Origin of the sequence: Xylanibacter ruminicola (assembly GCF_900142525.1) — a bacterium.
In the GTDB taxonomy this organism is placed as follows: domain Bacteria; phylum Bacteroidota; class Bacteroidia; order Bacteroidales; family Bacteroidaceae; genus Prevotella; species Prevotella ruminicola_A.
The window spans coordinates 57,672-173,014 of sequence record NZ_FRBD01000002.1 but is presented as its reverse complement, the minus strand read 5'-3'; the positions used below and the strand labels follow the sequence as shown (position 1 = coordinate 173,014).

General features: G+C 48.9%; 99 protein-coding genes and 1 pseudogene (2 of these 100 cut by a window edge). 43 read left to right on the top strand and 57 right to left on the bottom strand.

Annotation, left to right across the window (positions count from 1 at the left end):
* The 3 genes in view from trkA to BUB86_RS01880 are tightly spaced (at most 45 nt apart) and all read left to right on the top strand, a layout consistent with a single transcriptional unit that may run on beyond the window.
* Nucleotides 1-435, top strand: partial view of a Trk system potassium transporter TrkA gene (gene trkA / locus BUB86_RS01890; RefSeq protein ID WP_073204462.1) — the 3' portion only. The gene continues 921 nt to the left of window position 1, outside the view; only the last 435 of its 1,356 coding nucleotides appear in the window; its start codon lies beyond the left edge, outside the window; it ends in the stop codon at nt 433-435.
* Nucleotides 429-1,886: a TrkH family potassium uptake protein gene (locus BUB86_RS01885; protein WP_073204458.1), complete on the top strand. Its 1,458-nt coding sequence runs from the start codon at nt 429-431 to the stop codon at nt 1,884-1,886. The genes trkA and BUB86_RS01885 overlap by 7 nt, the downstream gene beginning before the upstream one ends.
* Nucleotides 1,887-1,931: 45 nt before the next feature.
* Nucleotides 1,932-2,834: a type I phosphomannose isomerase catalytic subunit gene (locus BUB86_RS01880; protein WP_073204455.1), complete on the top strand. Its 903-nt coding sequence runs from the start codon at nt 1,932-1,934 to the stop codon at nt 2,832-2,834.
* Here the strand turns inward: BUB86_RS01880 and BUB86_RS01875 are convergent.
* The 9 genes from BUB86_RS01875 to hpt form a co-directional block, all read right to left on the bottom strand.
* Complete coding sequence (locus BUB86_RS01875; RefSeq protein WP_073204453.1) at nt 2,831-3,826, bottom strand: DUF4435 domain-containing protein; 996 nt, start codon at nt 3,824-3,826, stop codon at nt 2,831-2,833. The genes BUB86_RS01880 and BUB86_RS01875 overlap by 4 nt on opposite strands.
* A gap of 48 nt (nt 3,827-3,874) precedes the next feature.
* Nucleotides 3,875-4,711 carry an AAA family ATPase gene (locus BUB86_RS01870; protein WP_073204450.1) on the bottom strand — a complete coding sequence of 279 codons (837 nt, stop codon included), beginning with the start codon at nt 4,709-4,711 and terminating at the stop codon, nt 3,875-3,877.
* A gap of 40 nt (nt 4,712-4,751) precedes the next feature.
* Nucleotides 4,752-5,372 carry an FKBP-type peptidyl-prolyl cis-trans isomerase gene (locus BUB86_RS01865; protein WP_175549375.1) on the bottom strand — a complete coding sequence of 207 codons (621 nt, stop codon included), beginning with the start codon at nt 5,370-5,372 and terminating at the stop codon, nt 4,752-4,754.
* A gap of 41 nt (nt 5,373-5,413) precedes the next feature.
* A complete protein-coding gene (locus tag BUB86_RS01860; RefSeq protein ID WP_073204444.1) occupies nt 5,414-6,955 on the bottom strand; it encodes a glycine--tRNA ligase in 1,542 nt (513 codons plus the stop codon).
* Nucleotides 6,956-7,081: 126 nt separating this feature from the next.
* Nucleotides 7,082-10,384: a TonB-dependent receptor domain-containing protein gene (locus tag BUB86_RS01855; protein ID WP_073204441.1), complete on the bottom strand. Its 3,303-nt coding sequence runs from the start codon at nt 10,382-10,384 to the stop codon at nt 7,082-7,084.
* 372 nt (nt 10,385-10,756) lie between these two features.
* Nucleotides 10,757-14,068, bottom strand: a complete 3,312-nt coding sequence (locus BUB86_RS01850; protein WP_073204439.1) for a carboxypeptidase regulatory-like domain-containing protein — start codon at nt 14,066-14,068, stop codon at nt 10,757-10,759.
* A gap of 142 nt (nt 14,069-14,210) precedes the next feature.
* Nucleotides 14,211-15,380, bottom strand: coding sequence for a GTPase ObgE (gene obgE / locus BUB86_RS01845; RefSeq protein ID WP_073204436.1), 1,170 nt, complete (start codon nt 15,378-15,380; stop codon nt 14,211-14,213).
* 32 nt (nt 15,381-15,412) lie between these two features.
* The gene (locus tag BUB86_RS01840) at nt 15,413-15,985 is read right to left on the bottom strand and encodes an adenylate kinase (RefSeq protein ID WP_073204435.1); all 573 of its coding nucleotides are present in this window, start codon (nt 15,983-15,985) and stop codon (nt 15,413-15,415) included.
* A 32-nt stretch (nt 15,986-16,017) separates the two neighbouring features.
* Complete coding sequence (hpt, locus tag BUB86_RS01835; RefSeq protein ID WP_073204432.1) at nt 16,018-16,554, bottom strand: hypoxanthine phosphoribosyltransferase; 537 nt, start codon at nt 16,552-16,554, stop codon at nt 16,018-16,020.
* 91 nt (nt 16,555-16,645) lie between these two features.
* Here hpt and BUB86_RS01830 point away from each other — a divergent pair, with 91 nt between their 5' ends.
* Nucleotides 16,646-18,157, top strand: coding sequence for a bifunctional ADP-dependent NAD(P)H-hydrate dehydratase/NAD(P)H-hydrate epimerase (locus BUB86_RS01830; RefSeq protein ID WP_073204429.1), 1,512 nt, complete (start codon nt 16,646-16,648; stop codon nt 18,155-18,157).
* The gene (locus BUB86_RS01825; protein ID WP_073204427.1) at nt 18,154-19,233 is read left to right on the top strand and encodes a DUF4831 family protein; all 1,080 of its coding nucleotides are present in this window, start codon (nt 18,154-18,156) and stop codon (nt 19,231-19,233) included. Before BUB86_RS01830 ends, BUB86_RS01825 begins: the two co-directional genes overlap by 4 nt.
* Nucleotides 19,234-19,236: 3 nt before the next feature.
* Here the strand turns inward: BUB86_RS01825 and BUB86_RS01820 are convergent, their stop codons facing one another.
* From BUB86_RS01820 to BUB86_RS01795, 6 genes are all read right to left on the bottom strand, one after another.
* Nucleotides 19,237-20,265, bottom strand: coding sequence for a M28 family peptidase (locus BUB86_RS01820; protein WP_073204424.1), 1,029 nt, complete (start codon nt 20,263-20,265; stop codon nt 19,237-19,239).
* 29 nt (nt 20,266-20,294) lie between these two features.
* Entirely contained in the window at nt 20,295-22,004 is a 1,710-nt protein-coding gene (locus tag BUB86_RS01815) for a membrane dipeptidase (protein ID WP_073204420.1), read from the bottom strand.
* Complete coding sequence (locus tag BUB86_RS01810; RefSeq protein WP_073204416.1) at nt 22,001-22,480, bottom strand: Lrp/AsnC family transcriptional regulator; 480 nt, start codon at nt 22,478-22,480, stop codon at nt 22,001-22,003. Before BUB86_RS01810 ends, BUB86_RS01815 begins: the two co-directional genes overlap by 4 nt.
* Before the next feature lie 111 nt (nt 22,481-22,591).
* Nucleotides 22,592-23,551: an FKBP-type peptidyl-prolyl cis-trans isomerase gene (locus BUB86_RS01805; protein WP_073204413.1), complete on the bottom strand. Its 960-nt coding sequence runs from the start codon at nt 23,549-23,551 to the stop codon at nt 22,592-22,594.
* The gene (locus BUB86_RS01800; protein WP_073204411.1) at nt 23,552-24,433 is read right to left on the bottom strand and encodes an FKBP-type peptidyl-prolyl cis-trans isomerase; all 882 of its coding nucleotides are present in this window, start codon (nt 24,431-24,433) and stop codon (nt 23,552-23,554) included.
* Between the two features lie 15 nt (nt 24,434-24,448).
* Nucleotides 24,449-25,054, bottom strand: coding sequence for an FKBP-type peptidyl-prolyl cis-trans isomerase (locus tag BUB86_RS01795; protein ID WP_073204408.1), 606 nt, complete (start codon nt 25,052-25,054; stop codon nt 24,449-24,451).
* 158 nt (nt 25,055-25,212) lie between these two features.
* On the opposite strand from BUB86_RS01795, the gene BUB86_RS01790 reads away from it, so the two are divergent.
* Nucleotides 25,213-25,905: an SIR2 family NAD-dependent protein deacylase gene (locus BUB86_RS01790; protein WP_073204406.1), complete on the top strand. Its 693-nt coding sequence runs from the start codon at nt 25,213-25,215 to the stop codon at nt 25,903-25,905.
* A 33-nt stretch (nt 25,906-25,938) separates the two neighbouring features.
* On the opposite strand, the gene ispG is transcribed toward BUB86_RS01790, so the two are convergent.
* From ispG to BUB86_RS01765, 5 genes are read right to left on the bottom strand one after another with little or no spacing between them, the layout of a single operon-like run.
* On the bottom strand, nt 25,939-27,318 hold the full coding sequence (gene ispG, locus BUB86_RS01785; protein ID WP_073204403.1) for a (E)-4-hydroxy-3-methylbut-2-enyl-diphosphate synthase: 1,380 nt from the start codon (nt 27,316-27,318) through the stop codon (nt 25,939-25,941).
* 2 nt (nt 27,319-27,320) lie between these two features.
* The gene (gene purE / locus BUB86_RS01780) at nt 27,321-27,827 is read right to left on the bottom strand and encodes a 5-(carboxyamino)imidazole ribonucleotide mutase (protein ID WP_073204401.1); all 507 of its coding nucleotides are present in this window, start codon (nt 27,825-27,827) and stop codon (nt 27,321-27,323) included.
* 37 nt (nt 27,828-27,864) lie between these two features.
* A complete protein-coding gene (locus BUB86_RS01775; protein WP_073204398.1) occupies nt 27,865-28,485 on the bottom strand; it encodes a phosphatase PAP2 family protein in 621 nt (206 codons plus the stop codon).
* Nucleotides 28,482-29,990, bottom strand: a complete 1,509-nt coding sequence (rpoN, locus tag BUB86_RS01770; protein WP_073204396.1) for an RNA polymerase factor sigma-54 — start codon at nt 29,988-29,990, stop codon at nt 28,482-28,484. Before rpoN ends, BUB86_RS01775 begins: the two co-directional genes overlap by 4 nt.
* Before the next feature lie 20 nt (nt 29,991-30,010).
* Nucleotides 30,011-30,691: a hypothetical protein gene (locus BUB86_RS01765; RefSeq protein ID WP_073204395.1), complete on the bottom strand. Its 681-nt coding sequence runs from the start codon at nt 30,689-30,691 to the stop codon at nt 30,011-30,013.
* Nucleotides 30,692-30,760: 69 nt separating this feature from the next.
* Here BUB86_RS01765 and BUB86_RS01760 point away from each other — a divergent pair, with 69 nt between their 5' ends.
* Nucleotides 30,761-32,050 carry a histidine-type phosphatase gene (locus tag BUB86_RS01760; protein WP_073204392.1) on the top strand — a complete coding sequence of 430 codons (1,290 nt, stop codon included), beginning with the start codon at nt 30,761-30,763 and terminating at the stop codon, nt 32,048-32,050.
* Here BUB86_RS01760 and nrdG read toward each other — a convergent pair.
* From nrdG to BUB86_RS01725, 8 genes are all read right to left on the bottom strand, one after another.
* A complete protein-coding gene (gene nrdG, locus BUB86_RS01755) occupies nt 32,024-32,521 on the bottom strand; it encodes an anaerobic ribonucleoside-triphosphate reductase activating protein (protein WP_073204390.1) in 498 nt (165 codons plus the stop codon). The genes BUB86_RS01760 and nrdG overlap by 27 nt on opposite strands.
* Nucleotides 32,522-32,540: 19 nt before the next feature.
* On the bottom strand, nt 32,541-34,802 hold the full coding sequence (locus BUB86_RS01750) for an anaerobic ribonucleoside triphosphate reductase (protein ID WP_073204387.1): 2,262 nt from the start codon (nt 34,800-34,802) through the stop codon (nt 32,541-32,543).
* 19 nt (nt 34,803-34,821) lie between these two features.
* Nucleotides 34,822-35,238, bottom strand: a complete 417-nt coding sequence (locus BUB86_RS01745) for a SufE family protein (protein WP_073204383.1) — start codon at nt 35,236-35,238, stop codon at nt 34,822-34,824.
* 95 nt (nt 35,239-35,333) lie between these two features.
* Nucleotides 35,334-35,771, bottom strand: coding sequence for a D-Ala-D-Ala carboxypeptidase family metallohydrolase (locus BUB86_RS01740; RefSeq protein WP_254795065.1), 438 nt, complete (start codon nt 35,769-35,771; stop codon nt 35,334-35,336).
* Between the two features lie 591 nt (nt 35,772-36,362).
* Nucleotides 36,363-36,491 carry a hypothetical protein gene (locus BUB86_RS18090; protein WP_262503366.1) on the bottom strand — a complete coding sequence of 43 codons (129 nt, stop codon included), beginning with the start codon at nt 36,489-36,491 and terminating at the stop codon, nt 36,363-36,365.
* Between the two features lie 312 nt (nt 36,492-36,803).
* Nucleotides 36,804-38,042 (bottom strand): peptidase U32 family protein, encoded by a 1,239-nt coding sequence (locus BUB86_RS01735; protein ID WP_073204378.1) that lies wholly within the window; start codon nt 38,040-38,042, stop codon nt 36,804-36,806.
* 154 nt (nt 38,043-38,196) lie between these two features.
* Nucleotides 38,197-38,817 carry a deoxynucleoside kinase gene (locus tag BUB86_RS01730; protein ID WP_073204375.1) on the bottom strand — a complete coding sequence of 207 codons (621 nt, stop codon included), beginning with the start codon at nt 38,815-38,817 and terminating at the stop codon, nt 38,197-38,199.
* Nucleotides 38,818-38,840: 23 nt separating this feature from the next.
* Nucleotides 38,841-39,470 carry a deoxynucleoside kinase gene (locus tag BUB86_RS01725; RefSeq protein WP_073204372.1) on the bottom strand — a complete coding sequence of 210 codons (630 nt, stop codon included), beginning with the start codon at nt 39,468-39,470 and terminating at the stop codon, nt 38,841-38,843.
* Between the two features lie 156 nt (nt 39,471-39,626).
* On the opposite strand from BUB86_RS01725, the gene BUB86_RS01720 reads away from it, so the two are divergent.
* Nucleotides 39,627-40,418 carry a C1 family peptidase gene (locus BUB86_RS01720; RefSeq protein ID WP_073204370.1) on the top strand — a complete coding sequence of 264 codons (792 nt, stop codon included), beginning with the start codon at nt 39,627-39,629 and terminating at the stop codon, nt 40,416-40,418.
* On the opposite strand, the gene BUB86_RS01715 is transcribed toward BUB86_RS01720, so the two are convergent.
* Entirely contained in the window at nt 40,406-41,269 is an 864-nt protein-coding gene (locus tag BUB86_RS01715) for an AraC family transcriptional regulator (protein WP_073204368.1), read from the bottom strand. The genes BUB86_RS01720 and BUB86_RS01715 overlap by 13 nt on opposite strands.
* A gap of 192 nt (nt 41,270-41,461) precedes the next feature.
* On the opposite strand from BUB86_RS01715, the gene BUB86_RS01710 reads away from it, so the two are divergent.
* The 8 genes from BUB86_RS01710 (at nt 41,462) to BUB86_RS01675 (ending at nt 50,928) form a co-directional block, all read left to right on the top strand.
* Nucleotides 41,462-41,863, top strand: a complete 402-nt coding sequence (locus tag BUB86_RS01710) for an L-rhamnose mutarotase (RefSeq protein WP_073204365.1) — start codon at nt 41,462-41,464, stop codon at nt 41,861-41,863.
* A 15-nt stretch (nt 41,864-41,878) separates the two neighbouring features.
* Nucleotides 41,879-42,829 (top strand): aldo/keto reductase, encoded by a 951-nt coding sequence (locus BUB86_RS01705; protein ID WP_073204362.1) that lies wholly within the window; start codon nt 41,879-41,881, stop codon nt 42,827-42,829.
* On the top strand, nt 42,814-43,725 hold the full coding sequence (locus tag BUB86_RS01700; RefSeq protein WP_073204358.1) for an amidohydrolase family protein: 912 nt from the start codon (nt 42,814-42,816) through the stop codon (nt 43,723-43,725). The genes BUB86_RS01705 and BUB86_RS01700 overlap by 16 nt, the downstream gene beginning before the upstream one ends.
* 202 nt (nt 43,726-43,927) lie before the next feature.
* On the top strand, nt 43,928-44,944 hold the full coding sequence (locus tag BUB86_RS01695; RefSeq protein ID WP_073204356.1) for a zinc-binding alcohol dehydrogenase family protein: 1,017 nt from the start codon (nt 43,928-43,930) through the stop codon (nt 44,942-44,944).
* Between the two features lie 23 nt (nt 44,945-44,967).
* The gene (locus BUB86_RS01690) at nt 44,968-46,788 is read left to right on the top strand and encodes an L-fucose isomerase (protein WP_073204353.1); all 1,821 of its coding nucleotides are present in this window, start codon (nt 44,968-44,970) and stop codon (nt 46,786-46,788) included.
* A 7-nt stretch (nt 46,789-46,795) separates the two neighbouring features.
* Nucleotides 46,796-48,112, top strand: a complete 1,317-nt coding sequence (gene fucP, locus BUB86_RS01685; RefSeq protein ID WP_073204350.1) for an L-fucose:H+ symporter permease — start codon at nt 46,796-46,798, stop codon at nt 48,110-48,112.
* A complete protein-coding gene (locus BUB86_RS01680) occupies nt 48,112-49,971 on the top strand; it encodes a glycoside hydrolase family 97 protein (RefSeq protein ID WP_081373034.1) in 1,860 nt (619 codons plus the stop codon). Before fucP ends, BUB86_RS01680 begins: the two co-directional genes overlap by 1 nt.
* A gap of 12 nt (nt 49,972-49,983) precedes the next feature.
* Complete coding sequence (locus BUB86_RS01675) at nt 49,984-50,928, top strand: D-2-hydroxyacid dehydrogenase (RefSeq protein ID WP_073204344.1); 945 nt, start codon at nt 49,984-49,986, stop codon at nt 50,926-50,928.
* A 42-nt stretch (nt 50,929-50,970) separates the two neighbouring features.
* On the opposite strand, the gene BUB86_RS01670 is transcribed toward BUB86_RS01675, so the two are convergent.
* Nucleotides 50,971-52,149, bottom strand: a complete 1,179-nt coding sequence (locus BUB86_RS01670; protein ID WP_081373033.1) for a serine hydrolase domain-containing protein — start codon at nt 52,147-52,149, stop codon at nt 50,971-50,973.
* A 4-nt stretch (nt 52,150-52,153) separates the two neighbouring features.
* Nucleotides 52,154-53,074: a DMT family transporter gene (locus BUB86_RS01665; RefSeq protein ID WP_073204338.1), complete on the bottom strand. Its 921-nt coding sequence runs from the start codon at nt 53,072-53,074 to the stop codon at nt 52,154-52,156.
* 163 nt (nt 53,075-53,237) lie between these two features.
* Between BUB86_RS01665 and cysS the strand changes: the two genes are divergently transcribed.
* Nucleotides 53,238-54,728 carry a cysteine--tRNA ligase gene (gene cysS, locus BUB86_RS01660; RefSeq protein WP_073204335.1) on the top strand — a complete coding sequence of 497 codons (1,491 nt, stop codon included), beginning with the start codon at nt 53,238-53,240 and terminating at the stop codon, nt 54,726-54,728.
* Between the two features lie 46 nt (nt 54,729-54,774).
* Here cysS and BUB86_RS01655 read toward each other — a convergent pair whose 3' ends face one another.
* The 4 genes from BUB86_RS01655 to BUB86_RS01640 all read right to left on the bottom strand — a co-directional run bounded on the left by BUB86_RS01655 (nt 54,775) and on the right by BUB86_RS01640 (nt 61,519).
* Nucleotides 54,775-56,673: a hypothetical protein gene (locus BUB86_RS01655; protein WP_139261298.1), complete on the bottom strand. Its 1,899-nt coding sequence runs from the start codon at nt 56,671-56,673 to the stop codon at nt 54,775-54,777.
* A 175-nt stretch (nt 56,674-56,848) separates the two neighbouring features.
* The gene (locus BUB86_RS01650) at nt 56,849-59,005 is read right to left on the bottom strand and encodes a DUF3987 domain-containing protein (RefSeq protein WP_139261296.1); all 2,157 of its coding nucleotides are present in this window, start codon (nt 59,003-59,005) and stop codon (nt 56,849-56,851) included.
* A 90-nt stretch (nt 59,006-59,095) separates the two neighbouring features.
* On the bottom strand, nt 59,096-60,541 hold the full coding sequence (locus BUB86_RS01645; RefSeq protein ID WP_073204330.1) for a hypothetical protein: 1,446 nt from the start codon (nt 60,539-60,541) through the stop codon (nt 59,096-59,098).
* Between the two features lie 354 nt (nt 60,542-60,895).
* Nucleotides 60,896-61,519: a hypothetical protein gene (locus tag BUB86_RS01640; protein ID WP_073204327.1), complete on the bottom strand. Its 624-nt coding sequence runs from the start codon at nt 61,517-61,519 to the stop codon at nt 60,896-60,898.
* 182 nt (nt 61,520-61,701) lie between these two features.
* Between BUB86_RS01640 and BUB86_RS01635 the strand changes: the two genes are divergently transcribed.
* The gene (locus BUB86_RS01635; RefSeq protein ID WP_073204324.1) at nt 61,702-62,409 is read left to right on the top strand and encodes an SDR family NAD(P)-dependent oxidoreductase; all 708 of its coding nucleotides are present in this window, start codon (nt 61,702-61,704) and stop codon (nt 62,407-62,409) included.
* 12 nt (nt 62,410-62,421) lie between these two features.
* A complete protein-coding gene (locus BUB86_RS01630) occupies nt 62,422-62,799 on the top strand; it encodes a RidA family protein (RefSeq protein ID WP_073204321.1) in 378 nt (125 codons plus the stop codon).
* Between the two features lie 43 nt (nt 62,800-62,842).
* On the opposite strand, the pseudogene BUB86_RS01625 reads toward BUB86_RS01630, so the two are convergent.
* The 7 genes and pseudogenes from BUB86_RS01625 to BUB86_RS01600 all read right to left on the bottom strand — a co-directional run.
* Nucleotides 62,843-63,076: pseudogene (locus BUB86_RS01625) on the bottom strand (TlpA family protein disulfide reductase); the annotation flags it as partial.
* Nucleotides 63,057-63,221, bottom strand: coding sequence for a hypothetical protein (locus BUB86_RS17435; protein WP_175549374.1), 165 nt, complete (start codon nt 63,219-63,221; stop codon nt 63,057-63,059). The gene BUB86_RS17435 and the pseudogene BUB86_RS01625, both read right to left, overlap by 20 nt.
* Nucleotides 63,222-63,501: 280 nt before the next feature.
* Nucleotides 63,502-64,299, bottom strand: coding sequence for a ThiF family adenylyltransferase (locus BUB86_RS01620; RefSeq protein ID WP_073204319.1), 798 nt, complete (start codon nt 64,297-64,299; stop codon nt 63,502-63,504).
* Nucleotides 64,300-64,440: 141 nt separating this feature from the next.
* Nucleotides 64,441-65,640 (bottom strand): MalY/PatB family protein, encoded by a 1,200-nt coding sequence (locus BUB86_RS01615; RefSeq protein WP_073204314.1) that lies wholly within the window; start codon nt 65,638-65,640, stop codon nt 64,441-64,443.
* A complete protein-coding gene (locus BUB86_RS01610) occupies nt 65,630-66,811 on the bottom strand; it encodes a trans-sulfuration enzyme family protein (protein ID WP_073204312.1) in 1,182 nt (393 codons plus the stop codon). Before BUB86_RS01610 ends, BUB86_RS01615 begins: the two co-directional genes overlap by 11 nt.
* 14 nt (nt 66,812-66,825) lie before the next feature.
* Nucleotides 66,826-67,467, bottom strand: coding sequence for a helix-turn-helix transcriptional regulator (locus BUB86_RS01605; protein WP_073204307.1), 642 nt, complete (start codon nt 67,465-67,467; stop codon nt 66,826-66,828).
* 148 nt (nt 67,468-67,615) lie between these two features.
* A complete protein-coding gene (locus tag BUB86_RS01600; protein ID WP_081373032.1) occupies nt 67,616-68,806 on the bottom strand; it encodes a dicarboxylate/amino acid:cation symporter in 1,191 nt (396 codons plus the stop codon).
* A gap of 160 nt (nt 68,807-68,966) precedes the next feature.
* On the opposite strand from BUB86_RS01600, the gene BUB86_RS01595 reads away from it, so the two are divergent.
* Nucleotides 68,967-69,542: a GNAT family N-acetyltransferase gene (locus BUB86_RS01595; RefSeq protein ID WP_073204302.1), complete on the top strand. Its 576-nt coding sequence runs from the start codon at nt 68,967-68,969 to the stop codon at nt 69,540-69,542.
* 17 nt (nt 69,543-69,559) lie between these two features.
* Nucleotides 69,560-70,759, top strand: coding sequence for an alpha/beta hydrolase-fold protein (locus tag BUB86_RS01590; RefSeq protein WP_073204298.1), 1,200 nt, complete (start codon nt 69,560-69,562; stop codon nt 70,757-70,759).
* Here BUB86_RS01590 and BUB86_RS01585 read toward each other — a convergent pair whose 3' ends face one another.
* On the bottom strand, nt 70,760-72,145 hold the full coding sequence (locus tag BUB86_RS01585; RefSeq protein WP_073204293.1) for an ammonium transporter: 1,386 nt from the start codon (nt 72,143-72,145) through the stop codon (nt 70,760-70,762).
* Nucleotides 72,146-72,417: 272 nt separating this feature from the next.
* On the opposite strand from BUB86_RS01585, the gene BUB86_RS01580 reads away from it, so the two are divergent.
* Nucleotides 72,418-73,035, top strand: a complete 618-nt coding sequence (locus BUB86_RS01580; protein WP_081373031.1) for a nitroreductase family protein — start codon at nt 72,418-72,420, stop codon at nt 73,033-73,035.
* On the opposite strand, the gene BUB86_RS01575 is transcribed toward BUB86_RS01580, so the two are convergent.
* Together BUB86_RS01575 and BUB86_RS01570 are read right to left on the bottom strand one after the other, a co-directional pair.
* Nucleotides 73,032-73,409, bottom strand: a complete 378-nt coding sequence (locus BUB86_RS01575) for a RidA family protein (RefSeq protein WP_073204290.1) — start codon at nt 73,407-73,409, stop codon at nt 73,032-73,034. The two genes, BUB86_RS01580 and BUB86_RS01575, sit on opposite strands and share 4 nt — an antisense overlap.
* 8 nt (nt 73,410-73,417) lie before the next feature.
* Nucleotides 73,418-74,803, bottom strand: coding sequence for a DUF1593 domain-containing protein (locus BUB86_RS01570; RefSeq protein WP_073204288.1), 1,386 nt, complete (start codon nt 74,801-74,803; stop codon nt 73,418-73,420).
* Between the two features lie 127 nt (nt 74,804-74,930).
* Between BUB86_RS01570 and BUB86_RS01565 the strand changes: the two genes are divergently transcribed.
* Genes BUB86_RS01565 through BUB86_RS01540 form a run of 6 tightly spaced genes read left to right on the top strand, consistent with a single transcriptional unit; the run spans nt 74,931 to nt 80,800 of the window.
* Nucleotides 74,931-75,677 (top strand): polyphosphate polymerase domain-containing protein, encoded by a 747-nt coding sequence (locus tag BUB86_RS01565; RefSeq protein WP_073204285.1) that lies wholly within the window; start codon nt 74,931-74,933, stop codon nt 75,675-75,677.
* A 3-nt stretch (nt 75,678-75,680) separates the two neighbouring features.
* A complete protein-coding gene (locus BUB86_RS01560) occupies nt 75,681-76,358 on the top strand; it encodes a DUF4956 domain-containing protein (protein ID WP_073204282.1) in 678 nt (225 codons plus the stop codon).
* Entirely contained in the window at nt 76,345-77,097 is a 753-nt protein-coding gene (locus BUB86_RS01555) for a DUF2490 domain-containing protein (RefSeq protein ID WP_081373030.1), read from the top strand. Before BUB86_RS01560 ends, BUB86_RS01555 begins: the two co-directional genes overlap by 14 nt.
* 11 nt (nt 77,098-77,108) lie before the next feature.
* Entirely contained in the window at nt 77,109-78,875 is a 1,767-nt protein-coding gene (locus BUB86_RS01550; RefSeq protein WP_073204279.1) for a carbohydrate-binding domain-containing protein, read from the top strand.
* Between the two features lie 45 nt (nt 78,876-78,920).
* Nucleotides 78,921-80,093, top strand: a complete 1,173-nt coding sequence (locus tag BUB86_RS01545; protein ID WP_254795064.1) for a histidine kinase — start codon at nt 78,921-78,923, stop codon at nt 80,091-80,093.
* Entirely contained in the window at nt 80,090-80,800 is a 711-nt protein-coding gene (locus BUB86_RS01540; protein WP_073204276.1) for a LytR/AlgR family response regulator transcription factor, read from the top strand. The genes BUB86_RS01545 and BUB86_RS01540 overlap by 4 nt, the downstream gene beginning before the upstream one ends.
* Before the next feature lie 3 nt (nt 80,801-80,803).
* On the opposite strand, the gene BUB86_RS01535 is transcribed toward BUB86_RS01540, so the two are convergent.
* Nucleotides 80,804-81,781 carry a glycoside hydrolase family 43 protein gene (locus BUB86_RS01535; protein WP_073204273.1) on the bottom strand — a complete coding sequence of 326 codons (978 nt, stop codon included), beginning with the start codon at nt 81,779-81,781 and terminating at the stop codon, nt 80,804-80,806.
* Nucleotides 81,782-81,962: 181 nt separating this feature from the next.
* Here BUB86_RS01535 and BUB86_RS01530 point away from each other — a divergent pair, with 181 nt between their 5' ends.
* Nucleotides 81,963-83,441, top strand: coding sequence for a carboxylesterase/lipase family protein (locus BUB86_RS01530; RefSeq protein WP_073204270.1), 1,479 nt, complete (start codon nt 81,963-81,965; stop codon nt 83,439-83,441).
* A gap of 17 nt (nt 83,442-83,458) precedes the next feature.
* Here the strand turns inward: BUB86_RS01530 and BUB86_RS01525 are convergent, their stop codons facing one another.
* Together BUB86_RS01525 and BUB86_RS01520 are read right to left on the bottom strand one after the other, a co-directional pair.
* The gene (locus BUB86_RS01525) at nt 83,459-84,139 is read right to left on the bottom strand and encodes a 4Fe-4S binding protein (RefSeq protein WP_073204268.1); all 681 of its coding nucleotides are present in this window, start codon (nt 84,137-84,139) and stop codon (nt 83,459-83,461) included.
* 11 nt (nt 84,140-84,150) lie between these two features.
* A complete protein-coding gene (locus tag BUB86_RS01520; protein ID WP_081373029.1) occupies nt 84,151-84,594 on the bottom strand; it encodes a MarR family winged helix-turn-helix transcriptional regulator in 444 nt (147 codons plus the stop codon).
* A gap of 153 nt (nt 84,595-84,747) precedes the next feature.
* Between BUB86_RS01520 and BUB86_RS01515 the strand changes: the two genes are divergently transcribed.
* The 6 genes from BUB86_RS01515 (at nt 84,748) to BUB86_RS01490 (ending at nt 92,778) form a co-directional block, all read left to right on the top strand.
* A complete protein-coding gene (locus BUB86_RS01515; RefSeq protein WP_073204263.1) occupies nt 84,748-86,361 on the top strand; it encodes an alpha-L-fucosidase in 1,614 nt (537 codons plus the stop codon).
* Nucleotides 86,362-86,473: 112 nt separating this feature from the next.
* A complete protein-coding gene (locus tag BUB86_RS01510) occupies nt 86,474-87,019 on the top strand; it encodes a glutathione peroxidase (protein ID WP_073204259.1) in 546 nt (181 codons plus the stop codon).
* Entirely contained in the window at nt 87,019-88,359 is a 1,341-nt protein-coding gene (locus BUB86_RS01505; RefSeq protein WP_073204256.1) for a polysaccharide pyruvyl transferase family protein, read from the top strand. The genes BUB86_RS01510 and BUB86_RS01505 overlap by 1 nt, the downstream gene beginning before the upstream one ends.
* Nucleotides 88,338-91,001 (top strand): AMP-binding protein, encoded by a 2,664-nt coding sequence (locus BUB86_RS01500; RefSeq protein WP_073204254.1) that lies wholly within the window; start codon nt 88,338-88,340, stop codon nt 90,999-91,001. The genes BUB86_RS01505 and BUB86_RS01500 overlap by 22 nt, the downstream gene beginning before the upstream one ends.
* Complete coding sequence (locus BUB86_RS01495) at nt 90,988-91,497, top strand: hypothetical protein (protein ID WP_139261295.1); 510 nt, start codon at nt 90,988-90,990, stop codon at nt 91,495-91,497. The genes BUB86_RS01500 and BUB86_RS01495 overlap by 14 nt, the downstream gene beginning before the upstream one ends.
* A 12-nt stretch (nt 91,498-91,509) precedes the next feature.
* A complete protein-coding gene (locus BUB86_RS01490; RefSeq protein ID WP_073204248.1) occupies nt 91,510-92,778 on the top strand; it encodes a GMC family oxidoreductase N-terminal domain-containing protein in 1,269 nt (422 codons plus the stop codon).
* Here BUB86_RS01490 and BUB86_RS01485 read toward each other — a convergent pair.
* Entirely contained in the window at nt 92,765-94,405 is a 1,641-nt protein-coding gene (locus tag BUB86_RS01485; RefSeq protein WP_073204244.1) for a DUF6377 domain-containing protein, read from the bottom strand. The two genes, BUB86_RS01490 and BUB86_RS01485, sit on opposite strands and share 14 nt — an antisense overlap.
* A gap of 244 nt (nt 94,406-94,649) precedes the next feature.
* On the opposite strand from BUB86_RS01485, the gene BUB86_RS01480 reads away from it, so the two are divergent.
* From BUB86_RS01480 to BUB86_RS01455, 6 genes are all read left to right on the top strand, one after another.
* On the top strand, nt 94,650-96,641 hold the full coding sequence (locus BUB86_RS01480; protein WP_073204242.1) for a glycoside hydrolase family 97 protein: 1,992 nt from the start codon (nt 94,650-94,652) through the stop codon (nt 96,639-96,641).
* 46 nt (nt 96,642-96,687) lie between these two features.
* The gene (locus tag BUB86_RS01475; RefSeq protein ID WP_073204239.1) at nt 96,688-99,636 is read left to right on the top strand and encodes a SusC/RagA family TonB-linked outer membrane protein; all 2,949 of its coding nucleotides are present in this window, start codon (nt 96,688-96,690) and stop codon (nt 99,634-99,636) included.
* 33 nt (nt 99,637-99,669) lie between these two features.
* On the top strand, nt 99,670-101,487 hold the full coding sequence (locus BUB86_RS01470) for a RagB/SusD family nutrient uptake outer membrane protein (RefSeq protein ID WP_073204236.1): 1,818 nt from the start codon (nt 99,670-99,672) through the stop codon (nt 101,485-101,487).
* Nucleotides 101,488-101,513: 26 nt separating this feature from the next.
* The gene (locus BUB86_RS01465) at nt 101,514-102,611 is read left to right on the top strand and encodes a starch-binding protein (RefSeq protein WP_073204233.1); all 1,098 of its coding nucleotides are present in this window, start codon (nt 101,514-101,516) and stop codon (nt 102,609-102,611) included.
* Nucleotides 102,595-103,974 (top strand): alpha-amylase family glycosyl hydrolase, encoded by a 1,380-nt coding sequence (locus BUB86_RS01460; RefSeq protein ID WP_175549373.1) that lies wholly within the window; start codon nt 102,595-102,597, stop codon nt 103,972-103,974. Before BUB86_RS01465 ends, BUB86_RS01460 begins: the two co-directional genes overlap by 17 nt.
* 109 nt (nt 103,975-104,083) lie before the next feature.
* Nucleotides 104,084-105,643, top strand: a complete 1,560-nt coding sequence (locus BUB86_RS01455) for an alpha-amylase family glycosyl hydrolase (RefSeq protein WP_175549372.1) — start codon at nt 104,084-104,086, stop codon at nt 105,641-105,643.
* Between the two features lie 3 nt (nt 105,644-105,646).
* On the opposite strand, the gene BUB86_RS01450 is transcribed toward BUB86_RS01455, so the two are convergent.
* Nucleotides 105,647-108,034, bottom strand: a complete 2,388-nt coding sequence (locus BUB86_RS01450) for a glycosyl hydrolase 115 family protein (RefSeq protein ID WP_073204223.1) — start codon at nt 108,032-108,034, stop codon at nt 105,647-105,649.
* Nucleotides 108,035-108,294: 260 nt separating this feature from the next.
* Here BUB86_RS01450 and BUB86_RS01445 point away from each other — a divergent pair, with 260 nt between their 5' ends.
* Nucleotides 108,295-108,792 carry a nitroreductase family protein gene (locus tag BUB86_RS01445; RefSeq protein WP_073204219.1) on the top strand — a complete coding sequence of 166 codons (498 nt, stop codon included), beginning with the start codon at nt 108,295-108,297 and terminating at the stop codon, nt 108,790-108,792.
* Nucleotides 108,793-108,818: 26 nt separating this feature from the next.
* Here the strand turns inward: BUB86_RS01445 and bglX are convergent, their stop codons facing one another.
* On the bottom strand, nt 108,819-111,113 hold the full coding sequence (gene bglX / locus BUB86_RS01440) for a beta-glucosidase BglX (RefSeq protein ID WP_073204602.1): 2,295 nt from the start codon (nt 111,111-111,113) through the stop codon (nt 108,819-108,821).
* Nucleotides 111,114-111,290: 177 nt separating this feature from the next.
* On the opposite strand from bglX, the gene msrA reads away from it, so the two are divergent.
* Complete coding sequence (msrA, locus tag BUB86_RS01435) at nt 111,291-111,803, top strand: peptide-methionine (S)-S-oxide reductase MsrA (protein ID WP_073204597.1); 513 nt, start codon at nt 111,291-111,293, stop codon at nt 111,801-111,803.
* Nucleotides 111,804-112,200: 397 nt separating this feature from the next.
* Here the strand turns inward: msrA and BUB86_RS17430 are convergent, their stop codons facing one another.
* From BUB86_RS17430 to BUB86_RS01410, 6 genes are all read right to left on the bottom strand, one after another.
* The gene (locus BUB86_RS17430; protein WP_175549371.1) at nt 112,201-112,350 is read right to left on the bottom strand and encodes a hypothetical protein; all 150 of its coding nucleotides are present in this window, start codon (nt 112,348-112,350) and stop codon (nt 112,201-112,203) included.
* A gap of 4 nt (nt 112,351-112,354) precedes the next feature.
* Nucleotides 112,355-112,726: a thioesterase family protein gene (locus BUB86_RS01430; protein ID WP_073204216.1), complete on the bottom strand. Its 372-nt coding sequence runs from the start codon at nt 112,724-112,726 to the stop codon at nt 112,355-112,357.
* A gap of 17 nt (nt 112,727-112,743) precedes the next feature.
* Nucleotides 112,744-112,935 carry an MmcQ/YjbR family DNA-binding protein gene (locus BUB86_RS01425; protein ID WP_081373027.1) on the bottom strand — a complete coding sequence of 64 codons (192 nt, stop codon included), beginning with the start codon at nt 112,933-112,935 and terminating at the stop codon, nt 112,744-112,746.
* Nucleotides 112,936-112,954: 19 nt separating this feature from the next.
* Nucleotides 112,955-113,749, bottom strand: coding sequence for a ZIP family metal transporter (locus BUB86_RS01420; RefSeq protein ID WP_073204213.1), 795 nt, complete (start codon nt 113,747-113,749; stop codon nt 112,955-112,957).
* Between the two features lie 3 nt (nt 113,750-113,752).
* Nucleotides 113,753-114,208 carry a bacterioferritin gene (locus BUB86_RS01415; RefSeq protein ID WP_073204594.1) on the bottom strand — a complete coding sequence of 152 codons (456 nt, stop codon included), beginning with the start codon at nt 114,206-114,208 and terminating at the stop codon, nt 113,753-113,755.
* 815 nt (nt 114,209-115,023) lie between these two features.
* On the bottom strand, nt 115,024-115,343 hold the end of the coding sequence (locus BUB86_RS01410) for a glycoside hydrolase family 43 protein (RefSeq protein ID WP_073204210.1). The gene runs 1,255 nt beyond the window's last position; 320 of the gene's 1,575 nt are visible here — the last part of the coding sequence; its start codon lies beyond the right edge, outside the window — the gene reads right to left on this strand; it ends in the stop codon at nt 115,024-115,026.

Genomic DNA, 115,343 nt, shown 5'->3' with positions numbered 1-115,343 from the left:
ACAAACATCCTGGCCTGCCTGACTGCAAAGAAAATGGGAGTACGCAAAACCGTAGCCATGGTAGAGAATCTAGACTATGTAACCATGGCCGAGAGCCTGGACATAGGCACTATCATCAACAAGAAGACCATTGCTGCCAGCCATATTTATCAGATGCTGCTTGAGGCCGATGTCGACAACCTGCGATCGCTGATGATGGTTGACAGCGAAGTTGCAGAATTTACTGCTTCTGAAGGTTCAAAGGTAACAAAGAAACCAGTGAAAGACCTGGGATTACCATTCGGCGTGACCATTGGCGGATTGGTGCGTAACGGTGTAGGAATGCTGGTTAACGGTAACTCGCAAATTGAAGCGGGCGACTCAGTCATGGTATTCTGCCACGAACAGAAGTTAAACAACATAGAGAAATTCTTCAAGAAGAACGCGATATGGTAAACTTCCGTATCATCAGCAAGATTATAGGATCGCTGCTCTTTATAGAAGGGCAGTTCTTGGGATGGTGTGCCCTAATGTCGTTTCTCTATCACGAGGACGACCTGATGGCGTTTCTCATCTCACTACTGATTACATTTGGTAGCGGATTCTTCTTTCTATATCTTGGACGTAACTCAGAAAACAGTCTTAGTCGTAGAGATGCCTATGTAGTTGTGACAGCCGCATGGGTGGTATTCTCGTTCTTTGGAATGCTGCCATTTCTGATACACGGATGCATCACCAATGTTACCGATGCTTTTTTTGAGTCGACGTCAGGCTTTACAACTACGGGAGCATCGATTATAGACAACGTAGAGGTACTGCCACACGCCATATTATTCTGGCGATCGCTGACACAATGGATAGGCGGATTGGGAATCGTATTCTTTACCATAGCCATCTTGCCTTCATTAGTAGGCGGTAGTGTAAAGGTGTTTGCCGCCGAGGCCACAGGCCCCATCAAGGCCAAGATGCACCCACGACTATCTACCACAGCCAAGTGGATTTGGAGTATCTACTTTATGCTGACCATAGCATGCGGACTATCGTATTGGACAGCTGGCATGAACTGGTTTGAGGCATTGAACTATGCTATGACCACTACGGCCACAGGCGGTTTTGCTATCCATAACGAAAGTACTGAGTTCTTCCACTCTCCAGCCATCGACTACATATCGATTACCTTCCAATTCCTGTCGGGCATCAACTTCACCTTATTATATATTAGTATCGTCAAGATGAAGGTGAAAGCACTATTCACCAACTCTGAATTCAAGCTCTATATCAGTGTAGTAGTCGGAGCCACACTCTGGATTATGTACCTGTTGCTGACACGTATGGGCTACGATATAGAACACGCATTCAGAGCAGCATTGTTCCAGGTTGTATCGTTTATGACTACCACGGGTATGTTTAATGAAGACGCAGGAACATGGCCACACATCACCTGGGTGATATTGGGCGTAGTGATGTACTTGGGTGCATGTGCAGGCAGCACCAGCGGTGGATTTAAATGTGTACGTGGAGTGATGCTGCTGAAGGTGATACGAAATAACTTCCGCCAGATTCTTCACCCTAATGCCGTTCTGCCAGTAAAGATCAACGGTATCAACATACCACAGTCTAAACTGGTGGCGCTGTTTGCATTCTTTACACTGACGATGCTGATGACGCTGGTAACAGCCACCATCATGATTGTAGCAGGTATCGACAATACGAACGCTATAACCATAGCACTGAGTTGTGTGAGCAATGTGGGCCCAACACTGGGTACACAGATTGGTCCAGTCATGTCGTGGTCGGTACTACCCGCCTTGATCAAGTGGATACTTTGTCCGCTGATGCTCATGGGACGTCTTGAGATTATGACGGTGCTGGTATTGTTTACACGCAGTTTCTGGAAAGAAAATTAAAAAACTTCAATATAACACTTAACAAAACAATTTTTCAACAACACAATGTACAAATTTGAACCACTTTTAAAACAGATGATCTGGGGCAGCGAAAGCTGGCAGATCTCAGGAGTTGCAGGTAGCGAGACTATCGTAGCCTGTGGCGAAGACAAGGGAAAAACTCTAAACCAGCTTGTAAAAGAGCAGAAAGAGAAACTTATTGGCGAGGAAAACTATCAGCGATTTGGCGACGAGTTCCCACTGCTCATCAAGTTTATCGATGCGAAACAAGACTTGAGTATACAGGTGCATCCCAACGATGAAATAGCTAAGAAGCACGGCAAGAGTCGTGGTAAAACAGAGATGTGGTACGCACTTGAATGCGCCCCAGACGCAGCCCTGTATTGCGGTCTGAAGCAGGAAATAACACCAGCAGAGTACAAGGCAATGGTTGAGAATGACACCATTACCGATGCCTTGGCACGATATGAGGTAAAAGAGGACGACACATTCTTTATACCTGCAGGACGTATACACGCCATCGGTGGCGGATGCATGGTGGCTGAGATACAGCAGACAAGCGATGTGACATACCGCATTTACGACTACAAGCGCAAGGATAAGGACGGTAACTATCGCGAACTGCACACAGAGAAGGCTGCTGAGAGCATCGACTATACTGTGCTGCCTAACTACCGCACAGCTTATCAGCCAATGAAGAACGAAGGTGTACAGATAGCAGAGTGCCCCTACTTTACCACTGCCGTATACAACCTTACGGAGCCGATGACATTGGATTACTCGGAGCTTGACTCGTTTGTTATTCTGATAGCCGTAAAAGGTGAGGGTACCATCGTAGCTGATGGAGAGGAGCTGGAGTTTGCCAAAGGCAATACCATTCTTCTGCCTGCAACTACAGGCGAAGTGAAAGTTAAGGGAGAGATTAAGTTCCTTGAAACTTTTGTTTAAGCTTCCAAATAGCGACGGATATCCTCCTGGAGGCGACGGAATTGCTCGGAGGTGGTGTAGCCCGTATTCTTTTTAAGCATAACCTTGATGTCCTGGAGCGAGTTTTCGTAACAGGACATCTCGTTTCTTTTCTGCGTTTTGTGCGCTACAGCATAGAATATCTCGTTCTGGCGCTCCTGACGCAACAGATTACAAACCTTCGACAGGATGGGCGATACAACTGTATCGAACAGATGGTGACCCTGTATATATAAATAAGTGGTTTGCGGCATAACACCAAGCGCTCTTAAATCATCCTTTGTAGCCAAATACTCATCCTTTGCATCAGGGAACTGACGTTGCAACTCGTTAATCTTGGTGCGCACCTTACGCTTAACGTTAGCAATAGATGCCGCAGGGTTATGCACATTGAAACCACCAGGATCGGCTACACGACAGAAGTCGGTGATAGAGAACTTAGGATAGTTGCCATTGCGATACACCATCACAGACCATACAAAAAGCGGGAACAAAGCCTCGCTGAATTGCTCGAAATACTCACGAAAATCAAAAATGCGATGATCGTTGAGTGTTACCGATACGCAGACATTATGCAGTGAGGGTGCATAGCACTGAAAGTTCTCGATAGCATATACATAAGTATGGAATACATACGGACTCTCCAAAACACGACGCGACTGATGAGTACGGCCCTGTATCAGATAGTCGTAATCGGCATCTACACAAGCTATCATGTCTTTGCCCAGAGGCTCGCCCTCTAGGAAATTCATCAGCACAGACTTCTTGCCTCGTGTGAGGTTCATCTTTGATGGCAGCATGACTTCGAAGTAACGTTTATCGTTCTCGAACTCGCTCAGCACAGTTCGCCAGAAGTAGATATCATCATAGCTCTCGACATAGGCCACAATCCTATGCCGCGCCTTCTTTGAGGTAAGCGCATTGGCTGCCTCAAAATACTTGCTATTTAGATTATCTTTAAGTCTGCTAGGCATAAACTAGATTTACTAGACAAACTAGAATTACTAGATAAACTAGAAATACTAGACGGTGATATCGCTCACCTCGGTTACCGAATCTACCCAGCCATTCATAACGATGGCAGGTGAGTGAGTAGTAAGGATAATCTGTACGTTGGGATTTAGTTCCAGACACAAGTCAACCAGACGCTTCTGCCACTCAAGATGCAGCGAAACCTCTGGTTCGTCCATGAATAATACGTATGGCTGATTATCCTCAACAAGTACGGTGAGCAGGATAATCAAAATCTGCTTCTCGCCACTTGATAGCTGATAAGGCAACAGCACCTCGCCTATCTGTGTGAATCGCAACTCATTCTCTGTGCGAATCATCTTCTTGCCAGTATCACGGAACAGGTCGTCGACGATATCCTGGAAACGGGTTTTCTTCTGCGATAGCTGCTGGGCTGCCTCTGTATCGCCAGTCTGAAGTTTCTCGATGATGCGATTGCCTATGTTTACCTGATAATCAAGGTACTTACGTTGCAGGTTGTAAAGCTGGATATCAAGCAGCGAACCACCCCCAACTCCAGCCAAAGCCGACAAAGCCTGACGCAGAAAACCTTCGCCTTCAGCCAGTGTCTGCTGCAGATTAGAGTCGAGCGAGCGAATCATGTCATAACGAATCCACTTGGCATCCTCGGGTTCTACATCCAGATGCACGCCTTTAAGCATATGCGAAGGGAATTCGCCACCAGCTATCAGACCCTTCACCACCTTGTTAAGAATAGTACTCTTACCCACACCATTCATACCGCTAAGTATATTAACATGGCGGTTCAGCTCCCACACGATATGTTTCTTCCCACTCCAAAGTGAGTCGATTTCTATCCTCTTGATATAATCAGCGTATTTAGGCATAGGCAAGGTTTTTAGTAAGTTTTATGCTGTTATGATCTACCTAGAGACTAGGACGGGTTTCGCCTGGATGCCAGATGTCGTAGACGGCAATCTCGAATATCAGATCACTATATGCGGGTACATTGTCGTAATCAGACGAACCATAACCTAACTTATAAGAGAAATGTACACGCCAGCGATCGCCAACATGCATGTGCTGGAGGGCAGTAGAAAAACCGTCGCGCAGCCCACTCTCACCTGGACAGAACGTACTGGTGCGGGCTTTGCTCCAGTCAAAATCGCCTAGAAAGGTCTGACTGAACACGAAGCCTTCGCTATACGATGGGCTTGGAATCAGACGACCTCTGTAAGCCACGCGCACACTATCGCTGAACAGAGGAGTCTCAGTACCACTACCATTCTCAAGCACTTCAACATACACAAAGTCGGTATTAGCAGCACCCGAGGTTGAAGCATTCTTAGTATAAGTAAGATACTTGGTCATAGAACTGGCGGCCAACTTATCGATGTAATCGTCGTTCTTCTTCTGCCAATTGGCAAACTCGCCTTCTGTATCGCTAGAATCCTCGCTGCAAGAGACAATGAATAGTGAACAGTGAATAGTGAATAGTATCACACCCACATATCCAAGCCATTTCTTACAGCTATTAATTATATTCATACTTTTCATTATTCACTATTCACTAATCACTATTCACTTCATTACTGAAGCTTCTTGAGCAGACTTGCGATGCTAACCTTATCCTCGATGATAGCGTTAAGATCGCTGATGTTTACACGCTCCTGCTCCATGGTGTCGCGGAAACGCAGGGTTACCTTACCATCGGTGAGAGAATCGTGGTCTACTGTTACACAGTAAGGAGTACCGATGGCATCCTGACGGCGATAACGCTTACCGATAGAATCCTTCTCGTCGTACTGACAAGCGAAGTGATACTTCAGCTGGTCGATAATCTCACGAGCCTTCTCGGGCAGACCATCCTTCTTAACCAGAGGCATCACAGCACACTTAACAGGTGCCAAAGCTGCAGGCAGGCGCAGAACGGTACGGGTCTCGCCATTCTCCAGCTTCTCCTCGTCGAATGCGTGACACATGATGCTCAAGAACATACGGTCGACACCAATTGAAGTCTCGATAACGTATGGAGTATAGCTCTCGTTGGTCTGAGGATCGAAGTACTTGATGCTCTTACCAGAGAACTTCTCGTGCTGACTCAGGTCGAAGTTGGTACGAGAGTGGATACCCTCAACCTCCTTGAATCCGAATGGCATCTTGAACTCGATATCGGTAGCGGCGTTAGCATAGTGAGCCAGCTTATCGTGGTCGTGGAAACGATAGTTCTCAGCACCAAAGCCCAGAGCCTGATGCCACTTCATACGAGTCTCCTTCCACTTGGGGAACCACTCGAGCTCAGTACCAGGAGCTACGAAGAACTGCATCTCCATCTGCTCGAACTCACGCATACGGAAGATGAACTGACGGGCTACAATCTCGTTACGGAAAGCCTTACCAATCTGAGCGATACCGAAAGGAATCTTCATACGACCGGTCTTCTGTACGTTCAGGTAGTTCACAAAGATACCCTGAGCAGTCTCAGGACGCAGGTAAACCTTCATCGAAGCATCGGCGCTGGCTCCCATCTCGGTAGCAAACATCAGGTTGAACTGACGAACGTCGGTCCAGTTCTTAGTTCCGCTGATGGGGTCAACAATCTCCTCGTCGAGGATAATCTGCTTCAGAGCCTCGAGGTCTGGACCCTGCATAGCCTCAGCATAACGGGCGTGCAGGTTATCGCGCTTCTCCTTAGTCTCCTTCACGCGCTCGCTGGTCTCCATGTACTTAGCCTCGTCGAAGCTGTCGCCAAAGCGCTTGCGAGCCTTCTCTACTTCCTTCTGAATCTTCTCGTCGTACTTGGCAATCTGATCCTCGATCAGCACGTCGGCACGATAGCGCTTCTTAGAGTCGCGGTTATCAATCAGGGGATCATTGAAGGCATCAACGTGACCAGAAGCCTTCCATATAGTGGGGTGCATAAAGATGGCGCTGTCGATACCTACGATGTTCTCGTGAAGCATTGTCATAGCCTTCCACCAATACTGCTTAATGTTATTCTTCAACTCAACACCATTCTGTCCGTAATCGTAAACGGCTCCCAAACCATCGTAAATCTCACTTGAAGGGAATACAAAGCCATACTCCTTGCAGTGGCTTACGATTTTCTTAAATACATCTTCCTGTGCCATAATAAACGTTTATTTTACAATTTTGGTTGCAAAGGTACACAATTTAATTGATAATTGATAATTGATAGTTGATAATTAACAAAAAATCATAGAAAATCCCCGCCTTGAGGCGAGGATTAACTTGATTTAGTTGAACAGATAGCGTATTGTGAACATAATCTGATAAGTAGACTGCAAACCGAGGAAGTCGGAGAATGTCGTCAGATGGCGTTCGCCATTCACCGTATTATAGGTGTACTTGCCATGATTATACGACAAGAGCGACGTCTCGGTAACCTGCTTGTACAGTCCCCACCTCTTGTTAAGGAAATTGGGCAGATTCAGAATGTCTACCCCCAGTTGGAGGGTGTGCTTGGTCTTGCCGAAGTTCAGGCTCATATCGTGTTCAAACTTAAAGTCTATCTGATGATGCCAAGGCATCTTGGCACCGCCTCGCTCGGCATACTGTCCTGTGCGGTTCTTCAGGTAGTCATCCTGCTGGATGTATGCCCAGAAGTCGTCGCGCTGCATATCGGCAGTGTATACCTGATGGTTGGCGCCATAGGTGCTTTCGGCAAAATTCCAGCTATCCAGTTCCTTACGCGAAGCCGGCACATAAATCAAGTTAGCAGGAGCCAGGGCATCGCTATTCACATTGGCCGAGAAGATATAGCTGAAACGGCTGAAAGCATACTCAGTAAGGAAGCCGTACTGATAACCATCGTAGACAAGCGAGAAGTGCGAACTGGCATTCTTCGACTCCTTGAGCGTGTAGCTGGCCGAGATTAACAGACGGTTAGGGGCTACATAGGTAGCATAACCCAACTCGTTATCGTTTACTGCATTCACCGAGTTGCGATAGTTGTTGTAGGCCGAAGCCACCTGATTGCCGATACCATCAGTGTAGGTCTTGGCCTTTGATAATGTATAGCTGGCCGAGAGGTCGAGGCCGAAGTCGAACTTCTTGCGCAACTGGGCTGTCAAAGACACGTAATAGGCCTTATGCCCTGCATTCTCGAGCACATAGGCCGATGAGTTGGCATCGTAGTACGACATCTTGTGGCGTACATCGCCATGCCCCAGATCAATGGTCGACGAGCCGTCCCAATAGATATCGCGGTTGGCCACCACAACAGGATTAATGTCCTTGTTATAAATTCCTTCAAGGGTGAAATCGATGTCACCAGGCAGTTTGGCATCTACTGCCAGTGAGGTCTTCCACGTTTTTGGCATACGCAGATCATCGCTCAGGATGGTAGCGCTGCTGGGTACACTAATCTTGCTCTGGGCACCAATCTGCTGCAGCATGTCCTGCTGACTGGTAGTAAAGCTTGGGATGATACCCTTGGTTTGCGAGGCGATATACGATGTCTGACCCATACCTGAGTTGCCTACAGCCGAAATCAGCCAAACGAAAGGCAGACGACCTATGAACAAGCCCGAACCTCCACGCAGGATGATGTTTTGTTCGCCGGTGATATCCCAGTTGAATCCCACACGAGGCGAAGCCGAGATGCTGGCCTTGGGCACGTTGTCAGTACGATAGTGGTTGCCACCGAAATCAATCTTATAGTACTCCTCGTTGAAATTATCCTTCAAACTGGGATACGAAGGCAGCTCAAAGCGCACACCAAGCGACAGACGGAAGCGATCGGACAAACTCATATTATCCTGGAAATAGAGCGACCATTGGTTGGTGCTCATCTTTGCCACAAAATGAGAGTGGTCGGGGGTATTACCATAGGTGATACCAAACAGTCGGGTATTCTCGGGCTTGAACACGCTTGCCCAATCGCCAGCAGCCACCTGTTCGGGCGTAGCCTGAAAAGCGTAATAGCCTGCACCAGCCTGGGCATAGCCATTGGCAGCCCAGTCGTGTTCATACTGGAGTCCACCAAACAGGTTGTGCTTACCCAGCATGATGTTTATTTCGTCCGTAATTACCGTTGTCTTAGTCTGTGCCACATTGCCGTATGTAAACAGATCGCCCGTCAATGCCCAATAGGGATAGAGCCCCTGTCCGTTGTCCATCACTATCTCTACCACCGGTACACTCACGCCATACTCGTTGCTACGCGGCTGATCCTGATACGAATAGGTACCGCGCAGGGTATTGTGCAGTTTGCCGAACTTGCTGTTCAACTCAGCTGCTACCGAGGTAAAGCGGAACTCAGTCATATAACGGCTGGAGAGCGACGACATACCATAGTCGGTATTGCCGCCATACGAGTTCTGGTTGCCCCCATATATAATAGAGGTGCGATTGCTACCAATGCTACGCGAGGCCGATGCAGGATTAGCCTCCTTACGGTTCGACTTGGTGAAGCGCACATTAAACTTATGATCCTCGTTGATGTTCCAGTCCAAGCGAGCCAGAACGCGATAAGCCGGTGTCTTGAGATTATAATCCTGCCAAGGCCCTGTGGTTATGCCATAAGTGTTCTGCAGATAGTTCGACAGGCTCTCCAGCTCAGAAAGCCTTGGACGACGATTGGTAGCTGTATAAGGCGTAGAGCCATTTCCAGCCTGAACGGCAGGGCCTGCAGTTACATTATCCTCATACTCGGCATTAACAAAGAAGAAGAGTTTATCCTGCACAATAGGACCGCCAATGCTCAAGCCAAAGGTACTGTTATGTCCTTTAGGCAAATGCAATTCGGTAGAACGAATCTTATTACCTTTCAAGCCCGAACTTGTGAGAAAGGTATAAGCCATACCTTTAAAGGTATTGGTTCCACTCTTGGTAACAGCATTAATGCCACCACCAGTAAAACCGCTCTGACGCACATCGTATGGGGTTACAGAAACCGTCATCTGGTCGAGAGCTTCGAGCGAGATAGGCGTACCGCCACCAGGCAGCGGCGATGGCTCCATACCAAACGAGTCGTTGAACGAAGCACCATCGATGGTAACAAACGACTGGCGATAGTTACCACCACCAATAGCCATTCCGCTGGCAGAACTAGACTGTGGCGTCATCTTCATCAAGTCGGTCATCGAGCGTCCGATAGTAGGCACAGCGGCCATCTGACTGGCATTCAGATTAGTCACAGCACCAGAGCGATCGCTACGCATGGTATTGTTGGCCTTGGCAGTTACCACAATCTCCTGTATCATCTCCGAGCCTTCGCTCAGTGTCGCATCAACAACGGCATTCTGTCCCAATGCCAACTGAATATCTGTGAACCTAGCTGTCTGGAATCCGATATACGATATCTCCACCTCGTAAGGTCCGCCAGCTTTCATACCAGTGATGGTGTAATGGCCGTCGATATTTGTAACAGCACGATATACTGAACCCGAAGGAACATGCTTGGCAGTAACTGTTGCTCCGATAGCTTCCTCGCCACCAGCCATAACTGCGCCAGTGATACCAGAGGTAGTAACCTGAGCCAAAACGTTAAGCGAAATAGTCAAAAAGGCAACCGCTAATGTTAGTAATCTCTTCATTGTCAATCGGTTTTATTAGACTTACGGGGCAAAGATACAAAAAAAAACAAAGGTTTGCAAGCTTTTTGAATAGAAAAATAGAAAAACTTTTTAATTTTTAGCCTCATCTCTCAACAAATCTCTCAAAAGCCCTTTATACAAAGGCGTTTCAAGCAATGAGAGATTACTTTAATCTCTCATCTATCTCTCAAGATGATGGAGAGGTGAATACTTTAATCCCAACTAATGAAAATTTATTCCCAACTTGGGAACAATTCATTCCCAACCTGGGAACAAAACGTTCCCAAGGTGGGAATATTTTAATCACTATAAAGAAAATTCCGCCCCTCGTAGTATCGAGGAGCGGAATTATTATTGAGTATATTCGAAACCTTAGTTGAAGAGGTAACGAAGTGTAAACATAATGCGGTAAGTAGATGCTGTCGACTCATAGTTCTGAGATGTAGTGAGGTGACGTGCACCATTAACAAGGTTATATGAATACTGCTGGGTCTTAGCATCATATGACAACAGGGTGTTACCTGTAATCTGCTTGTAGAGGCCCCAGTCCTTGCAGAGGAAGTTAAGCAGGTTCTCTACGTCCATACCCAGCTGCAAGCTATGCTTGGTCTTACCAATAGTAACATTCATATCACGCAGGTAACGGAAGTCAAGCTGATGATGCCAAGGCATCTTAGCGCCACCACGCTCTGCATACTGTCCTGTTCGATTCTTCAAGTAGTTATCCTGCTGAATGAATGACCAGAAGTCATCACGCTGCATATCAGCAGTATAAACTTCTCCATCAACCTTACCCTCCTTGAAGTCCCAGTTGTTGAGCTCCTGACGAGAAGCTGGTACATAGATAAGGTTGCCAGGTGCTGAAGGATCGTTGTTTACGTTGCTGCTGAAAATATATGAGTAGCGACTGTAAGAATAGCTACCCAGATAACCATACTGATAACCATCGTATACGAGGCTGAATGTTGAAGTAGCATTCTTTGACTCCTTAAGCTTATAGCTAGCTGATACAAGCAGACGGTTAGGAGCTACGTATGTAGCATAACCAGTCTCATTATCGTTAACAGCATGGATAGAGTTACGATAGTTGTTATAAGCAGACGATACCTGGTCGCCAATACCCTCGGTATAGCTCTTTGCCTTAGAGAAAGTGTAGCTAGCATTGAGGTCGAGACCAAAGTCGAAAGCCTTATGGAGCTGGAAGCTCAAAGAAGCATAGTAAGCCTTTGAACCAGCATTCTCGAGCACGTAAGCACTCTGGCTATTGTAGGTAGACATCTTATGACGTACATCGCCGTGACCAAGGTCAATGGTTGAAGTACCATCCCAATAAACGTTAGCATTAGATACTACAACTGGATTCAAATCTCTGTTATAGATACCTTCAACAGTGAAGTCGATATCATATGGCAACTTAGCATCGAATGCCAGTGATGCCTTCCAAGTCTTAGGCATGCGCAGATCCTCGCTCAGGATTGTGGGGTTGCCAGGAATTGAAGTAGAGCTAGTAGCATTTATCTGCTTCAACATATCCTCCTGATTCATAGTAAACGTTGGCATTTTTTTACCATTACTTGCGGTTGCTACATATGAAGTCTGACCCATACCAGAGTTACCTACAGAAGAAACAAGCCATACGAATGGCATACGACCTACGAACAAACCAGTACCTCCACGGAGGATATATTTACGGTCACCAGTGATATCCCAGTTGAAACCAACACGTGGTGAGAAGCTAATGCTATTATTGGGCACATTATCAGTGCGGAAGTGCTTACCACCAAAGTCAAGATTATAGTAACCCTCATTGAAGTTGTCCTTCAGTGAAGGATAAGAAGGAAGCTCAAAGCGAACACCTACCGACATACGGAAACGGTCGCTCAGGCTCATATTATCCTGGAAGTAAAGAGACCACTGGTTGGTATTCATCTTTGATGTAAACATCGAGTGAGCATCATTGTTACCATAGGTAATACCAAACAGGCGAGGAGCACGTGAGAATACAGCACTCCAGTTTCCTACAGCTACTTCATCAGGTGTAGCCTCAAAAGCATAGTAACCTGCAGCTGCCTGAGCATATCCATTAGCTGCGAAGTTGTGCTCAAACTGCAAACCACCAAACAGGTTATGCTTGCCAAGTGTTATATTAATCTCATCAGTAATAACAGTATTCTTGGTCTGTGCCAGGTTTCCATAAGTGAATACATCACCCATCAGAGCCCAAGAAGGATAGTGGTTCTGACCATCGTTCATCAGAATTTCTACAACAGGGGCAGCATCGTTATACTCAGTAGAACGAGGCTGATCCTGGAAAGAATAAGTGCCACGAAGAGTATTGTTCAGCTTTCCGAACTTAGAGTTCAACTCAGCTGCGAACGAAGTGAATCGATACTCTGCATAATAGCGACTTGAGAGAGAACTCATGCCATAGTAGGTTCCGCTACCATAGGTATTCTGGTTTCCACCATAAATGGCATTTGCCTGATTGCTACCAATAGAACGAGATGAAGATGCGCCACTAGAACTTTTACGGTTAGACTTGGTAAAACGAATGTTGAACTTGTGGTTATCAGTGATATTCCAGTCAAGTCGAGCCAAAATACGGTAAGCTGGAGTCTTCACGTTGAAGCCCTGCCAAGGACCTGTAGTAAGGCCATAGGTATTCTGCATATAGGTTGACAGGCTCTCAAGCTCATCAATCTGTGGGCGACGATTAGTGTTGGTATAAGGAACAGAACCATCACCAGCACGAGCTTCAGGACCAGCTGTCAAATTATCCTCATATTCACCATTAACGAAGAAGAACAACTTATCCTTAATGATAGGACCACCAAGTGAAATACCATAGGTATCGTTATGGCCATTATCTACAGCGAATACAGTATTTCCTACACGGTTACCTTTCAGAGATGTACTTGTGATGTAGGTATAGAGGCTACCTTTGAACTCGTTGGTACCACTCTTGGTAACAGCATTGATACCACCACCAGTAAATCCGCTCTGACGTACGTCGTATGGAGTAATAGAGATAGTCATCTGATCCAAAGCATCAAGAGAGATAGGAGTACCTCCACCAGGCAGTGGGCTTGAACCCAAACCAAAGGCGTTGTTGAATGCAGCACCATCGACTGTGATGCTTGATTGACGGTAGTTACCACCACCTATTGCCATACCTCCTGCAGAGCTACTCTGTGGAGTCATCTTCATGATGTCTGTCATTGAACGGCCAATGGTTGGAATTGCTGCCATCTGGGCGCCATTAAGACTTGTAACGGCACCTGAACGATCAGAGCGCATAGTGTTACGAGCTGAAGCTACGATCTCTACCTCTTTAAGCATTTCGCTTCCTTCAGAGAGTTGTACATCGAGAACACTTGTCTGACCCAGAGCCAACTGGATGTCAGTGTACTTTTTTGTTTGGAAGCCGATGTATGAAACCTCGACCTCATAAGGGCCACCAGTACGCATACCAGTCAAGGTATAACGTCCATTTACATTGGTAACTGCGGTGTAACGAGTACCAGAAGGTTTGTGTACAGCCACAACTGTAGCACCAATGACATCCTCACCATTTGCATCGTTGAGGGTCACCTTACCAGCCATACTTGAGGTTGTGACTTGTGCCATCAATGTTAATGAAAAAGTTAACATTAATGAAATCAGAAAGAGCAATCTTTTCTGCATAAACTTTTAACTGTTTTAATTAATTAATTAATCGGAATAAAACCGGATTGTTTAAATTTCGCTGCAAAGATAGGAAAAATATTCGATTTAATGTTATAAATCGACAACTTTTTAAAAAAATCGCAAAAAAACTTGCGTAACGTTAATCTTCGTCACCAAGTTCTTCGAACTCGAAATCGTCCAAATCCTCAATTTCGTCGCCATCAATGTACTCTATGTCCTCATCTTCACCCTCATCGGCAAGTTCCTGAGCAAAAACACTCATATCCTTGTCGCGATGTACCAGAGAGTCCTCGGAGGTAATTACATTGAGCTTATTGCTTTCGGAGTTAAGTTCGCTCCAAAGCACATCTTTGAGTTCGTCGAGTCCAAAACCTGTTACAGTCGAGATAAACACCACGGGAAGATCGCTTGGCAGAGTCTCCTTCAGCATCTCGATCAACTCTTCGTCGAGAAGGTCGCATTTGGTTACTGCCAGAACGCGATGCTTATCAAGCATCTCTGGGTTGAACTGAGCAAGCTCATTGAGCAAAATTTCATATTCTCGCTTAATATCATCGGTATCGCCAGGTACCATAAAGAGCAACAGCGAGTTTCGCTCTATATGGCGCAAAAACCTGAGTCCCAAGCCTTTACCCTCAGAAGCACCCTCGATAATACCAGGGATATCAGCCATCACAAACGACTTATTATCGCGATAGCCCACAATACCAAGTGAGGGTTCCATCGTGGTAAATGGATAATTAGCTATCTTGGGTTTAGCATTAGAAAGCGATGAGACCAAGGTAGATTTTCCTGCATTAGGAAAACCTACCAAGCCCACATCAGCTAAGAGTTTCAATTCAAGAATAATGGTCATCTCCTGCATAGGCTCACCAGGCTGCGCATAGCGTGGAGCCTGATTGGTTGAGGTGCGGAACTGGAAGTTACCCAATCCACCTCGACCACCCTTCAGCAAAAGAACTTCCTGACCATCGTATGTAACATCGCAGACATATTTACCCGTTTCGGCGTTATAGACCACAGTACCGCAAGGCACGTCGATATAAACATCCTTTCCATCAGTACCGTGACACTTGTCGCGACCACCATTACCTCCATGTTCAGCGAAGATATGGCGCTCATATTTCAAATGGAGCAGAGTCCAGTAGTTATGGTTTCCACGCAGAATAATGCTTCCGCCTTTTCCACCATCACCACCATCAGGACCGCCATTAGGATTATACTTTACATGGCGCAAGTGCATACTGCCTTTTCCACCCTTACCAGAGCGGCAGTAAATCTTAACGTAGTCTACGAAATTACTCTCCATTTTTTCTAGATTTACTAGTTTTGCTAGTTCTACTAGATATTATCAATAACTTTACAAATATCTGCAAAGATGCGATCCAGTTCGCCCAGACCGTCGATATGATAGTGAACACCCTCCTTCTTGTACCACTCAATGAGAGGCATAGTCTGAGAGTGGTATACTACAAGGCGCTTCTTGATAGTCTCCTCGTTGTCGTCAGCGCGTCCGCTCTGCTGTCCACGAAGAATGAGGCGCTTCATCAGTTCGTCCTCAGGAACATCAAGCTCAATCATAGCAGCCACCTTGTCGCCACGCTCGTCGAGCATTTTCTTCAAAGCCTCAGCCTGTGGGATAGTGCGGGGGAAGCCATCGAAGATAACGCCCTTGCTATCGCGTCCGAAGCTATCATAAACAGAGGCAAGAATGCTGACCATCAGGTCGTCGGGAATCAGCTGGCCCTTCTCGATGTAGCTGGCAGCGGTCTTACCCAGTTCTGTACCATTCTTGATTTCACCACGAAGCACGTCACCAGTTGAGATGTGGTTCAGTCCGTACTTCTCAATCATCTTATCACTCTGTGTTCCCTTGCCTGAGCCGGGAGCACCAAAAATAACGATATTCTTCATTATCCTGATATTTAGTTTTGATTAAGTTTTATCTATTCTACAATTGTGTAAACATCCTTCAGGCCTCTTCCCTGCTGATCGTAGTCTAGTCCGTAACCCACAATGAAGTCATCGGGAATGCTAAATGCCACATATTCAGGATGTATATCTTCCTTCAGCTTACATGGCTTAAAGAAAAGCGTACAGATATATATCGCTGCAGGATTACGTGTACCCAGCGACTCTATCATCTGTTTCATGGTGAGACCGCTCTCCACAATATCCTCCACGATAACAATGGTACGGTTGGTAAGATCCTCGTTAATGCCAAATACCTCTTTAATCTTGCCTGTCGAAGTGGTTCCCTGATAAGAAGCCAGCTTAACAAACGATATCTCGCATGGGATAGTCATCTCGCGCATCAGATCGGCAGCAAAAATAAACGAACCATTCAGCACGCCAAGCAGCAATGGATTCTTACCCTCCAAGTCCTTGCTCATCTGCTGGGCTACAGCCTTTATACGCTCCTTGATCTCTGCCTCTGTGATAGAGATTTTGAACGATTTATCCTTTAACTTAACGATGCTCATACGCTGAAAGAATTAAAAATTTGTGCAAAATTACAAAAAATCTGCCAAACTCTGTCATTCATTAGCAATTTTTTCGTATTTTTGCACCATTATGAAGATATTTACGAGTGCGCAAGTCCATGAATTGGACAAATTCACCATAGAGAACGAGCCCATTAAGTCGATCGATTTGATGGAGCGAGCCGCCAAAGCCCTGACACAAGCCATTACAGATAACTGGAGGAACAACACGCCAGTTATCATATTTGCTGGCCCAGGGAATAATGGTGGCGATGCATTGGCTGTGGCCAGAATGCTTGTCGAGAAAGACTATGATGTAAAAGCCTACCTTTTTAATATATCCGACCATCTTTCAGAAGACTGTCTGGCAAACAAGAAACGCCTAATTGAGAAACGCTCGAAAGCACTGATTGAAGTTACTCAGGAGTTTGAGCCACCACAGTTGGGAGAAGGTATGTTGGTTGTTGACGGTCTGTTTGGCTCTGGCCTAAACAAGCCTTTGGCAGGCGGATTTGCATCACTAGTGAAATATATCAACGCGTCGCATGCTCAGGTAGTAAGTATCGATGTACCATCGGGACTGATGACCGAGGACAACACATATAATGTGAAAGCCAACATCATCCATGCCAACATGACATTGACACTCCAGCTACCTAAGTTATCGTTCTTGTTCCCAGAGAATCAGCAGTACATCGGACAACTGAAAATACTCGACATTCGCCTGAGCAAACAGGGGATGGAGAAAATAGAGGCTAACTACACACTACTCGAGGAAAACGACGTACGTCCTCGCATTCTGAAACGCGACCCATTTGCCCATAAGGGGAAAATGGGTAATGCACTGATTATTGCGGGTAGTTACGGCATGTGTGGCGCTTCGGTTCTGGCAACCAAGGCCTGTCTTCGCGTTGGAGCAGGAAAGGTTACTACCCACACACCCAAACGTAACAGCACCATACTCCAAATTAGCGTTCCTGAGGCCATCATCCAGTTTGACAGAGAAGAAACCACATTCTCGGAAGCAGTAGATACCGAGGATTTCAACGCTTTAGGGATAGGCCCTGGATTAGGCACTAGCGAGCAGACTGCTATCGCCATCATTGCCCAGTTGCGTCGCACCCAATGCCCAACTGTCATAGATGCTGATGCCATCAACATTCTGGCTAACCATCGCGCATGGCTTCAACAACTGCCAAAGGGAATCATCATGACGCCACATCCCAAGGAGTTCGACAGACTGGAAGGTCACTCAAACGACAGTTTTGAGCGCCTGATGAAGGCTCGCGACTTGGCCGAACGCATCCAGGGATATATTCTGCTAAAGGGACATCACACCTCGCTTTGCCTGCCAGACGGACATATAATCTTTAACTCAACAGGTAACGCCGGAATGGCTACCGCAGGTAGCGGCGATGTACTAACGGGTATCATCACAGGACTTCTGGCTCGAGGATACAATCAGGAGAATGCATGTATAGTAGGTATGTATCTGCACGGATTGGCAGGCGACATTGCTGCCCGCGAATTAGGCGAAGAGAGCGTGATTGCCAGCGATTTGATTCAGAATCTGCCTTACGCATTTAAACGACTAAATGAATGAAAAATATATTTGCTTTATTAATAGCCTTTACATTAGGCACAGCCAGTTCATTGGCTCAAACGGTTATCAGCAACTACAAGCCAGGGGTTACTAGCGAGGGGGCAGTATACTATCTGCCCAAGACAGCTATCCGTATAACACTACAGATAGAGAAAACCACATATACACCAGGAGAATTCTGTAAGTATTCAGAGAAATACCTGCGTATCAAGGATGTTTCTTCTACTCCATCAACAAAGTATCGCCTGATTTCAATACTTCAGGAGCCTTTTGCAGTTGCAGATACATCCAAGTGCTATGCTGTAAAATACGACGCCAGAACCTCTGCATGCAACGTGCGACTTTCTGATGAAGGCATCCTGCTGGCAATCAATCAGGATATCAAGCAGCAGGCTGCAACTAAAAAAGTTAATGAGCGCAGAATTGCGCCCATCACCAAATCGCCGAAATCATATCTAAGCGAGGAGATTCTTTCAGCAGGAAGCACATCGAAGATGGCCGAACTGACTGCCCAGGAGATTTATGAGATTCGCGAGAGTCGCGGTATGCTGGCCAAAGGTCAGGCCGACTTCATGCCCAAGGATGGCGAGCAGCTGAGACTGATGTTACAGGAACTGACTACACAAGATGACGCGCTTACCAGCTTGTTTACTGGTGTAACAGTAAGCGATACGACCACATACACTCTAACCTATGTGGTAAACAAACCTGTAAAGCGCGATGTATTGTTCCGCATCTCATCGGATTACGGACTTGTAGACAACGATGACCTTTCAGGTACACCTTATTATATTAATATAGAGGACTTGAAAACAGTTGCAGCACCTGCACCTGCTGATCCAAAAAAGGCAATAAAGCCTCAGCTTTCAGGTATCTATGTGAATATTCCTGGAAAGATGCGTTCTACCATCTTTGACGCAAAGGCTCAGATAGTAGCAAGCGAGTTTCCCGCCCCACAATTCGGAAATGTAGAGTTGTTAAGCGGTGCCTTGTTTAACAAGCGCTACACCACCCGACTACGCCTACACCCCCTTACAGGAGCAGTAGAGAAATTAGAAGCCGAGCAACCCAAATAAAGATTACTTCTCAGAATAAATAACTTGGATAAGAGTCTGCCCTACAGCTTGTAGGGTATTCTTATCGATGTGCTCCATATCATCGTTGATGGTATGCCAGGTAGGACCAAAGCTACTCTGCTCACAGTTTGGATAATATGGAATGATATCGATAGTTGGGATCTTAGCCTTGGTGTTTACAGGCACATGATCATCGGTAACGCCTGTACCTATCTGAGTTGGGAAGAAGCTACCATAGCCCACAACCTGAGCAGCACGCCACACCTTGTCAACAATATTGCTGGCATACTGAACAGAAAGAGCCTCCTTATAGAACTGGGCACCTAGTCCGCCAACCATATCCAACAGGATTCCAAAACGCGCTTTATATCCTTTCTTATGCAGATTGGCTGACCAATACTGAGAACCAAGCGCCCAAGTATTACCATCGTAATTAGCATCGCTCCACTGAGGCACACCCCAGTCTTCGGCATCGAAACAGATAAAGTCAACACCCATCTGAAGCGTATCTTTGCTTATCAGCCTAGCCACCTCAAGCATCACAGCCACACCTGATGCACCATCGTTAGCAGCCATCACGGGCGTTTTGTGATTGGCCTCGTCAGGATCGTTATCAGCCCAAGGGCGACTGTCCCAATGGGCACAGAGTAAAATACGTTCTTTGAGATCAGGACGATAGCTGGCAATAATATTGGTGCTGTTAAGCGATGTGCCGTCGTAGCCTTTAAGTACAGCCTTCTGAGGGATAACATCCAGTCCGAAACCTTTGAACTTAGAGATAACCCACTGCTCACAACCATCGTGAGCCTTGCTGTTCATGGTACGTGGTCCAAAATCACACTGAGCTTGACAATACTGATAAGCACTGTCTGCACAAAAAGCAGGACCAACGGGTTGCATCGAAGCCGACTCATCGGTTGTTTGCTTTCGTAGATTACCACAAGAGACAGTGTATAGTGAATAGTGAATAGTGAATAGTATCACGCCCACAAAATTCACACATCTCTTTATATTCTTTCTATTTACAATCATCACACTATTCACTATTCGTTATTCACAATTCACTTCCTTTGCACTTCTTCCATCACTCGCAGGAAATTACCGCCCCAGATTTTCTGGATATCCTGCTCGCTGAAACGACGAGCCAGTAATCTTCGTGTGAAATTTATCAATTCCGACGAGTTAGCGAGACCTCTTACACCACCATCGCCATCAAAATCTGTTCCAAGACCTACGTGGTCAATACCCATCACATCGATGGCATGCTCCAGATGAGCTATTACATCGTTGATGGTTGCCTCGCCTTCTTTACGAAGGAAACCGTGATAGATGGTAGTCTGAGCTACACCGCCATTCTTGGCAAGGGCACGCATCTGGTCGTCTGTCAGGTTACGTTGGTGATCACAGAGTGCACGAGCAGAAGAATGGCTACAAACAATTGGCATGCTACTGATTTCCAAAGCCTGATAAAAACTCTCCTCACCAGCATGACTCATGTCTACCAGCACTCCCAGGCGGTTCATCTCCTTAATCACCTGTTCGCCAAACGCACTCACACCATGATGGGTATGCTGTGTTTTCGAAGCAGAATCGCAGATATCGTTATCACCATTATGACAGAGTGTCATATACACAATGCCTCTATCCACAAAATGCTGAAGATTCTCCAGCTTTCCATCGATGGCGATACCATTTTCGATACCCAGCATGATACTCTTCAAGCCCATGTGTTTGTTCATCCACAGGTCGTGAGGCGTGCTGGCGATACGGATATAATCACTATTCTGACTGACGATGACCTCAATCTGATCGAAAATGCTATCAGCAAAATCCCTTGGATTATCTGTGGGCTGAGGCAGATAGGCCACCATGATAGTAGCATCCTGACAACCTTCGGTCATCTTGTGCAAATCAACTAGTATCTTTCTATCGCGATGATCGAAGTGAATGCCTTGTGGAAAGAACATCGGCGTATCACAATGGGTGTCAAGAGTCAACACTCTATTGTGGGTTCTGTGAGCCTCACGATAACTCTTAGCCTCAGCAACAAGCCACTGGAACAAGGGCAGTCCTTCTTCCAAACACTCCGGATGCCACTGAACACCAAGTATGGACTTAAACTCCGCGCTCTCAATGGCCTCGATAATACCATCAGCCGACTTAGCTACAACTCTGAATTTGTCGCCAGCCTCAGCCACAGCCTGATGATGGAACGAGTTAACCATCACTTTTTCTTCCTTATATATATTAAATAAGGTGGAATCCTCGTCGATTGTGACGCTATGTGTAGCCTCTGAACGATCGGCATCCTGTGAATGTTTGATGGTTGCCACATCGCTGATATCCTGACTCACCTTACCTCCAAAGGCTGTTGCCAACGTCTGAATACCCCTGCAGATACCTAGCATCGGAATCTGACGATTGTAAGCCAATCGGGCTATCAGCAACTCTGGCAGATCGCGTTCCTGATTGATACCATGAAGCTTGGGCGATGGCTCCTCGCCAGCCCACAACGGGTTGATATCGCCACCACCGCTCAAAATCAGGGCATCGATATGCTCCAAAGTATTAATAATCACATGCTTATCAGCTACAGGCGGAATCACTACGGGCACACCACCCGCCTCGACTACCGACTGATAATAGCCACGACCTAACTTACAGGTAAGATCTTCATAGTTACCAGTTATACCAATAACAGGACGTTTATCGGCCTCAGGATAGTGGGAATAAACGTCATCCAGATGAGACTGGAGGTCAAATCTGCTCATAGTTTCTTATCTTCTTCGTCGAGCACGATGGGTATCTCACGCTTCAAGCTCTGCTCCAGCGAGATCAGAGTCTCTGTGGCAACAACGCCGGGAGTGCCCTGCAGTTTGCCATTCAGCAACTCCATCAGTTGCTCGTTGTCTCTAGCATAGAGTTTAACCAACATCGTATACGGGCCAGTGGTGAAGTGACATTCCACCACCTCAGGGATATGCTTTAAGCGCTCTACCACCTCTTTATACATAGAACCCCTCTCGAGGTTGATACCTACGTAAGTACAGGTAGAATAACCTAAGCTCTTTGGATTAACATCGAAACCACTACCAGTTATCACATCGGCATCAATCAGATGCTGAACACGCTGGTGGATAGCGGCTCGCGATACGTTACACTCTGCGGCTACATCCTTGAAAGGAATACGCGCATTCTTGGAAAGAATACTAAGAATCTTCTTGTCCAGAAAATCAATTTTCTCCATTAAGTTTCCTTTTGGTTACATTTTGTCAGCAAAAGTAAGTATTTTTACTGAATAATGCAACTTTTTTGGAGAAAAAATTAAAAAAGTGTGCCACTTTCGTGACACACTTGCTTATTTCTTAGCTTTTTTCTGTGTTTTTGTATTCTTTGTAGTTGCAGGTTTATCACCAACGATTCCAACCAACTCGATATCAAAAACCAGAGCACTGTAAGGTTTAATCTGACCAGCCTCACGACTTCCGTAAGCTATGCCATATGGAATATAAACCTGCCACTTAGAACCTACCGGCATCATGGTGAGCGCCTCAGTCCAACCCTTGATAACATCGGTTGGACGGAACTCTGTAGGCTCATCACCATGTTTCTTAGATGCATCGAACACGGTTCCGTCAATCAAACGACCCTCGTAGTGCACCTGTACCTTATCATTCAGACTAGGAACAGCACCAGTTCCCTGCTTCAGCACCTTGTACTGCAGACCGCTAGGAAGCACTATCACACCCTCCTTCTTAGCATTCTCCTTCAGGAACTCCTCGCCAGCTCTGCGGTTAGCACCATAGAGTCTCTCTTCGCGCTCAGCTTTAGCTGCCTCAGACTTGCTTCTAACCAATGCATTGGCATCTGAACTCTTGAAGAATGTTTCGTCCTTGAGCAGACCTGCTACAAAGCCCTTGTAGAAAACATTGGCAGAGATAGAATCGGGAGTATCCTTGAATTCTGCAGCCAATTGGGGCAACATGCGCTCCTTCAGCTGCTGAGCGATTGACGTACCCATCAGATAGGCTTTTACCTTAGGATTGTTAGCATCCTTGACAACGGTCTCTTTGAAACCACACAAGAAGTCAGCCATATAGGCTGTATCAACCTTCTGCTGAAGCAGATATTCTACCAAACCCTGCGTTGCCGACATACCAGCTGCATAGCTCACTGAGTCAGAAGCACTATTCAGGCTGAAAGTCTCAACCACGGGAGCTTGCTCTACCACAACAACCTTCTTTTTCTTGGCTGCATCAACTGTAGACAAAGAAGCACCCGCCACAAGGGCGAGTGCAATTATCAGATTCTTTTTCATTTACTTTCTGCTAGGATTAACCTCAATCAGTTCAATCTTGAAGATCAGAGCTGAGAAAGGATCGATTTTACTCTGGGCACGCTCACCGTAAGCCAGCTCCTGAGGAATGTAAACCTCCCATACAGAACCAGCAGGCATGTGAGTAAGAGCCTCTGTCCAACCCTTAATAACCTGATTAGCACGGAATGTAGCAGGCTCGCCACGCTTGTAAGAGCTATCGAAGACAGTATCGTTGATCAGGCGACCCTCGTAGTGTACCTTTACCAGTGAGGTATCAGCAGGGATAGCACCAGCACCCTCCTTGATGACCTTGTACTGAACACCGCCAGGCAGAGTCTTTACACCATCCTTCTTAGCGTTAGCAGCAAGGAACTTCTCACCAGCCTCCTTGTTAGGACCATAGGTCTTAATCATCTCTTTAGCCTTGATTTCCTGAATTAGGCGCTGAGCTACCATCTGAGCAGAGTCAACAGTCATCAGACCCTTCTTGCCAGTAGTACCGCTGATAAATCCAGCGAGGAAGTTCTTCAGTGAGATAGTCTTGGTAGAGTCGTCGCCAAATACCTCGTGGTTGATGCCCTTAAGCATACGGTTTGCAATCTGCTGACCAATCTGGATACCTGCATAGTAAGCAGCCTTCTTCTTGTTGTCACCAGCGTTTGCACCCTCGTTCAGACCCTTGATGAACTCAGCCATGTAAGCTGTATCAACATCAAGACTACCTACGAGATACTCCTTCAGACCCTGAGTCTGAGCCATACCAATGGCGTAGCTCATGGTGTCTACGTCGGTCTTCAGATTGGCTTTTGGGCCCTGATTGCCACATGCTGTGAAACCAGCAGCAGCGATAGCCAAAACGGCTACAATTGAAATCTTTTTCATTGCTTTCTTATATTTTTAAACTACTTGTATTAACTCTACATCGAAAATAAGAGCTGCAAATGGAGGAATAGAAGCACCTGCACCACCCTCGCCATAAGCCAGACGGTAAGGGATGAAGAAACGATACTTAGCACCCTCCTGCATCAGCTGCAGTCCCTCGGTCCAACCAGCAATCACCTGCTGGAGTGGGAATGTAGCGGGCTCGCCGCGCTGATATGAGCTGTCGAATACGGTACCATCGATAAGTGTACCCTCGTAGTGACACATCACAGTATCCTTAGCACTTGGCTTCTTACCGTTACCCTCTTTCAGCACCTGATACTGCAGACCGCTGGGCAGTGTAACGATACCATCCTTCTTAGCATTCTCGGCCAGATACTTCTCACCAGCCTCCTTATGTGCCTTTCCCTTCTCGGCACGCTCAGCCTGGAGCTTCTGCTCCTGCTTCTGGAAATAATCCTGTACGATAGTCTGAGCCTCACGGTGTGAAACCTTCAGCTCATTACCTTTCAAAACGTCGTTGATGGCCTGTGCAAAATCCTCGGCACTGATGTTGTCAGCACCCATCTGAGCCAACTGCTGACCGATGCCCAGACCTAAAGCGTAACTTAATTTGTCCATTCTCTATTTATTAATAATGTGTAACCTTTAAAAATCGGACGCAAAGGTACAATATTTTTTAGACAAAAGTACATAAGAACATATTTTTTTTTGTTTCTTTTGTTCTTTTGTCTAAAAATACGTATATTTGCACATCATTAACACGTAAATTATAGCTTATGAAAAAGATTGTTGTACTTACAGGTGCAGGAATGTCGGTAGAAAGCGGCTTAAAAACCTTCCGCGATGCCGATGGTCTTTGGGAGAATTATCCCGTTCAGAAAGTAGCTACTCACGAGGGTTGGTTGGCAGATCCAACACTCGTAACAAACTTCTACAATATGCTCCGCAAGAAGTGCTGGGACGTAAAGCCTAACGTGGGGCACAAACTGGTGGCCGAACTCGAGAAGAACTACGACGTGACGGTTGTTACTCAGAATGTTGACAACCTGCACGAGATGGCTGGTTCAAGTAAGGTAATCCACCTGCACGGCGAGCTGATGAAGGTTTGCTCAAGTCGCGATGTCGATGACCCACGCTATCAGATTCAGCTCACTCCCGAGAATTGCGAGATTGAACCTGGCACCAAGGCTGGCGACGGTTCTCTGCTTCGTCCGTTCATTGTATTCTTTGGCGAAGCTGTTCCTAACATCACCCTTGCCGCCGAAGAGGTGCAAGAGGCTGATATCCTGATTATTATCGGTACCTCATTGGTGGTTTATCCAGCTGCAGGACTGATGCATTATGCCCGTCCCGATGCGCCAATCTATCTGATAGACCCGAACCCCATCAACGTTGGCGGACGTGTCACACAGATACAGAAAGGTGCTTCTGAAGGCATGAAAGACCTGATGAATATTCTTGAGAAATAACAATAAACCCCGCCAAAACGGCGGGATTTATTGTTATGCTCTGTCTTTGCGAATCAATTCCAGCAGTTTCTCTACTGCTTCCTCTTCGGGAATGTTTTTCTCAACACATTCCTTAGCCTTGTAGAGAGATATCTTACCTCTGCCAGCGCCCACATATCCGTAGTCGGCATCGGCCATCTCGCCAGGACCGTTTACAATGCAGCCCATAATACCAATCTTAAGTCCTACCAGATCCTTGGTAGCAGCTTTAATCTTGGCGATGGTTTCCTGCAGATTATACAGTGTTCGTCCGCAACCAGGGCATGAGATGTACTCAGTCTTGGTGAACTTGATGCGGGCTGCCTGCAGAATGGCGTCGGCCAGGCTAGTAAGACTAGCCGGACTAGCATAACTAGCAGGACTGGTGATAACCAGTTTAGTAGCCTTGCGGTCGATAAGCAGGGCACCTACAGCCATAGCGGCTTTAAGCTGCAATGTTTCCCAATCGGGTGCATCCACATTCAGGGTGATGGTATCATCCTTGATGCTCGCCTGAGCCTCCTCGCGCAACTTGGTACACTCAGGAATCATATCTACCAGCTTGCGAGCCACGGGAATCTCGCACTCGGGCTCCTCAGAGAGCGATACGCGGATGGTGTCGCCGATGCCCTCAGTCAGCAGGGCACCGATACCAACGGCACTCTTGATACGTCCGTCTTCGCCTTCGCCCGCCTCAGTCACGCCCAGGTGCAGCGGATAGTGCATATCTTCTTTATCCATCGTCTCCACAAGCAGTCGCATGGTGGTTACCATTACAACCGTGTTTGATGCCTTGATAGAGATAACCACGTCATTGAAGTTCTCGCGACGAAATATGCGCAGGAACTCCATACAACTCTCTACGATACCAGCGGGGGTATCGCCGTAGCGGCTCATGATGCGGTCGGACAGCGAACCGTGGTTCACACCGATACGTACAGCCGTGTGGTGTTCCTTACAGATATTCAGGAATGGCACCAGCTTGGCCTCAATCTTCTTCAGCTCTTCTGCATACTCCTCGTCAGTGTACTCCAGATGCTTGAACGTACGACCTGGATCTACGTAGTTACCAGGATTAATACGCACCTTCTCGCAGTACTGTGCAGCCACATCAGCTGTATGAGCCGTAAAATGCACGTCGGCCACCAGTGGTGAGTTATAGCCGTCGGCCTTAAGCTGGGCCGAAATATTCTTCATATTCTCTGCCTCACGAGTACCTTGGGTGGTAAAGCGTACTAGCTCGCCACCAGCATCTATAATGCGCTTGGCCTGAGCCACACACCCCTCGGTATTATTGGTATCTACCGTACCCATCGACTGGATGCGGATGGGGTTCTCACCACCGATACCAATGTTTCCCACGCGGGTTTCAGAAGACAATCTTCTTTTGTACATATTTAGTTAGTTTTGAACTGATACTTAATCTCAGCCAGTTCCTCGTTGGCCTTTTCAATCTTGATACGCAGATTGCCTTTGTAAACAGCCAGGCGCTGTGCCAGGTCCTGATCGCTCAGTGCCATCATCTCAACAGCCAGGATAGCTGCGTTCTGAGCACCGTTCACACCTACTGTAGCCACAGGTATTCCTGGGGGCATCTGGATAATAGAGAGCATGGCATCCAGTCCGTCGAGCATTCCCTTGATGGGCACACCGATAACGGGCAGAGTGGTCGATGCAGCAATCACGCCAGGCAGGGCAGCAGCCATGCCGGCTCCAGCAATAATCACCTTGATACCGCGATCCTTAGCGGTACGGGCAAACTCCTCTACAGCATCGGGAGTACGATGAGCCGAAAGGGCATTTACTTCAAAAGGCACCTGCATCTCGTCGAGCAGTTTGCAGGCTTTTTCCATGATGGGCAGATCACTTGTGCTACCCATGATAATACTTACTAATGGCTTCATATATTTGACTATTTTACGATTTGACAATTTAACGATTTTAGAGATAGATCAACCCAAGGATGGAGCAGATAATTCCCACCAAGAATCCGGCTACTACCTGCGACAACGAGTGCTGACGTAGAATCATTCTGCTGGTGCCGAGCACGCCTGCTAGGATAAAAACCAGGCAAAGCCACCAAACGGGGTTGAATCCAAAAAACTCACCGAACACGAACAACGCACCTGCCACACCGCCAATGGCCGATGTATGGGTTGATATCTTCCACCACACGTTGACTAGTGCGCACACAATCTGAATAGCAAGTGCAGCCGAAACGATGGTGCCCATAAAGTGCGGAATATGCAACATGTCCATGATATACACACAGAAAAAATAGCAGAGAATGGAGATGACGTAAGGCACCATGCGGCGCTCCTTATGCCCCAGTTCTATCAGGTTCCACCCCTGATATTTGCGATACAGATGAATCAGCACCGTAGGCAATAAGATAGTGAAGAAGTACACCATCGTTAGCACCTGCAACTTGTAGGCCGTAGGCATCAGACTGAGATAGCTCAGGAAGAAGAGTGCCATCAAGCCCACAATGGGCAGATAGAATGGTGTGAACACCATGCTGATCACTCTTGCCGTTAAAATTATATTCTTTTCTCTGCTCATTTTCTTAGTCGTGCAATGGGTATACCCAACTGTTCGCGATACTTGGCCACTGTGCGGCGTGCGATGGGGAATCCTTTTTCAGCGAGCTGATCTTTCAGCTGATCGTCGCTCAGCGGCTTACGCTTGTCCTCGGCATCCACCAGGTCGCGCAGGGCAGCCTTAATCTGTCGGGTACTCAGCTCCTCGCCGCTCTCAGTCACGTAGCCGTCACTGAAGAAGTGGCGCAGCGGGAATGTGCCCCAACGTGTCTGCGCGTACTTCGAGTTGCTCACGCGCGAGACGGTCGATATGTCGAGTCCAGCCTTCTCGGCTACGTCTTTCAGAATCATAGGACGCAGCGATGCCTCGTCGCCATCGAGAAAGAACTGGCGTTGCAACTGGATAATGGCCCGCATGGTGATGGTCAGCGTGTGGCGGCGCACCTTCACAGCCTCGATAAATCCCTGTGCGGCATCCACCTTTTTCTTGATATATAGCAGGGCCTCCTTAGTCTGTTTGCTCAAGTTATCCTTGTTCTGCTGATACTCCTTCATCGAGTCGACAAACGATTGTGACACCTTCAGCTCGGGCACTTCACCGTTGTTCAGCGTAAAGGTGATGGTACCGTCGTCCAGCGTGTCAACAATAAAGTCTGGCGTTATCTGTTGCATGCTCCTGCCCACCACCTCACCGAGCGAAGCTCCTGGACGCGGATTCAGTTTGCGCAACTCATGGAACAGCGTCTCTGCCTGCACATCGTTCAAGCCCAGGTCGCTTTGTATCTTGTCCCAGTGCTTACGTGTAAACGCCTCGAAATAGTTGTTCACCACGCGTTCCATCAGGTCGCGCAGCTTCGATGGATCACGGCGCTCTATCTGTAGCAGCAGACACTCCTGCAACGAACGGGCACCGATGCCAGCGGGGTCGAAAGCCTGCAACATCAGCAACACGCGCTCTATCTCTTTCTCGGTAGCGTCGATGTTATGGTAAATGGCCAACTCATCACACACTATCGAAAGATCCTTGCGCAGCAGTCCGTCGTCATCAAGCGAACCTATCAGATATTCTATGATGTCACGCTGCTTGGGCGTCAGGTCCATCTCGCCCACCTGCTCTTTCAGTTGATCGTAGAACGACTCTGTCTCGCCGTAGACTATTTCCTCGCGCTCCTCACTATACGAGCTACCGCTCTGATATACAGGCAGATCCTCATCGTCTCGCCCTATGCCACTTAGCGCCTCGTCGAGTGCCGACTGGCGTTCTTCGCGCTCTGTGACCGTCTCGAAGTCGTCCTGCGCATCTGCGTCGTCGTTATTGTAATCCACATCCTGCGTCGAGTCGTTATCATCGTAAGGCGATTCACTCTCCAGGGCAGGATTGTCGTTCATTTCAGTGTTGATACGGTCAACCAACTGCGCCACTGGAAGTTCTATCAGCGACGATTGCAACAACTGCTGCTGCGAGAACGTCTGTCCTAACTTCTGCTGTTGTAGTTGTTCCTGTATCTGTGTATTTTCGTTTTTCACTTTTTCACCTTCTCACTTTCTCACCTAAAGTACTCTTTCAATTGGTCGGCATACGATGCCAGTTCTTCGGGATTGGCGTTGCCGAACCTACGCCATACCTGCTGACAGGCCAACGCCAAGTCGCCCATCATCATCTCTTTACGATTCTTTGCTGAAGCAAAGCGACCAGAGATCGAGCGCAGGTACGGGTCGCAGTGCTGAAACGCCTCCATCACCTCCACCACCTCTTCAGGCTTTATCTTCATCATCTTGGCCAGCTCTTGCACCTCGGGGGTTTCTGTCACCATGGTAATGGGTGTCAGTCTAAAGTACAGATCCAGTATCAGCGTCAGCATCATCGGCGTCAGCACGGTGCTGTCGGCTATGGGCTTAAAATCCTTTTCAAAACTCTCGTTGGTCTCCACGCCGTCGTAGAACTCCAGCGCATTGTTGAATCCCCACATCTCACGCAGCAGGTTCACGGCACGCTTCAGTTTCTTGGGATTGTTACCATACAACTCCCAGAACCTTTCCACACGCGGTGTTTCAAGGTTGGCAATCTGGCACATCTTATTGAAGAGCATGTTTGGTGCAATGTGCAGTTCGAGGCTCAAATCCACCATCCCCTTACTGTACATCGGCTTGATACCAACAGGCTTCTGAAGGTACAACTGCAGTAGCAGCAACCAATATTCATCCTGCCATTTTGAATTTTTTGCCATAATATTCCGTTATTTTGTTGCAAAAATAATGCTTTTTTTGTATATTTGCAACCGAAAAAGGAGAAATTTATGCGAAAAGTGGTATTATTTGCCCTTTGGGCACTGTCATTAACCTGTATTGACGCTCAAAACGTTCGTGAACAGCTGAAACGCGACTTTCTCAAAGCCGGAAGTAACTATTATGCCTACCAGGGTCCCACCCGGGCATTAACCCCTGCGCCTGCCGGTTTAAAACCATTCTATATCAGCAGTTATGCCCGTCACGGCTCACGTTTTCTCATCAATCAGAAAGATTACGATGTGCCTTATCAGGTCATGCTCAAAGCCCACAAGTTGGGCAAACTGACGGATATTGGCGAGCAGACTTTCAACGAGTTGCAATTACTTTACGACGAGGCTAAAGGGCGCTACGGCGACCTTACGCCACTGGGTGCAGCCCAGCATCGCCAGATAGCCCAACGCATGTACGACCGCTTTCCTAATGTGTTTAAGGGCAACGCCATGGTCGAGGCCAAGAGCACAGTAGTCATCCGCTGCATTCTCTCCATGCAGAATGAATTGCTCCAGCTGGCCAGAAACAACCCCCGACTCATCTTTAACGCCGATGCCTCGCAGCACGACATGTACTACATGAACCTGCAAGATTCGGCACTCTACAAGAAGCGCTACTCCAAGAAGACACAAGAGGTTTACCGCGAGTTCTGCAGCAAATACGAGGTGCATACCCCTGCCATGGCCAAGCTGTTTAACGATACTGCCTACTTCAACCACGAGATTGACGCCTTCGAGCTCAACCGTGCCATCTTCAAGATAGCATCGAGCGTTCAAGGCACCGAGATGCGCTACCACTTTAATCTGTTCGATGTGTACACACCCGATGAACTTTATAACAACTGGCTACAGGCCAACTGCTTCTGGTTCCTCAGCTTTGGCTGCAATCCCTACAACGGTGCACAGCAGCCTTACACCCAGCGTAACCTGCTTCGCCGCATCATCGAGGATGCCGATAGCTGCATCTATCGCCCGCATCCTGGCGCCACACTGCGCTTCGGCCACGAAACCATCATCCTGCCGCTGGCCTGTCTGCTAGATCTGAACGGCTACGGCCGCGAAATCACCGATATGGAACGCCTCGACCTAGATGGCTGGATCAATTTCGAGGTATTCCCCATGGCGGCCAACATCCAATTTGTGTTCTACCGCAAAAACAAGAAAGATCACGACATTATCTTCAAGGTGCTACTCAATGAGAACGAGGCTACCCTGCCCCTGCCTACTGACATGGCACCATATTATCACTGGAAGGATTTCCGCGATTTCTATCTCAAAAAGTTAGATGCTTATGTTCTCGCGCCATAGCACTACCTTTCCTTGGTAGAGCGAAGCTTGAACGTCGATGATCCGTTGGTTCGATGAACCACAGAACAACAAGTCAGGGTCTTTTAGTCTTTCGATAAAGGGGCCATCTACTAGCACATCTAGCTGCTCTAGCAGCTCTAGCTGATCGCTCTGGATAAGGCTTTCGAACTGAAAGCCTGTATAGCACCAAATATCCTTATTCGTATGCTCATGTATGGCGCGTGCCAGTTCGGCAAATCCGGCCGCCTGATACATGGGGTCGCCTCCCGAGAAAGTAACGTTGGCAAAAGGGTCGTCCATGATAATCTTCAGGATTTGCTGGGTGGTCATCTCGTGCCCGCCATCGAATGCCCACGACTGTGGGTTATGGCAGCCGGGGCACTTGTGATTGCACCCTGCACAATAAATGGAGGTCCGGAATCCCGGACCATCCACCATTGTATCTTCAAGAATATCGAGTACTCGAATCATTTGTATCTATTTGCCGGAATCAAAACAACTCTTGCTCTTGTGCGCTGTGATCGATGTGTGTCACACGGTCGTTCAACTCGGCCAGCTTACCACTGTTCCAGCGGTCGGTAGTACCTACCAGATAGCCGGTGATGCGCTGCAGCTTGTCGATGTTGGTCGAACCGCACTTTGGACATTTCTCCAGATGGTCGTCGGCATTCTCGTAACCGCAGTCCATACAGCGGTTGCGGTTGTGGTTCACGCTGCCGTAGCCCATGTTCAGCTGGTCCATCATGTCAACCACACTCATAATCACCTGTGGGTTGTGGGTAGCGTCGCCGTCAATCTCTACGTAGAAGATGTGTCCACCGCGTGTCATATCGTGGTAGGGCGCCTCAACCTCTGCCTTGTGGCGGGCACTGCATTTATAGTATACAGGCACGTGGTTCGAGTTGGTGTAGTAGTCGCGATCGGTCACGCCTGGTATCACGCCAAACTGCTTGCGGTCTTTCTTGGTGAACTTTCCGCTCAATCCCTCGGCAGGCGTTGCCAGCACCGAGTAGTTGTGGTGGTAGCGCTCGCAGAAGTCGTTGGCGCGCTCACGCATGTATCCTACTATCTTCAAGCCCAGCTCCTGCGCCTCCTGGCTCTCGCCGTGGTGCTTGCCGATGAGTGCTACCAGGCACTCGGCCAGTCCGATGAATCCGATACCCAGCGTACCCTGATTAATCACGCTCTCGATGGTGTCCATGGGTTTCAGTTTGTCGGCACCTATCCACAGGTTCTGCATCAGCAGTGGGAACTGCTTGGCAAAGGCGGTCTTCTGGAACTGAAAGCGGTCTTCAAGCTGCTTGGCTGTAATCTCCAGCATATTGTCGAGTTTTGCCATAAAGAGGCCAATGCGCTTCTGCTTAATCTCGTCGGTCAGTTCTTCGCCGCTCACTTCCTGTCGGCACTCCAGCGCCAGCTTCACGATGTTGATGGTCGAGAACGAGAGGTTACCACGACCGATGCTGGTCTTTGGTCCGAATCGGTTCTCGAACACACGTGTGCGGCATCCCATGGTAGCCACTTCGTGTACGAAGCGCTTGGGGTCGTCGGCCTTCCAGTCCTCGTCCTTATTGAAAGTAGCATCCAGATTCAGGAAGTTGGGGAAGAATCGGCGTGCCGTTACCTTGCATGCCAGCTGATACAGGTCGAAGTTGCGATCCTCGGGCAGATAGTTCACACCGCGCTTCTTCTTCCATATCTGAATGGGGAAGATGGCCGTCTCGCCGTTACCCACGCCCTCGTAGGTCGAGAGCAGTATCTCGCGCATCACGCAACGGCCCTCGGCACTGGTGTCGGTACCGTAGTTGATACTTGAGAACACCACCTGGTTACCACCACGCGAGTGAATGGTGTTCATATTGTGGATAAACGCCTCCATGGCCTGATGCACGCGGCCCACGGTCTTGTTGATGGCGTGCTGACGGGCACGATCCTTACCCTGCAGCCCGTCGAGCGGTGCCCTCAGATAGTCTATCAGGGGCTCGTCGTACAGTTCCTTGTAATCCTCGCCGTTCAGCTCCTCGAGTGCTTTCAGTTCCTCAACGTAGCTCATGCGTACGTAAGGTGCCAGATAGAAGTCGAAGGCCGGAATAGCCTGTCCGCCGTGCATCTCGTTCTGTGCGCACTCCATCGAGATACAAGCCAGCACGCTGGCTGTCTCAATGCGCTTGGCAGCGCGCGATGCACCGTGGCCGGCTGTAAATCCGTTCTCCAGTATGTTGTCCAGCGGGTGCTGCACACAGGTCAGCGACTTGGTAGGATAGTAATCTTTGTCGTGAATGTGCAGGTAGTTGTGCTCTACGGCATTGCGACTGTCCTCCGAGAGCAGGTAGTCGTCAACAAACGGTTTGGTGGTCTCGCTGGCAAATTTCATCATCATGCCGGCAGGTGTGTCGGCATTCATGTTGGCGTTCTCGCGAGTCACGTCATTGTTCTTGATGTTCACAATGTCGAGGAACACCTCGCGGGTCTTGGCCTTACGGGCTATGGAGCGCTGGTTGCGATAAGCGATGTACTTCTGAGCCACGTCTTTACGGCTCGATTTCATCAGCTCCATCTCCACCAGGTCTTGTATCTCCTCTACCGTTAGCTGACCGTCGCCCTTCTGGGTAATGCGGTCGGTAATCTGGTAGAGCAGGCGCTCGTCCTCTCCCTTATCAGTATGCAACATGGCCTTACGGATGGCGGCCATCACCTTCTGTTCGTTAAATCCAACAATGCGCCCGTCGCGCTTTACTACTGTCTGTATCATAGGTCGTTATTCATTTTTCTTATTTCTTGCTGAATGCAAGCGCGTACATCTTAATTTGTTTTACCATGGCCAGGAGTCCGTTGCTGCGTGTAGGCGACAAGTGCTCCTTCAAGCCGATCTCCTCGATAAAATAGAGGTCGGCATCCAGAATCTCCTGTGGCGTGTGGTCGCTCAGTACGCGTATCAGCAGGGCCACAATACCCTTCACTATCAGGGCATCGCTCTCGGCACTGAAGTGGATGTTGCCATCCACCAGGTCGGCCTGCAACCATACACGACTCTGACAGCCGTCTATCAGATTCTGCTCAGTCTTGTACTTATCGTCGAGCGGTTCCTGCTCGTTACCTAAGTCAATGAGCAGCTGATACTTATCCATCCAGTCGTCGAACCCGCTGAACTCCTCGATAATCTCGTCTTGTATCTCGTTTATTGTCATAGCACTGAATAATTTGCCTGCAAAATTAATAAAAATCCCCTATCCCACCAAACATATTCCATATTAAAATGCGTTAATTATTCAGGGCATTTTTGTTACGCGTTGATATACAACACTTTGTGTCGATTCCCTCGAAAACGCACCGCAAAATGCAGCCAAATGGCTCCAAATCTGTTTCTTTTCACCAGCAATTCGTCGAAGTCCTGATATGTTTCATCGGCAAATTCCAGCAAAATCGCTGCGTAGCGTATCAGTTGCTCCATACCTATCACTCGGATGTCGACTGCGCACCCTGTGAGGTGATTCGAGGTAGCCGCCCCGCCGATGACGCGGTTGAGTTGTGGCGAGCGGTAACCCGAGTTGATGATGATGGGGGCATGATACCGCGAGCGCAGCGCCTCCAGCCATGTGCACACGTTTTTGAGGTTGGCTATTGCCTCGTGCGTAGGTACATTATATATCTCAGGGTGACTGCTGCTCTTGGGCAGCTCGCCAAGTGTGAAGTGAGGCGAAAGCTTCGCCCCACTATTCAATTGAACAATCTGTTTCATTTTTTCATTTTTAAATAAGATGTTTTATTAGTTCTGAACACTAGACTAGTTCAGCTGCATTTATAATGCCGAGGGGATTACAAATCCCCATATTATCGAGGGTGTGTCAACATGACAAGACTCGTTGATACTTTTGCAGTTTAACAGTTTAACAGTTAGTTTTGGGGAATTTATGGATTTTTTCAGAAATAGAATTCATAATTATATTATATATAAATGTATAATATAATTATGGCTATTAATTTGAATATTTCTCGAATCGCAAATATCAAACTGTTAATCTGTTAATCTTGAAAAACTCTATTTTTATTGAAAATAATTTCCAAAACGCTTAGTGGCTTCAGGTGCTTTAGAACCTTTGCATGACAGTTAAAGCTATACAAATTTGCGGCTACGTTAAAGAAATTTTTCTAGTAGGCCTACTAGAAAAATTTCTAAGACAAGCCTGTAAATCAAGGAGCAAGGAAGATATTTCAATAAGCACGAATAAATTTTACAACCCCTTTAATCAAGACTTGAATCACAGATGGTCACTCGATAGCACTGCCTGATTTGGCTGCTACAACTACAATATTATTTTATGACCTTCTTAGATACTTTACCTGTCTTACCTGCCGCACCAGCCTTACCTCCACCTGCAACGCAGTCAAGCAGCTCTTCGTCGAGTTCCTCTTGCTCAATAATCACTTCTTTTTTCATCATTGTAATATTTAAACAGTTATTTTTGCTGCAAAGATAGAAAATAAGTTTGAATTAGAACCAAGAAAAGCGTTAAAAAAAAGAAATGTGACAGTTGGCAGAATAAATCGGGCGGTTCGTTGAACGGATTTGTAGGGTTGCGGAGATTGTGTTACCTTTGCACTCGGAAAAAGGATAGATAGTTAGATTCGCATATTTGATTGGTTAGTTAATTAGTTTTTTCATACATTTATAGGTTTTTGTTAGTAAAGTAATGATTAGTAATTGGTTGGTGAAAACACAAGAATCAGGGGGCGCAGTGATGCGCCCCCTGATTTATTCTACCGGTTCTAAGCGAAAGAGTTTATCGCTTGGACGGATTTTATCGGTTACGGCTATCGACACGCGAGTGCCTTTCTCAGCCACTTCTACTGGACCGTTATCGCCGTGTATCTCATCGGCCGTTACATACATGACGCCTGTTGTGGGACCTGTAATCAGCATCTTATCGCCCACCTTGAAAGTGTTAGCCTCAACAGTAAACTCGGCCACGCCAAGCTTTGAGAAGTACTTAACACCCTTGCCGATGTAGACCTTGCGCTCTGTTGCATTGCTGCCGTAATGCTTATTCCACTCGCCCATAAGCTGGCCTTGATAGTAGCCATCCCAGAAACCGCGGTTGAACACCGTTGCCAGACGGGCATCCCACTCGTCCTTTTTCTCCTCGGTAAACGTGCCGTCGAGCACTGCCTGAATAGCCTCCTTGTAGCAGCGGATAACGGTGTAGACGTATTCGGGACCACGGGCACGACCTTCGATTTTGAATACACGCACGCCCGACTTCATCATGCGATCGATGAAGCGCACAGTCTTCAAGTCCTTCGGACTCATAATGTACTTATTATCGATATCGAGCTGATAGCCCGTCTCATTGTCGGTAGCGGTATACGAGCGGCGGCACACCTGTATACACTCGCCACGATTGGCCGAGCGGTTGGCTGCGTGCAGACTAAGGTAGCACTTGCCGCTGATGGCCATGCAGAGGGCACCGTGACAGAACATCTCTATGCGTATCTGATGGCCGCTGGGGCCGCAGATGTGCTGCTCCTCAACCTGGCGGAAAATCTCGGCCACCTGGTCCATATTCAACTCACGCGCCAGCACCACCACATCGGCAAACTGAGCATAGAACTTCAGCGCCTCGATATTCGAAATGTTAAGCTGGGTACTGAGATGAACCTCCTGCCCCACCTGGTTACAATAGGTCATCACAGCCACATCGCTGGCAATGACGGCCGAGATGCCGGCCTGCTTGGCGGCATCGATAATCTCGTGCATCAGGGGGATGTCCTCGCCATAGATGATGGTGTTGACGGTAAGATAGCTCTTGATGCCGTGCTCGTCGCAGGTGGCGGCTATCTCGCGCAGGTCATCGATAGTGAAGGTAGATGCCGAATGCGCACGCATGTTTAACTTCTCAATGCCGAAGTAGATGCTATCGGCACCAGCCTGAATGGCCGCAGCGAGCGATTCGCGCGAGCCAACAGGAGCCATTATTTCGTAATCTTGTATCATACTTTTTTTAATTGGGAGTTAAAGGGAAGTTATCGTGGTCTACGACCACTCGGAAGTTAAAGGGACATATGTTCTGCGATTTCATCAAAGGGCATGAGTATTGTCCTTTTCACTTCCCTTTCATTTCTCTTCCATTCCTTTCCATTCCATAAATTTACTCCATGGGGAAGAGACCATAGAGCTTCTGGTCAATGAGGTCGGTAACCATCTTGAAGTCCTCGGGGCGATCGCCGAACTTGCAGTTGTCGCCATCGACGATAATCAGCGGACCGCGATAGGTGGCAATCCAGTCCTCGTAACGCTTCTCCAATCCCTGAAGATAGTCCAGGCGCATGGTCTGCTCGTACTCGCGACCGCGCTTCTGGATCTGGGCCACCAGCGTAGGAATGCTGGAGCGGATGTAAATCATGAGATCTGGCAGTTTAACCAGCGACATCATGAGGTCGAACAGGTCGGTATAGTTGTCGAAATCGCGATCGCTCATCATGCCCTGATCGTGCAGATTGGGCGCAAAGATGCGCGCATCCTCAAAGATGGTGCGATCCTGGATGATGGTATCCTTTGACTGCGAAATCTCGACCACCTCCTTGAATCGCTTGTTCAGGAAATACACCTGAAGATTAAACGACCAACGGGGCATATCTGCGTAGAAATCAGCCAGATAGGGGTTATTATCTACGGGTTCGAAACGTGGTATCCAACCATAACGGTGGGCCAACAATTTGGTGAGTGTGGTCTTGCCACTACCTATGTTTCCTGCTATTGCGATATGCATAATTTTACGGGAGTTAAAGGGAGTTAAAGGGAAGATAAAGGGAAGAGGCCGAAGAGTTCGGCATCGATCTTGTCGATGATGCCGGCCAAGTCATGAGGGATGTTCAGGAAGTCGAGACCATCTTTCTCGATGGTGATAACGCGACCCTGGTACTTGTTGAAGACAAAGTCGTCGTAGCGGCGGTTCAGGTTCTGCAGGTACTCCAGCTGCATGCTCTGCTCGTAATCGCGCCCACGCTTCTGGATGTTGCTTACCAGATGGGGCACCGATGCGCGCAGATAGATCATGAGGTCGGGCACACGTACCATCGACATCATCTGCTCGAACAGCTCCATGTAGGTCTCGTAATCGCGCTCAGAAAGATTGCCCATGTCGCGGTTGTTCTCCATAAACACGTGAACACCCTCGTAGATGGTACGATCCTGAATGATGGTATGGTCGGCCTGGGCGATGGCGATGAGATCGCGGAATCGCTCCTTGAGAAAATACACCTCCATATTGAACGACCAACGGTGAATATCGCGGTAGTAATCCTCAAGATACGGGTTATGGTCAACCGACTCGAACCTCGGCTCCCAGCCGTAATGTTTGGCCAAAAGACGGGTGAGCGTTGACTTGCCACTACCTATGTTTCCTGCTACTGCGATATGCATAATTTCTGAATGAGGTTGCAAAGTTACAAAAAAATAGGCACCTATCGCGCGAATTAACACAATTTTTGATTAACTTTGGCTTCGCCGAAATTACTCACGTTCGAAAAAGCTCAAATAAATTTGGCTTTTTACTCACTTATTCGTAACTTTGCCGCCATGAAACTGAAAATGATGATAGCTTGCGGAGCCGCAATGGCAGTGCTGATGGGCAGTTGTGCGCTCCAGCCCAGCCAGTATACGCCTGAGGGCAAGCACTTTACCACCGACGTGCTGAACGGCATGACGCCCGTGAAAGACCAAGGCGAGAGCCAGACATGCTGGATTTACGCCATGCTGGCCGCCATCGAGACCGAGCACCTGAGCTGGGGCGACTCGGTAAACCTTTCACCTTATTATATAGAGAAGATGATAGAACAGGAGCCCGACTGCCCCAAATCGAAGCGCGGCGAACCCACCACACTCATCACCATGATTGAGAAATACGGCATCTGCGGCTACGACGCCATGCGCAAGCTGAGCACACCCGCACCGCGATGGGTGTTCATGCTGGGCGCACAATACACCCCGCAGGAGTTTGCCCGCAGCGTGTGCAAGCCTGGCGAATACATCGCACTGACCAGCGACGACAGCAAGCCCTACTACGAGACATCGGAGCTGAAAGTGCCCGACAACTGGACCCACGAACAATATCTGAACATACCCATCGACACGCTGACAGCCCGGACGGAGCGTGCGGTGAGGCATCACCACGGCGTGTGCTGGGAAGACCAGGGACATGCCATGGCGATAGTAGGTCTGGCCCACGATGACGAGGGCAAGCGCTACTTCGTGATGAAAAACTCGTGGGGAGAAACAGGACCGCACAACGGCCTGGAGTACGTGAGCTACGAGATGTTCCGCCGCCAGACGGTGGCCGTAGAGATGACGCGCGAGGCCTATGTCGAGTAATGCTTTTCGCGATACTGCTGCGGCGTGATGCCCGCATTCTTCTTAAACAAACGGTTAAAATACGAGTAATCGTCGTACCCCACTAACTGGGCCACACCCCTAATCGACAAATCGGTTGTTACCAAGGCCAGCTCGGCCTTCTCCAGTTTACGCTTAGTGATATACACATTAGGCGTCTCGCCCGTTTCGCGCTTGAAAATCCGGATGAAATGATCCTTCGACATACAGGCTTTATCGGCCAAAAGGTCTATATCGAGCCGGCTGTCAAGATGCTTGCGGATATAGGCCAGCGTCTGATGAATGCGGTCATCGCGCACCTCGACCTTGGGCGAAGCATACTTCAGGAATCGCGACATCAGGATGTAGAGTATGCCGCGCGACTCGACCTTATCGAAAAACGGCCGGCGCAGGTTCAGCTGGATATTGCTTACCAACGTAGGATGATTATCGTAAGCCTGAGGGTTGGAGTCGGACAGCTTCATAAACGGGTTGACGTCGCACAGGCGCTTCACAAGTTCCTGATCAATCGGGTTCGCATCGACTTCGGTGGGAAACGCCAGGCTATCGAGGATGCCTGCACCCTGCTGCTGATCCTCGTAGATATGAATATAGTAGTGCGAGAACGGTGCATCGCACACGCAACTGTGCTCGGCAAACGCCGGGATGAAATACAGATGGTGAGGCGTAAGCTGATAAACCTCGGAGCCAATAACCACTTTGGCCGCCCCCTCGGTGACATAATACAAACGGGCGAACGGACTACGGACATTCTTCCAGTTCCAATCGCCATTATGCTGAGCAAAACCCACATTGAGCACCAACAGATGAAGCTGATCTACAGATAAGTTCATACGATACGATTACTTTTGTTACTGCAAAGATAAAAATAAAAAATAAAAAAAACGATATGAAATAAGAAAATATCGACCAATTAGCAGATAATTGAGGTACATGCCTGTTTTTTATGAAATTTTATCGATATTGCTTAGGCAATTATGGTTTCTTTTTTGTAAATTTGCAGCACATTAATCAATGTAAAACGGATGATGAGTACAGAAAACAGTAAGGCCACGGGGTATGCCCGCAAGGAGTATGGAGTAGGCGTAAAAAGATACTGCCAGACTCTTGATTTGAAAAACGACCCCGAACTGATAGCAAAGTATATCGAGGCCCACGACCAGTATCACTCGTGGCCCGAAATCAGAGCAGGCATACGCGAGGTAGGCATACTCGAAATGGAGATATACATAGAGGGCAACCACCTGTTTATGATCGTTGAGACACCCGTCGACTTCGACTGGGACACAGCCATGGCCAAGCTGGCCACACTGCCGCGACAGGCCGAGTGGGAAGCATACACGGCCATATTCCAGGACTGCAAGCCAGGCTGCACATCCGACCAGAAATGGACACTGATGGAGCGCATATTCCACTTGTATGAATAATAAAGCAATCTAAATATGGTTTACAATGAAATCGGAAAAACAGGGATGAAGGTTTCGAATCTGGGATTCGGCGCATCATCGCTAGGCGGAGTGTTCCACAGCATCCGCGAAGAAGAGGGCATAGAGGCTGTACACACAGCTGTTGACAACGGTATCAACTTTATCGACGTGTCGCCCTACTACGGCCACCTCAAGGCTGAAATCGTGCTAGGCAAGGCACTGAAAGAGATTCCCCATGAAAAGTACTATCTGAGCACCAAGGTGGGCCGATACGGACACAACGGCATCAACACATGGGACTACAGCGCCAAGCGCGTTACCGACAGTGTTTACGAGAGCATGGAGCGACTGAACGTGGACTATATCGACCTGATTAACGTGCACGACATCGAGTTCCAAGGCGACATGGAGGGTGGACTGCAACTCATTGTCGACGAGACACTGCCCGCACTGGTAGAGCTGCGCAACAAAGGCGTGGTGAAGCACGTGGGCATTACCGATCTGCAGCCCGAGAACCTGAAGTGGGTGGTAGAGCATGCACCAGAGGGAACAGTTGAGAGTATCCTGAACTTCTGCCACTATTCGCTGAACGACACCCTGCTGGCCGACTACCTTGGATTCTTCGAGCAGCACAACGTAGGCGTTATCAACGCATCGCCATTCTCAATGGGACTGCTGTCGCAGCGCGGTGCACCCGACTGGCACCCGGCTTCGGCAAAATTGAAAGCAGCCTGCGCCAAGGCTACGGCTTACTGCGAGGAGCAGGGCTACCCCATCGACAAGCTGGCCATCCAGTTCTCAACAAGTATGAACCCACGCATTGCCACCACCCTGTTCAGCAGTGCCAACCCCAAGAACGTGCTCAAGAACATACAGTACGTCAACGAGCCACTTGACATGGAACTGGTGGCAAAAGTACAGGAAATCATAGGCGACCAAATGTTCTCAAGATGGAAAAACTCATAATCGACGCGCACAGTCATCTGTGGCTGACGCAAGACACGGTGGTCGATAACCAGCGTATCTGCCAACTGGAGCCCAACCGCAGCCGCTCGCTGTTCTTCGGCGAAGAGCGCCAGATGCTACCACCCTACATGATTGACGGTCAGAACACCGCCGAGCGGTTCCTAAGCAACATGGACTATGCCCAGGTGGCAGCTGCCGTGGTGACACAGGAGTTTATCGATGGCATACAGAACAGCTACCTGATTCAGGTGGCCAACCGCTACCCTGACCGATTCTTCACCTTCGGCATGCTGGACTACCGCCACGCAGGATTCATCGAGGTAGCCCCATCAGTGGTCGATGCATTCAAGGGCATCAAGATTCCCGCCGCCCGACTGCCCAAGCAATTCCTGACCGACGAGATGATGCAGCTGATGCACCTGCTGGAGCAGAACGGAAAAATACTGGGCATAGAACTACAGGACGGCGACGCACAGGTAGGCCAGATGGAGGAGATTATACAGGAGTGCCCCAAACTGAAGATTGCCATCGGCCACTTCGGCATGGTGACGCGCCCAGGCTGGATAGAGCAAATCAGACTGGCTCGCCACGAGAACGTGTACATCGAGAGCGGCGGCATCACCTGGCTCTTCAACGACGAGTTCTACCCTTTCCCATCGGCCATCCGCGCCATCAAGGAGGCTGCCCACGAGGTGGGTATGGAGAAGCTGATGTGGGGCAGCGACTATCCGCGCACCATCACCGCCATCACCTACAAGATGAGCTACGACTTCGTGGAGAGATCGCCCGAGCTGACCGCCGACGAGAAGGCGATGTTCCTAGGCAGAAACGCCAAGCAGTTCTTCGGCTTCGGCGACCTGCCCAATCTGCCGTACATCAAGAACATGAGTGAATAAGATATGGAATGGAAAGGAATGGAAGAGAAGTGAAAGGGAAGTGAAAAGGACAATACTCATGCCCTTTGATGAAATCGTAGAACATATGTCCCTTTAACTTCCGAGTGGTCGAAGACCACGATAACTTCCCTTTAACTTCCCTTCAATTCCCTTCAATTCCCTTCAAGTCCCTTTAACTTCAAGAATAAATAAAAATAAATCAATGAAAGCAATACAGATTTCTGGCGAGCGCCAGATGGAAATAGTAAACGTAGCCGAGCAGGAGCTCAAGGCCGGCGAGGTGCTGCTGCGCCTCAAGTATGTTGGATTCTGTGGTTCCGACCTGAACACCTGGTTGGGCAGAAACCCAATGGTTAAGATGCCCGTGATACCCGGACACGAGGTTGGCGCCGTGATTGAGAAAGTGGGTGCCGACGTGCCCGACATGCTAAAGCCAGGCATGGTAGTGACCTGCAACCCCTACACCAACTGCGGTAAGTGTGCATCGTGCCGCAACCAGCGCGTAAATGCCTGCGAGCACAACGAGACTCTGGGTGTGCAGCGTAACGGTGCCATGCGCGAGTTCATCGCTCTGCCTTGGGAGAAGATTATACCTGCCGGCAACCTTGATCCACGCACCTGTGCACTCATAGAGCCTATGAGCGTAGGTTTCCACGCTGTGAACCGCGCTCAGGTAACCGACATCGACACCGTGATGGTTATCGGTTGCGGTATGGTGGGCCTCGGCGCCATCGTCCGCTCGGCCCTGCGCGGCGCCACCGTCATCGCAGCCGATATCGACGACGAGAAGCTGGCTCTGGCCAAGGAGCTGGGTGCCACCTACACCGTTAACACCAAGACCGAGGATGTGCACGCCAAGCTGCAGGAGCTGACCGCAGGTTTCGGCCCCGACGTGATTATCGAGGCTGTGGGCAGCGCCCCAACCTATCAGATGGCAGTGAACGAGGTGGCCTTTACCGGTCGCGTGGTCTGCATCGGCTATGCCAAGACCGAGGTATCGTTCCAGACCAAGTACTTTGTTCAGAAGGAGCTCGACATCCGCGGTTCGCGCAATGCCCAGCCTGCCGACTTCCGCGCCGTGATTCACTATCTGGAGCGTGGCACATGTCCTGTCGACCGTCTGATTTCGGGCGACGTAGCCCCAGAGGATGCACCCGAGGCCATGCGCCAGTGGAGCGAGGCACCAGGTAAGGTGTTCCGTATCTTAGTACACTTCTAATAACAACATAACTAATAACAATAATGAGTAACTATCCTAAAATTGGTATTCGTCCTACCATCGACGGCCGTCAGGGCGGAGTCCGCGAGAGTTTGGAAGAAAAGACCATGAATCTGGCAAAGGCCGTAGCCAGTCTGATAACAAAGAATCTACGCAATGGCGACGGTAGCCCCGTAGAATGTGTCATCGCCGATACCACTATCGGACGTGTAGCCGAAAGTGCTGCCTGCGCAGAGAAGTTCGAGCGCGAGGGCGTTGGCTCTACCATCACCGTTACTTCGTGCTGGTGCTACGGATCGGAAACCATGGACATGAATCCGCACTACCCGAAAGCTGTTTGGGGATTCAACGGTACCGAGCGCCCGGGCGCAGTATATCTGGCAGCCGTTCTGGCTGCCCACGCACAGAAAGGTCTGCCCGCATTCGGCATCTACGGTCACGACGTGCAGGACCTCGACGACAACACCATTCCTGCCGATGTTGCCGAGAAGATTTTGCGATTTGCCAAGGCTGCCCAGGCCGTGGCCACGATGAGAGGCAAGTCTTATCTGTCGCTGGGCAACACCTGCATGGGCATAGCCGGTTCTATTGTGAATGCCGATTTCCTACAGCAATACCTCGGCATGCGCACAGAATATGTATCGCTGGTAGAGATTCTGCGCCGCGTTGACTTCGAGATATACGACCACGAGGAATTCAAGAAGGCCATGGAGTGGGTGGAGAAATACTGCAAGCCACAAGAGGGTCACGACTACAACGAGGACCGCCCACTCTTCGCCGGCACACCTATGACCACCTTCAACGGTAAGGGCAAGGGTAAGAACCGCGAGGAGAAAGACCAGGACTGGGAGTTCACCGTAAAGACCATGATGATTATACGCGACCTGATGGAGGGCAACCCCCGATTGCTGGAAATGGGATACAAGGAAGAGGCGCTGGGACACAACGCCATCGCAGGCGGTGTGCAGGGCCAGCGCCAGTGGACCGACTACAAGCCCAACTTCGACTTCCCCGAGTCGATGCTCTGCACCAGCTTTGACTGGAACGGCAAGCGCGAGGCTAAGATTCTGGCTACGGAGAACGACTTCCTGAACGGCATGACCATGCTCTTCGGCCATCTGCTCACTAATCGCGGTGTGATGTTCTCTGACATCCGCACTTACTGGAGTCCAGAGGCAGTAGAGCGCGTGACAGGTAAGAAGCCCGAGGGCGGAGCCGCAGGCGGATTCATCCACCTGATTAACAGCGGTGCTACCACGCTCGATGCCACTGGTGCCGAAACCGACAAGGACGGCAAGCCTACCATCAAGCCCCACTGGGAGCTGACCGATCAGGATGTAGAAGCCTGCATGAAAGCCACCAACTGGATGCCTGCCGATCGCGACTACTTCCGTGGCGGCGGCTACAGCTCGCACTTCGTAACCAAGGGCGGCATGCCCATGACCATGATGCGCCTGAACATGGTACAGGGACTAGGACCTGTATTACAGTTGGCCGAAGGATGGACGGTAGAACTTGACCCTGAAGTGCACGACATACTCGACAAGCGCACCGACCCCACATGGCCCACCACATGGTTTGTGCCACGACTGGATGCCACCAAGGACTGCTTCAAGGATGTGTACTCGGTTATGAACTGCTGGGGCGCCAACCACGGTGCTATCGCCTACGGCCACATCGGCGCCGACATGCTGACGCTCTGCTCTATCCTGCGCATACCCGTTTGCATGCATAACGTAGCCGACAAGGACATCTTCCGCCCAGCTGCATGGAATGCATTCGGCATGGACAAGGAGGGAGCCGACTATCGTGCTTGTCAGAACTTCGGACCTATATATAAATAAATAATGTATGGAAGCAACTAAGAAACCTTTGGTACCACGCAAGTACCTGTTTACGTTTATTCTCATCACATCGATATTTGCACTGTGGGGATTTGCCAACGACATCACTAACCCCATGGTAGCAGCCTTCCAGACAGTGATGGAACTCTCGGCAGCTAAAGCCTCGATGGTGCAGTTTGCCTTCTACGGCGGCTATGCCACAATGGCCGTACCGGCAGCGCTGTTTATCAGGAAATTCTCGTACAAGAGCGGCATCATGCTCGGACTGACACTCTATGCCGGCGGTGCATTCCTTTTCATTCCCGCTGCGGCCTATCAGGAGTTTACGTTCTTCTGTCTGTCGCTCTATATCCTCACCTTCGGACTGGCATTCCTGGAGACTACGGCCAACCCCTTTATTCTGTCGCTGGGCGACAAGGAGACGGCCACACGCCGACTGAACATGGCGCAGGCCTTCAACCCCATGGGATCGCTTTGCGGTATGAGCGTGGCATCGCTGATAGTACTGCCACAGCTGATTTCCGACCGTCGCGATGAAGCCGGACAGATTCTCTTCTTCGGTCTTTCGGAGGCAGAGAAAGCACAAATCCGTCTGCACGACCTCGCAGTGATCAGAGATCCATACGTGGGTATCGGCATCGTGGTGCTATTCATGCTCTCTATCATTGCCATCACCCGCATGCCAAAGACGCAGAGCGAGGAGCAGAAGGCACTAGGCCACACCCATACTGCCAAGCAAACCCTGATAAACCTGTGGCATAACACCATTTATCGTGAAGGTGTGCTGGCACAGATGTTCTATGTGGCTGCACAGATCATGACATGGACCTTCATCATCCAGTATGCCGACAATCTCGGCATCAACAAGGCCACAGCCCAGATGTACAACATCGTAGCTATGTCAATGTTCCTCTGTAGCCGATTCATATCCACTTTCCTGATGAAGTACGTAAACGGCCGCAAGCTGTTGGCCATCTTTGGTTGCGGCGCTGCACTCTGTGCAATAGGCACTATCTTGATTGTAGGCATGGTGGGTCTATATTGTCTGATTGGTATCAGCTTCTTCATGTCGCTGATGTTCCCCACCATCTATGGCATTGCCCTGGAAGATGTTGACAGTCAGGATGCCACGCTTGGCGCTGCCTTCCTGGTAATGGCTATTGTGGGAGGTGCCCTCATGCCTCCTTTGCAGGGACTGATTATTGACCAGCAGAGCATCTTCGGCCATCCCGCAGTTAATGTTTCATTCGTATTGCCGCTTATCTGTTTCATCATGATTATCGGCTATGGGTATCGTTCATATCAAAAAGGATTAGCGAAATAATGAAGAAAAGACTATTATCAATTATTCTGTGTCTAAGTGCCGTCAGCATGTCGGCTCAGCAGCCCGTATCGCCCAACGGCAAGATTGCTGTTAAGAACAATGGCCAGGGCATCAGCATCTGCTATCTGCAGAAGCAGGCGCTCGATATACCCGTACTGGGTTATGAGGGCATGAAGAACGGCAAACTGAAATGGAAGTTTACCGGCATGGTTCAGGCCGACTACCAGATGATAGCCGGCAAGAAGACACACTGCACCAACGAGGCCAACGAATATAAAACCTCGCTGGGTAGCGGTGTGCAGATGGTGCTGCGCCTGTACAACGACGGCGTGGCCTTCCGCTACGAACTAAGCAGTGTGAAAGGCAAGCTGCCCAAGGAAAAGACTGCCTACCAGATTCCAGAGGGCACCAAGCGCTGGATGATGCAGTGGACCGACAGCTACGAGGGATTCTTCCCCTTGAGCACTACCGGCAAGATTAAGCCCATCGGTCGTATGGCAGGTGTGGTTAAATCGCCCGAGGGTTACAACCTGCGCTGGGGATTCCCCACTCTTGTGGAGCCTCAGGAGGGCGTGTTCATGCTGCTATCGGAGGCAAACATCGAGCGCAACCAGAGTGCATCGTGCCTGTATACCGACGGCGATTTGCTGCGCGTAACACCCGATGTAAACGAGGTAAAACTGAAAGGCAAGTGGCACAGTCCCTGGCGTGTGGCCATCATCGGCGACATGCACGACCTGATTCAGAGCACACTGGTAACCGACGTAAGTGAGGCTTGCAAGCTGAAGGACATCAGTTGGATTAAGCCTGGTGTGGTTTCATGGATATACTGGGCATACAACCACGGTTCGAACGACTACAACATCATCAAGAAGTACGTAGACATGGCGGCAACACTGAAGTTGCCTTACGTGCTGATTGATGCCGAGTGGGACGAGATGAAGGACGGCCGCACCATCGAAGAGGCTGTGGCATACGCCAACTCGAAGGGTGTTAAACCCATGATCTGGTACAACTCATCGGTGGGTTGGATTGACGGCGCCCCCACACCTAAGTTCCGACTGAACAAGCCCGAAGACCGCGAAAAGGAGTTTGCCTGGTGCGAGAAGATTGGCGTGGCAGGTGTGAAAATCGACTTTTTCTCGGGCGACTGTCAGCGTGATATGACTTACTGCATCGATCTGCTGGAGAGTGCCGCCAAGCATCATCTACTGGTGAACTTCCACGGCGTCACAGTGCCCCGCGGATGGCAGCGCACCTACCCCAACCTCATGTCGACCGAGGGCGTTTACGGTGCTGAGTGGTACAACAACGTACCCACCTTCACCAGTCAGGCAGCCAGTCACAACACGACCCTGCCTTTCACCCGCAACATCATCGGTCCGATGGACTATACTCCATGTGCCTTCAGCGACTCACAGCATCCACACATTACCAGCGATGCCCACGAGTTGGCACTCACCGTGCTCTACGAGAGTGCGCTGCAGCACTTGGCCGACAAGCCCGAGAGCTATCTCATCCAGCCTCAGCAGGTACAGGATTTCTTCGGACAACTGCCCACCGTTTGGGACGAGACACGCTACGTGAGCGGCTATCCAGGCGAGAGCGTGGTGCTGGCACGCCGTAGCGGCACAACCTGGTACATTGCCGGCATCAACGGTACCAACAACAAGAAGACACTGGATGTAGACCTGAGCTTTATCGATGGAGGCGATCACAGCGTACAGCTGTTTGCCGATGCCGATCCTGCCTGCTATCAGCTAGCTGCCGAGAAGGACTGGCTCATCACCAACGGCAATCAGATTCCTCGTCAGATAGCCACTCAGCCACGAGGCGGATTTGTACTCATTATCAAATAAAACTTATACAAAATGAAGACTGTTATACTAGACGGATTTACAGCTAATCCAGGCGATTTATCTTGGAGCGAGCTGGAGAAACTGGGCGAACTGGTGGTTTATGACCGCACCAAGCCCGAGGAGACGGTGGCAAGAGCTGCCGATGCAGACATCGTGCTGACAAACAAGGTAATCATCAGCCGAGAGGTGATGGCGCAGCTGCCCAACCTGAAATACATTGGCGTGCTGGCTACGGGCTATAACGTGGTGGATATCGAGGAGGCTCACAAGCGTGGTATCATCGTGACCAACGTGCCGGCCTACAGCACCGAGAGTGTAGCACAGATGGTATTTGCCCACCTGCTGACCGTGACCAACCGCGTGGAGCACTATGCCACACAGAACCGCGCTGGTCGATGGAGTAACAATCCCGACTTCAGTTACTGCGACACGTTGCTGAGCGAGTTGGCTGGCAAGACCTTCGGTATCGTAGGTCTCGGCAATATCGGCATGCGTGTGGCTCAGATAGCACAGGCCTTCGGCATGAAGGTCAAGGCGCTTACCAGCAAGACCACCCTGCCCGCAGGCATCGAGAAGGTGGAGCTGGACGAACTGTTGTCAACAGTCGATGTGCTCTCGCTGCACTGTCCGCTGACTGACGGCACCCGTCATCTCATCAATCGCGACTCGCTGAAGAAGATGAAGTCATCGTCCATCCTCATCAACACTGGTCGCGGTCCGCTGATTGACGATCAGGCTGTGGCCGATGCCTTGGCCGAAGGAAAACTCTACGCCTTCTGTGCCGACGTATTGACAGAAGAGCCACCTAAGGCCGACAATCCGCTGCTCGGTCAGCCCAATGCCTACATCACGCCACACATAGCATGGGCCAGCTACGAAGCCCGCATCCGTCTGATTCAGATAGCCACTGATAACGTAGCCGCGTTTATCAACGGCCATCCTATCAACAAGGTATAAAAAAGAATCCTCGCCCAAACCAGAGCGAGGATTTCTTTTTATTCAGAACTTACCACAGTTGCTTAACTCTTCGAACAGCAAAGGTGCAAACGTGGCGTTATTGCTACCCTGCCCCACTCGCACCATAATCAGCTGCTTATAGGGATTAACATAGAGCACCTGATGACCAATGCCAAGGGCGTAATAGCCGGGATATTCGTCTTTATCAGCACCCACACTGCTCAGGTTATACCAGTTGAAATGATAGCCCTCGTTACTGGTATCGTATTCGGCAGTCTGGCGTACCCACTCCTCACTCACAATACGCTTGCCATCCCAAACACCGCCATTCAGATAAAGGCGACCTATCTTGGCAAGATCCTTCATGGTGAGCGCCACGCCTCCGAAAGTATGGGCCACATCGCGCTTATGGCTATCAATATTAATGATTCCCACCGACTCCATTTGCAACGGTTTCCACACCCTCTCGCTCAGGTAGTCGGCAAAGTGCTTGCCCGAGGCACGCTCGATGACCACACCCAGAATCTGTGATGTCATACTTTCGTAGCGATGTTCAGCGCCGGGTTCTGTACGGAATTTCAAACCACGAATCTGCTTCATCACGTTATGACCGTAGTTCAGTCGCGCCATGGCGTGCAGGCGTTTATAGTCTTTCAGTTTAAGAGAGTAGGTGTCGTCAAAGTCCAATCCACTCTGCATGTCAAGCAGATGTCGGATGGTGAGTTTCTGCCACATCGGATCTTTCTTCTTGAGCTCAGGCAGATACTGTGTCACGTCATCATCAATACTGCGGATATAACCATCATCGACAGCAATGCCACACATCAGCGATGTGATGGATTTTGACACCGAGAACACCGTAGCCAAGCGGTCGGATGTCATCTCGCCCCAATATTTTTCGTAGATAATGCTATCGTTATGGATAATCATCACGCCCTGAGTCGAGCTTTTCTTGCTGATTGCCTCGGGCAGAGTGGCATTCTTGTAATACTTGCCTTGATTAAAGAAGTGCAGTGTATCTATCCAACTGGCCTGATGATGGGCAACAGGAAAACTGAACACGTTATCGCCATTGGCAATCGTATCATGCGGATGCTTGGTGAAACTGAATATGCCGGGGCCTCCCTTACCATCCATTCTAAGACCTCGTATGATGGAACACGAAGTCAGCGACACACACAGTAAACCTAATAGAGCTTGGTTAATTAATCTTTGTTTCATAAGTTTATTTTTTATCTGATAATATCATTCCTGAAATAATGAGCAGCGAACCCAGCATAAACCATACGGTTATCTGCTCGTTGAGCAACCACCACGCAAAGATAATGGTGGTGATAGGATTAAAGTAAACCCAGTTAGTTGCCGCAACCGTGCCCAGTTTAGCTATCACCCAGTTCCACAAAACAAAACAGAGCATAGATGCCACGATACCTAAGAACAGCAGGTTGACAACCACCTCGGTACGAAGCAGAACTTCCATCGGAGGGAAACCTGGCTCTATTATATAATAAGGTATAATGGTAACAAGGCCGTAGAAAAACACCTTGCGTGTAATAAAGAGCGTGCTATAACGTTGACTTGCCGGTTTCATGAGCAGCGAATAGACTGCCCAACACAGACAAGCGCCCAATGCCAGCATATCGCCTATGGGCGAGAGATGCAATACAAAATGGCCGTTAAGCACAACAACCGCCATACCTAAGCAAGCAATGATGGAGCCCAGGGCCTGTATCTTGGATATATGCTCGGAATGCCGATACACCACGGCTACAAGCAGGATGGCAAACAGTGGGCAGGTGCAGACGATGAGCGAGGTGTTAGTGGCTGTGGTATAGAGCATCGAGGCATTCTCGGTCAGGAAATAAAGCGAACCACCTGTAATGCCGAGCATCAACATGATAAACTCATCGCGCAAGGAATCGGAGAACAGCACGAACTTCTTTCCCGATGCCAGAGAACCAATCACCATCAGCAGATAGGCAATGATAAATCTCAGGGTGAATATCTGTGCTGGTGACAATCCGTTCTGGAGCAATATCTTTGTAAACACAAAGGTACTACCCCAAATAGCGACTATCAGGAAAGCCACAAAATGATAACCTAACGTGGCCGACGCATTGTTTCGTATTTTGCTTGCAACATTCATTGATTAAAGTCTATTCCATTATTATCCGGCTGCAAAAATACTAAAAAAACTTCAAGCCACAGACGAATCGGCTTAAAAAAGAGCCCATTAATAAAAAAAATAGCGTAATTAATGTAATTCGTGCGTAAAAAATCGTACCTTTGCAGCCAAAATTGGATAGCATATGGAATCAAAGCTTGTCATTTACAATACCCTGACGCGACAGAAAGAGCGTTTCGAGCCGCTTCACGCCCCCAACGTGGGCATGTATGTGTGTGGACCTACAGTATATGGCGATCCCCATCTGGGACACGCCCGTCCAGCTATTACTTTCGACCTGGTGTTCCGTTACCTAAAGCACCTGGGCTATAAAGTAAGATACGTGCGTAACATTACTGATGTGGGCCATCTGGAGCACGATGCCGACGAGGGCGAAGACAAGATTGCCAAGAAAGCCCGTCTGGAGCAGTTGGAGCCCATGGAGATAGCACAGTACTACACCAACCGCTACCATAAGTATATGGATGCGCTGAATGTACTGCGCCCATCAATCGAGCCCCATGCTACTGGTCATATCATCGAGCAGCAGCAGCTGGTTCAGCAGATTATCGACAATGGCTTTGCCTACGAGAGTAATGGTTCTATCTACTTCGATATCGAAGCTTACAACAAGAAGTTCAAATATGGAATTCTCTCTGGTCGCTCGCTTGAGAACATCAAGGACGCAAGCCGTGAGCTTGAAGGTGTAGGCGAAAAGCACAATCAGGCCGACTTTGCCCTGTGGAAGAAAGCTCAGCCCGAGCATATCATGCGCTGGCCATCTCCTTGGAGCGACGGTTTCCCTGGTTGGCACTGTGAGTGTACAGCTATGGGCCGCAAGTATCTGGGCGAGGAGTTCGACATCCACGGAGGTGGCATGGACCTGGTGTTCCCCCACCACGAGTGTGAGATTGCACAGGCACAGGCATCAATGGGGCACCCCGCCGTAAAGTACTGGATGCACAATAATATGCTGACCATCAACGGCCAGAAGATGGGTAAGTCGTATAACAACTTCATTACCCTCGAGCAGTTCTTCACTGGCAATCACCCACTGCTGAAGAAGGCCTACTCGCCAATGACTATCCGATTCTTTGTGCTGAGCGCCCACTATCGAGGCACCGTCGACTTCTCGAACGAAGCCTTGGAGGCTGCCGAGAAGGGATTGGAGAAGATGATGAACGCCATTGCCGACTTGGAGCGTGTACAGGTATCAGACAAGTGCGACGCCGAGACCGAGAAGGTGGTAAAGGCATTGCGCCAGAAGTGCTACGATGCTATGAACGACGACCTGGCTACACCTCAGGTTATCAGCAACCTGTTCGAGGCCTGCACCGTAGTCAACAAACTGACCGACCACAAGGCCACCATCTGCGCTGAGTGCCTTAACGAGCTGAAGGAGACCATGCACCTCTTTGCTGAGGACATTCTCGGACTGAAGGCTGAGAAGAGTGGCACAAACGATGAGCGCGAGGCCGCCTTTGGTAAGGTGATGGACATGGTGCTTGAGTTGCGTGCCAAGGCCAAGGCCGATAAGGACTGGGCCACCAGCGATAAGATTCGCGACGAACTTGCAGCAGCAGGTTTCGAGGTAAAGGACACCAAGGACGGTGTGACCTGGAAACTCAACAAATAAATCACAAAAAGAAATCCTCGCCCAGAAATGAGCGAGGATTCTTTTTTTATTTATATCCTAATCCGATATAGCTATGAGCAGGTAGTTTCACATCAAACACCGTTGCGCCATCAGGATAACCTGTGAAACGACTTCTGAAGAACATCATCGGACCCTTGGGCTGGTCAGCAGGCTTTAACTGTTCGCCGGTAAGCAGATTGCGCATGCTAGAGACCTTGGCGCAAACCACCACTTTGATGCTAACAGGTGTGTCGTTGAAATTCTCTACCACCATAGTCTTGTTGTCGTAGGGGAAGAACGAAACCTTCGATGGTCCCTCGATATATGCACCAACATCCTTGCTCATGGCTCTACGAATAATGTTCAGTGCACCTGCAGGGAAATCGTACAGATTGCCATAGTCGTCAGGAATGGTGAGTACAAACAGCGTACCCTTAGAATAAGTATCGCGCAACAGTATCGGATAGCCCGAAACACCACCGTTCAGCGGGCGACCGGCACTGACTACCTCCCAGGCATCGTTAGTAAAATACTTCACCTGCGGGATGATGAACTCACGCTCTGATTTTCCATTCCAACCAAAGTCGTTAACGATGGCCTTCAGATCGCCACAATACAACTCGCACACATCTGCAATCTCACTGCGTATAGCTTTCAGCAGACCAGTGGTTATAATCACGTCGCCGCCCTTCTTTAGCTGCTGCTTGATTTTCTCTACAATCTGTTTGTCCTTGGCAGCCTGCTCTGTCAACAGTATCTGCTGACGATCGGTCAGAAATTGAGGATGCATATCCATTGGCAGTCCTATCATGCCCAGGTAGTTCTGCAGGAATTCCTCGCCATTTGAGTGATAAGGCTTGTAAGAAACCAGTCCGATGGGGTTACCCAGCTGACCTACCAGCTTGTCTGTCTGATGCAATGTCACATCGGCATATCGTGCCAGCGATGTTGGTGTGATGGTCTTGCCGTTTCGGGTGTATGGTGCCACCATCTGATCGTAGTTAAAGCTGCTGGCAGCCTCCTGCCACTTAGCACGCTGCTGTGGGGTTATCTTCACCTCGTACAGCTGCATGTAGTTCCACAGGATGATTTCCGGAGTCTTGCTCAGCATCGTCAGATGTAGCTGCTCGGCATAACGGTCCATGCTCATGTGTATACCACCTGCATCCACCCATCCGCCTCCGTTCTTGCCAGGAGCGATGTTGTCGAAATAGCGCACCACGTTGTAGCTCAAATAGTTCTGCAGGTGCTGGGCCGAGCCTGGATCGCGTGTCTCAGTACCCGTCCAGATGCCATCAAAGTATGCAGGTTCTTCCTCCAAGTTAAAACCTAAACCGTGGAAGTGATCGTACCAGTTGGGGTACTTCACGATGACCTTCACCTTAGGATTAACAGCCTTGGCAGGGTTCACCACCAATTCCCTACCGGCATCGGCCATCAAGCGTAGGCGGTATTCCGTCCAACTCTTGCTACCCTTGGCTGCTATCTCGTCATCGTTCTTCAGATCGATGAAGAAGAAATCGTCCAATATAAAATCGTTAAACAGCTTTGCAGTATACTCTGCAACCTCCTTTACTATCTTACGCTCATTGGGGCGTGCGTAGCTGTAGGTTTCAAAGTCAGTAGGTTCCGAACGGGTATAGGTGATACCTCCGCCCACCTCAAGACCTTTGCTCTCGAAGAATTTCTTCACTTTCAGCATCGTCTTCTCGGGCACGGTGAATGCATCGCGGTGCGTCTCCAGATAAATCTTGTCCAAATCCACCTGTTGGCTCACCACCTCCCACGTCGATTTCAAGAACTTCTCATCATCCATCCTTGCCACATCTTGTGCCCGGATGTAGGTCGAAACTTTAAAATTCTCAAACTTTGGCTTAGCTGCCATCATAGGCAATGCCAAACAAACGGCCACGGCCGTAACTAGAAATCTGTTTAAATACATCATACAAATGGTTTATATTTGTGATTGATAATCGTGCAAATATAGGCATTTTATCCTTTCATTGGTACTTTTGTTAACAATTATTGCAGAAATACCATATCTATGGTATGCGATATAACATGCAGAGTTATGATAACCCAAAACCGGAGGATCTCATTTGAGATTCCTCCGGTTCTATTTACAATGGGCATTTCTGCCAGAGGTTAGGGCCGATTTTCTTAATCTTTTCTTCCTTTCCCCAACGACAGATGATGGTTTTTACCACCGCCGACTCGTTATTGGCAAGGCGCAGATTAACCAAATCTTCCTTGGTAAACTCCTTGGGCAGGGCATCCAGATAGCGGATGTTGCCCTTTGAGGCCTGAGGGCATATCGCACCATTATGCAGAGCATCAATCTTATCACCATAAATCAGCAACTGGTAGTGCAGACAACGCTCAGCATACCAAAGGGCAAACTTGATGGCTCGCTCCGTCTCTTTTCGGCCTTCAAGCAGATAGGCGATGATGCCGGCACGGAACCCATTAAGGGCTGCTCGACGACGAAGTACATCAAGCGAGTAGCGCAACGTCTGCAGATACTCCTGACGTTTTGACTCGTCCCACTCCTCGATGGCCTTATTGATAAGAGGCAGATCAACTTCACCCTCCTCGTCCATCAGGCAGAGGCACTGGCGCTTCACTTTCTCTTCTTCATCCTTGGTCCACTCTTTAAAGTGGGGCATCTTGGCGCCAGTCATATCAGGCAGAACCACAGGAGTTACTCGGCTCACCAATCCACTCTCGGCATCAGCAAAGAAGGCTCGGCACTTGTTAGGAGTACCACACATCACCATATTATAATAGAGGGTGACTTTGCCCGAGAACGAATCCTTCGAGATACGATGCTGCCCCCAAGGCTTGTTATCGTAGGCCAATCGGAACAAGTCGTTCTTCTCAGTCCAAGCTCCACCTTTATTATTCTTCAGCACCGTCTCAATCTCAGGAGCATAAGTAAACAGATGCTTGCCTTTGGCATAGAGGGCACGCTCGAGGAAGGCCGACACACCGATATTGGGCTCGATGATTCGAATCTGAGAACAAGGATTCTCAACCTCCTGACCGTCTTTCTTGGCCAGCGAATACTCAATCTCCTTCTGCCATTCCACCTCGTCCTGCTTGATGATAGGATCCATCAGCAACTCAAACTCATTGTCGACAAACGACTTACCTGTGGCCTGAGGCGCCTCGATATCGACGATGAAACTGGGTGAATTCAGTTTACCATCACGATACTTGGCTCGGATACTGGTGGCCAATGTGCCCAGCATAGGCATGGCAGCCATCAGCGTGGCCTCCTTGAACTCCTCGGGCGAATGGTCGGCAAGGTCCTGAAGAATACCTGGTAGCTCTTTTTCTACAGGAGCACAGAGTGACTCGTCAGAATCCTCATCGCCACTTTCCATCGATGCTCCGAGGAACGAAAGCACCTCTTTCATCTGCGAGGGAATGTCGGAAGGACGGGTACTGCCAACAGCACTTTTGATGGTCGACATCACCTCATGATCAGCCAATCCCCAATGAGGCAGAATCGCAAACAGTTTCTGCTCATTGAAATCACAGATGAATCGCATATAGCGAGTCATGGTGTAGAGAGCGGTGTTTCGCTCACCCTCGGCTGGAGCATCGCCATAGCCCAGTTTCCAGAGCAAAGCCTGGACGATTTTCTCGTAGGCAATGCCTTTGTAAGATTCCCCTCCTGAGCAGGAGATTTCCTCACTGGATTCCCCTCCTGAGCAGGAGGGGCGGCTCCCCCTACTTAGGGGGAGAAAGCCTTTTTTCTGTTCCTCGGTAAGTGGCTCGAAGATGGCAGGGTCAATCAACTTGACATACTGCTCTGAAACCATAAAGCAACAACGGGCCAAATCGGTAACATGCGAGTCGTAGCTAACACCCAGTCGACTCGCCAACTTCTGGATGTCTTCCTCGATAGATGCCCCAGGAGTACGCCAAGCCCAAATATGGGTGCCGCCTCCAGCACTCTCAGCAAAGTACACGATACGGAACTCCTCGATGAGGTTCTGCTCCCAGACTTTACCCCAGAGCTCCTCAGTAAGTCCTTTCTCGTCGATGTCGAGAAAGAAAAGTCCTGAAGGCTGGGCATCGTCGGCCTTACGTGTACCATTGGTAAACGACTCTGCAAGAGGCAGCCAAACGGGCAGCTCCTTCTTGCGATCCAAATTCTTGTTCTGCTTCACATCCTGGAGAATATCCTCCACGTGATTCTCCGCCAGCAGTTGACGGTAAGCAGCCATGCTCGCCTTGCGAGGCTTGCCGCTAAATTTCTTTGAAATCATAATTCCCATAGCGCTTTGCTTTGAAATTCGCAGCAAAGGAACTATGGGAGATTGCACCTTCAAAATGGGATTATTTCAGCTTAAGTGCAATTAGCTCTTAGGATGTGCTAATCGTTTGTATTTCAGGAATATATCGTGGAATAAAATTTTTAATTCTCCTTCATCATCGCTTAATCCTTCCTGAATATTCTTGCGGAAAGTGCCTGCAGAGCGCTTGTCGGTAAGCTTTTCGGCCAGATCATAGTCAGAATGGGCTCCGAAGACTGCACTTTTTTTCATTTCTCCCACCAAATGGCAGAAGAAGCGTGCAGTAAACAAGTTGTTGTGCGGACTTTTACGCGTCACTTTAAGATGAGCAAAGATATTTTCGTTCTCAATCAACTCCTTCCACATAGTTTCATAATGAGGCATCCAAGAATCATCAACCAAATTAATCAGTCTGCGTGCTGCTGCCATCACAGCATCGCCCACCTGTTGCACTTCGGTATTAACAATGTCTTCATCGCCAAACTTGGTCATTGGGTCAAGTTCTCTGGCTATCTCATATAAATAAGTAAGGTGGAAAATAAAATGGCGTAGTGCATCGTCGTCGAGATGAACATCAAAGAAATCAGCCTCGAATGCCTCACGATCAGTGCTCCATTTGGCAAACAAAGCCCCAGGCACCTTGCCCAGTTCAGCTAGTACCTTGGCGCGTTCAGCAGTCATAATGTCGTTCCACGAATAACTGTCACTAACCACGCGGAGTGTATCTCGGCGGTTTTTCCAATAATCATACCAACTATTGCTCTTGCGCACGCGTACAAGTACCTTATTAAAAAGAGCAGCCATCGACTTGTTGTTGCTTCTACTCTTATTCATCAGATTTATGATCAAATCAGGCAACAACATGAGCACTATCAGCCATACTACCATCATCGATAAATTCTCATCCATTTTCGCACGCAGGTCGTCCGTCATTTTGCGTATAGTCTGCATATAGCCAGTAGTCTCTTCTTGATCGCTGTCGTCGGCAGCATTCATATTCTGAAACGCCTGTAGAATCATTATCAGGTCGTCAGGATTCATATACTGGGCACAATTAGCTATGATGTGCTGCATTGGCGACACCTTCTGCTCGATGGCTTTCTGTTCTTCCTGTGGCAATGCGAAATGCTGTGTCAGCGATTGGGTTACAAAGTCGATGAAGTCGCCCTGTTTCTTTGTCAGTTGTTCATTCTGCAATTGATTGAATAGCATCATTACAGAACGACGTATACTGCTGTTTGCAATAGTTTGGCCGATGCGATCTGTGTACTCAGATAGTAAGTAGGCGCAAGGCAGGTTGTTTAGTTCTACCAATGCCATAACTGCACTCTGCATGCGCATAATGATGGCATAGATTTCGGCCTCTATGCATGTTTCTACCTTGGCATCAAGCTCCTTTGTAAGTTCATCGAGTCGCTGTGTGGCAACATTCCAATGATGGCAGGTCTGGGCTGTTAACTGCTCAACGCGCTCATCGTCAATAATCTTTTTTATTTCTTCGTTATTCATATCTGGTTCCGATTTACTGGAAATGGTTACATGGTTACAGCTGTAACCATGTAACCTTTTTGCTCCGAAATTTATGTTTTATACCATATAAGTAATTAATATTCAATATGTTATACTATTATACAATCTGTTTATTGACTTCTGCGGTCACATGGTTACAGTTGTAACCGTAACCGCTATTAATGCTTTTGGGGTACGATAGCTATAGCTGGCAGGGGTAATAGCTAGGGATAAAAAGGGCAATACAGTAACTTTGTGATTGTTTGCCTATACCCAAACGATTGTGCGCCTATACCCGAACAACCGAGCGCCTTTACTCAATCTGAAACGTACTCCAGCCCAAGCATCATCTATTTATATCTCGGTATAGATGTGCTCTTTGCCTCTTGGCGTCATCAGCAGCTTAGGATTTTCGCCCTTGGTCCACTCGGTTAGCTGTTTGCGGGCAGAATAGAGGGTGAGGCCTGTATAGCGGGCAAACATACCAGCGGTGATATAGCCGTTGTTACGCTTTATGCACTCTCTCATCTCCCGCTCCAGTTTCTCCTTATCAGCAAGAAGTTCCTTGGTGTCAGGATTCTGAAAACGGCGGAAACCATCGAGCCACTTCTTGATTTCCTTATCCCATAGCTTGCCTGGATTATACTCCACACCTTCCAATCGCACATCGCGGTCCTTCACCTCGTCGGCATCGGTAATCTGCTTGGCAAGCGACAGTTTAGGCGCAAACGAGCCTATGGGCGTGTCGATACGGTAGCCCTCGGCAAGGAATCTGCCAGCCACACGCACAAACACATCGAAAGCACGACTCAGCTCACCGTATCGCAAGCTATAGTTACGTTCGCAATAGTCCTCGAGCTGCTTCATCGAGAGCTTCATTCCGCTCTTAGGACGCACATAAACAAGGTTCTTTCCGTCCGCACCTTTCACTGGTGTGGGATGAACCTCATACCACATTCCACTACTTTTTCTTGGCATATTGTTCTTATTGATTAATCTGCCTGCAAAGTTACAGAAAAAACTCCTTTTGCCCAAAAGAAAACTGAGATATTTAGTATTTATGTATAATAGTCTCTATTTTTACAGAATTAGTTGATCTTCATTGGCTATTCCGAAAAAAAATATTACCTTTGCACGCAGATTCAAAACATAAATTAGATATGGCAAAGATTGTTTTTGTAACAGGTGCCAACAAAGGCATCGGATTTGGAATAGCCAAGCACCTCGGAAAGAGTGGTTGGCAGGTAGTAATCGGCGCACGCGATGAAGAGCGCGCCCAGAAAGCTATCAACGAGCTGAAGTCGGCTGGCGTTGATGTATTAGGCTGGGTGAATCTCGAGCTGCGCAACCTGGCTAGCATTGAGCAGGCCGTCAAGGAAGTCAATGAGAAATATCCCGAACTGACTCTGCTGGTTAACAACGCTGGCATTCCTGGCGACATGAGCGTTGACAGCGAGCACACAGAGCTCAGCGATATCAAGGAGACGCTCGACGTTAACTTCATCGGCACCTTTGCCCTGACCAAGGCATTGATTCCTCTGCTCACCAAGAATCAGGGCCGTATCGCCAATGTCACCGTTCCCTCAGAGATCAGCCCTTACTGGCACCCACTGGCATACGTAGCCAGCAAGGCAGCCCAGAATGCCATGATGGGTGTGATGGCCATCGAGTTCCAGCAGAGCAACACCCCAGTTGAGGTATTCTCTGTTCACCCAGGCCCCACCACCACCGATTTGAACGGCAACATGGCTCTGCCTGGTTTCCACGACATTGAGACCGTCGGTGAGAAGTTTGCCGAACTCATCAACGATGGTAAGAACCATCAGGGCGAGTTCATCGAACTCTACCCCATCGTAAAAGAAGACTAAAAAAACTGCGATATGAAACAAGTTATCAGTACCCCCAAGGCACCCGCTGCCATCGGCCCTTATAGTCAGGCCATCAGCGTTGGAAACCTCGTTTACACCTCTGGTCAGATACCCATTGATCCTGCCACAGGTTTGTTCGTAGAGGGTGGCGTCAAGGAACAGACACGCCAGTCGCTCACCAACGTCAAGGCTATTCTCGAAGAGGCCGGTACTTGCATGGCAAATGTTGTTAAGACAACAGTTTTTATGGCTGATATGGGTGACTTTGCAGACATGAACTCTGTTTATGCAGAGTTTTTCGCTGAGCCTTTCCCTGCTCGCTCTGCTGTAGCGGTGAAGACGCTGCCAAAAGGTGCTTTGGTAGAAATAGAGGTGATAGCAGAAGTTTAAATGAGAACAAAAAAATGCATGAGGTTTTGCCCCATGCATTTTTTTATTTAAGATATTTATCGATTGTCTCGACTAAGGAACTGAATTCGTCTTCCTTATAAAGTCGGGTTCGCTTGATTATTGTTCCGTCTTTGTCAATCAAGATATTACGTGTGATGCCTGACTTTCGGAGGGCGTATTTTGCATAGATGTTGGCGCCAGGGTCGAGTCCAAGTGGATAGGTAACGCCTGTTTGTTTGGCAAAGTTTACTACCTTTTCAAGTGGTTCGTCGCGGTCTCTCTTTTAATGTGATTTCTACAGGTTCCTCGAAATCATATACATCTACATCGAGTGGACGATATCCTATAAACTCTACGCGGAGAGTTAGGGGAGCCTCTACGTTTGTCTGGAGTTTGAAGTTACCATCGATGTCGGTAACCACACCTTTAAGACTCCTGCATACGCATTCGCATCTACATTCGGTTTTGCATTCGCATTCGCATCTGATTCATTGTTTTCATAATTCTAAAATACTTACTTTATAAACTCTTTCAACTAATTATTATTTCTGGGTGCAAAGGTACGGCGATTTGACGGCTCCCACAATCCCCTCTGCATGTCATTTGGCATACCAAAGACATGGTATTTCGTCAAAAACACACAAAAAAACACCTCGCTCTGGGTTGAGCGAGGTATATTATCTGGGTATTTATTCAGTTTATCTATTTTATGGCATCTTGCACTACCAAGCCTGCCAGCATAAAGCCAAAAATGGCAGTGATATGGGCAAGAGTGCCGTTGATCTGTGCTTTAGATGAGCACCACTCATGATTAAGCAGACTAGGGTCGCCTGGACCATTCTTAGCCTTAGGACACATACAATGCTCGGTACCACAAGTGGCGTTGTGGCCCTTATTCTCAAGCAACTCATCAGAATAGACACATTGGAACTTACGCTTGGGATACTGACCGTCGCGTTTGAAACGTTTGCGCAGAGCACGGGCCAAAGGATCGCCCTGCACTTTCCAAAACTCAGCAGTTTTAATTCGAGTAGGGTCTAACTTTAATGCAGCTCCCATAGACGAAAAGAATTTGGCCTGAGTCTTACAAGCCATTAGAATAAGTAAGGTTTTATCCTTGAGCGAGTCGATGGCATCAATAATATAGTCGTAACTGTCGATATTAAAGCTATCGGCAGTCTTGGCTGTAAAAATCTGCTGCAAGGCAGTTATTTCAGCTGATGGATTAATACTGAGCAGTCGGTCCTTAAGTGCATCGACCTTTACCTGTCCAACAGTCTTAGACGTTGCCATGAGCTGGCGGTTGATATTTGTGATGCATACACGATCGGAATCGACAATCGTAAGATGTTTGATTCCTGAACGCACCAAACTCTCGGCACACCAAGATCCAACACCGCCTACACCAAAGATTATCACACGTTTCTGAGCAATGTTGCTCATAGCCTCATCGCCTAAAAGGAGTTCAGATCTGCGGAATATTGCTTGTTCTAACGCCATATTTGTAATTTTGGCTGCAAAGGTACTGCTTTTTTCTGAATGAATTGGTTGTTATCGGATAATTTTAGCAAAATACCGCATAATTGCTTTTGGGGGGTTCTGTTTTTTCTTTGTGTAGTGGGCTAGAGAGGGTGTAGGCAATCATTGGTCGTAGCCTATGGGACGTAAAGTGATGCTTAATTGTTTGAGCGCCTGTTGGAGTAAGGCCCTTGGTGTGCCTACGTTCAATCGCATAAAGCCATGTCCTTCGGGGCATGACTTTTCGTAAAACATCTCGCCATCGTTTAATGCCAAGTGTGCCTTGTTAACAAACAGATCTACAAGCTGTTCGTGGTTCAGGCCCAGCCCTCTGCAGTCTAGCCATACCAGGAACGATGCCTGTGGACGTATTGGCTTGATGGCAGGCAGATACTTGCGGCAGTACTCCTCCAGAAACTCAATATTACTTTCTATGTAGCTCAGCATCTGCTGGCGCCATTCTTCACCATGTCGGTAGGCCGCTATGGTAGCAATAGGCGCGAAGAGCGGCGGGTCGTTCAGCTCGTTGGCCTCCAGCCATGTGTAGAATCTGCGGCGCAGCGTTGGATTGGGCACTACGGCATACGAACTTACGATGCCTGCAATATTAAACGTTTTAGATGGCGCACCAAAGGTGATACTGATCTGTGCAGCCTCGTCGCTGACGGTGGCAAATGGTATATGGCGATTGCCGAACAGCGCCATGTCGCTATGTATCTCGTCGGATATCACGATGATGCCCCGCTCGTAACAAAAACGTGCCAGCTTGCGCAGCGTGGCAGCATCCCAGCATATGCCAGCGGGATTATGCGGATTGCTCAGTATCAGCAGTTTGCATTTCTCGTCGGCCACCGCCGCCAGTTGCTCAAAGTCCATCTCGTAGCTGCCATCGGCTTTCTCTCTCAGCGGATTGTACACCACCTTGCGACCGTTGCCTTGTGGTGTCAGTCGGAAAGGGTGGTAGACAGGTGGTTGGATAATGACTTTCTCATCTTCCTTTACAAACACGTTGATAGCCATACCTATGCCTTTAACGATGCCAGGAATGTAGGTGAGCCACTCGCGCTGAACCTGCCATTGGTGGTGGTCGGCAATCCACTTGATGGTGGTAGTCCACAGATCCTCGGGAACTACGGTATAACCAAACAGCGAGTGTTCCAGTCGCTGGCGCAGTGCCTGGGTAATAAACTCTGGTGTTTCAAAGTCCATATCGGCCACCCATAGTGGCAACAGGTCATCGCGCCCGTAGCGCTCCTTCAGTACGTTATGTTTCAAGTCGCCGCTACCAGTGCGATCTATTATCTTGTCAAAATTATAAGTCATCTTTCAGTGCTTGTTTTATATCGTTCAGTATATCCTCCTTATACTCCAGTCCTATTGACAGGCGTATGGTAGTTTGGCGCACATCCATCTGTTCCAGTTGCTCGTCCTTAAAATTACCAAAGATAGTTGATGCCGGATGTATGGCCAGCGTTCGACTATCGAAGAGGTTGGTGGCGCGGTGTACCAGCTTCAGACGGTTTAGGAATCTGAAACACGCCTCCTTTGATGCCAGGTCGATGGTTAGCATGGCACCAGCGGTAGGTCCGAATTGGCGTACTGCCAACTTGTGGAAAGGATTATCCGCCAGTCCGATATAGTTCACACGCTTAATGTTTGGTATCTCCAATAACTCCTGAGCCAGCCAGAGTGCATTTCCAGCCTGTCGCTGGTAGCGCACGTCGAGTGTCTCCAGTCCTAAGGTCTGCATATAAGCTGCCTGTGGAGTCATATAGGCACCAAGGTTAAACAGCAGTTCGTACTTTACGCGCTTGTTAATCTCAGGAAAGCTACCGTAGTCTACTATCAATCCGCCTAATGATGTGCCGCCTCCCGACAGGTATTTGGTACTCGACAGTACTTCAACGTCGACACCAAGTTCCTTCAGATTTGTCTCAGTAAAAGGTATTGCCGTTGAGTCGGCTATCACAGGCACGCCTTTTTTATGGGCTATTGTTGATATGGCTTTCAGATCAGCCACTTCCATCTGAGGGTTGGTAAGCACCTCCAGAAATACACATGCAGTTTGCTCGTCTATAGCCGACTCTACTGCTTCCAAATTTGTCAAGTCTGTAAGTCGTGGTTCTACACCGAATCTTGTCAGCGTGGTAGTGATAAGTGCCAGTGTGTTACCAAACAGGTGGTGCGATGTAACGATGTTCTTACCTTGTTCTGTTGCAGCCAACAGTGCATTGCCGATGGCGGCCATGCCTGAGTTGAATGCCGTTACATGCTCTGCACCAGTCAAAGCTTTAACTCTCTGCTCTAAGTTAGTAACCGTAGGATTCTCAACTCTGGCATAGTCGGGTGCTTTGATGCGATTACAGAAGGCATCGGCCATCTCCTGGGCATCGTCAAACTCAAATGCCACATTATTATATATAGGCACAGCAAGTGCCCCGTACACGTCCTTTCGGGTATAGGGCGTGTTAATTGCAATGGTTTGTTTCTTCATCTGTCTTTGTATGATTATATGTAGAATTCCGATGGGTCAATAAGTCCTGCACGAATGGCATATTTCACCACCTCGTGGGCTGTGTTTACACCCAGTTTCCTGAAAATATTCTTTCTATGCGTTGTTATGGTGTGTACGCTCGAGAATCGCTCTTCGGCTATCTCCTTGGTCGTCTTGCCTTGGGCTATCGCCTTCACGATCTCAGCCTCGGTGGCAGTCAGTATTCCTGGTTTCTCCTCCTCGTATTGCTGATTGATAATCACCTCAAGTGCTTTCTGACTGATAAAACGCTCGTGTTTTGCTATGGCGTTCAAGGCATCGCGCAGATCCTTCATCGGACCGTCTTTAAATACGATACTGAACTGGTGCGATGAATATATCACACGGCGCAGAAACTGGGGTGTCAGCTCATCGCTTATCAGCAGCCACTGCGATAGGGCAAATCTCTCGCTCACTATCAGCAGCTGGTCTTCGTCGGCGAAGTCAAACAGCGTGTAGTCCAGTATCACGGTAGCATTCTCATGCTCCTTGAGCTTCGCCACCAAACTAGTCTTGTCCGATGCACGATACACAGTATTCTCCTCGTTCTGCCGTATCAGGCTCTCGAGTGCATACCTTGTTATCTCCTGATTATCTGCTATAATATACTTTCCCATAATAACTATATTGATTCTGGGTGCAAAGGTACAACAAATAGATATATTCTCCAAATTTTCAGCAACATTCAGAGAATATACCTATAAATGGTTAATTACTTGATGGTATTTTCTAAATTTAATATAGTTTTTAGCTCTCTATAGAATATTATTCTTTTTCAGCCAGATCATGGTTCACCATAGTGGCCACACACGAGTCGGACCATACGTTCTCGGCCGTCTCTACCATATCTATGATAGTGTATATAGGCAATATGATACCTAAAATAGCTACTGGGGCGCCTATGCCCGACATCAGCGAAAGTGTGAGGAAGTAGCATCCCATAGGTACGCCGGCATTGCCGATGGCCGACACTACCGATATGATTATCCACAGCGCTATGGTGCCCAACGTGAGCGGTGTACCGCCATTCTGCATCACAAAAAGCGATGTTACCAAGATGAATGCTGCACAACCATTCATGTTGATGGTGGTACAGATGGGCAATACAAATCGGGCTATGTTCTTGCGAATGCCCAGTCGGTTCTCAGCTGTATCCATGGTAACGGGCAGGGTGGCGGCACTACTCTTGGTGAACAGAGCCATCAGCACCGCAGGCATCATCTTGCCAAGCACGTGTATGGGGTTCAGTCCACGAGCCAGCAGGAACAACGGTAACACCACAAAGAACTGAATCACGTTACCACCCAACACCACCAGTACATATTTGCCGATAGAGTCGGCCACCACCCCTGCCGATACCTGAGCCGACAACTGAGCCGAGAAGGCAACGATGCCCAATGGCAGAGTCCATATCAGCCAGCGTATCAGCAGGAATAGCAGCTCCTGCAAGCCTAGCAGTCCCTTAGTTATTATGGATTTGTTTTCTGATTCCGGTAGTTTCGACAAGCCTATACCCACAGCAAAAGCCAACAGCAGCAGCGACAACACATTGCCCTCCAAGAATGGCTTTACTATATTATTAGGTATAATACTGATAATGTGGTCGTAATATGAGAGGTTCGAGGTAATGGGGGATGAATCTGTGGTTAGCTGGGTGACAGCAACGTTGCCCGGTGCGATAACCACGTATAGCACTGCACCTAAGGCCGCTGCTGCAATAGTTGTAAGTAAAGTATAAGTAAGAGTATGTCCGAATATACGTCCCGAACCCTTCGAACCGAAGGTGGCCAAAGTGGTAATCACTGCCAGTACTATCGTTGGTACTGCCAGCAGTTGGAACAATCGTGTATATACCGTTGCTACGAAGTCGGCTGTAGCGTTCAGCCAGTCTAATCCCAGCACACCTAATATCGCACCCACCACGAGTGCTGCAATCCATAATAACGTCTTCTTCATCTTTTTATCTATTCTATGTTTCCGGCGGCAAAGATACAAAGTTTTTCCCTATCCCGAAATACCAATCTTGAGGTATTTTGCTAAAATTTGTCTGATTTCAGCCCTTTCATTCAGAAAAAAACACTACCTTTGTCCGCAGATATTACAATTTCCAAAGGCAATGAGTAGTTTCACCATACGTCCAGCCCACCCTGCCGAAGCAGCAAGCATAGCCACACTCATCATGGAGGCTATGAATCACGACTGCTGTCAGTGGTGGGCTGGTCCCAATCATACACTTGGTGATTTCCACCAGCTGATGACCAGTCTGGTTCAGCGTACCGATAGTCAGTATTCGTACCTCAACACGCTGGTTGCCGTTGTTGACCATGAGGTTGTTGGCATATGCACGGCCTACGATGGAGCCCGCCTGCATCAGCTGCGCCAGGCCTTTATCGATGGCGCCCGCCAGAGTTTTGGTATGGACCACAGCCATATTGACGATGAGACCAGCGCCGGCGAGTTCTATCTCGACAGTCTCTGCGTGGTAGCCCCATATCGCAAGCTTGGCATTGCCACTGCCCTACTCAAAGCTTCTATCGAGAAAGCCCGCACCTTAGGCATGCCCTCAGTAGGTTTGCTGGTTGACTGCGGCAACCCCAAGGCCGAGCATCTATACACCCAGATAGGCTTCCGCCACCAAGATGATACATCGTGGGGCGGCCACCCTATGCATCATTTAATTTACCAATTATAATAAAATTATTACTTAAAATGAAAAGATTAATCACCTCTCTCTCACTGCTCCTTGTAGCAGTTGTTGCTATGGCTCAACAGGAAGCCAAAGTAGCCGAATTATCCATGAAGTCCCAGTTCTACGACTTCGAGCGCGACATTTTGGTCTATACCCCCATAGGGTTCGACAAATACACCGCCACCGATTACGACGTCTTCTACGTGTTCGATGCGCAGGAGCGTGGCAAATTCGACCTCGTGCACTGTCTGATGGAACTCGGCGATACCTATCTGACCAACGATCGTGGCAAGGAATTCATCATTGTCGGCGTCATCTCGCCCTTCATGCCCGAAATCCCCTTCGGGCGTAATACCGATTTCCTGCCGATGCCTATCCACGAAATCGGTAAGGGACACTTTGCTCATGAAGGAGCCTACGGCCGTTCTGGCGACCTGAAGAAGTTCCTGAAACAAGAGCTCATGCCCTACATCGAAAAGACCTTCAACGCCACAGGCCGCAAGATCGGCGTCGGCCACTCGCTCGGCGCCTCGTTCGTGCTCGACTGTATGATTACCGACGATCTGTTCGACGACTATATCGCCCTGTCGCCCAACTGCAGCTACGATGAGTTCCGCGTGGCCAGCGATCTCGAGCAATACCCCTTCAAGAGCCACAACGAGCCTCGTTTCATCTTTGCCGCTATGGGTAGCGAACGAGCTAGATTCGGCGAAAAATGGCATCAGGGGTGGGTCAGAGCCAGCGCTTTCCTCAGCAACAAATCTAACTTCCCCCAAAACACCATCGTATCTGTCAAAAACTATCCCGAATACGACCACCAAGCAGTTTATCTGCCCAGTCTTCAAGACGCCCTGAATCAGTATCTCGAATACTCTGTATCGTTTCTGCCACAGTTTGTCAGCAAGGAAACCTACCCTATCCATATAGAGCTGCGAGGCGAGGCGCTGAAGGGCGATGTGTATATCACTGGCAATCAGGCTGAACTGGGCAACTGGGATGCCAAGGGCATCAAGATGAAACATGTTAACGATAGCACCTGCGCTGTCGACCTTCAGCTCCATCTGCCTGCCTACTTCAAGTTTACTCGCGGCGATTGGGATCACGAGGCCTTCCTCAGCAACAGCTGGCCCGGCCGCAATATTATCATTCAAAAGCCCGAGCCCAAATCGCGCATCTACCGCCTCGAACCCGAGGAGCCCTGGTCAGGAGAGAACAAATAATTACTTATTCTTTTCGCGGATATGTTCCTCGTATTCGGCTAGCTCGCGTTCACCAATGTGAGCTAGTCCGTAATGCTCGTCGTGCTGCGAGAAGTCGAGACCAACCTTTTCGCTGTAAGCCGATACACGCATTGGTATTAGGCCGTCGATGAGCTTATAACCTGCCCAGCTCATGGCAAAGGTATAAACAAATACGATGACGATGGCCAGCAGGTGATAAAGGAAGATCACAAAACCATCCCATGTGCCGGCGATGAGTCCCTCCTGGATAAAGATACCTGTGAGCACGGTACCGAAGATACCGCCGGTGCCGTGTGTGGGGAACACATCCAGTGCATCGTCGATACTGGTGTGCGAGCGCCAGTAAACAGCAATGTTACATATCAGCGTGATGATAAAAGCAATAAAGATGCTCTGACCTACAGTGACATATCCTGCCGATGGTGTGATGGCCACCAGACCAACCACGCAACCCACAGCAGCACCCATGGCCGATGGTTTGCGTCCGCGCAGACAGTCGAAGAATATCCACGTCATCATGGCCGTGGCCGATGCAGTATTGGTGTTCAGGAATGCCTTGATAGCCTGTCCGTCGGCATGCAGCGAAGAACCTGCGTTGAAGCCAAACCATCCCAGCCACAACATGGCAGCGCCCAGCAGCACAAATGGAATATTGGCTGGCTCGCTCTTGCGTGTCTCAGCCTTGCGTCGGCCCAGATAGATAGCTCCGGCCAGTGCTGCCACACCGCTCGATGCATGCACCACGATACCACCGGCAAAGTCGATGACACCCCAGCGCATAAACAAGCCCTCAGGATGCCAAGTCATGTGGGCCAGCGGACAATAAATCAGAAAGAAGAAGAAAATCATGAAGAACATGTAGGCCGAGAATCGCACACGCTCGGCAAACGAACCTGTAATCAGCGATGGCGTAATAATGGCAAATTTCATCTGGAACAGAGCAAACAGGGCCAGCGGAATGGTGGCTCCGCCAAGTATATTGCCTGCCGGAGTGGTATAGACCTCGGCACCTACATTCTGGAACATCAGAAACGTCAGGGGATTGCCGATGATGCCGCCTATGTCATCGCCAAAACACAGCGAGAAGCCGATGACCACCCACAGCACCGATATCAGTCCCATGGCGATAAACGACTGGAGCATCGTAGATATCACGTTCTTTGCTCCCACCATACCGCCGTAGAAGAACGACAGTCCTGGAGTCATCATCAACACAAAGATGGTGGCCGTAATCAGCCAAGCCACATCGGCTGCCGAGATTACCGACCAGTCACATTCGAATGTAGGTTCGCCTACAAACACACCTGCAAAGGCAATCAGAGTCATTGCCGTCATCAGGATTACCCAACGTTTCTTTACCTTCATACCTATCTTTTTTGATTATTTGAAAACTTTCGGCCGCAAAATTAAACAAAATGACGGCATAATCATTAATTAACCGCCACTTTGAATCTTCAAAACTACACAAACTTACAATTTGTAATTTATAACACCATATTTTTAATCAATTTGAAAGCAAAGACATCGTGCATCCTAACAGTTATACATAAAAAAGTTCTAAATATCTGTGTTTTCTTTTGGGCAAATGGAGGATATTTCATATCTTTGCCAGCAAATAAACTAAACATTACATAAGTATGAAGAAATTACTGGCTTTTGGTGCTTTCGTAGCGCTGTTGGCCGTTACTGGCTGTCAAGAGAAGAAAGAAGTGTCGAAGGATGTTGTGTCGTTCGACGAAGTATTGACCACACGACGAAGCGTTCGTAGCTATGATGCCTCGAAAAAGATTTCAGAGGCTGAGGTCCGTGAGCTCCTGACGGCTACACAAGAGGCGCCTTCATGGGCCAATCAGCAGCCTACCAAGTATTACGTGGCTATCAGTCCCGATAAGGTGGCAGCCGTTCAGGATATGGTGGGAGGCAATAAAGACCGCATCAAAGAGGCGCCTGTTCTCATTGTCTCTACCTTCGAGCGTGGCAAGTCGGGCTTCTTCCAGGGCAATCAGACTAATGAGGTTGGCGACGGATGGGGAGCTTACGACAATGGTCTAAGCAATTGCTACCTGATTCTGAAGGCTCGCGCCATGGGCTTCGACACACTCATCATGGGCATGCGCGATACCGACGCACTCCGCAAGCTTTTCAATATTCCTGATAACGAGACTGTTATGGCGGCCATCGCACTAGGCTACAGGGCTGGCGAGCCAACCCGTCCTGAGCGCCGTCCACTCGATGATATCGCTAAATTCTACTAGATTTCTGCGATGACCTCAATCTCAACTAAGGCGCCCTTGGGTAGAGTTTTTACTGCTACGGCAGAGCGGGCTGGGAATGGCTCGGTGAAAAATTCGGCATAAATGGCATTCATGTCGGCAAAGTCGGCCATATCTGCCATAAACACTGTGGTCTTAATCACATTAGCCATGCTGGTGCCTGCCTCCTCGAGAACAGCCTTGACATTAGCGAGCGACTGGCGCGTCTGCTCCTTGATACCGCCCTCAACAAACGAGCCTGTGGAAGGATCGATGGGTATTTGACCAGAGGTGTAAACGAGGTTTCCAACACGGATGGCCTGACTGTAAGGGCCGATGGCAGCAGGTGCCTTGGGGGTACTAATAACCTTTTTCATAACATTATTTATTTTATTTGAATAATTACGCGACGGTAGGATACCAAGTGGTAGGGACCGGCATCGTGAACTTCGCAGATGATGTGAATCTCGTTGTTGCCAGCATCCTCGGGGATGTGAATGGCGACAGCGGGGCGATCAGAGTTGCCAATCTGGGCTTTTGACGTGCCAATCTCAGGCTGTTGCCACCATTTATAAGTAAGGTGGTCGCCATCTGGGTCAGTCGTCTTTGAGGCATCGAGACGGATGTCATCGCCAGCCTTAGCACTGATGTGGATAGGTTTATAACCCTTTACATTATTAATAATGATTTGCGGATTACGATTGCCTACACCCTCGCTGGCCCACTGCATACGAGCCAGAAAATCGTTCAGCTCATCGGGATAGAAGCGCTGTTTATAGCCCACACTGATACTGCGTACTGGCTCCTGCCAACTAGTCCACGCTGTAGTGAGCGAATCGGCACAGAGCGCACGCTCGTGGTAGCCAGCCCAGCCAGCCTGGCGCGGGTCGTCAGGATCGTTAAGTCCGTTGGGCAAACAGTACAGCATGCTTGGTGTGTCGCCCTCAACACCCCATTTGTAGGTGGGATATTCCTTGCCTAAGTAGCCCTTGCCCTGTATGCCGTCCTTGTGCTGCTGCCAGTGGCGCTTGCCCAGTTCGCACTGCTCCTGCCAAGCACCTTCGTCCCACACAAACTGCAGGTCGTCGCAGAACTCCTTGCGCAGCCACATGTGCGAGCTGCGGGCACGATCCATGCGGTGGGCATAGTCCATATCCTGATCGGTGATGGTATAGATGCGGAACTTCTGCACAAAGCGTTTCAGCTCGTCAGCGCTGCGCGTTTGTTTGACGTGCCAGATGGCCTGCGCCAACGTGTTGGCGCCTCCCCAAGCACCCACGTAAATGGGACGCTCGTCAGCCTCATCGGCCAACTGAATCAGCAGATTGCTGCCTGGCGAGTCGTTCCCTTCGCCGATAGCCTTGATTCCACCACGCTGACTTCCCATCACGGCTCGACTCCTGATATATTCTACACTCGGCCAATAACCAATGTGCTGCTTGTTCTCCTGCTTGAGCGACATAAACTTCTTCTGCCCCGACCGCTTCATCAGCTTCGACACATCCTTGCCATAAGCCTCTACCACGCGATGCAGATATTGTGCCCACTCGGCGGGATATGGATCGCAGTTCCATCCCACAGTGGTAATAACAGCCTCGATTTCAAACTGGTCGGCGTATGCCATCAGCCTCACCATCGACTCCATATCATCAGGCTCCACATCGCCTGGTGCAATATCAGTACACACCACGAGTCGTGGCTTCAACTCGTCGCTGGCAGCCCAACCCCAAGTCGGCATGGCCATCATCAACCATAATGCTATAGTTTTCATATTTGATTAATTTATCTGGCGGCAAAGATAATGATTTTTTTCGATTATGACCTCCTGTTGACTGAATAAAAAACGGCATTCATTGAAAAAATTAGTATGGTAAGCCAAATCATACTACCTTTGCAGCATGAATGAATTGCTAAAGTCATACGAGCCCATCACGCTTGATGAGATGAAAAGCGTAAAACTGATGAATCGCACGGACACGAAGTTCGTGACGAACACCAGTAAACTGTGCCAACTGCTAAAGATGGCGCAGCAGGATTATTATGTACAGGACATAGACGGTCAGCGAAACCCCGACTACGACACCACATATCTGGACACCAAGGCATTCGATATGTACAGTCAGCACCAGTACGGGCACGCCAACCGACAGAAGATTCGTTTCCGCACGTACTGCATCAGCGGTCTGCAGTTTATGGAAGTGAAGACCAAGAACAATCACGGACGCACCAAAAAGAACCGCATTGAGGTGTGGGATATGAACTTGAACGAAGTAACAAAGCGCCTGTTTCTGCAAAAGAACCTGCAATACGAGGTTGACTCGCTGCAACCCGTGCTGAACAACCACTTCAACCGCATCACACTGGTGAACAAAGGGATGACTGAGCGACTGACTATCGACACGGCCCTGAAGTTCAGCAACCTGACGAACGGACACCACAAGGACATGGGACCGTTGGTGGTGATAGAGCTGAAGCGCGACGGACTGGTATATTCTCCCATACTGCACATGCTGCGCCAACTGCGCATACAACCTCACGGTTTTTCAAAATACTGCATGGGATCGGCCCTGACTGCCGACGAGCAGCTGCCCGTGAACCGTTTTAAATGCAAACTGATAGAAATAAACAAATTAATAAAACAATAGAATATGGAAGCATTATTTTCGAACGATTTCGTCGAAACTCTCATCAGGTTCATGCTCTGCCTGATAGTAAACTGGGGCATCGTGAACTTCCTGTATTTCAAGAAAAGTCGTCGTCGCGACTTTTACTTCACCTTCATGATCATCTCGGTGGTTATCTATTTCCTGGTTTACCTGATGATGGGCATGGAACGAGGTAAGGCCACCATGGGTGTGGGGCTTGGACTATTTGGAATCTTCTCGATTATGCGTTATCGCACCGACTCGATGCCGGTTCGCGAGATGACATATCTGTTTGTAGTGGTTTGCCTGTCGGTGGTTCACGCCATGTCGTCGGTACTAGATGTAACTGCAAATGGCATCATCACAGGCACACCGCTGGTTGAACTATTGGTGATTGACATGATAACCGTAGCGGCCATCATGACATTCGAGAAAACCCTGAAGGTGAGCGCAACCCGACTGGTACAGTACGACCGCATTGAGCTAATAAAGCCAGAGCGACACGAAGAGCTGAAAGCCGACCTGGCAAAGCGTCTGGGCGTAACGGTGCTGAAGGTAGAAGTGGGCGGCGTAGACTTTCTGCGCGACATGGCAGTGCTACGTGTAAGCTATGTAGGCGAGAATATGACGGACATTAATAACAAACTAAAACTAAAAGAAGCAGATTATGCACATGTTTAAGCGACTGGCCGCGATGGCCACCATCCTGGCATCGGTGCTGCCCGTAACAGCACAGAGCGAAGGCGGAATGGTACTGAGTGCCGAGGCCGAGAAGAAGATTGACAAGAACCTGAGTGTGAACCTGGAAGCCGGCATGCGAACACGCAACGACTTCAAGACGATGGACCGCTGGAGCCTAGGCGTGGGCGCCGAGTATAAACTCACCAGCTGGCTGAAAGCCGACGCAGGCTACGTGCTACTGGACGACAATAACCGCGAAAAAACCACCTACAAGGCATCGGGTGCCGAAAACAAATGGCGCCCCAGCTACTGGAGCATCAAGCACCGCGTGTATGCATCGCTCACAGGGGCGTACAAGTTCAGCAACAACATCAAGCTATCGCTACGCGAACGCTGGCAGTACACCTATCGCCCTGAAACAACAACCCAGCGATGGGACTACGACGAGGACGAGTGGGAAGAAAAAGTGATGAACGGCAAGGCAAAAAGCGTGCTGCGCTCACGTCTGGGCATATCATACGACAACAAACACAGCCTGTTGGCTCCCTATGCCAACGTTGAACTCTTTAATGCATGGGGCATAGAGAAAGTACGCTACACCGTTGGTACCGACATCCGACTGGGCAAGCAGCACACGCTGACAGCCTTCTACCGCTTTCAGGATATGAAAAATGTAAGTGCCGACGACTACGAACCCAACATGCACTACTTAGGAATAGGATATAAATTTAAATTTTAAGCATAAAAATCATGAAGAAGACTACAATCAGAATGATGCTGATGGCATCGGTAATCTTACTAACAAGCTGCATGGCCGACGATCCATACAGCGAATTCAACAACAATTGGGGTAATTGGGAAAATAATAACAGTAACTCTAACGAGACCAATAGCGGCAGTTCGACTACTACAGGCGAACTGACAACCTTTTCTGTTAGCATAGACAAGGACACGGCTGAGCCTACGAATGTGGCCACCGAATACCTTCCTGATGAAGAAGACGCACTCGAGAACAATAGCTTTACCACCGAGATAAGCATTGACATGAGTAGCCCAGCCGCCAAGACCGAGAACGGCGTGGAGATAACCGTTAATGGCGGACACATCACCGCCAATCATGGTTCGGCCAAGAACATTTGTTATGTGGTAAGCGGAACAACCACTAACGGATCATTTACCGTGATAGGCGAAAAGAAGTACGAAATCATACTGAATGGCGCCAACATCACCAATCCCGATTCGGCAGCTCTGAACCTGCTCAGCGGAAAGCGCGCTTACATCGTACTGGCCGATGGCACCAGCAACAGTCTGAGTGATGGCACTGGTGGCAGTCAGAAAGGAGCGCTTTATTGCAAAGGCAAACTACTGTTCAACGGTAACGGAAAACTCAGCGTAACAGGTAACTCCAACAACGCCATCCACTCGGCCGATTACATCGTGTTTCGCAAAGGCAACAACATCTATGCAAACTCAACAGCCAACCACAGCATCAAAGCCAACGATGGCATCTTCATTAATGGAGGCATTATTAATGTTGAGGTGTCGGCCGCAGCTGCTAAAGGCATAAACTGCGAGAGTAACATCATTGTGAATGGCGGCAGAACCACAGTGATCACCACCGGAAATGGCACCTACGACAGCGACGACAAGGAGGCAAAAGGCGCAGCCGGCATCAAGGCCGACTCTACCTTTACCATCAACGCCGGCGAATTGTGGCTCAAGAGCACAGGCTCTGGCGGCAAGGGCATCAATGTGGATATGGAAGCAAACTTCTGTGGCGGCAGTGTATATGTAGTGACCGAGGGCGGACAGTATAAGAGCAACAACGATACTTCATCGCCTAAGGGTATCAAAGCCGACGGTAACATCAATATAAGCGGTGGCACTATCTGGGTACGTACCAGCGGCTATAACGGCGAGGGTATTGAAACCAAGAGCATGATGAACATCAGCGGTGGACAAGTGGCCTGTTATGCCTACGACGATGCTATCAACTCGAAAAGTGATATGACTATCACTGGCGGATACGTATATGCACAAGGTCAGCACAACGACGGACTGGATGCAAACGGCAACATGTATATCAAGGGCGGCCTGATATACGCCATCTGTTCCGGCACTCCAGAAGTAGCTATCGACGCCAACACCGAAGGAGGCAAAAAGCTATATCTCACTGGCGGCACCGTGGTGGCTGTAGGTGGACTGGAGAGTGGCAGCAGCCTGTCACAATCGTGTTACTATACATCTTCGTGGAGTAAAAACACCTGGTACACCCTAACATACGATGGCAACACCTTCTCGTTTAAGACTCCATCGAGCGGCGGCAGCAGTCTGGTAGTATCAGCAGCTGCTACACCATCTCTCGCATCAGGCACAACCGTTAGCGGTGGCTCAAGCGTCTTCGGCGGCATTGGCATCATGAGTGGCACTGTCAGCGGCGGATCAAGTGTATCACTATCAAGCTACACTAGTGGTAGCAGCATGGGGGGCAATTTTGGCCCCGGTGGTTGGCACTGACACAATAATTCACTATTATCAACGTTATACATAATAGTAATAGGAATGATCTGGATGAAAAATCAGTCGAGACAGGAGAATCTGACATACTTGGTAGTGTGGAGTTTGCTTTTTGCAACCCCACTGCTAAGCCTTTATCTGCGCACAACCAACGACCCTTATCTGGAGTTTAACTGGGGTGAGGTATTCTTTGTGTGGGGTAAGTTCAGCATATTCCTGCTATTGTTCCTGATTCATAATTTCCTGCTAGCGCCATTGCTGATTCACGGGCATAAGCGCATATTATACCTATCTATTATGACAGCGGTCATGGCGGGATTTATCGTGTTTCAGTGCACTACGCGCCCCAACTTTGGGAAACGTGATGGTATCCGTCCGCCACGAATGGAGCAGCGCGAGAATCTGCCGCCAGACCTCGAAGATTTCGAGAAAATGGAGAAGTTGCGCGAACACGGTCCACGTCATGAAGACATGCGCAACGGCAATCCACGAATGGAGCGCCGCCACACTCCTCCTCTCTTCGTTGGCGAGCACGACATACTGAGCATTGTAGTCTTAGTGCTGATGTTTGGTGCTAATCTTGGCACCAAGTACTACTTCCGCTCGCGTAGCGACCAGCGCAAGTTGGAAGATCTGGAGAAGCAGAACCTGGAGCAACAACTGGAGTATCTGAAGTATCAGATAAACCCACACTTCTTTATGAACACGCTGAATAATATCCATGCCCTGGTAGATATCGACCCCTCTAAGGCACAGGAAACGATTCGTGAACTATCGAAGATGATGCGGTTTGTGCTCTACGAAGGCGACAAGAGCGGCGTGCCACTGACCAAGGAGTTTGAGTTTATTCGCACTTACACCACACTGATGCAGCTGCGTTATAGTGACAAGGTGAAGATAACTGTAGACGTGCCAAGCGAAGCTCCCGACTTGACCATCCCGCCATTGATGCTGATATCGTTTATCGAAAATGCTTTCAAGCATGGCATCAGTTATCAGCACGACTCGTTTGTAGATATCAAATTGGCAATAAATGGCAACAACCTCTACTTTACCTGTCGCAACTCTAAAGCCGAGATGCCTAATCAGGAGAAAGGTGGAGTGGGATTAGCTAACGTCAAGAAACGTCTTGATCTGTTATATGATAATAGCTATACCCTGCAGATTAAAGACGAACCAGACATATATATTGTTGAACTAAAATTACCACTACGATGATTCGCTGTATAGCTATCGACGATGAGCCATTGGCTCTGCAGCAGATTGCTGCATACATCAACAAGGTGCCGTTTCTAGAACTGGCAGCCGAGTGCCAGAGTGCTTTAGAAGCCCGTCAATTTCTAGCCGAAGAAAGGGTTGACGCCATCTTCTGCGACATCAACATGCCCGATCTGAACGGTATGGACTTCGTAAAATCGCTGGCAGCGCCACCACTCGTAGTTTTCACTACTGCATACTCGGAATATGCCATTGAAGGATTCAAGGTGAATGCAGTAGACTACCTACTTAAACCCTTTGGTCTGCAAGACTTCCAGCGTGCCGCCAACAGACTGAAAGAACGATTATCTGTTTCCACCGCACCTGCGGTAGAAACAGATAACACACTATTCCTCAAAACCGACTACCGTATTGTAAAAGTCTGTATCCAAGACATACGTTATGTAGAGGCCATGAGCGAATACCTGAAGGTGTGGATTGAGGGCGAGCCCAAACCTATTATCACCCTGCTATCGATGAAGAAAATGGAAGAGCGACTACCACAGAACTTTATGCGCATCCATCGCTCTTACATCATCAACCTCGACAAGATTCAGGAGGTTAACAAGAATCGCGTGATTATGGACGCCGACACCTATCTGCCCATAGGCGACCTATATAAAGACAACTTCCAGGCTTATCTAGACACGAAATTCTTGGGCAAGTAAGTTTTACTTATTACCAAAAGCCTTGAGCAAGCGGTCCTTCTCAGCTTGTGTAATAGGAATGATTGTGCCATGACGAGGGGTGAATTTGCCCTTGGTCTCGGTATTCTGCACAAACTGGAAAGTCTTGAGATCCTCTGAGCGACAGAACTGGTAATGATGATTCACGTAGCAGTCGTACATGATGATCCAGCTCTTACCGTCAATAGCTTTGCATACGCCAACACCCTCAACCTTCTCCTGTGTCTGCTCTACATTGCCTTCCAGCATCTGCCATTTATCGGTGAGCTGTTTAGCCACAGCCTGGTAGATGCCACGCCCAGCCTCTTGCTTATAGAAGAGGTGATACATCTTGTCGGCCTGGTTCCATACGATGTCGCCATCGATGGTGGCATTGCCGGCATCGAAAAGCCATTGGGGTTCACCCTCAAGGTCAGTAAAATCCTTGTTGGCATATTGATAGTAAATCTTGTCGTATGAGTCGGGATCGCTGGTGCGCAGTGAGTAGAATACCATATATTTACCTGCCTTGCGGTCGTAGATAGTCTCGGGCGCCCACACACGAATCACATTCTTCCAGGTCTTGGTATAACGTGTGGGGAAGTTCACAGTAGAGTGCTGCCAGTGTATCAGGTCGGTCGACTTGAGCAGTACGATACCGCGGTTGCTGGCCCATCCTAACGACGAGCGCATATCGGTAACTACCATGTAGAATGTCTTACCGTCCTCGCAGCGCAGAATGTGCGGATCGCGCACGCACTGTGTCAGGGCAATGGTGTCGCTCTCAATGACAGGGGCACCACCGTTAAGCGGTGTGTAGTTATAGCCATCGTCGCTCAGGGCAAAGCAAATCTGCTCGTCCTGAGGTGCATTACTATTAAAGTAAGTAAACAGATAGGCCACCATCTTATCGCGACCAGCATGGGCCGATACTGTACATAGAATCGTAAATAACGTAATTAGTAGAAATCCTTTCTTATTCATAAAGCATAAAATTAATAATTCGCAGTTCAATAAACTTGACCGCAAAGATAATAAAAAAAAGGTAATATAAAAGGAATTGCATAAATATTTAGGAAAGTTTATTAAACCAATTGTCAGTTCAGGTGTCTAAATAATATAATTATTTACCTAACCAATTATACAATTGTTATTTAAACAACTTATGAAAAAACTATTTTTACCTCTTCTGCTGTTGGTAGCAGTGTCTGCACATGCTGCAGAAAACCCAGTGTTAACAATCGAGGGTGGAAAGGTTCAGGGCGTATTAGCCGATGACCATCCAGAAGTGTTTGTTTATCGCGGCATACCTTATGCTGCACCTCCCATCAAGGAGAACCGATGGAAAGAGCCACAGCCCATTGTGCCTTGGAAGGGCATTAAGATATGCGACACATTCGGACATCCCAGCTATCAGGCAGTTCAGTATCCCGGCGGATACTACACTGAGTGGGGCTATGGTAAAGAGGCACCCAGCAGCGAAGACTGCCTGTATCTTAACGTATGGACCAAAGCTCCCGGACAGGTAAACAAGAAACTTCCCGTAGCACTATGGATTCATGGTGGCGGCTATCGTGAAGGTTTTGGCTCTGAGCCAGAGTTCGACGGACAGGAATGGGGAGCTAAGGATGTGGTGCTGGTAAGCATCAACTATCGTCTTGGTGTATTCGGATTCCTGGTACATCCGGCTCTTTCAGCAGAAAGCCCACATAAGGTATCGGGCAACTATGGTATTCTTGACCAGATTGAGGCTTTGAAATGGATCAAGAAGAACATTGCTCAGTTTGGTGGTGACCCCAACAACGTCACCATATTTGGTCAGAGCGCAGGTGGTGGTAGCGTTCGCACATTATGCGATAGTCCTCTTGCTCGTGGTTTGTTCAACAAGGCTGTTATCATGAGTGCTCAGGGATTAACCATCCCCGATGACAAAGGAAACATGATTGGTGGCCGATACAGTGGCGGTACCTTTGCCGATGCAGAAGCAAAAGCAAAGAAGGTGTTCGACTGGGCAGGATTAACCGATCTGAAGAAGATGCGTGCGGCCTCAACCGAGACCATCTTTGCGCTCAACACCCTTTATTACCAGATTCATAGCGACGGTCAGCAAGATAATAGCCCAATGGCAGCCATGTTCAGAGGCCTACCCTTTATGCCTATGATTGATGGATATGTATGCGTAAATAGCTTTGACGACGCAACACGCGGCGGCACACTGGCCGATGTTCCTTATATGATAGGATTCACATTGAACGACATGGGTAATATGGGACCCAACATCGCCGAGTTCTGTAAGGTTCGCGAGCAGAAGGGTGGTAAGGCCTGGGCCTATCAGTTTGCACGTCCATTGCCCGATGACGGCAGTCATCCTGAGGTAACAGTACGTCTGAAGGGTGCTTTCCACTCATCTGACCTCTGGTTTGTATTTAAGAGTCTGAAGCACTGCTGGCGCCCATGGACCAAGGGCGACTGGGATCTGAGTGAAAAGATGCTGACTGCATGGACTAACTTTGTAAAGTATGCCGATCCTAACGGACCTAAAGGTGGTACATGGAAGCCCTGCACACAGAAGAACACCAAGTTCATGGTATTCAAACTGAATGACAAGGATGCCGAAGCATCGTACTTTGGAAATCCCGAGTAATAAAAAAGACAATGACCTTAAGATTTTCTTAAGGTCATTATTTTTGTAGGACATGCAAGAACACACTTACCACATTTGATACAGTCGGGATGCAGATAGCCATCCGCTTCACCACGGCTGTCGTAAGGTGTCAGCTGCATTGGACATACCCTTGAGCAGCTTTTGCACTTCATCTGACAGGCACTCGACACGTGAACATTAGTAAACGATGCGGGTACAGGAGCCTTCTTAGGTGCTACCCAACGCGAGATGGTTCCCATGGGACAAAATGAACACCAGGTGCGCGGCGCATAGATGTAACTAAGAACCACACCAACCACAGTGGTCATGACGATGATTCGCCAGAATACCCTACCTACATCGGCCCAACTCTCAGCAAAGCCAAGCTGGATGCCAAACATGGTGAAAATGAACAGCACCATAAACAGACGGAATCCGAAGGTGCGTACAAATTTAGGGATTGGGCGGTGGGGCGAATACTTCGACAACAGTCTGTCGTACATATTTCCACGCGGGCATACATTGCCGCACCACCAACGTCCCTTCTTGACACTTACTACCACCGGACCTATCATGCATATCAGCGCCAACAGTCCTATGATAGGATAGAACCAGCCAACAATGATGTATGCAATGATAATCCAGTAAAGGGGTAACCCCGGAGTAGCAAAATGTCTATGAAAACGTTTTTGTGCCATTTGTTTAATTATTATTTTTTGTTTAATGTGTTGATGATCGTATCTAACTCGCCAGCAAACTTCACATAGTCGTCAAGTTTGAACGGACAAGTCTTAAGTTCCTCTCCCATACCAGCAGGGATAATGGCATATGCCTCTTCTTCCATAGCCTTACCCTTTTCGGTAAGAGATACTATCTGCTGACGCTTGTCCTCCTTACCACGCTGACGCACCACAATGCCTTGCTTTTCCATTCGCTGCAACAAAGGAGTCACAGTGTTGGTCTCAAGCACCAGTCGGTGAGCTATATCGTTTACAGGCTGAGCATCCTGCTCCCAAAGCACCATCATCACCAAATACTGCGGATAGGTGATACCTAGTTGGTTAAGCATTGGGGTATAAGCCTGCTGTATCAATCGCGCCGCTGTGTATAAGCGGAAACACACCTGATTATCTAGACGTAATTCTTCGTGCATAATTGTTTCGTTTATATCGTTTGCGATGCAAAGGTACGAAGAATACTTTATATCGCAAGCGATTTACATCATTTATTATACTTGTTTAACAATTACCATCATACCCAAGCTGAAAAAAAGTTGTATATTTGCACCCAAACAATTTCAAACCGTATGAAAAAATTAATGATGACTTTAGCCATGTGTTGTGGATTTACAGCAGTAATGGCGCAGACTTATGAAGTTCCTGTTTCTGAGCAACACGAGAAGATGCAGACAGGAAAGTACCAACCCAACTGGAAATCGCTGGAGACTCACCAGACGCCAGAGTGGTTCCGTAATGCCAAGTTCGGCATCTGGGCTCACTGGGGACCTCAGTGCGTAGAGGGCTCAGGCGACTGGATGGCACGCGGTATGTATATAGAACGCAGCGACCAGTACAAGTACCATGTAAAACACTACGGACACCCATCAGAGTTCGGTTTCAAAGATATCCTGCCGCTGTTCAAGGCCGAGAAATGGGATCCAGAGGCATTGGTGGAGCGCTACAAACGTTGCGGCGCACAGTACTTCTTTGTACTGGGCAACCACCACGACAACTACGACCTATGGGATTCGCAGTACCAGGAGTGGAACTCCAAGAACATCGGTCCAAAGAAGGACATACTGGAAGGTTGGGCTCGCGCAGCCAAGAAAGCCGGACTGCCACTAGGCATATCGTTCCATGCCGACCATGCATGGACTTGGTACGAGACAGCCCAGCGCTACGATGTGGACGGGCCTAAGGCTGGCGTGTACTACGACGGTAAGTTGACCAAGGAAGACGGTAAAGGTAAATGGTGGGAAGGACTAGACCCACAGAAGCTATACCAGCAGAACCACCCTATGAGCGACCGCTCGTGGGATAACGGACGTATTCACCGCCAGTGGGGATGGGAGAACGGCGCTTGTCCACCATCACAGGAGTTCGTCACTAACTTCTACGACCGCACGCTCGACGCCATCAATCGTTACAATCCCGACCTCATCTACTTCGACGTAACAGTACTGCCGTTCTACCCCATCAGCGATTGTGGTCTGAAGATAGCTACACATCTTTATAATAAGAACCCACGCGCGATAGTGTTCGGCAAGATTCTGAGTGAAGACCAGAAAAAAGCCCTGACATGGGACGTAGAGCGCGGTGCGCCTAACGCCATCATAGCAGAGCCCTGGCAGACCTGTAACTGCATAGGCGACTGGCACTACAACACCAACACCTACAAGCACGGCTACCGCACCGCACAGAACATGGTGAAACAGCTGGTTGACATTGTATCGAAGAATGGTAACCTGCTGCTAAACATACCTCTACGTGCCGACGGTACCTACGACGAGAAGGCAGCGCAGTTCTTGGATGAGCTGGAGGCATGGATGACACCTAACGGCGAGAGCATCTTCGGTACACGTCCTTGGGTGAAGTTCGGCGAGGGTCCCGTAGCCGAGAAAAAAATTGCAATCAACGCACAGGGCTTTAACGAGGGTCAGTATAACGGTATGGATTATCGCGACATCCGTTTCAACCAGACCAAGAAATATCTGTATGCTACAGCTATGGGCTGGCCTGCCGACGGTAAGCTGGTTATCAAGTCGCTAGCCAAGGGTAACCCAGATTTTCGCAAGGCCATCAGCAGCGTTTATCTGCTGGGTTACGGCAAACTCAAGGCTAAGCAAACTGCCGAGGGACTGATAGTTACTCTCCCCAAGCCATGTAACACAATAGCCCCTGTACTACGCATACGGAAATAAATATGTCGCAAGCGATTTATTGTTAAACAAGTTTAAAGTTTTGTCTAAATCGCTTGCGATATAAAATAATCTTCTTACCTTTGCATCGCAAACGACATAATTAACAGTTGATATGGAAAAGATTTATGATTTCAAAGCTTTCACAAGCAGAGGTAAGGAGATAGATTTCTCTGAGTTCAAGGGTAAGGTGCTGCTGATTGTAAACACAGCCAGCAAGTGCGGATTTACGCCCCAGTTCGCAGGTTTGGAGGAACTGAACCAGAAGTACAAGGACAAGGGACTGGTTATCATCGGATTCCCCTGCAACCAGTTCAAGGAGCAGGATCCAGGTAACGATAGTCAGATAGAGGAGTTCTGCCAACTCAATTACGGCGTAACCTTCCAGATTATGCGTAAGACCGACGTTAACGGTCCTGCAGCAGAGCCCATCTTCGAGTACCTGAAGACTCAGGCACCTACTGAGGAGTACAACGGACTGAAGGCCAAGGCTGCCAAGGCTCTGTTCAAGACTATCAGCAAAAGCGTGGAGAAGGACAGCGATATCAAGTGGAACTTCACCAAGTTCCTGATTTCGAAAGATGGCGACTGCATCAAGCGTTACGCCCCCACCACTGAGCCAAAAGACTTTGAGAAGGATATTGAGGCCTTCCTGGCATAATGATGGATTTAATTTTAGCATATATAGTACGTGTGATGGTATGGCTCTCAGGATTAGCCAGGCCCTTGGCTAAGCTAGGTATAGGCCGATACGAGTCATACACACCGGGACAACCACTTAAGATACTACTAGTTGGCTACAACGGCGCCAGGAACACTGGCGCCGATGCCCGTGTTGTAGCACTAACACAACAACTGGAACAGACAATGGGAGCAGACAAAGCCGAACTAACGGTGATGACGCTCGACTTGGAAAACGTGAAAGGCTATTTCACCGGCGCAGTGCACCTGCTGCACTTCTCGTCGGTATTCATATTTTCATTAGTACGCGCTTGCTCGCGCCACCATGCAGCCATTCTTTGCGAGGGTTCTACACTCACTCCCACCTTTGCCGAAGCACTGTGTGTGTTCTTCTGCGAGGCAGCAGGCATCATGCACCGACAGGGCAAACCCTGTATTGCCTATGGATCGGAAGTAGGCAAGCTGAGCGGTTGGCTGGCCAAACTGAGCCGCGACCTGTGTTGTGACACCTATTTCATGGTACGTACCGAGGAATCGCTACGCAACCTACAACAACTGGGGCTGAAAGGACATGTAGGCACAGACACCGCATGGACATTCCAAAGTCCAGAGGGCGAGAGTTGGGCACTACAGCAACTGAAGGAAGCCGGCTGGGATGGTCGACAACCATTAATGGGTGTAGCACCGCTCAATCCCTTCTGCTGGCCGGTACGTCCATCGGTATGGCGATGGCTGAAAGCGCTTATCACCCGCGACTTCTCGCAGCAGTACGACAAGATATATTTTTTCAGCGACAACGCTACCCGTCGCCAACTGTTTGAGCGCTACCTGACGGCCATGGCAGATGCCACCAACCGCTACAGCCGCGAACATAATGCCTTTGTGGTGATTTTTGGCATGGAGAAGTTGGACGCCCGCGTATGCGACCAGCTTGAACAGCGAATAGCAAGTAAACACGCGGTATTCACATCGAAGACCAGCGACGTCTTCAAGATGACTGGATTGCTGCGCCAACTGAACATACTGCTCACATCACGCTATCACGCATCGGTATTGAGCATGGAGCGAGCCATCCCCATCGTAGCCGTATCCATCGATGCCAGACTCAACGGCATCATGAATGAAGTGGGATTAGCCCAACAATATTTGCACCACGCTACCGACGAGCATCTGGAAGAGGGCATCATGACATCGCTGCAGATGGCAGGCGAACACGAACAAGAGATAGGCAACAACATCAGGCAACACCTGACGATTTATAAGAACAAGACAGAGGCAATGAGCCAATATTATGCGAAATGGCTGAAAGAACAGTTTTAGTAACAGGAGCCACTGGACTAGTAGGAACAGAGGTTGTGGCGCAACTGTTGACAACTACCAACAGCAAGATCTATGTGCTGGTAAGGGCCAATTCGGAAGAGGAGGCTGCAGGGCGACTGCGTGCTCTGTGGTGGGGCGATGAGACGCTGGTAAACTCCGTTGGTAAGCGTGTACAGCCAATCACAGGCGACATCATAAAACCCTTGGATACACCACACATGGATATTACCCATGTGATACACTGCGCTGCTGAAACGGGCGTACAGAAATCACGACGTGAGTTAAGGAACATCAATATCGACGGCACCCGCCATGTGGTAAGGATGGCAGAACTGTTGCCACACCTACAACGTTTTATCCATGTATCGACAGCTTATGTTGCCGGTACACAGAGTGGTGTGATAACAGAAGATGGACCATTGGCCACACAATTCTACAGCCAGTACGAGCAGAGCAAGGCCGAAGCCGAACAGATAGTAAGAGCAGCAACGGTACCATATATCATCTGCCGTTCTGGCATGATTGTAGGCAATAGTCAGACAGGACGTACACGCAATTTCAACACCATCTACTATGTGTTGAAACTGATACTGCAAGGCAAGATGCGCGTGCTGCCGATAAGCAGCAAACAAACGGTGAACCTGATACCTGTTGACCATGTGGCACAACAGGTAGTAAACCTAGCATTTGCACCAGGAGCCGAGGGTCACACTTTCCACCTCACACCTTCTGCCGACAGTCTGCCGCAGGCTGGTGAACTGGTCGAGGCCGTCAGAGCCTGGGCCAAAGCCAACCTCAGCATTGACATCCCCAAGCCCATTTATCTGCCACTACCCATGTTGCGCACCATCGGCAAGCGTTACAATGCTGGTCAAGAAGCCAAGAAGAGGTCGCTATTGTCTAATCTCACAGCGCTGATGCCTTATTTCTTCGATGACCATGTGTTCGACCGCACCAACACCGACCAATTTGCCGGCAAATACCAGCTTAACTGGCGCAGCTATCTGCCCACGCTGCTTGAATTTGCGTGCCGACATAATTTCATGCGAGTCAACGATAACACCATCTTTCAGCAGGCCGTACAGCGCCGCGAGAGTCGCCACTACCCTATTACCTATTATAATATAACAGCTCATGGCACGGAGCACGTTACCGGCCATGAGATGAACATGATGGTTAACGGCTACGTCAACCTACTACACGAGTATGGTGTAAAACCTGGCGATAAGGTGGCCTTGTCGGGCATTAACTGTGCCGAGCATGCGGCCATTGACAACGCCATCGGACTGGCAGGAGCCGTCAGCGTTCCCATCTACTACACAACACCTGCCGACGAGATTGCATTACTGATGGCTAAGAGCGGTGTACGATTGTTCTTTGTTGGCGATGAGCGCGTGATGACAAACGTAGAGGGACTTTCTGAGAACATACAGATCATTCCCTTCGGCCCCATGAAAAAGGAAGGCTCACCTTCCTGGACAAACTACACCGGTCAGTCGGCCTCACACCTCACACTGAGTTCCGAGCTTGCCACCATCCGCTACACATCGGGCACCACAGGCGAGCCCAAGGGCGTGATGTTCAGCTACAGCCAACTGAAGTGGATGGGCGAGGTGCTTACCAACCTGCTATCATGGCACGATCGCAATAGCGAGATGCGTTACCTGTCGTTCCTGCCCATGAGTCATGTAGTCGAGGGCATCCTGGCAGCCTACGCCCCTTACTGTATGCTCTGCAAGGCCAAGATATACTATCTTACCAATTTCCAGATGCTCACCCAGGCACTGCCTAAGGTGCGCCCCACGGTGTTCTTCTCAGTACCACGTTTCTACGAAAAGCTATGGGAACAGATAGAGCAGAACCCACTGGGACAGCGTTACCTCATGATGAGCAACGGTCCGCTCAAACGTCTGACAGCCACCTTGCTGCGACGTGCCGTGCTGCGTAAGGCCGGTCTCGACAAGTGCTCGCAGTTGCTGGTAGGCTCGGCCCCCATCAGCGAGGAGTTGCTGTTGCACTTCCGTCAGTTGGGTATTGAGATATATAACGCCTACGGACAGACCGAGGCACCTCTGATAACACTGAGCCGACTGGACGATAACGTTATTCCCAGCATAGGCACGCCCCTACCCGACACCACCGTCGACATAGCCCCCGATGGCGAGCTCGTAGTAAGCGGTCCGCAGGTTGCTCTGGGCTATTACAATCTAGACACCACCACCTTTAAGGATGGTAAGCTGTATACTGGCGACCTAGGGCACAAGGATACCGACGGACACGTGTACATCAGCGGACGAAAGAAGGACATGTTGATTACCTCATACGGCAAGAACATCAACTGCACCAAGATTGAGCAGCGCCTGATGGACATATCCTGCGTGGAGCATGCCGTACTGGTGGGCGAACAGCGTCCTTACTGCACGGCCCTGCTATGGACAACCGGCAATAACGACACACTTGCGACCGATGTGGAACGCATGAACCAACAGCTATCGCACCCAGAGCAGGTCAAGCGATATCTCATTATCAGCACTCCACTAAGTATTGCTCGTGGCGAGTTGACACCCAACCTGAAGGTAAAACGCAACGTGGTGATAGAGCACTACGCACAACAAATAGAAACCCTGTATGCCAATGGTTAACAGCTCACTCTTCAGGCGCATAGAACTGCAGCTGCTGATGAACCTCACAGCCCATGCCCTGGGAAAGAAGTCCCAGCGCATCTGGACGCTGAAAAATGCAGAAGCCCTGAAAGCCTATGCCAAATACACCAGCAGCAACCTGCAGGCAGGTGCCAATCAGGCCCTGCTCAAGCGCATGAACAGTGAGGCATACAAGATGGGCCGACTGCTGCGCTGCCTTTTTCTGATACGCCATGAGGCCCGTGCACAACGACTCATCGTGGCCCTCTATCGCAACATCGGCATCAAGCTGTCGTTCGAAAACAGTAGGCAGCTGTGTTTTCATAGCTGCTATTTCAGCAGATTCTATACGCCGCAGGCCTGCAAAGCGGCATCGGCACTCGACGATGGCATCATCCGCGGCATTCTGGGTCTGGAGTCTGAGCACCTTCACTTCAGCCAGCGTATCACCGAAGGGTGCAAGCAGTGCAAGGCACAGTTGATAATTGACAATTGATAATTGATAATTATGAAGAAAGTCATCGTGATAGGTAGTGGTGCAGGCGGAGCAATGGCCGCACACATGCTTGCTAAGAAATTCGAAGTAACAGTTCTGGAGGCAGGAAAGGAATTCAAACCCCTTTCGCTGCCACTCGACAAGTTAGCTATGTTTAGAAAGACGGGCCTATACTTTGACGAACGAATGATACAACTGCTACTGCCATCTATGCGCATCGACAAGCAGCAGGAGATGGTGATGGTATACGGTCGTGGTGTGGGCGGCACCACCACGCTGGCCACTGGTAATGCTGTGAGAGCCGACGAGGGACTGAAAAAGATTGGCATCAATCTCGACGAAGAGTTTGACGAGCTTTACCGCGAGTTACCAATCACTACCGACCACCAGCGCTACTGGTCGCCCATCACCAAACGCACTTTCCAGGTTATGCAGCAGTTGGGGATGGACCCTCAACCCATGCCCAAGCTACTCCGCCCGGGCAGTTGCCGCTTGTGCGGCCACTGTTCTATCGGCTGTCCTATGCTGGCAAAATGGGACACACGCGAACTGCTGAAAGACATCAAGGTGCTGACCGGCTGCAAGGTGACGCATATTGATATTACCAACCGTACGGCTCAGAAAGTACACGTAACCCGTGGACTCCAGCACCTGACGCTCGAGGCCGACGTCATCATCGTGGCAGCAGGCGGCTATGGCACCCCCGACATACTGCGTGCATCGGGCATCGACTGCCAGCCTACGCTGTTTGTCGACCCTGTGCTGTGCGTGGCTGCTCCCATGGAGAAAGCCCGACAGGACCGCCAGCTGTTGATGCCCTTTGTGAGTCACCGCGAAAAGTACATCATCTCTCCATATATGGACTGGCTCAGTTTCTTCTTCAACCGTCAGTGGCACAAGCCTATGGACGGCATGGTGAGCCTGATGATCAAGCTGGCCGATGTAGAGCAAGGCGATGTGCACCACAACAAGATGAGCAAGGTGCTCACGCCTCTGGATCACCAACGACTGCAACAAGGCGTTGACGACTGCCGACAGATACTGCTGCAGCTGGGCGCCAAGGACGAAGACATATTCCTGGGCACGCTGAATGCAGGACATCCGGGCGGCATGTTGCCACTCACACAGACCGAGGCAGAGACCCTCCACTCGCCTCTGCTCCCCGACAACCTCTACGTTTGCGATGCCACGTTACTCCCGCAAGCACTTGGTCTGCCTCCCATGTTAACCATCATGGCCCTGGCCAAACGCATAGCAAGAATCATATCTAACGATAGGTAGCTATCCTTCTGACGTCATCTTCAAAAGTTTCCTTGTTGATGGCTTTAGCTTTCAACTTGGAACGGTAAGTATAGATAGTAGTGATGCTCGAACGCAGAATATCGGCTATCTTTTGGTTATCAGTAATATCCAGACGGATAAGCGCCAATACACGCAATTCGGTAGACAGATGTTTGACTGGCGTGCCATCTACCTCGACAGCGAACTGACTCTCAGAGTTTAGCAGACGATTAACCTCACAGATAAAGTTAGGATAGATATTCAGGAAAGCTGTATCGAAATGGCTATGGAACTTGCGAATACCTTTATTCACAGGTTCCATCGTTTTTAATTCGGCATATAACTCTTCCAACTTACGCTCGCGCGCCAGACGGTTCAGTTGTTTCAGGCGTTGTTCACCATCAGAGATTAGCAAACTACTAAGTTCCAGGAATCGGCCTATATACTCCTCTTTGATACGGTTAGCCTCCTTCATCTGCGTGTTAACATTTTCTATCTCAGCAGAGTGACTAGCCAACATCTTATTCATCTCTATAATCTGCAGTCCTGCTGCATGTTTTTTGCGGTACAATATCAGTGTATAAATAATGATACCTGCCAATACTAGAGATATAAATGATATGACGAACAGCAACAGATTGGTACGCTGTTGTGTTTGTGTACGTTCGGCATCGTAAAGTTGCAGAATCTGCGGGGCCATACGCCCTACCTGCATCATACGGATTCGACTACCATAAAACTTTGCCTCGCTAATGGCCTGTAGCAGATAACGATAGGCATCGTCGTTATTGCCACGAGCCATCAGGACTTCAGATAGTGACCTCAACGAGTTGTTCTCACGTATCGCACTACGCTCATCGTTGATAGCACTGAGCAACAAATAATATTCTTGTTGCTGGGGGATACCTTTCTTCTGATAGAAAAAAGCAAGGGTACTTGTTATGATGCTATAGGTTCGTGTACCCAGATCAGTTTTCCTCAGATAATCCTCAAGTATCCGTATACCTTGATCGGTATCACCTGCCTCACAGATATACGTGGCCTGATTGAATATATAGTCGTAGCTGTCCTTAGGAGCTATCTGCATGACCAATTGACGGTAATACTGCGCCCGTTTAATATAGTCATAAAAATACTTAGTAGCCAGTGCCATCTCCGAACGGTAAAGATTCAACTCACTTTGTTGGGTATAGTAGGCTATCTTCTGCTGATCGCTGATAGAATCGGGATTAACCTTATCTAGCAGTCGGCGGGCGCGATCGAAGAGACCTGTAACAGCCAGAATATGCGCCATGCGTACTGCACTGGCAGCAAAGCGGTCATGATCGCTCGAACCGCTAAGGGCCTTCACGTTCTTGTCAATATAGTAGAAGGCCGAATCAAACTTATAGGCCACATACTCATCATACAGCCGCTGATTGAGGTCGTACTGCTGTTCTGGTGTCAGCTTCAGGCCCTTTACACCATCTTTAATAATAGCCACACGCCTTTCCTTATCAGCAGTCAACTGATTGTATTGCTCAATCAGGCTGTCGAGCGTTTGATAGAGTTGCTGGTTACTAAGTTGGCGAGCAGAGCAGACTGTCGTCAGAACCAGAACAATGAAAAGCATCAAGAGTCGTACCATAAGCCAGTATCGTTTTCCTTGTTAAAATGATGGGACAAAGATACGATTTCTTTCTGAAACCACCAAATCAAAAAGGACAATTTATGGCAAATGCCGGTTGAAAATCTTTTGATTTATTGGAGCCTTAAAAATTGTAACCATTTCATTACCTGACAGTTACATTTTTAACTATCTAGATTTTTGTTTGTTGTGTTTGGAATCAGTTTATAATGTATCTATCTTTGCCGCCAAAATCAAAAAACGTATGAAAATGTTAGTTGTTAGAATTGTAATATTAGTTGGTTTTGTTATGTGCGGCGTCATTACAGGTAGCGCCGCAGACGTAAAAGTATCTTCGCCCGACGGAACCGTGACGGTATCCGCCGGTGTGAAGAACCACAAAGCTTACTACATGGTTAGTTATCAAGGGCGCATGCTTGTCGCTCCATCACATCTGGGCTTTATGCTGGGTCATGGAGAACTAGGTGGCAACACCAAGATGGGTAAGGTTACACGTTCATCTAAAGATGAGACCTGGATACAACCATGGGGCGAAAACGACATCACACGCAATCAATACAACGAAATGGTTGTAAACTTCAAGGAACGCTCTGGACAGAAGATGCAGGTGGTGTTCCGCGTGTACAACGATGGTTTTGGTTTCAGATATATTCTGCAAGACAATAATAAAGGAAAAGAGTTTAGTATTCAGGACGAATTGACCGAGATCACATTGGCTCACGATGCCAAGGCCTGGTCGATTCCAACAAACCATACCGAATACTTTGAAGGTATCTATACAGCCGACCTGCTGAGCAAGAAGGACACCGTATGTACACCTCTGACGATAGAATATGAGAAGAATGTGTATCTAGCCATACACGAGGCAGCTCTAGAGGATTATGCCAGTATCAACCTGACACCCAGAATAGGCAACGATGGAACTGTGAGACTGCTCACAGCGCTAACACCATGGCGCAACGGGGTAAAAGTATATGCCAAAGGCGAGATGAAGAGTCCTTGGCGCACCATGATCATCAGTAGCACCGCAGGTGGTCTGCTCACATCGAACCTGATGCTAAATCTGAACGAGCCATCACGTATAGAGGATACATCATGGATAGAACCTGGACGCTATATTGGCATCTGGTGGAGCATACACAAGAAACAAAACACCTGGGAGATGGGTCCCACACACGGAGCTACCACCCAGAATGTGAAGAGATATATGGATTTTGCCGCACGCCATGGTTTCAGCGGCGTACTAGCCGAGGGATGGAATCCCGGCTGGGGACAGAGCGAGAAGATTAGTTACCTGGAGTCGTATCCCGACTTTGATATGGAAGAGGTATGCCGTTACGGACAGGAGAAGGGTGTGCGCTTTATCGGCCACACCGAGACCTGGGGTAATGCCTCGCTACTTGAGAGTCAGATGGAACAGGCATTCAGCTGGTTTGAGAAACTAGGCATCCGCGCTGTTAAGACCGGTTACGTAGGTCATTACTTCGATGGCAAAGAACTAGCCAAGTCGCAATATGGCATCCGCCACTACCGTCGTGTGATAGAGTGTGCCGCTAAACATCACATTATGATCGACAACCACGAGCCAGCCATGCCAACTGGATTGCAGCGCACACTGCCCAACCTGATGACACAGGAGGGTGTTCGCGGTCAGGAGTATAATGCATGGGATCGCCGTGGAGGCAACCCACCATCGCACACCGTCACATTGCCGTTTACCCGCGGATTGGCTGGTCCAACCGACTTCACGCCTGCCATCTTCAACTTCTCGGAGATTGTGAAGGGTACTCATCCACACTCCACACTGGCCAAGCAACTGGGTGAATTTGTGGTGATATACAGTCCATTGCAAATGGCTGCCGACGCCATAGAGAACTACGAGGGACAGCCTGCACTCTCCTTTATTGAGAGTTGTCCAACAACCTGGAGCCGCACGTTGGTACCCAATGGCGAAATTGGCAAATACATAACCACAGTACGAAAAGAACGCCATGGCGATCGCTGGTTTATAGGTAGCATTACTAATGAAGAAGCACGCCATCTGGACGTCGAACTTGACTTTTTGGACGATCATGCATTATACAGTGCCATCATCTACGAGGATGGTCCTAATGCCGACTACGAGCGCAACCCTTACGAGATGACTATCCGACAAATTGATGTGAAGAAGGGTGACACACTGCACCTGAACCTGGCTCGAAGCGGTGGTGCAGCCATCAGAATCGAAAAGAAATAGGAAAAAACCTATCATTTTAAAATAACTCTAATTTTAACAAAACCCAATGAAGATGAAAAGAACAAAAAATCTTTGTTATCGCCTGCTAATGATGCTGGCGGTCATGTTTTTTGCCTTGGATGTTTCGGCACAGGCTACTATCAACGGCCATGTGAAGGACGAAGCGGGCGATGGCGTTATCGGTGCCTCGGTCGTTGTGAAAGGAACATCTAACGGCACAGTAACAGACTTCGACGGAAACTTCAGTCTGAAATGTCAGCCTGGAGCTACGTTGGTGTTCACCTACATCGGTTTTAACCCTCAGGAGGTTCCTGCCAAGAATGGCATGGAGGTCACACTGAAAGAGGATGTGGCCCAGCTGAACGAAGTCGTAGTAGTAGGTTATGGCTCGATGGCTAAGAAAGAGATCTCGAGCTCTGTGGTACAAATTAGCAAGGATCAGTTTAACCAGGGAGCCGCTAGCGACCCTATGGCACTGATTGCCGGTAAGGTGGCTGGACTTAACGTAGCCTCAACTGCCGATGCTAACCCTAACGCCATGACCGATATTCAGGTGCGTGGTGCTGGCTCACTAACCGCCAGCAATGGTCCGTTGGTTGTGATTGACGGTATTGCCGGTGGCGATTTGCGTAACATCGCTACTCAGGATGTAGAGTCAATTACCGTTCTGAAGGATGCCGGTTCAGCTGCTATCTATGGTACTCGTGGTGCCAATGGTGTCATTCTGGTAACCACCAAGAAAGGTTCTGGCACAGCTGGTGTAACCAATGTTACTTACGACAGTTACATTGCTCTGAATGTGCAGAAACCTCGTGTTGATATTCTGAGTACCGAAGAGTTCCGCCGCTCACGCCGCGGACAGGATTATGGTGCCGATACCGACTGGTGGGACGAGATTACACGTCCGGTAAGCTACAACCTGAACCAGTATATCTCTATCGACTCATCAACCAAGAACGGATATTTCGGGCTGTCGCTCAATTATAAGAAAGGTAATGGTCTCGACATTGTATCGGGCCGCGAAGAATACGGTGCACGCTTTGTTGGCGAGCAGCGTGTACTTAACAACCGTGTGCAGTTCAACTCATCGCTCTCTGCCCGCAAGGTACACGAGAAATGGGGTAACGACGGACTGTTTGACACTGCCCTTACCATGAACCCTACAATACCTGTCAAGAATCCTGACGGAAGCTATTACCAGCCCAACTCGCCTACTGACATCCACAACCCCGTGAATGACTTGAAAGAGAACGTTAGTCAGGGCGACCGTATCTATATTCTGGGTAATGCCGATGTAAAACTGAACATCCTGCAGATGGAGCAGCACAACCTGAGCACATCGCTGAGTTATGCACTGCAGTATAACGATCTGAAGGATAATTTCTATACACCTTCTACATCAAGCGAATCATTCTGGAACGGCTACGACGGTCGTGCACGCATCAACTACCAGAAGTGGTGGACCAACCGCCTGGAGTATCTCATCAACTATACCATGACTCTCCATCAGCACCAGCTGAAAGCTGTGCTTGGCTATTCATGGGAGCGCAGCAAATGGGAACAGAGCGGCAACGAGAACATGGGTTTTGTCTACGATGCCCTTTCTTATCACGGTATCGGTAGTGGTAGCTACCTGCGCGATGGCAAGGCCAACCTCTGGGCAGGCTCTTCCGAATCAACACTGATAGGTTTCTTCGGACGTGTGAATTATAACTTCAATGATATCATCTACGCTTCGGCCTCTATGCGCCGTGAGGGTAGCACTAAATTCGGCGCCAACACCAAGTGGGGTAGCTTCCCCTCTGCGTCTCTGGCATGGGAAATCATTAACACCCCATTTGCTCAGAGTCTGGCTCAGACTTTCCAGAGCTTAAAGCCACGTGTCAGCTATGGTGTTACTGGTCGTTCCGACTTTAATGCTTATCAGAGCATTGCTACTTATAGCACCCGTGGTGCTTACCTCATCGACAATCAATGGATTAACGGCTATGCACCATCGCTGAATGCGAACCCCGACCTTGCATGGGAGAAATCAACCGCCTTCAACGTTGGTATCGACTTTGTAGCACTTAATAGCCGTCTGCGCGGTAGCATTGAGTACTTCGACCGCCGTTCGCAGGATCTGCTCTATAACTACACTGCCCCACAGCCACCATTCATCTATAATACTATTCTGGTTAACGTAGGTACAACCAAGAATACTGGTGTAGAGGTGGCTCTCGACTACGATGTTCTGTCAAAGAAAGCCTTCAAGTGGACCACTGGTGTTAACTGGAGTATGGGCCAGACCAAGCTTACCAAGCTGTCCAGCGATGCTTATCAGATGGCTTATCTGGATCTGTATCAGAAGCCAGGTCCAGGCACAAGCGAGTACTTCTTCCGTGTTGAGGAAGGTGGTAAGATTGGTCAGTTCTATGGATACGAGCATGCCGGCATCGATGAAAATGGTCTGCTGCTCATCTACGACAACAATGGTAACAAGGTTCCAGCAGCTCAGGCCGATCCTTCGTACAAGCGCACTATCGGCAACGGTGCTCCCAAGCATTTCCTGTCATGGAGCAATTCGTTCACCTATAAGAAGTGGGATCTCAGTATGCTGTTCCGCAGTGCTCTGGGTTATCAGATATTCAACATGCGCAAATATGGCATGGGATTGAAGGGCTCTGGTACCGACAATGTACTGCGTAAGGCTTATACCGACTATGCAGATGTTAACTCAAGTGGCGGTATCATCTCAAGTTATTTCCTCGAGAATGGTGACTACGTCAAGCTCGACAACATTACACTGGGTTATACTTATACGCCAAAGAATCGTCAGTTGGTTGAAAGCCTGCGTGTATACCTCACAGCTAAAAACGTATTTACTCTTACAGGCTACGATGGCAACGATCCATCAATCGTTACCTCTACTGGCATCACTCCAGGTATCGACTCTAACAGTGCCTATCCACAGGCCACTCAAGTTAGCTTAGGCGTAACGCTGCGCTTTCATTAATTGAGAATTGATAATTGAAAATTGATAATTATTATGAAAACAATCAAATATAGCATCATAGCGATGGCACTGGGACTGGGTGTTTCGGCTTGTACAGACCTCGATGAGAAGGTGTACGACCGTATCGACGCCGGTGTCTATTACCAGAATGAAGCCAGTGTAAAAGGAGCTGTAGCTGCCATCTACGGACAGACATCGCAGACTCTGGCTGGTGAGAACTTCTTCCACCTCTCTGAATATCCTGCCGACCAGATTACATGGCGTGTATGGAATGGAGGTCTGTGGGGATGGGACGAGGCCATGAAGACCGTACTATCTTGGCACAACTGGACTTCAGAATCTACTATTATCAATAATGCATGGAATGGCGCTTGGACAGCTATCGGACTGTCGAACCTATTGCTAAGCGACCTTCAGGGGCTGAGTGCTTCAAGTCTGGGTATGACCGATGCACAGCTGGCCCAGTATGTAGCCGAGGTACGCACCATCCGCGCTTGGAACTATTACTGCATCTTCGAACTGTGGGGCGGTGCTCTGCCACTTAACACCTCTGCCAGCAGCGAGGTTCCAGGTACAGCCGATCCTGATTGGAACACATCGTGCAAGAAGATTTACGACTTCATTGCTACCGAACTCGACGAAACTGTTTCTGCACTGGCTAAGGACGATGCAAACCACTCTATGGTTAACCGTGCCAACCAGGCAATGAACCGCCTGCTCAAGGCCCGTCTGCTTCTCAATGCTGAGGTCTTTATCGGCGAAAAACATTTCGACGAGTGCGAGACTCTGTCAAAGGAGATTATCAACGGAAACTATGGCAACTATGCCATCGACGATAACTACCGCAACCTCTACTCGATGGATAACGTGAAGAGTCCTGAGGTTATCTTTGCACTTGCTGCCGAAGACGGACAGGGCGCAGCTAACGCCATCTCTAACGTGCGTACTATGGTAGGCATGTGGTATGGTTATGCCGACTATTTCGGACAGAGCTACGACGGCATCGGCGCTTGGAACTGCGTATGTCTGGTTCCCTCGTTCGACAACGCTGGTACTGTTCAGCCTACTGGTGGTTCTATCGGCGCCAAGTGTTTCTTGGATTATGGCGATAAGCTGGGAGCACCTTATGAGCGCTTTGACGATCGCGACATCCGCAAGCAGAACTATACTTACGACGCAAAGACCAAAACACACGGTCCTGGCATGTTCCTGAAGGGACTGGTGCGCGCCGACTTTGGTAAGGGCGATGTACTGAAGGCCGATGCCGACCGCGATGGTCAGGACCTAGTGTTTGTAGATCAGCTGGGTACCTTCCTGAATCAGGGCCGCGACCTTGAAACCGTTATGAGTCCACGTTGGGGTGAAACTAACTCGGGTGTACGTTTGGTAAAATACCCCCTCTATCCTAACGATGAGCAGGGTGGTTTCAAGAGCATTGACGATGTTCAGTTCCGCCTGGCCGAAGCATACTACAATGTAGCTGAGTGCGAGATGCGTAAAGGCAACAGCGACGAGGCCAAGAAGTATGTTGATGCCGTACGCCAGCGTTACTACAAGACTTCTGATCGCAGTGCAGCACTCAGTATTCCTGGTCCTGGTTTCACACAGTTCGATATGGACTGGATGCTTTCTGAGTGGGGAAAGGAATACTTGGGCGAAGGCAATCGTCGTCGTACCGACCTACGTCGTTTCGACAAGTTTACACAAGGCCAGTGGTGGTTCTGGGGACGTGCAACCGAGGATGGCATTGATCTGCCAGCCAAGCGCGACCGTAAGTACGAGTGGTATCCATTGCCACAAACTGCTATCTCTGTAAACCCAGGACTGATTCAGAATCCAAGTTATCAGTAAGATTAAACATTAAACAATAGAAGATTATGAACAAGAAAATATATAATCTGTTACTTGCGCTGCTTGCCTTTACAGGTTTTATGAGCAGTTGTTCAAGCAAGGAGGATCTTGTATTCGACCATGAGCGTCAGCAGTTTGAGACCCGCGCTGACCGTATCCTGCTTGAGTTCATCGCCCCCTTCGGCACCACTGCCGATGAAGAAATCTATATCACCGGAGCTTTCAATGGCGACAACGAAGCTATTGGCAATCCCCAGTATCTGCTTACAAAAGCACCTAACAGCAACGTAAAATGGGCTATTTACCTCGACCCCAGCACCTTTGCTGCCGGTAAGTCGTTAGCCGATGGTTTCCGTTTCTATTCTAAGAACCAAGGCGTGGAATTCACCACTACTGGCGAAGAGGCTCTGCACGTTGATAACCCTGCTCTTGGCAGCTTTACCAATATCTGGGGACAGCGTTGGGAGAGCTACTACTGGAGTGGCGGCGAGGCTCCAGAGCCCAGTCACGATGGATTCTGCGTGTATGTTGACGACCAGACAGGCTGGGATGATCTCACCCTCTATATGTGGGGCGATGTTAACAGCCTGAATGGCGAGTGGCCTGGTATGAGTGTTACCGGCACATGGAACCACGACGGCGTCACCTGGAAGTACTTCGACCTTGGCGCAGCTAACTCCGGACTTGTTGAGAACCTGATCTTTAACAATGGAGGTAACGGACAGCAGTTGGCCGACTTCAACTTCGCCATCGATCGCAATATCTATCTGCGCATAACAGCCGATGGTGTTGAGGAGGTTGGTGCCGAGCCAAAGGTAGAACACGATGGCTATGCGTTGTTTGTTCTGAATGAGTCGAGTCAGACCGATTTCGCCCTCTATGCATGGGGCGATGCAGAAGCCTTTGGCGGTTGGCCTGGCATTCCTGTCACCGGAACTCAGACTATTGGAGGCGTAGAGTATCTGTATTTCGATATGAGTGCAGCCAATACCGGCCTGAACCTGAATCTCATCCCCAACAATAACAACGGAGGTGTGCAGTGGGAAGGTGGCGACTTGAACTTCACCATCGATCACGACATCTATATCCGCATATTTGATGGTGGTTATGAAGTATTGGAGTAATATGATCCTCGCCGCAGTGCTGATGTTGTCAGCCTGCGGTGGGGCTTCCAAAAGTCTCGTTGTAGATAGCACCCAACCTGTAAGCGACGGCAATCGCGTTATCTATCAGATGAACGTGGGAGCCTTCACTGCCGAGGGCACGTTCCAAGCAGCCACAAAGCAATTGGCTCGTTTAGACTCGCTGGGCGTAGACATCATCTGGCTCATGCCTATCTATCCGCGTGGTGCAACCATGAACAGCCCCTATGCCGCCATGGACTACAAAGCCGTAAATCCACGATATGGAACCATCGACGATGTAAAGGCTTTCGTGGCACATGCCCACCAACTGGGCATTAAAGTGTGGTTAGACTGGGTGCCCAACCATGTGGCTCAGGAGAATCCTTGGGTACAGACCCATCCAGACTACTTTACCCGCAACGACAAGGGGAATATGATTCACCCTCACGGCTGGGGCGATGTACTGGAACTGAACTATCAGAATCCCGAACTAGTGAAAGAGGTTAACTCGGCGCTGAAGTTCTGGATCGAGACATGCGACATCGACGGCTACCGCTGCGACTACGTGTCGAGCCCTACCATCCCTGTGGCATACTGGCAGGACATTATTGCCCAGCTCAAGACCTTGGTTCCTGGAAAGAAGATTGAGATGATGAGCGAGACAGATATTACCGATCGCCACAACCAGCGTATTGACTCATGTGGTTTCGACTACGACTACGCATGGAGTTTTCAAGGATCTATGGCACGTTTGTGCCGTCGTGGATTCAATGCCGACACTCTGAAAAGCATCTGTCAGCGATTCCTCGACAAATCGGCAAAGGTTAAAAACCGCCGAATGGTATATCTTACCAATCACGACCAGAACTACAACGATGGCGGCAACACGCTTCGTAAGTTCTATGGCGAGAACCGCTACGGTCTCACCGTATTGGAGTTTACATTCTATGGCATGCCGCTTATTTATAACGGACAGGAAATCGGCGATCCTGACACGCTGAACTACTTTACCGATGCAAAAGTAAAATGGCAGCGTGTGGATCACAAGATGCTTAACACCGTACGTACGCTGATTGCCCTGCATCATCAGCAGCCTGCTTTGGCCGAGAGTGCACCTGTTAAGTTTCTCAACACCAGCTGCAGCGACGTGCTGGCATGGCAACGCGACAATGTGGTAGTAGTAGTCAGCTTTGCCGATTACGACACTGAGGTAACTATTGATGGCATCGAAGCTGGCAACTACCAGCAGTGGCTCAATAGCCAGACCATCTACAACGGTCCCAGTCTCACAAAGAATTCTCTCCCTGCATCACCCACCCTCTCACTCGAGGCAAAGGGCTATGCAGTTTACGTTAAACAGTAGAAACCTGCTTCATCATTTAAGGTTTTACTGATATTTGAGTACTCACAGGGGCTTGCTGCTCTGCGAAGAACGGCGGCCCCGTTTTTAATTTATAATTATGATTACCAAGATGTTTAGAAGACTTTTGATGTTTTTTTTATGCACTGTTTGTTATGTTACAAACAGTTTTGCAGCGGATTACGTAGATGAGATTAATCTCTCAACCGAGAAACATGGCGAGGGGCAACGCGTTATCTACGAGATGAATGTGGGCTCGTTTACTACCGAGGGCACCTTTGCCGCAGCCCAGGCACGTCTTGAAGAACTCAAGGCGTTAGGTATCGACATTGTGTGGCTCATGCCCATCTATCCACGTGGCGGAGGCATCAACAGCCCTTATGCTGCCACCAACTTCCAGGAAACCAACCCTAAGTATGGTACTATCGCCGATTTGAAAGCATTCGTTAGTCGTGCCCACGAGCTGCAGATGGAGGTATGGCTCGACTGGGTGCCCAATCACACGGCTACCAATGCCGAATGGGTAACAACCCATCCAGAATATTACGCCACCAGTGGCGGCAGCATGATTCATCCCAACAACTATGGTGATGTATGGCAGCTTGACTACAACAACCCCGATCTGATTGATGCGATGAACGCATGCTTGAAGTTCTGGATTGACGAAGCCGACATCGATGGCTATCGGTGCGACTACATCAGCAGCCCAAAAATACCTGCCAGCTATTGGCAGTCAACTATTCCTATGATCAAATCCCACAAAGCAATCACGTTTCTTGGCGAGGCCGATATCGCATCAGATGCCACCCGGCTGAAGAATGTGGGATTCGACTACGACTACGCCTGGCAATTCCAATCGTCACTGGCCAACTATGGCACCAGTAATACAGCAGCACGCCTCAAGGCATTTATCAACACGCTATTAGATAAGTCTGCCTCGCTATCGTTTGGTCGTATGCTCTATGTCACTAATCACGACCAGAACTACAACGAGTCAAAGAAAACACTTACGCAGAAGTATGGCGACAACCGCTATCCACTCACCGTTCTGGCCTACACCGTCTATGGCATGCCGCTGATATACAACGGTCAGGAAACAGGTGGAAACCAGGCACTCGATTATTTTAACGACACAAAGATTAACTGGAACACCAAAGACGAAAAGATGCGGAATACACTGCGCACGCTCTTTGCGCTGAAGCATGCCGTGCCAGCACTGAGCGATGCACGCCAGTCGGCCGATAACCCTACCACCACCCTACTCAACGTCTCCGATAACACCAGCGTATTGGCCTACGCCCGCACTTTAGGCGATAGTCAGGTGCTTGTTGTACTGAACATGGGTACCACTGCAACTTCAGCCACTGTCGAGGGTATCACAGCAGGCGATTGGAGCCTGTGGCTCGATAGCGAAACGATAGCCCAAGGCACCAGCCGCAAGCAGACGACGCTTAACGCCACTCATACTTTCAGTCTCGATGCCAAGGGCTATCGTGTTTATATATTGGGTACTTATCCTGAACAGGATATTAACCAGCAAACTGCCATCCAGTCTATCCCATCATCCACACAGGTCGACGACAGATGGTTCACCTTGAGCGGACAACTCATATCCAAGCCTTCCAAACACGGCCTCTACATCCACGCAGGCCAGAAGGTTGTTATCCGCTAGCAATTATTCATAGGTAATCTTCTGGATAATCTGTCCAGGATCAACTATCTTTAGAGTCATGGTGTGGTTCTGACGGGATGCATCTAAGGGCAGGGAGAATACAAACTCCTTGCGATTCTCCAATACCTGTATCTTCCACTCACGACTCCACTCCTTGAATTTGTTTTCGCACATCTCAGCCTTGCCGCCATCAACGCTTACCTCGAAACGGTTGCTGCGGTCGGCAGCTACTGGCCACATGGGAACTACCGAGATGCACACCTGCAGGCTGTTAGTGCGAGGTGAGATTCCAGAAGACAGAGGGATGTTGATAGTACTACCGGCTGACTCGAAATCAAGTGGCTGTCCTAATTGCAAGGCTTTCCAATCGGTACCGATGCCCTCAAGCAGTCGGAATGGGCCGGAAACATTTAGCGATGCGAGGTCAATCTGATGTTGCAGTTCAGGATGACGCTGACTGTCGGGCAGACGGTAGGCATCAGTGGGCTTGTCGGTATATTCAGGCATCTTCTGATAGAGAGCAACGATACCCGGTGGTACCTCCGATATCATCTGGTTCCATTTGCCATCCAGCTGAGTGTTGTATCGCTCTAACAATGCATCAATCTTTCGGCAAGCATCCTTCGACTGCTCAGCGTATATCATGTTTCCCGTTTCGTGGTTAGCTTGTGCATAGAGATACTTGCGGTTCATCTGGTAGGCCGAGTGCACAGCATAGCCCAGCATCTCGAACAGGGCTGGACGCTGTTCGGGGGTAAGTTTGCTTTCTATAGCATCGTAGGCAAAGCAGATATCCTGATAGGCAGTCAGTCGCTTCTGGGCAGTACCTGTCTGGAACGAGAAGTCAGTATCATATCGTCTTGAATACTCGGGGCTGTCCCACTCCATCTCGTAGCCCATAAACTCTGGTTTGCGGTTCCAAGCCAACTGGTAGTAGTTATCCAGGATGTACTGGAAATCATGATGGCCGAAAAGGCGGGTCAGGAACTCGGCCTGATAGTTATTCACATTGTCATAGCTGAACTTGCTGAAGTCATAGGCCATGTCGAAAAACTGCTGCATCTCTATTTCCATAGGCTTGATATCGCCCACGTTCAACAGCCAGTAGCGATCGCCGCCGGCATTATATGCTTTCAGCAGTTCCTCGTACATCAGCATGGGAGCTGTGGTGGCAATCCACAGGTTGTCGTGAGGCGTACCTAAATAAGATATGTGGTAGTACACACCGCTATGCCCACTGCGCTGCTGTTCAGCTTTGTTGCTGATACGCTTCATGTAACCATAGTTGTCGTCAGGCCACACCAGAGTGATGTCATCAGGCACACGCAGACCGGCATCATAGATGTCGAGCGCTTCCTTATAGGGCACAAATATCTGCGGTAGTTTCTCAGCCTTCTTTCCTTTATATTTCTCCAGAATCCCGCGCTGCTTAGCCATCACATTCTCCAGAGTGCGGGCACGAACCTTAGGGTCTTTACTTCCTTTCATTGCCTCGTCATGCAGTCCACGCAGCCCCATGGTGTAGATATTGTCGTACTGAGCAGTCTCGCGAATGCGGTCGTCCAGTTTCTTCAGGATGGTGGCGCTGTTAGTCTCGTAGTTCCACTCGCCGTCACGTTCTTTGTCCCACTCTGATTTGGCGGCATTGTTAAACAGTAGTGGTTCGCAGTGACTGGTAGTAATCATGATGCCCCACTTGTCGGCCATCTTCTGACTCTCGGGATGACTGTAGAAAGCCCCCGTACAGCTGTGCATGGCGGGTGCCAGCATGTTTGCCTTCAGTCGCAACAGCAGCTCGCACACGCGATCGTAGGTCTTCGGACCTATGTCGCCCAGTTCTTTCTCAAAGGTCTTCGATGCCCATGTCTTCAATCCCCAGTCTTCATCGTTGATGAATATGCCGCGATACTTCACGGAGGGCGACTGACTTACATAGTTCTCGGCGTAGTCGTACACGCGCTTGTTGTTCTTATCCACAGGCACATCGGCAAACCAGTACCAGGGACTTACGCCTATGGCCTCGCTGATGTGCAACACACCGTAGGCCAGTCCACGAGCATCAGAACCTGTCACGTAGATATTGCCGTTCTTAGTGTCGATAGCGTAGCGCTCCCACGTGCCTTTCAGCTCGCGATGGCGTCCTGTCTGCTTGGTGGTGCCAAGGAATACGGTCGGCTGCTTGCCACTGCGGATGCTCACCTGCGGTCGCACATCGGCCACACGTTCAATGTCATCGGCCAATACTTGTGCCATCTGCTTCACCAGCGGCGCATCGGCCTCGTTATACACAATCGTTGCTTTTGTAAGATTCACGGCGGCCTTCATCTGCTGGCCATTCGCAACGCCTATCATCAGTAGCCATGCGAAAAGAAAAGTTGTTAGTTGCTTCATTTATATTAAACATTGTTGATTATTCAGCTGCAAAATTAATGATTCCGATATTAATATCGGCCATTATCTCTTTTTTTTTGCAAAGAATAAACAATATTACATACATTATGGACATTATTACCCCTCGGCCGGCTAATGATGGATGATTCCTAAATAATCACAAATAATCGCACCTTCTTATAATATTATTGAGAATAATAACTATATTTGCAAAAATATCGTTTAAATATAGTGACATATAACAAACAATTGATACATTTATGAACTTATTAGAATTAGTTAAAGCAAGGTATAGTTGTAGGAATTACCAGCCTACGAGTGTTGAACAGGAAAAACTGGACTATATCATGGAGTGTGTCCGTCTGGCACCATCGGCTGTAAATAAACAACCATGGTTATTCCATATCGTTACCAAAGAGGAGGACAAGGCTAAACTGACACAGTGCTATCGCCGCGACTGGCTCAAGACGGCCCCGATGTATATCGTTGCCTCAATCCTACACGATGAAGAGTGGGTAAGATTCGACGGCAAACATCATGGAGATATTGACATTGCCATTGCCGTGGAGCACCTTTGCCTGGCTGCTACTGAGCAAGGTCTGGCCACCTGTTGGGTATGTAACTTTGATGCCAACCTGTGCAAGGAACTGTTTGCCCTACCTGAGAATGAGGAGCCTGCCGTTATCATTCCCTTGGGCTACGCTGCCGACGAGTTGAAGCCCAAGAGCCGCAAAGCCATTGATGAAATCGTTTTATAGATAGCATAAGAGACCTCCACACAATATCAATTTCCTCGCAGATAAACCCTCCCCCTTTTGACGTCGCGACTATTGGGACCAATCATAATATCAAAGTCACCAGGCTCTAACACGTAGTCCAGATTGTAGTCATAGAACTTCAGAAGGTCGGGGGTAATCGTAAAGGTGACAACCTGCGATTCACCTGCCTTCAGATGGATGCGCTTGAATCCTTTGAGTTCTTTAACGGGACGGCTGATGGAGCCTACCTTATCACAGATATAGAGTTGCACCACTTCATCAGCATCGTAGCTACCGGTATTCTTAACAGTCACCGAGGCAGTAATCGAGCCATCGGCCGACACCTGATTGCTGCTTAGGGTCATATCGCTATACTCGAACGTGGTGAATGAGAGGCCATAGCCAAAGGGATAGAGTGGTTCGTTGCGTACATCCAGATAATTACTCTGGAACTTGACGAACTTCTGAGTGCCCTCAGCTACAGGACGACCAGTGTTCAGATGATTATAATACACAGGTATCTGCCCCATGTTCTTGGGCATCGACATGGTGAGCTTACCCGATGGCGACTTATCTCCAAACAGCACGTCACAGATGGCATCACCTGTTTCAGAGCCGGCAAACCATACATTCAGGATGGCTGGAACATGCTGTTGTTCCCAAGAAAGAACAGTGGGGCGCCCTGCAAAGTTGAGCAGCACCACGGGCTTGTCGAGTTTCAGCAGTTCCTCCAGTAGTTCGCGCTGCACATCAAATAGCTCCAGATCACTACGGCTGGCACACTCGCCACTCATCTCCTGTAGTTCGCCCATGGCACAAACAATGACATCAGCCTTTCGGGCAATATCCAAAGCCTCCTGCCTCATTCTGGCATCGTCGCCACGAGGAATGGAACGATAGAAAGAACCATCGGCCTGCAGCACAGAGTCGCGACAGATATTACTTCCCTGAGCATAAAGCAGCGTGGCCTTGCCCTGAAGTGCCTTCTGCATACCTTCGCGAAGCGTAGGATACTGGTAAGTAGCCGTGGGTGCCCAAGAGCCAGGTACATTATTCTTTGTATCAGCCAGAGGTCCAATCAGGGCGATGGTGCCCTGTTTCTTCAAGGGGAGCACATGGTCGTTTTTCAGCAGCACAAACGTCTCAGCAGCGAGATTGCGGGCTGCCTGGCGATGCTCGGCAGTATAGATATCACTGGCACGGCGCTTCTTATCGCAGTACCTGTATGGATCATGGAAGAGCCCCAGTTTATACTTAGCCTCCAGAACCCGACGACATGCCTGATTGATTTCATCGATGGTGACCTTACCCTCCTGAAGCGATTTCTCGAGGGTTGCTGTAAAGGCCTCCGAACACATATCCATATCGGTGCCAGCCTTCAGTGCTAGCGCTGCCACCTGCTGCTGATTGCCCATGCCGTGATTCATCATTTCGTTGATGGCGCCATAGTCGGTCACCACAAAACCATCGAACTTCCACTGCCGGCGCAGCACATCAGTCAGCAACCATTTGTTGCCTGTGGCAGGCACGTAGTCAACGGTATTAAACGACGACATAACGCTACCTACTCCAGCCTCTACAGCAGCCTTATAAGGTGGTAAGTACTGGTTGTACATACGGATACGACTCATGTCAACCGTGTTATAGTCGCGTCCCGCCTCAGAGCCACCATATAGGGCATAATGCTTCAAGCAGGCCATCATCTTGTCTGTGCTATATATAGAGCCATCACCCTGATAGCCTCGCACCATTGCCTCGGCTATGCGAGAACCCAGGAACGGGTCTTCGCCAGCACCCTCGGCCACACGCCCCCAACGCGGATCAATGCTGATATCCACCATCGGACTATAGGTCCAGAAGAGTCCATCGGCAGTGGCTTCTTTCGCAGCAATACGCGCGCTCTGCTCGATGGCAGGGATATCCCATGAGCAAGCTAATGCCAATGGTATGGGGAATATCGTTTCATAACCATGAATCACGTCCATACCAAAGATAATAGGTATACCCAAACGCGATTCTTCGACAGCCATCTGCTGAACTTTCCGGATATTCTCAACTCCCTTCAGGTTAAGAATAGCCCCTAACCTACCGTTACGAATAGCCTCGCTGACCGAACTATTCTCTGAGATGCCCGTCTGGATATCTCCTGACGGCAAGAGGTTCAGCTGCCCGATCTTCTCCTGGACGGTCATCTTGCCCATCAACTCACTTACAAACTCATTCATCGGCTTAAGCGGCTGCTGAGCTTTCTTTTTGTTTTTTGCTGCAAAGCTCATAATAACACTAAGCGCTACAGCAATCAATAATGCAAGTCTCTTCATTATATAAATATGGTTAGTTATCATCAGTTAAGCAATATCTGCGTGCAAATATACGAAAAACATTCGGATAACTAGTTGTTATTTCCTAAATAATCTCAAAAACTGCAGCAAAGTTTCGTATTTCTCTGCAGATTACGCTAACTTTGCATCATAAATTAAAGTTAATTGAACAAAATGATGGAAAAAGAGATATATCTAGCAGGAGGTTGCTTTTGGGGAACAGAGCATTATTTCAAACAGATAGAGGGTGTAGTAGAAACGGAAGTGGGCTTTGCCAACGGACATACAGCCAGTCCGACGTACAAGGAGGTCTATACAGACACAACGGGATACGTTGAGACAGTATATGTGAAGTATGATTCTAATGTGGTTAGCCTTGAGTTCCTATTACAGATGTTCTTCAAGGCTATCGACCCTACAAGTCTGAATAAGCAGGGACATGACGAGGGAACCCGCTATCGTACTGGTGTCTATTATACCAGCGCTGATGACTTGCCCACTATCGAAAAGGTTTTTTCTGAGGAGCAGAAGAAGTATCAGCAGCCTCTGGCCGTCGAGAAGCTCCCTTTGGAGAACTTCTATACTGCTGAGGAATATCATCAGGACTATCTCGATAAGAATCCTGACGGGTACTGTCATCTGCCAGAGGCACTGTTTGAGTTTGCAAGACAGGCGAAAGAAAAAAGATAATAAGCGACACACGATGGCACCCTCTTTCTTCAGTTCGGCAAAAGCCTTGTCCAATAGCCTGTAATACTTTCTCTTTCATCGTTATCGTATATTTAGCGGTAGCAAATTCTTCACTCTTCACATATGAGCAAATGTTGCGATGAGAATCGAAATAATTTGTTGAATAATTTGCTTTTTTAAGAAATATTACATATATTTGCCCCAAAATATCCGTCCAGACCGGACGATACGTCTGGTCTGGTCATTAGTTCATAACACAAAAACGGATTGAGCTTATGCAAACAAAGAAAGTTTTTAAGAAAGTGTGCCTGACGGTGATGGCACGTTTATCCCCTCTGGCCCTGTCCTGAAGGAAAGGCCGCCCGCAAGGAGATTGCAGAAATCATCAATAGGTCGACTACTCGTTGATGTAGTTTTTCGTTGACATATCGTAATATAGGGCTTCCAGTTCCTGAAGTGTCAAGTTCTCTACGGAGTGCTCAATCACCCGTATCAGTTCATCACGACGGAAATCGTCTACCTGTCCAAAACGTCCTGTGTATGCCATCTTATTATAGTTTTGACATGAACTTCTCACGATCTACAATGAATCTCAGGTGTGTGCCTTCTCCCAGCAACGTCTCGCCAGAGTAGGCATACACCTTGAATTCAATCTTCTTCCCGTCTACTTTGGTTACCTCGGCCTCTGCCCTTACCACATCTCCTATCTTTGAGGGTTTCAGGTGTGAAGACGTAATATGGCCGCCAACGGTTGTACAACCTTCCGGCAGTTCGTTCTTAACAGCAAGCATGGCCGCATTCTCCATCAGCGCCATCATCATCGGAGTAGCCAGTACAGGCATATCGCCCGAACCGACAGCAATTGCAGTCACAGCATCTGTAACCGTCAATTCGCTCGTATATTTCAGTCCTATTTCTATCATTTCTTACTAAACTATCATTATATATAATTTTGTCTCACTTTCTTCGGGAGTTTCGATGCTACAAGATGATATGACTCTTTGATCCACTCCATGACTTGCGAGTCGTCCAGTTGCTCGTAGTACACGTCGCTCCAGTGCTTCTTGTTCCAATGATAAGCTGGTGTCACTGCAGAGAATTGGGCTCTCAATTCCTCATTTCTTTCTGCTATTCTTTGTCATACCGGGGGACTATCCCATTACTACGTCGAGTACCATCATCAACACAAAGCCGATGGCAAAACCGACGGTGCTGAGGTTAGAGTGTTCGCCCTCGTTGGCTTCAGGGATGAGTTCCTCAACAACAACGTAGAACATGGCTCCTGCAGCAAAAGCGAGCATGTAGGGCAGAATGGGTGTCATGAGCGAGGCCAGCAGCACCACTGCCAAACCACCGAGGGGTTCTACTGCTCCACTCAATGATCCGATGACGAACGACTTCCACTTGGAATTTCCTGCTGCACGCATGGGCATGGAGATGATGGCTCCTTCGGGCACGTTCTGGATGGCAATACCTATGCTAACAGCCAATGCGCTGGCCAGCGACAATCCCGCCGCACCGTTTTCAGAGCCTGCAAATACCACACCCACGGCCATACCTTCAGGCAGATTGTGAATGGTGACGGCCAATGCCAGCATAGTAGTCTTGGAAAGATGCGACCGCACACCCTCTGGTTTGTCTGTACCGATATGCAGGTGTGGAGTCAGCTCATCAATCATCAGCAGGAATCCCATACCCAATAAGAACCCCACGGCAGCAGGCACTACCGAAAGAAAAGCCTCCCCTCGGGGAGGTTGGGAGGGGTTCACCATCTCCATCGACGGAATCAGCAGCGACCATACCGATGCCGCCACCATCACGCCCGATGCAAAGCCAAGCAGCGTCTTTTGCAGACGAAGCGGCATCTCGTCCTTCATCAGAAAGACGAATGCCGCTCCGAGCATAGTTCCCAAAAGGGGAATGACTAAGCCAATGAGTAGTGTCATATATTACAGTTGTAGCATCAGCCAGTTCTGTGTGCCGATCTTATCGATGAGCTCCAGTGCGCCCTGGCTCCAATACAGGTCTTCCTCCTCGTCCTTCAGGTAGCCCTTCAGCAGGTCGTAGGTAGTAGGATCGTCCTTCACACCCTCCATGCACTTCATCAGCATCTCAACACCAGGCCCCTGGATGGCGCAGTCGGCCTTGACATACTCAACGGGGTCGCAGATAAGGTCGCGACTCTTCATGCCTTCAAACTTGATGTCTCCTCCCAAGTCAAGGATGCGCTCTGTAAACTTCTCTACCCAGCCCATCTCCTCACCGAAATGATCGATGTACTTCTGTCCGAGCTTGGTGATGCCCTGTGCCTTGAAGATCATGCCCTGCTGCTTGTGAACCATTGCACCCTCAGCCAGATGAGTTACGAAAAACTGTAATGTATCAATAGATTTCTTTGTTTCCATAATGCTTTTGTTTTTAAATGAGTTATTCAATATTTTTAATCACGCTGCAAAGATACAACAATTATTCTATATCGCATGCGATTTAATTAACAATTTAAGAAGGTTTAACAAAACATCGCATGCGATATAGTTTGTAGTTTTTATCTAACCGTTATACCGCATAGTAACACCGTATTCGTATGTAAATGTAGACGATCCTGCTCCCATTCAGCCATCAGAGGAACTGACGTTGTTGCGACAAGGAGTAATTGGGTTGCGAGGTTGACCTCATAACCGATGGCGGCTTGATGTCATTTGCTCGCGAGAGTGCAGACCGTGATAAGATTCTTATTTATGAGAAAGCAGCGTAACTTCCTGATTCACGGCTATCCGAGATATAAATAGATGATGCTTGTGCTGGAGTACGTTTCAGATTGAGTATAGTCGCCGGGTTGTTCGGGTATAGGCGCACAATCGTTTGGGTATAGGCAATCGGTTCAGAAGTTACTGTTTTGCCCTTTTTATCCCTAGCTATTACCCCTGCCAGCTATAGCTATCGTACCCCAAAAGCATTAATAGCGGTTACGGTTACAACTGTAACCATGTGACCGCAGGAGTCAATAAACAGATTGTATAATAGTATAACATGCTGAATATTAATTACTTATAAAGTATAAAACATAAATTTTGGAACAAAAAGGTTACATGGTTACAGCTGTAACCATGTAACCATTCCAGTAAATCGGAACCAGAAATGTCCATCGTAAATGGACATCCTAGTGGTGTAAAATTCAAGCTAAACAAAGGCGCTACTCGCGATGAGCAGCGCCCATGTTTTACTTATTATTTGCCGAAAACCTAAACTCTGTCCAGTCGAAGTCGGCATGGCTGATGACGCTTGAAAGTGTGTGGGCGAAGATACCGAGATGCACTCCACAGAAGCCACCAATGGTCTCGGTGCTCAGATAGCGGTAATCCATGCGGGCAAGATGGGTGAACTGCGCGCCGTCCGTTGAATAGTACAGATGATAGAACTGCGGATCGGCTGTGATGCGCAGATAGACAACACTCTCGTTTAGCGGAATCTCTTTCTCGATATGCTCCATCTCGCCGATGCGGATTTTGGCCTGCAGGTAGCGCTTGCCATCTCGAACAG

Coding starts and splice junctions, on each gene's coding strand:
- BUB86_RS01545 (WP_254795064.1), top strand. CDS start 78,921: ATGATCTGGATGAAAAATCAGTCGAGACAGGAGAATCTGACATACTTG.
- BUB86_RS01730 (WP_073204375.1), bottom strand. CDS start 38,817: ATGCATATCGCAATAGCAGGAAACATAGGTAGTGGCAAGACCACACTC.
- BUB86_RS01815 (WP_073204420.1), bottom strand. CDS start 22,004: ATGAGCAGATTTGACCTCCAGTCTCATCTGGATGACGTTTATTCCCAC.
- BUB86_RS01420 (WP_073204213.1), bottom strand. CDS start 113,749: ATGACACTACTCATTGGCTTAGTCATTCCCCTTTTGGGAACTATGCTC.
- BUB86_RS01700 (WP_073204358.1), top strand. CDS start 42,814: ATGGAAAAACTCATAATCGACGCGCACAGTCATCTGTGGCTGACGCAA.
- BUB86_RS01570 (WP_073204288.1), bottom strand. CDS start 74,803: ATGAAAACTATAGCATTATGGTTGATGATGGCCATGCCGACTTGGGGT.
- BUB86_RS01550 (WP_073204279.1), top strand. CDS start 77,109: ATGAAGAAGACTACAATCAGAATGATGCTGATGGCATCGGTAATCTTA.
- BUB86_RS01885 (WP_073204458.1), top strand. CDS start 429: ATGGTAAACTTCCGTATCATCAGCAAGATTATAGGATCGCTGCTCTTT.
- bglX (WP_073204602.1), bottom strand. CDS start 111,113: ATGAAGAGACTTGCATTATTGATTGCTGTAGCGCTTAGTGTTATTATG.
- BUB86_RS01510 (WP_073204259.1), top strand. CDS start 86,474: ATGGAAAAGATTTATGATTTCAAAGCTTTCACAAGCAGAGGTAAGGAG.
- BUB86_RS01645 (WP_073204330.1), bottom strand. CDS start 60,541: ATGAATAACGAAGAAATAAAAAAGATTATTGACGATGAGCGCGTTGAG.
- BUB86_RS01855 (WP_073204441.1), bottom strand. CDS start 10,384: ATGAAGAGATTACTAACATTAGCGGTTGCCTTTTTGACTATTTCGCTT.
- BUB86_RS01505 (WP_073204256.1), top strand. CDS start 87,019: ATGATGGATTTAATTTTAGCATATATAGTACGTGTGATGGTATGGCTC.
- fucP (WP_073204350.1), top strand. CDS start 46,796: ATGGAAGCAACTAAGAAACCTTTGGTACCACGCAAGTACCTGTTTACG.
- BUB86_RS01445 (WP_073204219.1), top strand. CDS start 108,295: ATGAACTTATTAGAATTAGTTAAAGCAAGGTATAGTTGTAGGAATTAC.
- BUB86_RS01465 (WP_073204233.1), top strand. CDS start 101,514: ATGAACAAGAAAATATATAATCTGTTACTTGCGCTGCTTGCCTTTACA.
- BUB86_RS01610 (WP_073204312.1), bottom strand. CDS start 66,811: ATGAAGAAACAAACCATTGCAATTAACACGCCCTATACCCGAAAGGAC.
- BUB86_RS01540 (WP_073204276.1), top strand. CDS start 80,090: ATGATTCGCTGTATAGCTATCGACGATGAGCCATTGGCTCTGCAGCAG.
- BUB86_RS01665 (WP_073204338.1), bottom strand. CDS start 53,074: ATGAATGTTGCAAGCAAAATACGAAACAATGCGTCGGCCACGTTAGGT.
- BUB86_RS01615 (WP_073204314.1), bottom strand. CDS start 65,640: ATGACTTATAATTTTGACAAGATAATAGATCGCACTGGTAGCGGCGAC.
- BUB86_RS01805 (WP_073204413.1), bottom strand. CDS start 23,551: ATGAAAAAGAATCTGATAATTGCACTCGCCCTTGTGGCGGGTGCTTCT.
- BUB86_RS01675 (WP_073204344.1), top strand. CDS start 49,984: ATGAAGACTGTTATACTAGACGGATTTACAGCTAATCCAGGCGATTTA.
- BUB86_RS01640 (WP_073204327.1), bottom strand. CDS start 61,519: ATGCCAAGAAAAAGTAGTGGAATGTGGTATGAGGTTCATCCCACACCA.
- BUB86_RS01680 (WP_081373034.1), top strand. CDS start 48,112: ATGAAGAAAAGACTATTATCAATTATTCTGTGTCTAAGTGCCGTCAGC.
- BUB86_RS01415 (WP_073204594.1), bottom strand. CDS start 114,208: ATGGAAACAAAGAAATCTATTGATACATTACAGTTTTTCGTAACTCAT.
- BUB86_RS01775 (WP_073204398.1), bottom strand. CDS start 28,485: ATGAGCAGAGAAAAGAATATAATTTTAACGGCAAGAGTGATCAGCATG.
- BUB86_RS01735 (WP_073204378.1), bottom strand. CDS start 38,042: ATGATACAAGATTACGAAATAATGGCTCCTGTTGGCTCGCGCGAATCG.
- nrdG (WP_073204390.1), bottom strand. CDS start 32,521: ATGATTCGAGTACTCGATATTCTTGAAGATACAATGGTGGATGGTCCG.
- BUB86_RS01880 (WP_073204455.1), top strand. CDS start 1,932: ATGTACAAATTTGAACCACTTTTAAAACAGATGATCTGGGGCAGCGAA.
- BUB86_RS01790 (WP_073204406.1), top strand. CDS start 25,213: ATGAAAAAGATTGTTGTACTTACAGGTGCAGGAATGTCGGTAGAAAGC.
- BUB86_RS01810 (WP_073204416.1), bottom strand. CDS start 22,480: ATGGAGAAAATTGATTTTCTGGACAAGAAGATTCTTAGTATTCTTTCC.
- BUB86_RS01515 (WP_073204263.1), top strand. CDS start 84,748: ATGAAAAAATTAATGATGACTTTAGCCATGTGTTGTGGATTTACAGCA.
- BUB86_RS01480 (WP_073204242.1), top strand. CDS start 94,650: ATGAAAATGTTAGTTGTTAGAATTGTAATATTAGTTGGTTTTGTTATG.
- BUB86_RS01475 (WP_073204239.1), top strand. CDS start 96,688: ATGAAGATGAAAAGAACAAAAAATCTTTGTTATCGCCTGCTAATGATG.
- BUB86_RS01600 (WP_081373032.1), bottom strand. CDS start 68,806: ATGAAGAAGACGTTATTATGGATTGCAGCACTCGTGGTGGGTGCGATA.
- BUB86_RS01560 (WP_073204282.1), top strand. CDS start 75,681: ATGGAAGCATTATTTTCGAACGATTTCGTCGAAACTCTCATCAGGTTC.
- BUB86_RS01860 (WP_073204444.1), bottom strand. CDS start 6,955: ATGGCACAGGAAGATGTATTTAAGAAAATCGTAAGCCACTGCAAGGAG.
- BUB86_RS01765 (WP_073204395.1), bottom strand. CDS start 30,691: ATGGCAAAAAATTCAAAATGGCAGGATGAATATTGGTTGCTGCTACTG.
- BUB86_RS01530 (WP_073204270.1), top strand. CDS start 81,963: ATGAAAAAACTATTTTTACCTCTTCTGCTGTTGGTAGCAGTGTCTGCA.
- BUB86_RS18090 (WP_262503366.1), bottom strand. CDS start 36,491: ATGATGAAAAAAGAAGTGATTATTGAGCAAGAGGAACTCGACGAAGAG.
- BUB86_RS01825 (WP_073204427.1), top strand. CDS start 18,154: ATGAAAAATATATTTGCTTTATTAATAGCCTTTACATTAGGCACAGCC.
- BUB86_RS01850 (WP_073204439.1), bottom strand. CDS start 14,068: ATGCAGAAAAGATTGCTCTTTCTGATTTCATTAATGTTAACTTTTTCA.
- BUB86_RS01750 (WP_073204387.1), bottom strand. CDS start 34,802: ATGATACAGACAGTAGTAAAGCGCGACGGGCGCATTGTTGGATTTAAC.
- BUB86_RS01500 (WP_073204254.1), top strand. CDS start 88,338: ATGGCTGAAAGAACAGTTTTAGTAACAGGAGCCACTGGACTAGTAGGA.
- BUB86_RS01690 (WP_073204353.1), top strand. CDS start 44,968: ATGAGTAACTATCCTAAAATTGGTATTCGTCCTACCATCGACGGCCGT.
- msrA (WP_073204597.1), top strand. CDS start 111,291: ATGGAAAAAGAGATATATCTAGCAGGAGGTTGCTTTTGGGGAACAGAG.
- BUB86_RS01800 (WP_073204411.1), bottom strand. CDS start 24,433: ATGAAAAAGATTTCAATTGTAGCCGTTTTGGCTATCGCTGCTGCTGGT.
- BUB86_RS01795 (WP_073204408.1), bottom strand. CDS start 25,054: ATGGACAAATTAAGTTACGCTTTAGGTCTGGGCATCGGTCAGCAGTTG.
- BUB86_RS01455 (WP_175549372.1), top strand. CDS start 104,084: ATGTTTAGAAGACTTTTGATGTTTTTTTTATGCACTGTTTGTTATGTT.
- BUB86_RS01495 (WP_139261295.1), top strand. CDS start 90,988: ATGCCAATGGTTAACAGCTCACTCTTCAGGCGCATAGAACTGCAGCTG.
- BUB86_RS01670 (WP_081373033.1), bottom strand. CDS start 52,149: ATGAAACAAAGATTAATTAACCAAGCTCTATTAGGTTTACTGTGTGTG.
- BUB86_RS01655 (WP_139261298.1), bottom strand. CDS start 56,673: ATGATGTATTTAAACAGATTTCTAGTTACGGCCGTGGCCGTTTGTTTG.
- BUB86_RS01595 (WP_073204302.1), top strand. CDS start 68,967: ATGAGTAGTTTCACCATACGTCCAGCCCACCCTGCCGAAGCAGCAAGC.
- BUB86_RS01745 (WP_073204383.1), bottom strand. CDS start 35,238: ATGACAATAAACGAGATACAAGACGAGATTATCGAGGAGTTCAGCGGG.
- BUB86_RS01485 (WP_073204244.1), bottom strand. CDS start 94,405: ATGGTACGACTCTTGATGCTTTTCATTGTTCTGGTTCTGACGACAGTC.
- BUB86_RS01535 (WP_073204273.1), bottom strand. CDS start 81,781: ATGAATAAGAAAGGATTTCTACTAATTACGTTATTTACGATTCTATGT.
- BUB86_RS01430 (WP_073204216.1), bottom strand. CDS start 112,726: ATGATAGAAATAGGACTGAAATATACGAGCGAATTGACGGTTACAGAT.
- hpt (WP_073204432.1), bottom strand. CDS start 16,554: ATGAGCATCGTTAAGTTAAAGGATAAATCGTTCAAAATCTCTATCACA.
- BUB86_RS01460 (WP_175549373.1), top strand. CDS start 102,595: ATGAAGTATTGGAGTAATATGATCCTCGCCGCAGTGCTGATGTTGTCA.
- BUB86_RS01840 (WP_073204435.1), bottom strand. CDS start 15,985: ATGAAGAATATCGTTATTTTTGGTGCTCCCGGCTCAGGCAAGGGAACA.
- purE (WP_073204401.1), bottom strand. CDS start 27,827: ATGAAGCCATTAGTAAGTATTATCATGGGTAGCACAAGTGATCTGCCC.
- BUB86_RS01575 (WP_073204290.1), bottom strand. CDS start 73,409: ATGAAAAAGGTTATTAGTACCCCCAAGGCACCTGCTGCCATCGGCCCT.
- obgE (WP_073204436.1), bottom strand. CDS start 15,380: ATGGAGAGTAATTTCGTAGACTACGTTAAGATTTACTGCCGCTCTGGT.
- BUB86_RS01710 (WP_073204365.1), top strand. CDS start 41,462: ATGATGAGTACAGAAAACAGTAAGGCCACGGGGTATGCCCGCAAGGAG.
- BUB86_RS01725 (WP_073204372.1), bottom strand. CDS start 39,470: ATGCATATCGCAGTAGCAGGAAACATAGGTAGTGGCAAGTCAACGCTC.
- BUB86_RS01875 (WP_073204453.1), bottom strand. CDS start 3,826: ATGCCTAGCAGACTTAAAGATAATCTAAATAGCAAGTATTTTGAGGCA.
- BUB86_RS01525 (WP_073204268.1), bottom strand. CDS start 84,139: ATGGCACAAAAACGTTTTCATAGACATTTTGCTACTCCGGGGTTACCC.
- BUB86_RS01820 (WP_073204424.1), bottom strand. CDS start 20,265: ATGATTGTAAATAGAAAGAATATAAAGAGATGTGTGAATTTTGTGGGC.
- BUB86_RS01580 (WP_081373031.1), top strand. CDS start 72,418: ATGAAGAAATTACTGGCTTTTGGTGCTTTCGTAGCGCTGTTGGCCGTT.
- BUB86_RS01630 (WP_073204321.1), top strand. CDS start 62,422: ATGAAACAAGTTATCAGTACCCCCAAGGCACCCGCTGCCATCGGCCCT.
- BUB86_RS01590 (WP_073204298.1), top strand. CDS start 69,560: ATGAAAAGATTAATCACCTCTCTCTCACTGCTCCTTGTAGCAGTTGTT.
- BUB86_RS01555 (WP_081373030.1), top strand. CDS start 76,345: ATGCACATGTTTAAGCGACTGGCCGCGATGGCCACCATCCTGGCATCG.
- BUB86_RS01620 (WP_073204319.1), bottom strand. CDS start 64,299: ATGGCGTTAGAACAAGCAATATTCCGCAGATCTGAACTCCTTTTAGGC.
- BUB86_RS01520 (WP_081373029.1), bottom strand. CDS start 84,594: ATGCACGAAGAATTACGTCTAGATAATCAGGTGTGTTTCCGCTTATAC.
- cysS (WP_073204335.1), top strand. CDS start 53,238: ATGGAATCAAAGCTTGTCATTTACAATACCCTGACGCGACAGAAAGAG.
- BUB86_RS01715 (WP_073204368.1), bottom strand. CDS start 41,269: ATGAACTTATCTGTAGATCAGCTTCATCTGTTGGTGCTCAATGTGGGT.
- ispG (WP_073204403.1), bottom strand. CDS start 27,318: ATGTACAAAAGAAGATTGTCTTCTGAAACCCGCGTGGGAAACATTGGT.
- BUB86_RS01490 (WP_073204248.1), top strand. CDS start 91,510: ATGAAGAAAGTCATCGTGATAGGTAGTGGTGCAGGCGGAGCAATGGCC.
- BUB86_RS01865 (WP_175549375.1), bottom strand. CDS start 5,372: ATGAATATAATTAATAGCTGTAAGAAATGGCTTGGATATGTGGGTGTG.
- BUB86_RS01565 (WP_073204285.1), top strand. CDS start 74,931: ATGAATGAATTGCTAAAGTCATACGAGCCCATCACGCTTGATGAGATG.
- BUB86_RS01870 (WP_073204450.1), bottom strand. CDS start 4,711: ATGCCTAAATACGCTGATTATATCAAGAGGATAGAAATCGACTCACTT.
- BUB86_RS01705 (WP_073204362.1), top strand. CDS start 41,879: ATGGTTTACAATGAAATCGGAAAAACAGGGATGAAGGTTTCGAATCTG.
- BUB86_RS01720 (WP_073204370.1), top strand. CDS start 39,627: ATGAAACTGAAAATGATGATAGCTTGCGGAGCCGCAATGGCAGTGCTG.
- BUB86_RS01635 (WP_073204324.1), top strand. CDS start 61,702: ATGGCAAAGATTGTTTTTGTAACAGGTGCCAACAAAGGCATCGGATTT.
- BUB86_RS01605 (WP_073204307.1), bottom strand. CDS start 67,467: ATGGGAAAGTATATTATAGCAGATAATCAGGAGATAACAAGGTATGCA.
- BUB86_RS01695 (WP_073204356.1), top strand. CDS start 43,928: ATGAAAGCAATACAGATTTCTGGCGAGCGCCAGATGGAAATAGTAAAC.
- BUB86_RS01470 (WP_073204236.1), top strand. CDS start 99,670: ATGAAAACAATCAAATATAGCATCATAGCGATGGCACTGGGACTGGGT.
- BUB86_RS01650 (WP_139261296.1), bottom strand. CDS start 59,005: ATGATTTCAAAGAAATTTAGCGGCAAGCCTCGCAAGGCGAGCATGGCT.
- BUB86_RS01450 (WP_073204223.1), bottom strand. CDS start 108,034: ATGAAGCAACTAACAACTTTTCTTTTCGCATGGCTACTGATGATAGGC.
- BUB86_RS01760 (WP_073204392.1), top strand. CDS start 30,761: ATGCGAAAAGTGGTATTATTTGCCCTTTGGGCACTGTCATTAACCTGT.
- BUB86_RS01830 (WP_073204429.1), top strand. CDS start 16,646: ATGAAGATATTTACGAGTGCGCAAGTCCATGAATTGGACAAATTCACC.
- BUB86_RS17430 (WP_175549371.1), bottom strand. CDS start 112,350: ATGGCATACACAGGACGTTTTGGACAGGTAGACGATTTCCGTCGTGAT.
- BUB86_RS01585 (WP_073204293.1), bottom strand. CDS start 72,145: ATGAAGGTAAAGAAACGTTGGGTAATCCTGATGACGGCAATGACTCTG.